The sequence below is a fragment of the Staphylococcus schleiferi genome, from assembly GCF_025558325.1.
In the GTDB taxonomy this organism is placed as follows: domain Bacteria; phylum Bacillota; class Bacilli; order Staphylococcales; family Staphylococcaceae; genus Staphylococcus; species Staphylococcus schleiferi.
This window is the reverse complement of record NZ_CP094712.1, coordinates 634,386-749,728: the sequence shown is the minus strand read 5'-3', so window position 1 is coordinate 749,728 and position 115,343 is coordinate 634,386. Positions and strand designations below refer to the sequence as shown.

At 36.7% G+C, this 115,343-nt stretch carries 129 protein-coding genes and 2 pseudogenes (2 of these 131 cut by a window edge); 27 read left to right on the top strand and 104 right to left on the bottom strand.

Annotated features, from left to right (window positions below):
* On the bottom strand, positions 1-337 hold the 5' portion of the coding sequence (locus MUA40_RS03305; protein ID WP_016426400.1) for a metal-dependent hydrolase. Its footprint begins 167 nt before the window's first position; the window shows 337 of its 504 coding nt (coding positions 1-337); the start codon lies at positions 335-337; the stop codon falls past the left edge of the window.
* A gap of 190 nt (positions 338-527) precedes the next feature.
* On the opposite strand from MUA40_RS03305, the gene MUA40_RS03300 reads away from it, so the two are divergent.
* Positions 528-788, top strand: coding sequence for a SunI/YnzG family protein (locus tag MUA40_RS03300; protein ID WP_016426399.1), 261 nt, complete (start codon positions 528-530; stop codon positions 786-788).
* A 248-nt stretch (positions 789-1,036) separates the two neighbouring features.
* On the opposite strand, the gene MUA40_RS03295 is transcribed toward MUA40_RS03300, so the two are convergent.
* The 7 genes from MUA40_RS03295 to MUA40_RS03265 all read right to left on the bottom strand — a co-directional run bounded on the left by MUA40_RS03295 (position 1,037) and on the right by MUA40_RS03265 (position 9,707).
* On the bottom strand, positions 1,037-2,407 hold the full coding sequence (locus tag MUA40_RS03295; RefSeq protein WP_167732835.1) for a YjiH family protein: 1,371 nt from the start codon (positions 2,405-2,407) through the stop codon (positions 1,037-1,039).
* Between the two features lie 140 nt (positions 2,408-2,547).
* Positions 2,548-3,510 (bottom strand): FecCD family ABC transporter permease, encoded by a 963-nt coding sequence (locus tag MUA40_RS03290; RefSeq protein WP_016426397.1) that lies wholly within the window; start codon positions 3,508-3,510, stop codon positions 2,548-2,550.
* Complete coding sequence (locus MUA40_RS03285; protein WP_016426396.1) at positions 3,507-4,532, bottom strand: FecCD family ABC transporter permease; 1,026 nt, start codon at positions 4,530-4,532, stop codon at positions 3,507-3,509. The genes MUA40_RS03290 and MUA40_RS03285 overlap by 4 nt, the downstream gene beginning before the upstream one ends.
* 99 nt (positions 4,533-4,631) lie before the next feature.
* The gene (locus MUA40_RS03280) at positions 4,632-5,624 is read right to left on the bottom strand and encodes an ABC transporter substrate-binding protein (protein WP_016426395.1); all 993 of its coding nucleotides are present in this window, start codon (positions 5,622-5,624) and stop codon (positions 4,632-4,634) included.
* A 71-nt stretch (positions 5,625-5,695) separates the two neighbouring features.
* Positions 5,696-6,772, bottom strand: coding sequence for an alanine racemase (locus MUA40_RS03275; protein WP_016426394.1), 1,077 nt, complete (start codon positions 6,770-6,772; stop codon positions 5,696-5,698).
* 3 nt (positions 6,773-6,775) lie between these two features.
* Positions 6,776-8,539: an IucA/IucC family protein gene (locus tag MUA40_RS03270; protein ID WP_016426393.1), complete on the bottom strand. Its 1,764-nt coding sequence runs from the start codon at positions 8,537-8,539 to the stop codon at positions 6,776-6,778.
* Positions 8,511-9,707, bottom strand: a complete 1,197-nt coding sequence (locus tag MUA40_RS03265) for an MFS transporter (protein ID WP_016426392.1) — start codon at positions 9,705-9,707, stop codon at positions 8,511-8,513. Before MUA40_RS03265 ends, MUA40_RS03270 begins: the two co-directional genes overlap by 29 nt.
* Before the next feature lie 100 nt (positions 9,708-9,807).
* Between MUA40_RS03265 and MUA40_RS03260 the strand changes: the two genes are divergently transcribed.
* Both MUA40_RS03260 and MUA40_RS03255 read left to right on the top strand, forming a co-directional pair.
* Positions 9,808-11,778, top strand: a complete 1,971-nt coding sequence (locus MUA40_RS03260) for an IucA/IucC family protein (RefSeq protein WP_167732822.1) — start codon at positions 9,808-9,810, stop codon at positions 11,776-11,778.
* Between the two features lie 382 nt (positions 11,779-12,160).
* The gene (locus MUA40_RS03255; protein WP_126496517.1) at positions 12,161-13,312 is read left to right on the top strand and encodes an MFS transporter; all 1,152 of its coding nucleotides are present in this window, start codon (positions 12,161-12,163) and stop codon (positions 13,310-13,312) included.
* Between the two features lie 100 nt (positions 13,313-13,412).
* Here the strand turns inward: MUA40_RS03255 and MUA40_RS03250 are convergent, their stop codons facing one another.
* The 5 genes and pseudogenes from MUA40_RS03250 to MUA40_RS03230 form a co-directional block, all read right to left on the bottom strand.
* On the bottom strand, positions 13,413-13,904 hold the full coding sequence (locus MUA40_RS03250) for an Asp23/Gls24 family envelope stress response protein (RefSeq protein WP_016426389.1): 492 nt from the start codon (positions 13,902-13,904) through the stop codon (positions 13,413-13,415).
* Between the two features lie 64 nt (positions 13,905-13,968).
* Positions 13,969-14,214: a DUF2273 domain-containing protein gene (locus MUA40_RS03245; RefSeq protein ID WP_016426388.1), complete on the bottom strand. Its 246-nt coding sequence runs from the start codon at positions 14,212-14,214 to the stop codon at positions 13,969-13,971.
* A 12-nt stretch (positions 14,215-14,226) separates the two neighbouring features.
* Complete coding sequence (gene amaP / locus MUA40_RS03240; protein ID WP_016426387.1) at positions 14,227-14,769, bottom strand: alkaline shock response membrane anchor protein AmaP; 543 nt, start codon at positions 14,767-14,769, stop codon at positions 14,227-14,229.
* A gap of 108 nt (positions 14,770-14,877) precedes the next feature.
* Positions 14,878-16,407: a BCCT family transporter gene (locus tag MUA40_RS03235; protein ID WP_167732824.1), complete on the bottom strand. Its 1,530-nt coding sequence runs from the start codon at positions 16,405-16,407 to the stop codon at positions 14,878-14,880.
* Positions 16,408-16,462: 55 nt separating this feature from the next.
* A pseudogene (locus MUA40_RS03230) lies at positions 16,463-17,472 on the bottom strand (zinc-binding alcohol dehydrogenase family protein).
* A gap of 100 nt (positions 17,473-17,572) precedes the next feature.
* On the opposite strand from MUA40_RS03230, the gene MUA40_RS03225 reads away from it, so the two are divergent.
* Positions 17,573-18,562 (top strand): LLM class flavin-dependent oxidoreductase, encoded by a 990-nt coding sequence (locus MUA40_RS03225; RefSeq protein WP_016426383.1) that lies wholly within the window; start codon positions 17,573-17,575, stop codon positions 18,560-18,562.
* Positions 18,563-18,746: 184 nt separating this feature from the next.
* Here MUA40_RS03225 and abc-f read toward each other — a convergent pair whose 3' ends face one another.
* Positions 18,747-20,357, bottom strand: coding sequence for a ribosomal protection-like ABC-F family protein (abc-f, locus tag MUA40_RS03220; protein WP_262569891.1), 1,611 nt, complete (start codon positions 20,355-20,357; stop codon positions 18,747-18,749).
* Positions 20,358-20,776: 419 nt separating this feature from the next.
* Between abc-f and MUA40_RS03215 the strand changes: the two genes are divergently transcribed.
* Positions 20,777-21,328: a cysteine hydrolase family protein gene (locus MUA40_RS03215; RefSeq protein WP_016426380.1), complete on the top strand. Its 552-nt coding sequence runs from the start codon at positions 20,777-20,779 to the stop codon at positions 21,326-21,328.
* A 299-nt stretch (positions 21,329-21,627) separates the two neighbouring features.
* On the opposite strand, the gene MUA40_RS03210 is transcribed toward MUA40_RS03215, so the two are convergent.
* The 39 genes and pseudogenes from MUA40_RS03210 to rpsJ form a co-directional block, all read right to left on the bottom strand.
* Positions 21,628-22,350, bottom strand: coding sequence for a MerR family transcriptional regulator (locus MUA40_RS03210; RefSeq protein ID WP_016426379.1), 723 nt, complete (start codon positions 22,348-22,350; stop codon positions 21,628-21,630).
* Positions 22,329-23,009, bottom strand: a complete 681-nt coding sequence (locus MUA40_RS03205) for a DUF2268 domain-containing putative Zn-dependent protease (protein WP_262569890.1) — start codon at positions 23,007-23,009, stop codon at positions 22,329-22,331. Before MUA40_RS03205 ends, MUA40_RS03210 begins: the two co-directional genes overlap by 22 nt.
* Positions 22,949-23,239 carry a hypothetical protein gene (locus MUA40_RS03200; protein WP_262569889.1) on the bottom strand — a complete coding sequence of 97 codons (291 nt, stop codon included), beginning with the start codon at positions 23,237-23,239 and terminating at the stop codon, positions 22,949-22,951. The genes MUA40_RS03205 and MUA40_RS03200 overlap by 61 nt, the downstream gene beginning before the upstream one ends.
* Before the next feature lie 221 nt (positions 23,240-23,460).
* Positions 23,461-23,904, bottom strand: a pseudogene (locus MUA40_RS03195) (transposase); the annotation flags it as partial.
* A 205-nt stretch (positions 23,905-24,109) separates the two neighbouring features.
* Positions 24,110-24,502, bottom strand: coding sequence for a 30S ribosomal protein S9 (rpsI, locus tag MUA40_RS03190; protein ID WP_016426376.1), 393 nt, complete (start codon positions 24,500-24,502; stop codon positions 24,110-24,112).
* A 19-nt stretch (positions 24,503-24,521) separates the two neighbouring features.
* Positions 24,522-24,959: a 50S ribosomal protein L13 gene (gene rplM / locus MUA40_RS03185; protein ID WP_016426375.1), complete on the bottom strand. Its 438-nt coding sequence runs from the start codon at positions 24,957-24,959 to the stop codon at positions 24,522-24,524.
* 215 nt (positions 24,960-25,174) lie between these two features.
* The gene (gene truA / locus MUA40_RS03180; RefSeq protein WP_016426374.1) at positions 25,175-25,978 is read right to left on the bottom strand and encodes a tRNA pseudouridine(38-40) synthase TruA; all 804 of its coding nucleotides are present in this window, start codon (positions 25,976-25,978) and stop codon (positions 25,175-25,177) included.
* A gap of 20 nt (positions 25,979-25,998) precedes the next feature.
* Complete coding sequence (locus tag MUA40_RS03175) at positions 25,999-26,802, bottom strand: energy-coupling factor transporter transmembrane component T family protein (RefSeq protein WP_016426373.1); 804 nt, start codon at positions 26,800-26,802, stop codon at positions 25,999-26,001.
* On the bottom strand, positions 26,792-27,658 hold the full coding sequence (locus MUA40_RS03170; protein WP_016426372.1) for an energy-coupling factor transporter ATPase: 867 nt from the start codon (positions 27,656-27,658) through the stop codon (positions 26,792-26,794). The genes MUA40_RS03175 and MUA40_RS03170 overlap by 11 nt, the downstream gene beginning before the upstream one ends.
* Entirely contained in the window at positions 27,655-28,464 is an 810-nt protein-coding gene (locus tag MUA40_RS03165) for an energy-coupling factor transporter ATPase (RefSeq protein WP_016426371.1), read from the bottom strand. Before MUA40_RS03165 ends, MUA40_RS03170 begins: the two co-directional genes overlap by 4 nt.
* 518 nt (positions 28,465-28,982) lie before the next feature.
* A complete protein-coding gene (gene rplQ / locus MUA40_RS03160) occupies positions 28,983-29,351 on the bottom strand; it encodes a 50S ribosomal protein L17 (protein WP_016426370.1) in 369 nt (122 codons plus the stop codon).
* Positions 29,352-29,367: 16 nt separating this feature from the next.
* Positions 29,368-30,312: a DNA-directed RNA polymerase subunit alpha gene (locus MUA40_RS03155; protein ID WP_016426369.1), complete on the bottom strand. Its 945-nt coding sequence runs from the start codon at positions 30,310-30,312 to the stop codon at positions 29,368-29,370.
* A gap of 75 nt (positions 30,313-30,387) precedes the next feature.
* The gene (gene rpsK, locus MUA40_RS03150) at positions 30,388-30,777 is read right to left on the bottom strand and encodes a 30S ribosomal protein S11 (protein WP_014613235.1); all 390 of its coding nucleotides are present in this window, start codon (positions 30,775-30,777) and stop codon (positions 30,388-30,390) included.
* Between the two features lie 24 nt (positions 30,778-30,801).
* Entirely contained in the window at positions 30,802-31,167 is a 366-nt protein-coding gene (rpsM, locus tag MUA40_RS03145; RefSeq protein ID WP_014613234.1) for a 30S ribosomal protein S13, read from the bottom strand.
* Between the two features lie 23 nt (positions 31,168-31,190).
* The gene (gene rpmJ, locus MUA40_RS03140) at positions 31,191-31,304 is read right to left on the bottom strand and encodes a 50S ribosomal protein L36 (RefSeq protein ID WP_002509257.1); all 114 of its coding nucleotides are present in this window, start codon (positions 31,302-31,304) and stop codon (positions 31,191-31,193) included.
* Between the two features lie 31 nt (positions 31,305-31,335).
* Positions 31,336-31,554 (bottom strand): translation initiation factor IF-1, encoded by a 219-nt coding sequence (gene infA / locus MUA40_RS03135; protein ID WP_001118443.1) that lies wholly within the window; start codon positions 31,552-31,554, stop codon positions 31,336-31,338.
* A gap of 158 nt (positions 31,555-31,712) precedes the next feature.
* Entirely contained in the window at positions 31,713-32,363 is a 651-nt protein-coding gene (locus MUA40_RS03130) for an adenylate kinase (RefSeq protein ID WP_016426368.1), read from the bottom strand.
* A 17-nt stretch (positions 32,364-32,380) separates the two neighbouring features.
* On the bottom strand, positions 32,381-33,673 hold the full coding sequence (secY, locus tag MUA40_RS03125; protein ID WP_016426367.1) for a preprotein translocase subunit SecY: 1,293 nt from the start codon (positions 33,671-33,673) through the stop codon (positions 32,381-32,383).
* Positions 33,673-34,113 (bottom strand): 50S ribosomal protein L15, encoded by a 441-nt coding sequence (gene rplO / locus MUA40_RS03120; protein ID WP_016426366.1) that lies wholly within the window; start codon positions 34,111-34,113, stop codon positions 33,673-33,675. The genes secY and rplO overlap by 1 nt, the downstream gene beginning before the upstream one ends.
* A gap of 16 nt (positions 34,114-34,129) precedes the next feature.
* On the bottom strand, positions 34,130-34,309 hold the full coding sequence (rpmD, locus tag MUA40_RS03115; RefSeq protein WP_050330247.1) for a 50S ribosomal protein L30: 180 nt from the start codon (positions 34,307-34,309) through the stop codon (positions 34,130-34,132).
* Positions 34,310-34,325: 16 nt separating this feature from the next.
* Positions 34,326-34,826 carry a 30S ribosomal protein S5 gene (gene rpsE / locus MUA40_RS03110; protein WP_016426364.1) on the bottom strand — a complete coding sequence of 167 codons (501 nt, stop codon included), beginning with the start codon at positions 34,824-34,826 and terminating at the stop codon, positions 34,326-34,328.
* A gap of 23 nt (positions 34,827-34,849) precedes the next feature.
* Complete coding sequence (rplR, locus tag MUA40_RS03105; RefSeq protein WP_016426363.1) at positions 34,850-35,209, bottom strand: 50S ribosomal protein L18; 360 nt, start codon at positions 35,207-35,209, stop codon at positions 34,850-34,852.
* A 30-nt stretch (positions 35,210-35,239) separates the two neighbouring features.
* Positions 35,240-35,776 carry a 50S ribosomal protein L6 gene (gene rplF, locus MUA40_RS03100; RefSeq protein ID WP_016426362.1) on the bottom strand — a complete coding sequence of 179 codons (537 nt, stop codon included), beginning with the start codon at positions 35,774-35,776 and terminating at the stop codon, positions 35,240-35,242.
* Between the two features lie 28 nt (positions 35,777-35,804).
* On the bottom strand, positions 35,805-36,203 hold the full coding sequence (rpsH, locus tag MUA40_RS03095) for a 30S ribosomal protein S8 (RefSeq protein ID WP_262569886.1): 399 nt from the start codon (positions 36,201-36,203) through the stop codon (positions 35,805-35,807).
* A gap of 31 nt (positions 36,204-36,234) precedes the next feature.
* A complete protein-coding gene (locus MUA40_RS03090) occupies positions 36,235-36,420 on the bottom strand; it encodes a type Z 30S ribosomal protein S14 (RefSeq protein WP_016426361.1) in 186 nt (61 codons plus the stop codon).
* 21 nt (positions 36,421-36,441) lie between these two features.
* On the bottom strand, positions 36,442-36,981 hold the full coding sequence (gene rplE, locus MUA40_RS03085) for a 50S ribosomal protein L5 (RefSeq protein WP_016426360.1): 540 nt from the start codon (positions 36,979-36,981) through the stop codon (positions 36,442-36,444).
* Positions 36,982-37,002: 21 nt separating this feature from the next.
* Entirely contained in the window at positions 37,003-37,320 is a 318-nt protein-coding gene (rplX, locus tag MUA40_RS03080; RefSeq protein WP_016426359.1) for a 50S ribosomal protein L24, read from the bottom strand.
* A gap of 42 nt (positions 37,321-37,362) precedes the next feature.
* Positions 37,363-37,731: a 50S ribosomal protein L14 gene (rplN, locus tag MUA40_RS03075; RefSeq protein ID WP_016426358.1), complete on the bottom strand. Its 369-nt coding sequence runs from the start codon at positions 37,729-37,731 to the stop codon at positions 37,363-37,365.
* Between the two features lie 31 nt (positions 37,732-37,762).
* Positions 37,763-38,026 (bottom strand): 30S ribosomal protein S17, encoded by a 264-nt coding sequence (rpsQ, locus tag MUA40_RS03070; RefSeq protein ID WP_016426357.1) that lies wholly within the window; start codon positions 38,024-38,026, stop codon positions 37,763-37,765.
* Between the two features lie 24 nt (positions 38,027-38,050).
* On the bottom strand, positions 38,051-38,260 hold the full coding sequence (gene rpmC / locus MUA40_RS03065) for a 50S ribosomal protein L29 (RefSeq protein WP_014613220.1): 210 nt from the start codon (positions 38,258-38,260) through the stop codon (positions 38,051-38,053).
* Positions 38,250-38,684, bottom strand: coding sequence for a 50S ribosomal protein L16 (rplP, locus tag MUA40_RS03060; RefSeq protein ID WP_016426356.1), 435 nt, complete (start codon positions 38,682-38,684; stop codon positions 38,250-38,252). The genes rpmC and rplP overlap by 11 nt, the downstream gene beginning before the upstream one ends.
* A gap of 2 nt (positions 38,685-38,686) precedes the next feature.
* Positions 38,687-39,340 carry a 30S ribosomal protein S3 gene (rpsC, locus tag MUA40_RS03055; protein ID WP_016426355.1) on the bottom strand — a complete coding sequence of 218 codons (654 nt, stop codon included), beginning with the start codon at positions 39,338-39,340 and terminating at the stop codon, positions 38,687-38,689.
* Positions 39,341-39,363: 23 nt separating this feature from the next.
* Entirely contained in the window at positions 39,364-39,717 is a 354-nt protein-coding gene (gene rplV, locus MUA40_RS03050) for a 50S ribosomal protein L22 (RefSeq protein WP_016426354.1), read from the bottom strand.
* 32 nt (positions 39,718-39,749) lie between these two features.
* On the bottom strand, positions 39,750-40,028 hold the full coding sequence (gene rpsS, locus MUA40_RS03045) for a 30S ribosomal protein S19 (RefSeq protein WP_014613216.1): 279 nt from the start codon (positions 40,026-40,028) through the stop codon (positions 39,750-39,752).
* Between the two features lie 64 nt (positions 40,029-40,092).
* Entirely contained in the window at positions 40,093-40,926 is an 834-nt protein-coding gene (rplB, locus tag MUA40_RS03040) for a 50S ribosomal protein L2 (RefSeq protein WP_016426353.1), read from the bottom strand.
* Positions 40,927-40,954: 28 nt separating this feature from the next.
* Positions 40,955-41,230 (bottom strand): 50S ribosomal protein L23, encoded by a 276-nt coding sequence (gene rplW / locus MUA40_RS03035; RefSeq protein WP_016426352.1) that lies wholly within the window; start codon positions 41,228-41,230, stop codon positions 40,955-40,957.
* On the bottom strand, positions 41,230-41,853 hold the full coding sequence (gene rplD, locus MUA40_RS03030) for a 50S ribosomal protein L4 (protein ID WP_016426351.1): 624 nt from the start codon (positions 41,851-41,853) through the stop codon (positions 41,230-41,232). Before rplD ends, rplW begins: the two co-directional genes overlap by 1 nt.
* Positions 41,854-41,879: 26 nt before the next feature.
* Entirely contained in the window at positions 41,880-42,539 is a 660-nt protein-coding gene (gene rplC / locus MUA40_RS03025; protein WP_016426350.1) for a 50S ribosomal protein L3, read from the bottom strand.
* A gap of 27 nt (positions 42,540-42,566) precedes the next feature.
* Positions 42,567-42,875: a 30S ribosomal protein S10 gene (gene rpsJ / locus MUA40_RS03020; RefSeq protein WP_001118667.1), complete on the bottom strand. Its 309-nt coding sequence runs from the start codon at positions 42,873-42,875 to the stop codon at positions 42,567-42,569.
* Between the two features lie 465 nt (positions 42,876-43,340).
* Here rpsJ and MUA40_RS03015 point away from each other — a divergent pair, with 465 nt between their 5' ends.
* Complete coding sequence (locus MUA40_RS03015; RefSeq protein WP_016426349.1) at positions 43,341-43,739, top strand: hypothetical protein; 399 nt, start codon at positions 43,341-43,343, stop codon at positions 43,737-43,739.
* A 153-nt stretch (positions 43,740-43,892) separates the two neighbouring features.
* Here the strand turns inward: MUA40_RS03015 and MUA40_RS03010 are convergent, their stop codons facing one another.
* Positions 43,893-45,227 carry an NCS2 family permease gene (locus tag MUA40_RS03010; protein WP_016426348.1) on the bottom strand — a complete coding sequence of 445 codons (1,335 nt, stop codon included), beginning with the start codon at positions 45,225-45,227 and terminating at the stop codon, positions 43,893-43,895.
* 118 nt (positions 45,228-45,345) lie between these two features.
* Positions 45,346-47,478, bottom strand: coding sequence for a DNA topoisomerase III (locus tag MUA40_RS03005; protein WP_126496512.1), 2,133 nt, complete (start codon positions 47,476-47,478; stop codon positions 45,346-45,348).
* A gap of 284 nt (positions 47,479-47,762) precedes the next feature.
* On the opposite strand from MUA40_RS03005, the gene MUA40_RS03000 reads away from it, so the two are divergent.
* Entirely contained in the window at positions 47,763-48,623 is an 861-nt protein-coding gene (locus MUA40_RS03000; RefSeq protein WP_016426346.1) for a GNAT family N-acetyltransferase, read from the top strand.
* Between the two features lie 150 nt (positions 48,624-48,773).
* Here MUA40_RS03000 and MUA40_RS02995 read toward each other — a convergent pair whose 3' ends face one another.
* A complete protein-coding gene (locus MUA40_RS02995) occupies positions 48,774-49,682 on the bottom strand; it encodes an AEC family transporter (protein ID WP_016426345.1) in 909 nt (302 codons plus the stop codon).
* 118 nt (positions 49,683-49,800) lie between these two features.
* Between MUA40_RS02995 and MUA40_RS02990 the strand changes: the two genes are divergently transcribed.
* Both MUA40_RS02990 and mspA read left to right on the top strand, forming a co-directional pair.
* On the top strand, positions 49,801-49,968 hold the full coding sequence (locus MUA40_RS02990; RefSeq protein WP_016426344.1) for an SE1832 family protein: 168 nt from the start codon (positions 49,801-49,803) through the stop codon (positions 49,966-49,968).
* 45 nt (positions 49,969-50,013) lie between these two features.
* The gene (gene mspA, locus MUA40_RS02985) at positions 50,014-50,331 is read left to right on the top strand and encodes a membrane stabilizing protein MspA (RefSeq protein ID WP_016426343.1); all 318 of its coding nucleotides are present in this window, start codon (positions 50,014-50,016) and stop codon (positions 50,329-50,331) included.
* A gap of 241 nt (positions 50,332-50,572) precedes the next feature.
* On the opposite strand, the gene MUA40_RS02980 is transcribed toward mspA, so the two are convergent.
* The 4 genes from MUA40_RS02980 to MUA40_RS02965 all read right to left on the bottom strand — a co-directional run bounded on the left by MUA40_RS02980 (position 50,573) and on the right by MUA40_RS02965 (position 57,433).
* Positions 50,573-51,034 carry a transposase family protein gene (locus tag MUA40_RS02980; protein ID WP_155976504.1) on the bottom strand — a complete coding sequence of 154 codons (462 nt, stop codon included), beginning with the start codon at positions 51,032-51,034 and terminating at the stop codon, positions 50,573-50,575.
* 391 nt (positions 51,035-51,425) lie between these two features.
* Complete coding sequence (locus MUA40_RS02975; protein ID WP_167732969.1) at positions 51,426-52,592, bottom strand: aminotransferase class I/II-fold pyridoxal phosphate-dependent enzyme; 1,167 nt, start codon at positions 52,590-52,592, stop codon at positions 51,426-51,428.
* 231 nt (positions 52,593-52,823) lie between these two features.
* Positions 52,824-55,994: an efflux RND transporter permease subunit gene (locus MUA40_RS02970; protein ID WP_016426339.1), complete on the bottom strand. Its 3,171-nt coding sequence runs from the start codon at positions 55,992-55,994 to the stop codon at positions 52,824-52,826.
* A 170-nt stretch (positions 55,995-56,164) separates the two neighbouring features.
* The gene (locus tag MUA40_RS02965) at positions 56,165-57,433 is read right to left on the bottom strand and encodes a lipid II:glycine glycyltransferase FemX (RefSeq protein ID WP_167732971.1); all 1,269 of its coding nucleotides are present in this window, start codon (positions 57,431-57,433) and stop codon (positions 56,165-56,167) included.
* A 233-nt stretch (positions 57,434-57,666) separates the two neighbouring features.
* Between MUA40_RS02965 and MUA40_RS02960 the strand changes: the two genes are divergently transcribed.
* The gene (locus tag MUA40_RS02960; protein ID WP_016426337.1) at positions 57,667-57,921 is read left to right on the top strand and encodes a hypothetical protein; all 255 of its coding nucleotides are present in this window, start codon (positions 57,667-57,669) and stop codon (positions 57,919-57,921) included.
* Here MUA40_RS02960 and MUA40_RS02955 read toward each other — a convergent pair.
* Positions 57,912-58,679: a VOC family protein gene (locus tag MUA40_RS02955; protein WP_016426336.1), complete on the bottom strand. Its 768-nt coding sequence runs from the start codon at positions 58,677-58,679 to the stop codon at positions 57,912-57,914. The genes MUA40_RS02960 and MUA40_RS02955 overlap by 10 nt on opposite strands.
* 282 nt (positions 58,680-58,961) lie before the next feature.
* On the opposite strand from MUA40_RS02955, the gene MUA40_RS02950 reads away from it, so the two are divergent.
* The 3 genes from MUA40_RS02950 to MUA40_RS02940 all read left to right on the top strand — a co-directional run bounded on the left by MUA40_RS02950 (position 58,962) and on the right by MUA40_RS02940 (position 62,091).
* Complete coding sequence (locus MUA40_RS02950) at positions 58,962-59,414, top strand: MarR family winged helix-turn-helix transcriptional regulator (RefSeq protein ID WP_016426335.1); 453 nt, start codon at positions 58,962-58,964, stop codon at positions 59,412-59,414.
* 207 nt (positions 59,415-59,621) lie between these two features.
* Complete coding sequence (locus tag MUA40_RS02945) at positions 59,622-61,508, top strand: endonuclease/exonuclease/phosphatase family protein (protein WP_262569873.1); 1,887 nt, start codon at positions 59,622-59,624, stop codon at positions 61,506-61,508.
* A gap of 121 nt (positions 61,509-61,629) precedes the next feature.
* Positions 61,630-62,091 (top strand): transposase family protein, encoded by a 462-nt coding sequence (locus MUA40_RS02940; RefSeq protein WP_155976508.1) that lies wholly within the window; start codon positions 61,630-61,632, stop codon positions 62,089-62,091.
* Between the two features lie 320 nt (positions 62,092-62,411).
* Here MUA40_RS02940 and moaA read toward each other — a convergent pair whose 3' ends face one another.
* Genes moaA through MUA40_RS02910 form a run of 6 tightly spaced genes read right to left on the bottom strand, consistent with a single transcriptional unit; the run spans position 62,412 to position 66,504 of the window.
* On the bottom strand, positions 62,412-63,434 hold the full coding sequence (gene moaA, locus MUA40_RS02935) for a GTP 3',8-cyclase MoaA (RefSeq protein ID WP_016426332.1): 1,023 nt from the start codon (positions 63,432-63,434) through the stop codon (positions 62,412-62,414).
* A gap of 22 nt (positions 63,435-63,456) precedes the next feature.
* Positions 63,457-64,068: a molybdenum cofactor guanylyltransferase MobA gene (gene mobA, locus MUA40_RS02930; RefSeq protein WP_016426331.1), complete on the bottom strand. Its 612-nt coding sequence runs from the start codon at positions 64,066-64,068 to the stop codon at positions 63,457-63,459.
* Positions 64,069-64,077: 9 nt separating this feature from the next.
* A complete protein-coding gene (gene moaD, locus MUA40_RS02925) occupies positions 64,078-64,311 on the bottom strand; it encodes a molybdopterin converting factor subunit 1 (protein WP_016426330.1) in 234 nt (77 codons plus the stop codon).
* The gene (locus MUA40_RS02920; protein ID WP_037559482.1) at positions 64,308-64,766 is read right to left on the bottom strand and encodes a molybdenum cofactor biosynthesis protein MoaE; all 459 of its coding nucleotides are present in this window, start codon (positions 64,764-64,766) and stop codon (positions 64,308-64,310) included. The genes moaD and MUA40_RS02920 overlap by 4 nt, the downstream gene beginning before the upstream one ends.
* Before the next feature lie 5 nt (positions 64,767-64,771).
* On the bottom strand, positions 64,772-65,248 hold the full coding sequence (mobB, locus tag MUA40_RS02915; RefSeq protein WP_016426328.1) for a molybdopterin-guanine dinucleotide biosynthesis protein B: 477 nt from the start codon (positions 65,246-65,248) through the stop codon (positions 64,772-64,774).
* Positions 65,245-66,504, bottom strand: coding sequence for a molybdopterin molybdotransferase MoeA (locus MUA40_RS02910; protein WP_155976509.1), 1,260 nt, complete (start codon positions 66,502-66,504; stop codon positions 65,245-65,247). The genes mobB and MUA40_RS02910 overlap by 4 nt, the downstream gene beginning before the upstream one ends.
* Positions 66,505-66,573: 69 nt before the next feature.
* Between MUA40_RS02910 and moaC the strand changes: the two genes are divergently transcribed.
* Positions 66,574-67,053 carry a cyclic pyranopterin monophosphate synthase MoaC gene (gene moaC / locus MUA40_RS02905; protein WP_016426326.1) on the top strand — a complete coding sequence of 160 codons (480 nt, stop codon included), beginning with the start codon at positions 66,574-66,576 and terminating at the stop codon, positions 67,051-67,053.
* A 181-nt stretch (positions 67,054-67,234) separates the two neighbouring features.
* On the opposite strand, the gene MUA40_RS02900 is transcribed toward moaC, so the two are convergent.
* The 9 genes from MUA40_RS02900 to MUA40_RS02860 all read right to left on the bottom strand — a co-directional run bounded on the left by MUA40_RS02900 (position 67,235) and on the right by MUA40_RS02860 (position 75,877).
* Positions 67,235-67,735 carry a MogA/MoaB family molybdenum cofactor biosynthesis protein gene (locus MUA40_RS02900; RefSeq protein WP_016426325.1) on the bottom strand — a complete coding sequence of 167 codons (501 nt, stop codon included), beginning with the start codon at positions 67,733-67,735 and terminating at the stop codon, positions 67,235-67,237.
* A gap of 20 nt (positions 67,736-67,755) precedes the next feature.
* A complete protein-coding gene (locus MUA40_RS02895; RefSeq protein WP_016426324.1) occupies positions 67,756-68,760 on the bottom strand; it encodes a ThiF family adenylyltransferase in 1,005 nt (334 codons plus the stop codon).
* A 226-nt stretch (positions 68,761-68,986) separates the two neighbouring features.
* Positions 68,987-69,592: an ATP-binding cassette domain-containing protein gene (locus MUA40_RS02890; protein WP_262569869.1), complete on the bottom strand. Its 606-nt coding sequence runs from the start codon at positions 69,590-69,592 to the stop codon at positions 68,987-68,989.
* Positions 69,593-70,264, bottom strand: a complete 672-nt coding sequence (modB, locus tag MUA40_RS02885) for a molybdate ABC transporter permease subunit (protein WP_016426322.1) — start codon at positions 70,262-70,264, stop codon at positions 69,593-69,595.
* A 10-nt stretch (positions 70,265-70,274) separates the two neighbouring features.
* The gene (modA, locus tag MUA40_RS02880) at positions 70,275-70,988 is read right to left on the bottom strand and encodes a molybdate ABC transporter substrate-binding protein (protein WP_207554547.1); all 714 of its coding nucleotides are present in this window, start codon (positions 70,986-70,988) and stop codon (positions 70,275-70,277) included.
* Positions 70,989-71,114: 126 nt separating this feature from the next.
* Positions 71,115-72,614, bottom strand: coding sequence for a UDP-glucose--hexose-1-phosphate uridylyltransferase (galT, locus tag MUA40_RS02875; protein ID WP_371665255.1), 1,500 nt, complete (start codon positions 72,612-72,614; stop codon positions 71,115-71,117).
* A 9-nt stretch (positions 72,615-72,623) separates the two neighbouring features.
* Positions 72,624-73,616: a UDP-glucose 4-epimerase GalE gene (gene galE, locus MUA40_RS02870; RefSeq protein WP_016426319.1), complete on the bottom strand. Its 993-nt coding sequence runs from the start codon at positions 73,614-73,616 to the stop codon at positions 72,624-72,626.
* A gap of 15 nt (positions 73,617-73,631) precedes the next feature.
* The gene (locus MUA40_RS02865) at positions 73,632-74,798 is read right to left on the bottom strand and encodes a galactokinase (protein ID WP_167732657.1); all 1,167 of its coding nucleotides are present in this window, start codon (positions 74,796-74,798) and stop codon (positions 73,632-73,634) included.
* 77 nt (positions 74,799-74,875) lie between these two features.
* Positions 74,876-75,877, bottom strand: a complete 1,002-nt coding sequence (locus tag MUA40_RS02860) for a LacI family DNA-binding transcriptional regulator (protein WP_126496264.1) — start codon at positions 75,875-75,877, stop codon at positions 74,876-74,878.
* A gap of 184 nt (positions 75,878-76,061) precedes the next feature.
* Between MUA40_RS02860 and fdhD the strand changes: the two genes are divergently transcribed.
* The gene (fdhD, locus tag MUA40_RS02855) at positions 76,062-76,853 is read left to right on the top strand and encodes a formate dehydrogenase accessory sulfurtransferase FdhD (protein ID WP_016426316.1); all 792 of its coding nucleotides are present in this window, start codon (positions 76,062-76,064) and stop codon (positions 76,851-76,853) included.
* Positions 76,854-77,017: 164 nt separating this feature from the next.
* On the opposite strand, the gene MUA40_RS02850 is transcribed toward fdhD, so the two are convergent.
* The 4 genes from MUA40_RS02850 to MUA40_RS02835 all read right to left on the bottom strand — a co-directional run bounded on the left by MUA40_RS02850 (position 77,018) and on the right by MUA40_RS02835 (position 80,001).
* The gene (locus MUA40_RS02850; RefSeq protein ID WP_228446239.1) at positions 77,018-77,812 is read right to left on the bottom strand and encodes a GNAT family N-acetyltransferase; all 795 of its coding nucleotides are present in this window, start codon (positions 77,810-77,812) and stop codon (positions 77,018-77,020) included.
* 25 nt (positions 77,813-77,837) lie between these two features.
* A complete protein-coding gene (locus tag MUA40_RS02845) occupies positions 77,838-78,398 on the bottom strand; it encodes a biotin transporter BioY (RefSeq protein WP_016426314.1) in 561 nt (186 codons plus the stop codon).
* Positions 78,399-78,488: 90 nt separating this feature from the next.
* Positions 78,489-79,349, bottom strand: a complete 861-nt coding sequence (locus tag MUA40_RS02840; RefSeq protein WP_016426313.1) for an ROK family protein — start codon at positions 79,347-79,349, stop codon at positions 78,489-78,491.
* Entirely contained in the window at positions 79,342-80,001 is a 660-nt protein-coding gene (locus tag MUA40_RS02835; RefSeq protein ID WP_167732659.1) for a FadR/GntR family transcriptional regulator, read from the bottom strand. The genes MUA40_RS02840 and MUA40_RS02835 overlap by 8 nt, the downstream gene beginning before the upstream one ends.
* A 158-nt stretch (positions 80,002-80,159) precedes the next feature.
* On the opposite strand from MUA40_RS02835, the gene MUA40_RS02830 reads away from it, so the two are divergent.
* Positions 80,160-81,041, top strand: coding sequence for an N-acetylneuraminate lyase (locus tag MUA40_RS02830; protein ID WP_167732660.1), 882 nt, complete (start codon positions 80,160-80,162; stop codon positions 81,039-81,041).
* Positions 81,042-81,191: 150 nt separating this feature from the next.
* Entirely contained in the window at positions 81,192-82,712 is a 1,521-nt protein-coding gene (locus MUA40_RS02825; RefSeq protein ID WP_016426310.1) for a sodium:solute symporter family protein, read from the top strand.
* A 790-nt stretch (positions 82,713-83,502) separates the two neighbouring features.
* On the opposite strand, the gene MUA40_RS02820 is transcribed toward MUA40_RS02825, so the two are convergent.
* The 7 genes from MUA40_RS02820 to MUA40_RS02790 form a co-directional block, all read right to left on the bottom strand.
* Positions 83,503-84,420 (bottom strand): ABC transporter substrate-binding protein, encoded by a 918-nt coding sequence (locus MUA40_RS02820; protein WP_016426309.1) that lies wholly within the window; start codon positions 84,418-84,420, stop codon positions 83,503-83,505.
* Between the two features lie 228 nt (positions 84,421-84,648).
* The gene (locus MUA40_RS02815; RefSeq protein ID WP_126496258.1) at positions 84,649-85,059 is read right to left on the bottom strand and encodes a YbaN family protein; all 411 of its coding nucleotides are present in this window, start codon (positions 85,057-85,059) and stop codon (positions 84,649-84,651) included.
* A 265-nt stretch (positions 85,060-85,324) separates the two neighbouring features.
* The gene (locus MUA40_RS02810) at positions 85,325-85,507 is read right to left on the bottom strand and encodes a CsbD family protein (protein ID WP_060829518.1); all 183 of its coding nucleotides are present in this window, start codon (positions 85,505-85,507) and stop codon (positions 85,325-85,327) included.
* A 238-nt stretch (positions 85,508-85,745) separates the two neighbouring features.
* Complete coding sequence (locus tag MUA40_RS02805) at positions 85,746-86,903, bottom strand: acyl-CoA dehydrogenase family protein (RefSeq protein WP_262569860.1); 1,158 nt, start codon at positions 86,901-86,903, stop codon at positions 85,746-85,748.
* Between the two features lie 378 nt (positions 86,904-87,281).
* Positions 87,282-87,629 (bottom strand): transcriptional regulator, SarA/Rot family, encoded by a 348-nt coding sequence (locus MUA40_RS02800; protein ID WP_016426305.1) that lies wholly within the window; start codon positions 87,627-87,629, stop codon positions 87,282-87,284.
* A gap of 468 nt (positions 87,630-88,097) precedes the next feature.
* Positions 88,098-88,451, bottom strand: coding sequence for a DoxX family protein (locus MUA40_RS02795; protein ID WP_016426304.1), 354 nt, complete (start codon positions 88,449-88,451; stop codon positions 88,098-88,100).
* 12 nt (positions 88,452-88,463) lie between these two features.
* Positions 88,464-89,516, bottom strand: a complete 1,053-nt coding sequence (locus tag MUA40_RS02790) for an LLM class flavin-dependent oxidoreductase (protein WP_126496254.1) — start codon at positions 89,514-89,516, stop codon at positions 88,464-88,466.
* Between the two features lie 815 nt (positions 89,517-90,331).
* Between MUA40_RS02790 and MUA40_RS02785 the strand changes: the two genes are divergently transcribed.
* Positions 90,332-91,078, top strand: coding sequence for a CHAP domain-containing protein (locus tag MUA40_RS02785; RefSeq protein ID WP_016426302.1), 747 nt, complete (start codon positions 90,332-90,334; stop codon positions 91,076-91,078).
* Positions 91,079-91,129: 51 nt separating this feature from the next.
* Here the strand turns inward: MUA40_RS02785 and MUA40_RS02780 are convergent, their stop codons facing one another.
* From MUA40_RS02780 to MUA40_RS02770, 3 genes are all read right to left on the bottom strand, one after another.
* Complete coding sequence (locus MUA40_RS02780) at positions 91,130-91,633, bottom strand: hypothetical protein (protein ID WP_016426301.1); 504 nt, start codon at positions 91,631-91,633, stop codon at positions 91,130-91,132.
* Positions 91,634-91,894: 261 nt separating this feature from the next.
* A complete protein-coding gene (gene nhaC, locus MUA40_RS02775; protein WP_262569858.1) occupies positions 91,895-93,286 on the bottom strand; it encodes a Na+/H+ antiporter NhaC in 1,392 nt (463 codons plus the stop codon).
* A gap of 25 nt (positions 93,287-93,311) precedes the next feature.
* Positions 93,312-94,388, bottom strand: a complete 1,077-nt coding sequence (locus MUA40_RS02770; RefSeq protein ID WP_016426299.1) for an NAD/NADP-dependent octopine/nopaline dehydrogenase family protein — start codon at positions 94,386-94,388, stop codon at positions 93,312-93,314.
* Positions 94,389-95,089: 701 nt separating this feature from the next.
* On the opposite strand from MUA40_RS02770, the gene MUA40_RS02765 reads away from it, so the two are divergent.
* The 4 genes from MUA40_RS02765 (at position 95,090) to MUA40_RS02750 (ending at position 97,642) form a co-directional block, all read left to right on the top strand.
* Complete coding sequence (locus tag MUA40_RS02765) at positions 95,090-95,650, top strand: CHAP domain-containing protein (protein ID WP_016426298.1); 561 nt, start codon at positions 95,090-95,092, stop codon at positions 95,648-95,650.
* Between the two features lie 334 nt (positions 95,651-95,984).
* A complete protein-coding gene (locus MUA40_RS02760) occupies positions 95,985-96,311 on the top strand; it encodes a DMT family transporter (protein ID WP_126496250.1) in 327 nt (108 codons plus the stop codon).
* A complete protein-coding gene (locus MUA40_RS02755; RefSeq protein WP_016426296.1) occupies positions 96,308-96,622 on the top strand; it encodes a DMT family transporter in 315 nt (104 codons plus the stop codon). The genes MUA40_RS02760 and MUA40_RS02755 overlap by 4 nt, the downstream gene beginning before the upstream one ends.
* Positions 96,623-96,685: 63 nt before the next feature.
* Positions 96,686-97,642, top strand: coding sequence for an NAD(P)-dependent oxidoreductase (locus tag MUA40_RS02750; RefSeq protein ID WP_262569856.1), 957 nt, complete (start codon positions 96,686-96,688; stop codon positions 97,640-97,642).
* A 215-nt stretch (positions 97,643-97,857) separates the two neighbouring features.
* Here MUA40_RS02750 and MUA40_RS02745 read toward each other — a convergent pair whose 3' ends face one another.
* From MUA40_RS02745 to MUA40_RS02700, 10 genes are all read right to left on the bottom strand, one after another.
* Positions 97,858-98,985, bottom strand: a complete 1,128-nt coding sequence (locus MUA40_RS02745) for an FAD-dependent monooxygenase (protein WP_016426294.1) — start codon at positions 98,983-98,985, stop codon at positions 97,858-97,860.
* Positions 98,986-99,233: 248 nt separating this feature from the next.
* Positions 99,234-100,016 carry an N-acetylglucosaminidase gene (locus tag MUA40_RS02740; protein ID WP_016426293.1) on the bottom strand — a complete coding sequence of 261 codons (783 nt, stop codon included), beginning with the start codon at positions 100,014-100,016 and terminating at the stop codon, positions 99,234-99,236.
* Positions 100,017-100,046: 30 nt separating this feature from the next.
* Positions 100,047-100,289: a hypothetical protein gene (locus MUA40_RS02735; protein WP_016426292.1), complete on the bottom strand. Its 243-nt coding sequence runs from the start codon at positions 100,287-100,289 to the stop codon at positions 100,047-100,049.
* 246 nt (positions 100,290-100,535) lie between these two features.
* Positions 100,536-101,000, bottom strand: coding sequence for a helical membrane plugin domain-containing protein (locus MUA40_RS02730; RefSeq protein ID WP_016426291.1), 465 nt, complete (start codon positions 100,998-101,000; stop codon positions 100,536-100,538).
* Positions 101,000-103,936, bottom strand: coding sequence for a formate dehydrogenase subunit alpha (fdhF, locus tag MUA40_RS02725; protein WP_016426290.1), 2,937 nt, complete (start codon positions 103,934-103,936; stop codon positions 101,000-101,002). The genes MUA40_RS02730 and fdhF overlap by 1 nt, the downstream gene beginning before the upstream one ends.
* A gap of 244 nt (positions 103,937-104,180) precedes the next feature.
* The gene (pcp, locus tag MUA40_RS02720; protein ID WP_016426289.1) at positions 104,181-104,822 is read right to left on the bottom strand and encodes a pyroglutamyl-peptidase I; all 642 of its coding nucleotides are present in this window, start codon (positions 104,820-104,822) and stop codon (positions 104,181-104,183) included.
* 17 nt (positions 104,823-104,839) lie between these two features.
* Positions 104,840-105,766 (bottom strand): DUF979 domain-containing protein, encoded by a 927-nt coding sequence (locus MUA40_RS02715; protein ID WP_126496248.1) that lies wholly within the window; start codon positions 105,764-105,766, stop codon positions 104,840-104,842.
* The gene (locus MUA40_RS02710; protein ID WP_016426287.1) at positions 105,747-106,454 is read right to left on the bottom strand and encodes a DUF969 domain-containing protein; all 708 of its coding nucleotides are present in this window, start codon (positions 106,452-106,454) and stop codon (positions 105,747-105,749) included. Before MUA40_RS02710 ends, MUA40_RS02715 begins: the two co-directional genes overlap by 20 nt.
* Before the next feature lie 434 nt (positions 106,455-106,888).
* Entirely contained in the window at positions 106,889-107,815 is a 927-nt protein-coding gene (locus MUA40_RS02705) for an LCP family glycopolymer transferase (RefSeq protein ID WP_016426286.1), read from the bottom strand.
* A 135-nt stretch (positions 107,816-107,950) separates the two neighbouring features.
* The gene (locus tag MUA40_RS02700; protein WP_016426285.1) at positions 107,951-108,748 is read right to left on the bottom strand and encodes an inositol monophosphatase family protein; all 798 of its coding nucleotides are present in this window, start codon (positions 108,746-108,748) and stop codon (positions 107,951-107,953) included.
* 413 nt (positions 108,749-109,161) lie between these two features.
* On the opposite strand from MUA40_RS02700, the gene MUA40_RS02695 reads away from it, so the two are divergent.
* The gene (locus MUA40_RS02695; RefSeq protein WP_016426284.1) at positions 109,162-109,863 is read left to right on the top strand and encodes a helix-turn-helix transcriptional regulator; all 702 of its coding nucleotides are present in this window, start codon (positions 109,162-109,164) and stop codon (positions 109,861-109,863) included.
* 170 nt (positions 109,864-110,033) lie between these two features.
* On the opposite strand, the gene MUA40_RS02690 is transcribed toward MUA40_RS02695, so the two are convergent.
* A complete protein-coding gene (locus MUA40_RS02690) occupies positions 110,034-110,750 on the bottom strand; it encodes a CPBP family intramembrane glutamic endopeptidase (protein ID WP_016426283.1) in 717 nt (238 codons plus the stop codon).
* Between the two features lie 144 nt (positions 110,751-110,894).
* Here MUA40_RS02690 and MUA40_RS02685 point away from each other — a divergent pair, with 144 nt between their 5' ends.
* Positions 110,895-111,248, top strand: coding sequence for a hypothetical protein (locus MUA40_RS02685; protein ID WP_016426282.1), 354 nt, complete (start codon positions 110,895-110,897; stop codon positions 111,246-111,248).
* Positions 111,249-111,359: 111 nt separating this feature from the next.
* Here MUA40_RS02685 and MUA40_RS02680 read toward each other — a convergent pair whose 3' ends face one another.
* Positions 111,360-112,748, bottom strand: coding sequence for an amino acid permease (locus tag MUA40_RS02680; RefSeq protein WP_167732738.1), 1,389 nt, complete (start codon positions 112,746-112,748; stop codon positions 111,360-111,362).
* Between the two features lie 319 nt (positions 112,749-113,067).
* On the opposite strand from MUA40_RS02680, the gene MUA40_RS02675 reads away from it, so the two are divergent.
* The 3 genes from MUA40_RS02675 to MUA40_RS02665 all read left to right on the top strand — a co-directional run bounded on the left by MUA40_RS02675 (position 113,068) and on the right by MUA40_RS02665 (position 114,646).
* On the top strand, positions 113,068-113,919 hold the full coding sequence (locus MUA40_RS02675) for a formate/nitrite transporter family protein (protein WP_016426280.1): 852 nt from the start codon (positions 113,068-113,070) through the stop codon (positions 113,917-113,919).
* 204 nt (positions 113,920-114,123) lie between these two features.
* The gene (locus MUA40_RS02670) at positions 114,124-114,462 is read left to right on the top strand and encodes a hypothetical protein (protein WP_016426279.1); all 339 of its coding nucleotides are present in this window, start codon (positions 114,124-114,126) and stop codon (positions 114,460-114,462) included.
* 1 nt (position 114,463) lies between these two features.
* Positions 114,464-114,646, top strand: coding sequence for a hypothetical protein (locus MUA40_RS02665; protein ID WP_126496247.1), 183 nt, complete (start codon positions 114,464-114,466; stop codon positions 114,644-114,646).
* A 166-nt stretch (positions 114,647-114,812) separates the two neighbouring features.
* Here the strand turns inward: MUA40_RS02665 and MUA40_RS02660 are convergent, their stop codons facing one another.
* The gene (locus MUA40_RS02660) at positions 114,813-115,004 is read right to left on the bottom strand and encodes a hypothetical protein (RefSeq protein WP_016426277.1); all 192 of its coding nucleotides are present in this window, start codon (positions 115,002-115,004) and stop codon (positions 114,813-114,815) included.
* 119 nt (positions 115,005-115,123) lie between these two features.
* On the bottom strand, positions 115,124-115,343 hold the 3' portion of the coding sequence (locus MUA40_RS02655) for a hypothetical protein (protein ID WP_016426276.1). 56 nt of this gene lie beyond the right edge of the window; the window shows 220 of its 276 coding nt (coding positions 57-276); the start codon falls outside the window, past its right edge; its stop codon occupies positions 115,124-115,126.

The following is a 115,343-nucleotide window of genomic DNA, read 5'->3' as shown; positions in this document are numbered from 1 at the left end:
GTGTTAACATATCTAATATTATATGTGAAAGCATACCACAAATGATGCTAATCATATAGTAAATCGGTGTTTCTATCATATGTAAGACAAAATAAATACTTAAAACAAAAACCAATGAATGGGTCAATGTCCGATGACCAAACAAATGTTTGATAATAAAGCTAAGCAAAGGGAGTTTTTGACCGATTTTGCTCTTTGTATGGCAAATATCGGGAAAGATGCTCGCTAAAGCTGATAAAACAATACTTGTTGTCATTTCAAAAATATCAAGTTGATAATGTGTGGCAACTGCTGCACCCACTAAAACACCAGCAGCAGAGTGTGTTTTACCAGTCATGTTCATCACCTCACTATTATGAAAGGATTATAACATAATCTGTTCTGTCATACGAACATATTTTCGCTCTTTTATCGCCTTTTTAATTAGTATGACATATTCAATCAAAAAGTATCACATAATTGTTGCAAAAACGTTTTCAATAAGATACAATAACTGTACAAAATTTGAAAAAGGATGTGTCAGTGAAATGGCTATGACAGTTAAAAAAAATGAAAATGAAGTGCATATTCAATGGAGAGTTGCAGATATTCGAATTCCGAATGATCAAATCCGTAATGTAACAGAGGATCAAGATATTCACGCAGTTCCTGAAACAGATTCTAAAAGAGTATCGCGCATTGGCTCTACATTTGGTAAAACAAATCGTGTCATCATCGACACTGACGACCAACAATACATTATTTATACATTTAATGATAAAAAAGTATATAACGAAGTCACGAAGTAAACTGAGATTATTGATGATTCCCAGTTAACTAATTCACAATATAAGCATTCTGGGACATTAATCCCAAAATAAAAAGCGCTAAGATGATTCTTAATTGAAAATCATCTTAGCGCTTCCTTTTATTATAAAACTCCATATGATATAACTTCGTTTATGCATATCATCATTCACGATTTTACTTATAAAAAATTGATATTCAGCTGCAATAGATACGAAGTACAGTTTCTTAAAATTCAATGTATAAACAATTAGAAAAATAAATGCGCGATAAGCACAATAATTGGTAACGTAATGATTGTACGAATCAAAAAGATCATAAATAGTTTTCCAATACTTACCGGTATTTTAGATCCTAAAATAACGCCACCAACTTCAGATAAATAAATCAATTGACATACACTTAACACACCGACAACAAAACGTGTAAGGTCACTGTGAACGCCCTCGATTAATATTGAAGGTAAGAACATGTCCGCAAACCCAATAATCATTGTTTCAGATGCAGCATGTGCTTCTGGAACATGAAGAAATTCTAATATCGGAACAAAAGGAATGCCTATCCAAGTGAATATAGGCGTATATGTCGCAAGAATTGTAGCTAATGTCCCAATCGTCATAACAACCGGAATAACGACAAGCCACATATCCATTACCGTTTTAAAGGCAGTCACCATATATAATTTTAATCCAGGTGCTTTATAGCCTGTGATGACAGCATCTTCGTAACCTTTTTTAAGCGCTTCTTTATAATCATACTGTTTTTCAGGTCGTTCTTTTGCTGAAACGCCATCAACATAATGGTCCTCTACTGAACGTAACGGCCATATTCTTGGCATAATGAACGCTGCTACTAAACACGCTATGATCACCGTACTATAAAATAACGCAAAATGATCAATAAGACCAATCGTTTCAGCGATAACAATAGCAAATGTTAATGAAACAACACTAAACGTTGTTGCAATAACAGTTGCTTCACGGCGTGTATAAAATCCTTGCTCATATTGCTTACTTGTAATCATGACACCTACAGTACCGTCTCCAATGAAAGACGCTAAGTTATCAATTGTAGAACGCCCTGGCAACGTAAACAATGGACGCATGACAGGTCTAAAAATCGGACCTAAAAATTCAAGGAGTCCGTATTCGAGCAGTAATGGCAAAAAGATTGCCGCAAAGAAAAATACCGCAACTAATGTAGGCAACAATCCAGTAAAAATAAGCCCACCTGTATCTTCTGAATAGACCCATGGCAATCCGATTTTTAAAAATGTAATCCATACAAAAATGATTGATAAGAGTCGAATCACCAACCAAGGCCATGTCACGATAAATGCGTTTGCTCTAAAACTATCTTTTTTTACTTTTGATTTTAACACGGTACTATATAATAACGTTAAAATGCCAGAAATCGTAATAATCGCAACGATAATCCATGGCATTAAACCACCAAAAAGTGCTTGAAATTGCTTGGCTAAATAAGCAATCGGTAAGGTTGAAGTATGCTTACCATCTTCTACTACAGGTATAGGAATTAAAAATAAAATCACACCGATAATCGAAAGTAAGATGAATTTTAATTTTCCAATTGTCCACTGTTTCTTTGTATATTTTTCCATAATTAACGCCTTTCTCTTTTTCAAATATGTCCCCCATTAAAATAAAAACGTCTCCAATAGTTGGTATTTATTATACCGATATTGAAGACGTTATGCAATGTTTATTTGAATATTAATACGTTTAAATGCATATTTTGGCATTACATTTTACGTAAGACATATAAGAAGTATGGTGCACCAATCACAGCGATTAAAACTCCGACAGGAATATCAATAGGTGGTGCAATGACGCGTGCCAATCCATCTGCAATCACCATTAATAAAGCACCAACTAAACCTGACATTGCTATAATATGACCGTGTCTATGCCCTACAATACTTCTTGCTATGTGGGGGGCGATCAACCCAAGAAAGCTCAAACCACCTACAACTGAAATCGCAGAACCTGCTAACATAACAGCTGCAAATAACAAAATCATTTTCGTTCTTTTTACAGGTGTACCTAAGGCTGTCGCAACTTCTTCTCCTAAATGAAGAATGTCTAACTTTTTAGCGTAAAAGAAAATTACCGGTAAGGAGACGATCATCCAAGGTAAAATGGTTAATACATGATCCATTGAACGCCCAAAAAGACTTCCCGTTAACCACACTAATGCAATATTCGCTTCCATCGGACTTCGAATCAATAAGTATTGGACTAACGCCATTGCGACAGCACCGATGGCCATCCCTATAAGCGCTAGTTGCGAACCTTTAATGCCTTTTAAACTAATTAAAAGCGATAAAATCAAACTAATAACAAGTGCGCCTACAAACGAAGCGAGTGGTAAGACAAATAAAGGTGCTGTTGGAAAAACGATAATAACAATAACCGCAGCCAAACTTGCCCCTTTAGTGATCCCAATGACGTCTGGAGATGCAAGTGGATTTCGAATCACGCCTTGAATGACTGCACCTGAAACAGCTAGAGCAAAACCGACTAAAATACCGAGCAACATTCTTGGAACGCGATATTCTGTCAAAATAAATTGCTTGCCCGTCCAAACCTCTTTAAGCACTGTGATTGGTGAAATCCAAACTGCCCCAGCGCTCAAACTTAAAATCGCACACACAATCAGAAGTAGCGTGACAATAACGTAACGTTTTGTAAAGTTAATCTTCATCGCGCTTTCACTCCTCTCATTGTGATCCATAAGAAGTACAATGCACCAACAAATGATGTCACAATACCGACTGGAGATTCAAATGGAAAAGTGATAAGTCGACTGATTACATCTGAAATCAGAAGCAAGTTCGCTCCCATAATCATTGATAACGTAATGATCAAAAAGTAATTGCGATTGAGATAGTGCTTCACGATGTGAGGAACAATTAAGCCCACAAAACCAATAGGTCCAGCAATGGATACACTAGCCCCTGCAAGAACAATGACAATCAATCCAGATAAAGCACGAATTAATTTCGTATTTTGCCCAAGGCCTGTCGCCAACTGGTCTCCTAAATCTAAAATCGCCAACTGACGTGCGAGCAGTAATGCAGCAATTAAACCACTTACAATCCAAGGTAAGCTTTGAAATATTTGTGGCCATTTAATCGTATGCAGTGCACCAACAAGCCAAAACATTACCGTCGTAGTCGCATCTTCATTTAATAAAATAATACCTTGCGTCAGACTTGTGAAAAATAAATGAATGGTCATCCCCGCAAGTGCCAGTTTTATCGGTGTCATCCCTTTAGTTGTATCCGCTAAGGTATATACCGCTAAACCACCAATAAAAGCTCCTACAAATGCAAATACTATCGTGTTGCTTGCTAAACTTGGGACTAAAACTGTAATTAATACAACAGTAAATGATGCACCCGCATTTACACCAAAAATTTGAGGTGATGCCAATGGGTTTCTAGTAATCGCTTGCATTAAAACACCGGCTACACCGAGCGCAGCTCCAATTAAAATACCTGCAATTAATCGCGGCATACGAACACTATGTATTAAAAATGTTTCTTTCGTTGACTTTAGATGAAAGAAATAATCGATAAGTGATTGAAATGAAATTTTTGATGAACCAATTGCAAGATTTAAATAAATTGCAAAAATAAGAAAGCACACGCTTACAATAAAAGTAAGCGTAGTGCGTCTTCTCTGGTGATGTCCATCATAAATTTTTTGATTGAATTTTGACATATGAAATCACCTTTTATATTGCATTGTAAGGGAAAGGAAAAAGTCGCTCACTTCGACACATGATGATGTGTCATCCCTTCCTTTTCATTCAAAAGCAACTTATTTTTTCTCTTTTTTCGAAATTTCTACTAATTCTTTAGCAATTTCTTCAGAAGAAATGAGACCTCTAAACTTAGCCCATGTTTGACGATCTACAACGTGAACGCGATCGTTTTTAACAGCATCGATTTCATTCCATACTGGATCTTTTTTCATTTTCGCTAAGTGTGGATCGTTTTCACCGTTAACCATGATAAACATACGTTGTGGGTTAACATCAGAAAGTTGTTCTGAGTTCATATTTAAGTATGGTGCATTTAAGTATTCAGGTAATTGATCAGCTACTTCTTTTGTTAAAGCTTCTTTAAAACCTAAATCATGTAAGAATTGACCTACGTAAGATTGGTCAGAATGTGCTAAGAAACCTGATTGAGAAATTACAGCTGGTAAAACTTTCTTACTTTTATCCATTGTAATTTCTTTTTTGTATTTATCAATTTTTTCTTCATGCTCTTTTAAACGTTGATCTGCTTTGTCTTTTTCTGATAAAGCTTTACCGATTGTTTTAAACGCTTCGATGTTATCTTTATAGTCTGAGTCTAAACTTGGTAATAAAATTGTCGGTGCAATTTTGCTTAATTGTTCGTAGTTGTTTTTATGTCTGTTACTATCTGCAATAATTAAGTCCGGTTTCAACTCACTAATCACTTCTAAGTTCGGTTGTTTACGTGAACCTACTGATTTATAGTCGCCTACTTTATCACGAATAGGTTCGATGATATTTTTCTTCTTACCATCGTCCGCAATACCTACAGGTTTAACACCTAATGCAACAAGCGCATCAACAAAAGAATATTCTAAAGCAACCACTTTTTTAGGTTTTTTATCAATTTTAGTTGTGCCACCCGCATGTTTAATTTCTACACTTTTCCCATTTGATTGTGTGTCATTTTTAGAATCTGACTTGCCAGAATCACTGACATTCCCACATGCTGCAACAAGAAGCATGATTGCCACGATTGCTAAAAATCCCATCCATTTCTTCATCTTCACTGCATTGCCACTCCTTTAATGATGTTGTTTTATTTACATAATTATATAATAGTTGATAACGATTCTCATTGTCAACTCTGTTTTATAAAATTATTCTTTTTTATTTCTACAAATCCATTAATGAGTTGTTCAATGCCTTTATCTTCAATATAATTTTTCGGTATATGTGGCATATGCATACTTTGAGCTAAAGCTGAATAGTTTAATTGGAAAGTAATTTCATTACCTAATTGATAATAATCCGAGTGACCTAGATCAATCATTAGAGCATCACTTGAGCTTCCAACAATTTTCAAATGGGATTCGATAGGTTGGATACCATCAATGACTGTATCAAGTTGTCCAACGTCGACGATAGCCTGCATATAAGCTTGTCGCTTTTCAATATCTAAGCGCGGTTTAATTTCTAAAATCCTTCCACTCAATAAAATTGCATCGTCATACAAGTAAGGTAAACGCATGTTGTAGGAAGTCTCGTATCCTCTAAATAACGCCTCACCGATTCTAAGTTCATTAATTCTGCCCAAGTCCGTGTACATCGCTAAAGTCAACAGACTAGAATTGCCTCCTGAAATAGAGTTAAAACGAACGCCTGTATCACGTTCAACCGATTCTATAAAATAATTCATATAAACGATATCTTCTTCTGTCGGTTGGATGGGTCGAAAACACATAAAATTAAATGCCAAGCCTTTCAGATATATACCTTTGAGTTTGACAATTTTTTTAACAAGATGCACGACTTCATATGTCAATGCACCTTCTCTGCCGTCTTTCCAATCAACCATTAAATAAATCGCATGCTTAACCCCTTTTTGGACGGCCATATCATTCAATGCTTGAATCGTTGAAAATTCTGTTTGAATACTCACTTGACTTTTCACGACCACATCTTCAATCTCATGTGGCAAAGCGCCTTTAATCATCATATCTTGTTGCGTCGGTTGTTTTTGATGATGTGTCATTTTGGAGAGTCGAGACTCAGCAAGTGTGCTAAAGCCCATGTCACGTAACATTTCTCGAACCTTGATATCTCCACCTACACATTTCGTTACAGGAATCATTCGAACACCTTGTTCTGAAAGCATGTGTTGTAATGCCATTGCATTATATTTGATTTTACTTAAATTAACATGAAGTTGTGGCATAGGCTACATCTCTCTTTCTAGCGGATTATCAATATCTATTTGCACATATTGCTTCACTTTTTGTTCCATTCTCATATTTAGTAACGCTTTAACCGTCATTTTCTTACCAAATAATAATCTTTTTAGCGCTTGCGCATGATTTAAATTCGGTGTTATCGCATTTTCAATGATTTCACCGGCAACGTTGTAAAGTACCTTCTCATTGATTCCATGTCGATGATGGAAGTGATGGATTACTGTACCGAGTTGATTTTGAATAACTGCATGCTGAAATTTAGCGATGACTTCATCTATATTTTCTGTGATTAAACTTTGGTTTGTTACAGTCAACTCTGGGACCGTCTGTTTTAATGTTTGAGGTTCAATACGAGAACCTCCTAAGTCACGCACAATAAATGACAATGCATGTGTATCCTTATCGATTTGTAAAACCGTATTTTGTTGATGCGCTTCTAAAGCAATGCCGTATTTTTGAATATAGCCGATAAGTGGTGGGATGAATGCACGCATATATTGTGTCATAAACTGTATGATTGTATCTTCGCTGATTTCACCGTATAAGTATTCAATCAAACTATCGATCACGATTTGACCATCAACGGGATTGATTTGTGTCAAAGCCGCTGTAACAATCTGTGTATGATTTTGTTTTTTATCCTCTATTGCGTATCTCACAATCATCGCAAATTGGCGTGCAAGATCCGCTTCAACATCTATATACGCACCATAAGGTTCAGCAGCAATCGTTAATGTTGGATAAATGTCCAACATATCTTGAAGTTGATAACTTAATTTTGGACCATCTACTGTTGTCACTGTTGATACTGTACGGACAGCACTTGTCGCTTGAACATTCATAGGCAATTTAATATGAAACGGATATTTGAGCAATCTCATTGTTCGAAATGACAACGTCGCTTTTGAATCTACAGTAAAAGGAGTTGGGATAACGAGATGTTCAGCAATCCATCGACCAAACTTTTCAGTAATCACATTCTCATATTGCCACGGATGTACAAACATCACCCGATATTCATCTAAAGATGACTGATACATTTGCATCCATTGTCTCAATTGACTTTCCATATCTGGAATAATTTCTCTGAGTACAAAATCTTCTTGATCTGTCATTGACGTAAATTTTAAAATACTTTGATGGACAAGTACAATTTTTAAAGGAATGACTTTCATAAACTCAGGCGCATACTTTTGAATTTCATCAACAGTAAGTGGTAATTTTGTTTTCGTTAAAGGATGTGAAGGATGGCCGTTCCAAACCATCCCCTCTGTATAACCTAAAGCTGAAAAATCAGAGTCATCATTAATATGGTTTAGCCATGCAATAAAATTAAGTGATTCTGGCATTCGTGAAAATTTCAAAGAATGACGCATCATACTTTGGCGTTGTCTTAGCTGTTGGTAACTCAATTCAAGTCCAAGACGACTATGTAATAATTCCTTTACTAACTGTTCATGAAATTCAATACCAAATTTGCCTTCAAGTATTGCTAACAATTCTTCAACCGTTTGAATCTCTACGTCTTCATGATTCACTTTCTCATAAATCGGTCCCTCTAATTCAAATTGAAAAAGCATACTTTTCGCGACACACGCAACATGTAAAATGTGTTGGTGCAACTGAATCACAAGTTTATCTTTTTCGTATTGAACTGCTGTTTGTTCAGGGAATAGCCGCTCTTTGATACATGCAACGAGAATACGATATTGTATATTTTGATCAGCATTTAGATGATGAATGGTTGTCATGGATTGTCTTTCCTCCGTTTATTTTAAGATTCATTGCATACCCCAATATTGCGATAAGTGTCGTTGCCACTCCCATTACTAAAAAAGTAGTTGTAATCCCAATGCGTTCCGTAAAATAACTCAATACTACTGCGCCTAATGGAATCATACCTCTGTCCATCATGACGATACTTAAAATTTTTCCCCTGTTTTCTTCTTCTACATCATTTTGAAAATATATTCGATTTGTTGTACGCGCAAACTGACCAAATAACCCCACACAGAATATAGCGATAAATAAGCCTGTCGTTCCAAATGGGTAGAGTAACATTAAAGCGAGACCGAATAAGACTGAACTCAAGAAATAAAATTTATCTGTCGACACTGTTTTTAAAATATATGGAATAATCAAAGTAGCGAGTATTCCACCTATTGCACTAAAAGTCATTGCCGTGCCGAAGATGGATGCTTTTTTAGGAAATAACTCATTGGTCAAAATGGGTAACATAGTAGTATAGGAATACCCCATCGCCATAATTAAAAACGATGTCGTAAATATTCTTCGACTCACAACGTTTAATTTAAAGTAGTTCCATGCGATAGGTAAAGAAAAATTGGGTGCCTTGTTTTGTTTTTTCACCATCAATTGTAGTGGTAAACTTAGAGATAATGCTAAAAGGTAACAAGCCGTTTGGATGACAAATGCAATAGAAATATCCCAAATTGCAATAATAAAGCCCGATATTGCTGGGCCGATGGAGCGACATACATTTAATATAAAAGAATGGTAAGAAACGACTTTTGAGATGGATAGCCGTTCAGAGATATCAGGTAGGACTGCTTGTCTGACCGGTGTTTCAATGGCACTCATACATCCACGTAAACATGAATAAATGTATAAAAATGTCATTGGTAATTCACCCATTGTTAAGACAAAAATTGTGAGCGTACCTGTAATAAGGAATGAACTCGTTACTGTCAATTTAATCAAAGTACTTCGTCGATAACGATCTGCTATGGCGCCCGCCCATAAGCTTAATAAGAATATAGGGGCTAATCGAAAAAAGTTGATTAATGCAAGATCCATCGCATTATGATTTAATTGATAAGCGTACCAGTTAAGTGCAATTTGCCCAATCCAGTTACCCAGAAATAGTAAAAAGGTACTCGAAAAAAACCATTTTGCCAAAATCTTCACCTTCTTTAATTGATAACGGTTCTCATTTCCGATATTATGGATTATACGAATCATCTTACTATTTGTAAAATAAAATGAATGAGGTGTACTCATGAATAAAGAGAGAAATCAGCAAAAAACTGACATTCTTTTGACAAAAGATGAACAAGAATGCTTTCAAACGCTCGTCGAAATCGATTCGAACTGGGCGCAATTATTTAAAGAAAACATATTATCCAGCCGCGATAAAATCACTGCTCGTTTAATGGCATCGATTTATCGTGAAAACTTAGTTGGCGGCTTTGATCATTGTGAAATAAAAGAAGCACAACATTTTCAAAATTGTGCCATTCCTGCAGGCCAATTATTATGCATTCATTTTACATATACTGGACGAATATTATTCGCAAAAATCAAAGGACAACATGCATTCAACCGTATCGACTTAGAAGGTCCTTTTTATTGGTATCATGAAAGTGGCGAAGATAAACGCGTTTTACATCCAAATGAGATTTTGGATGTTATCATTCAAGAAGATACACAATATGATGGTGAAGCGGCGAAACAATTTCGAGATGATTTAGAAAACAGTGCTGCTCATATGGCTTTAGCGTTGAGTTATCAAGCGCAGCACCCATTAAATGATTTTCCGACGCTTCTTGACTACATCGAAGCTCAAAATGATCGTTATCTAACTTCAGAGCAACTCGTCATTGAGGGGCATCCCGTTCATCCCGGCGCAAAACTTCGAAAAGGGATGACTGCCAAAGAAACGATATGTTACTCCTCAGAGTATCAGCATGGCATTCCAATGCAATTTATTTTAATACATCGAGATTACGCAAGAACGATGTCTGCGCATTCAAATTATGCTGAGGTCGTTTATGGTGCATTTGAAGGATTAAAAGAAATAGCTCAAAATCAATTGGAAGCATCATCGCAGTCATTGAATAACTATGTGCCTTTAATTGTACACCCTTGGCAGTACGCACATATCATCACTGAAGAATATCAAGATGCTATAAGTCAACAAATCATTGTTCCTTTGACGTATCAACAAAACTATTACGCCGGTCTGTCATTCCGTACGTTAATGCCTGAAAAACCTGAGCAGACACCTCATATAAAACTTTCGACGAATGTCCATATTACAGGGGAAATTCGTACATTGTCCGAGCAAACAACACACAATGGGCCTTTAATGACAAATATTTTAACGCATATCGCGCACAATGACCCATTATTTAAAGATGTCGCCACACAAGCGGTTCCGGAACTTGCAGGTGCGCATTTTTATCATCCAAATGATGAAGATTCTGCATATCAAGAGCAGCGAAGTGAGCAATTGGGCACACTTTATCGAGAAAATATTTATGATTTACTCGATGATAATGCACTTGCGCTCATCCCATCAAGCTTTGTTGTCAATAAACCTGGCGAATATCGTACATTAGTCATCGAACTTATCGAACGTTTTGCTGCGCATCAAGGACGTTCTGTCGACATGTCACAACTGTGTCAAGACTGGTTTGCACCTTATGCACGTGCACTGATTGATTATGTTGTACCTTTGCTTGTGAAGTATGGGATTGCATTAGAAGCACATCTACAGAATACGATTGCAGTGTTCGATGATAGAACAGGTGCGTTCCAACAAATGCTTATACGTGATTTCGAAGGTTTGAGAATTGACCAGCAACAACTTTCATCTATGGGCTATGACACATCTGATTTTCACGAAAAATCTAGAATATTAACTGAGAGCCAGACTTCAGTTTTTAATAAAGCTTTTTATTCTACGATTCAAAACCATCTAGGTGAAATCGTCGCAGCCATTGCATATTACTACAAAGATGAACAGTTAGAAAACAAGTTGTGGCAAATTGTACAAACACAAATCCAACAATGCTTTGATCGAATAAAACAAACAGAAATGAATCAAGAACGAATCAACACTATTTATCAAACATTTTTTAACCCCGTTATTGACTATAAATGTGTGACAACGATGCGCCTCATAGATGAAGCCCATCATTACACCTATATTAAAGTAGATAATCCGCTTCACATGACATCAGAATAAATATATGGAATTTCAAGAAACTGGGAAATAGAGGCACATTTAAATGACAATTGCGCTTTTGGAAATGTATGTCATTATAATAAGGCCTATATGCTCCTCACCATAGCTCTAGGATTAGGATCAGACTGAGACATTAATTCCATAAATAAATAGCGCTAGGATGATTTTATATAGAAAACATCTTAGCGCTATTTATTGTAAAACTTCGTATACTATGACTTCGTTTATGCGTACAATGACACTTCTCAATGATAAATTTTTATGGCTAAAATATAATCGGTCTACTTCTATCTAATACAGATAAAGGCGTAAGTATTTCTTATTGTAACCAATTGTATTAAAATGAAAAACAGAACTGAATATACTATCAAGGAGTATTGCTATGACTATCATGAGAACCTTAACTTTTATGTTAAGTATTTTCATTGTAGGTATGGTTGAAATGGTCGTCGCTGGCATTATGAATCTTATGAGCACTGATTTAAATATTTCTGAAGCATGGATCGGTCAGCTTGTTACGATTTATGCTTTTACTTTTGCGATTACAGGACCGATTTTAGTCAAACTTACTGAAAAATATTCACCAAAGTATGTATTGTTATATTCAATTGCTTTCTTCGTATTAGGTAATTTGATGATTGCACTATCTCCTAATTTTACGATATTAATTATTGGACGCATCCTTTCGTCTGCCGCTGCAGCACTCATCGTTGTTAAAATATTAGCGATAACTGTTGTGCTCGCAAAGCCTGAAAACCGGGGTAAAATGCTAGGTCTCGTTTATACAGGTTTTAGTGCGGCAAATGTTTTCGGGGTCCCTATTGGAACATTAATTGGTGATTGGATAGGATGGCGCTATACTTTTGGATTAATTATTGTCGCGGGGCTACTTGCCGGACTATTGCTTACGCTTTACTTACCCACGCATTTAAAAATGACCTACGCGACGGAAAACACCTATTCGACTCGAATTCGAAGCAAATTAGAAGTGAGCAAATTATTATCAGTCACTTTTATTATTTTAACAGCAAATTCTGTAGCTTATATTTACATTAACCCATTGATTTTATCTGGCGGTCATGACATTAAATTCGTTTCTTTAGCATTACTAATTATCGGTGTTGCGGGAATGTGTGGCACATCGTTAGGCGGATTTTTTACAGATAAATTCTCATTCAAGACATGGCTCACAGTGAGCGGTTCAGCTTTTGTAGTCGTTATGCTGTTATTAAACGCTTTATGGCAAACGACGATTTTACTGCTGATTGGATTGTTTGTTTGGCATATCATTCAATGGAGTACAAACCCTGCTGTACAATCGGGCTTGATTGATCAAGTTGAGGGTGATCATAGTCAAGTGATGAGTTGGAATATGTCAGCTTTAAATGCAGGCATTGGATTTGGCGCCATGCTTGGAGGTTTAATCGTTTCACATATTCATCTCCACGCAACAATCTATTTTGCAGCTGGCATTGGATTGATAGGTTTTATCATTATTTTATCGCTCAAAGGAAAGCAAGCAACAATGCAATAATTAAGAAGCGGCTGGGACAATATCGTTATCCCAGCCGCTTCTTTACGTCAGTTTATCTGATTTTAATTATATTGAAACCCATTGCTTCAAAGGTTAAATCTTATTGTAAACCTTTGTTTTCGTTTTGGTCTCTATTTTTTTCATTTTTTTGTTGCCATTCTTTACGTGTCATCACATCATCAACTTGCATGTTCACTTCTACAACATCTAAGCCAGTGATGTGTTTCACTTGTTCTTTGATTAATTCAGTTACTTTACGGAAAATTTTAGGTGCTGATTCACCGTATTCTAAGATAACTTTAAGATCGATAGCTGCTTGTTTTTCGCCTACTTCAGCAGATACACCTTGTGTTACATTGTTGCCACCGCTGAATGAACCACTAATGCTATCTACAAAGCCGCCTTTCATGTCTAAGATTCCGCGAACTTCACGTGCAGCAATACCTGCAATTTTTTCAACAACTTCATCAGAGAATGTTAAGCTATTAGAAAATTGTGGTCCTTGATTTTCTTGTGATTGTTGTCTTTCTCTTTCGTTTACACCAGTTTCTTTATTGTAAGTTTCTTTTGCTTTGTTATTTTCTACAGCCATAATTAAAAACTCCTTTATTGTTTATTTTAATCGAAATGTTTTAAATTTTTTCCGTTTGCATGTATTAACTTAATCGATTGAGGAAATTCAAGAAATCTTGCGTACGGTCTTTAATATACCCTACACCAACACCGATTAAACATAACACGACGATTAGAACAGTCTTCCAGAAGCCAAGTGTTAAAAACAAGATAGCAATGATGAGGAAAAAGAAGAACCCAATAATTCGCCATTTATAATTTTGCAAAAGTGTTGCAAATTGCTCAACTGCATCTCGTTCACCTTGACCATTTTGGTTTTGGTTAGACATAGGACCCCTCCTTTACACAACGCGTGGACCATTGTCTCGTTTTTGGTCACGCACATTGACTTTTACTGTTTTAACTTGTAATTCAGAAAAACGTTCAACGCTTTCTTTAATATCTAAGCGTAATTGTTCAACTAACGATTGGACATTCGTCGCTTCTGATGGCACCAGAAAATCCGCTGTGATATCAATGAAACTATTATTTTTCTTATTGTATAGTTTTGATACAACATTAGGTTGACGAATGGCATCATATTTCGCAATTGTATCGTAAACAGTATTTTCGATTGATTTTCGAGAAATGTAAATATGACCATCTTTATAGTCTTTATACAATCCTGGTTTACGATATGTAGGTTTAAATGCTCTGAAGAATAGAATTAAACCGATTAATATTAAGAATGCTGCTAAACCTATCAGTAATGGGTAGAACCAGTTAAACTGATAAAAATAGTCTTGGTAACTTTTGATCGGTTTATAATCGATATACATAAATAATAGAAAACCTACAATTATGACAATCAATAGGCCAAGAATAAAATTTTTGATCCGTGTCATTACGAATGCCACCTCCTATTCAATTTGTTACACCAACTCTTTACCCTTAATTTTGTAATAAAAACTAAAATCATGTCATATTGTTCAAAAAAATTAATATTTTTGTAATTATCTCTTTTGATATTTTGTTATATTTTTCTTTAAACGTGGACGTTCAGCCGATAATGCTTTAAATAACGCCCATACCATTAAAATGATGACAAATGAGAAAGGTAAAGCGGCAATAATGAGTATGTTTTGAATCGCTTGTGTGCCCCCAGTGAATAGCATGATGAGCGCAAACAGAGCTAACATAATGCCCCAAGTGACTTTTACCCAATTTTTCGGATGATTATCACCTTTTGTACTTAACATACCTAAAACATAGGTTGCAGAGTCTGCAGAAGTGACAAAAAATATCATAATGACTACGAGTGTGACAATACTAATCACATAACCGAATGGAAAATGTTCAAGCGTCGCAAAAGTCGCAGTTTCCATAGCTTCTGATGCAATATCTGCTATCCCATGATTCTGTAAATAAATCGCAGAAGCACCAAAGACAGCAAAGAAAATAAAACAGACAAATGACGGAACGAAAAGAACACCAATGATAAATTCTTTAATTGTGCGTCCTCTTGAAACACGTGCAATAAAGATACCAACGAAAGGCGCCCATGATATCCACCATGCCCAATAAAAGATAGTCCAATTTTGAATCCATTTCGTTTTTGACGGATTATCAATTGATAAACGTAAACTCATATCAAAAAAGTGAGCGATGTAATTGCCGAGGCTATTTGTAAACATATTTAAAATATAAAGTGTCGGTCCAATAAGAAAAACGATGAGGACGACAGCAAAAGCTAAAGACATATTAATATTGCTTAACATTTTTATCCCTTTACTAATACCTGACCATGTCGACCATGTAAACAAGACCGTTGCGATTATGACAATAATGATTTGTGTTGTAAACGTAGCGGGAATACCAAATAAAAACTTTAAGCCTTCGCTAATTTGTAGTGCGCCAAAGCCTAAAGTGGCCGCAACACCCGTGACTGTCGCAATAATCGCAAGCACATCCAACATCTGTCCTAGAGGTCCTTGCATACGTTTCGCACCAAATAAAGGTGTTAACGTTGCACTGACCAAACCGGGATACCCTTTATGGAAATTAAAATACGCAAAAGCTAATGCGACAATGGCATAAACTGCCCAAGCATGAATACCCCAATGGAAAAACGAAAACTGCAAACTGTCATCAATTGCTGCCTGGGTCCCAGTTTTATGTATCGGTGAGGCTTTAAATGCATGAGAAATCGGTTCAGCTGTTGTCCAGAAAACTAACCCGATTCCCATACCAGCACTAAATAACATTGCGAACCAAGATTTTAAAGAGAACTCTGGTTCCTCACCTTCTTTGCCAAGTGTAATGTGACTGTATCTCGAAAAGAGTAAATAAATGCAAACTAAAAAAAGTGCAAGTACAAGTAATAAATAGTACCAACTAAAATGGTAACCAATCCATTGCGTGATGGCTTGCGTTTGTTGTTCCATTTGTTCCGGGAATATCGCCCCAATCAGAACAAATAAACTACACAGCACAACAGCAATCCAAAAAACTAAACTAACCTTTTGATTTTGTTGCTTTAACATATATACTTTCCCCTTAAACTAACGATTTACAGTCACATTCCCTCTTTCAATGAATTTAATCAGCTATTTTTATAACTAACTTACCGATATGTGCTTGTGATTCCATCTGTTGATGCGCTTTAAATAAATTATCGACTGTTAAACCTTCTAAAACATTATTCAGTGTAGACTGATAGACGCCCTGTTCAATCTTTTCTGCGACATCTTTTAGATAAGTTTGATACATCTGTTCTTCCACACCGTGTACTGCTCTTGTAAACATAAATTCATGTGTCAAAGTAATACTTTTAGCTTTTAACGCATTTAAATCTTGCTTATTTTGAAAAGCAACTATCGTCGCAATATGCCCTCTAGGTTGAATAAGGTCAATCATCGTATCGTAGTAACCATCTGTATCATATGTGCAGAAAATATAATTCGGCTGCTTAAGTTGTTGTTCCTTAAACTGAGCTTTCAAATCACTTTTATGATTTAAAACAGCATCGGCACCCATTTTTTGAGACCATTCGATTGTTTCTTCGCGTGAAGCTGTTGTAATCACGTTTAGGCCGTATGCTTTTGCAATTTGTGTTGCAATACTCCCCACACCCCCTGCGCCATTAATAATTAACAACGTTTGATCTTTGTTTTTTTCAGCGTCTGTGGAAATTCCAAATACATCAAATAACGTTTCATATGCGGTAATCGCTGTTAGAGGTAGTGCCGCTGATGCCTCGTAAGAGAGATTTTTAGGCATATGTGCAACATATTGTTCATCCATTAATTGATAGGTCTGATTTGAGCCATCACGTTGATTTGAACCCGAATAGAAAACTTGATCTCCTGGTTTAAAACCTTTAACCGCTGAGCCTACTTGTTCCACCACACCTGCTGCATCAAAACCTAATACACGCTCTGACTGATTCAACGGCGTTTGAGCATTTTCGTATCAACAGGATTGACTCCTGTGGCATACACTTTGATTAAAATATCATGTTCTGTCGGTTCGGGGCGTTCACGTGTTACCTTTTCAAAACAATTTCCTTCTGATATAGAAAAAGCTTTCTTTGCGATAATGGCTTCCATTTCATTCCCTACTTTCTTTTTATTTTTAAGCATTGTACTCGTGTTTACGCTTATTTTGCTTGATAATTGTAGTATAACACGCTTGGAAAGGAAGTCTTATATGCAACTCAGCATTCTCGATTATAGTCCTATTTTTGAAGGACGCACACCGCAAGAAGCACTCAATCATAGTATTGATCTCGCGCGTTATGCTGAAAAATTGAACTTTCACCGCTATTGGCTAGCTGAGCACCATCAAGTTCATTCCGTCGCATCAACAGCACCTGAAATTTTAGCAACGATGATTTTAGAACAAACGTCACGCATCCATGTTGGCGCCGGGGGCATTATGTTGCCACATTACAGTCCATATAAAGTAGCAGAAACTTTTAAAATGCTAGAAGCACGCCATCCTGGACGTGTCGATATTGCACTTGGAAAATCGCCTAGTTTTCAAAATGTGTCTCAAGCATTGAATGAAGGCAAACAAACTTTAACAGACTTTGATCAACAATTGATAGATTTAACAAAGTATTTTAACAATGACACCTCGACCCCACATCGTTTTCAGCATTTAAAAGCAATGCCTATCATTGAAACCCAACCGCAATTTTGTATCTTAGGTACGAGTGAAAACAGTGCAGAACGCGCCGCACAATTAGGGGCTGTTTTTGTATTTGGAGCTTTCGGACAAAAAACTTTAGAAAAACAACGTATTGTTCAACATTATCGAAAACAATTTCAACACTATCACCCTGAAGAGCAACCTTATGTCATTGTCTCTACTTTCGTCTTAGCACATGAGGATAGTCAGATCCGTGCACAATTAGAAGACAGTCTACATTACTGGTTGCAACGCATTCATTATTTAAAACAACCGAAAACACTATTAAGTCCAGAAACGATACAACAGAAAAATTGGAGTGAACGTGAACTTGAGAAACGCGCCGAAAACGAACCTCGTATCATCAGTGGGGATGGAGAAACCGTAGCGCATAAACTCCACGAATTGCAACGTACATTTGATGCTGATGAACTTTTATTATTTCCCCAACTCTATGGTGAGGAGAATAGAAAACACTCTTTAGCACTTATTGCAAAACATGTCTAACACATCAATAAAAAGGTAATGCTGCTCATAGCGATAAGCTTTTATCGCTTATGAATACATTACCTTTTTTCATTTCTTAGTGATTTGTTGATTTCCGTTGTTATCTATTTTAATGATCAAATACGTTCTAACCTTGGAAAATTGAGTCAGAACTGTGTCATCAATTAGATTTTTGTCTCACATCTTAATTTCTTTTTTGTTTCGCATAACTGTAATGCCCCGGATAATAATGAAGCTGTTTATTGTCAATCCAGTATGTTTTTGAAAAATGCTTATCCAGAAAATATCGATTGTGTGAAACTGCAATAACCGTGCCATCAAACTCCTCTAAAGCTTCTTCCAATGCTTCTTTGGCATCAATATCTAAGTGATTTGTCGGCTCATCAAGTATGAGCACATTGAATTGTTGAGAAATCATTTGCGCCCATCTTAAACGCATCTTTTCGCCACCACTTAAATCTTTTACTTTTTTATAGACATCGTACCCATAAAAAAGATATTTTACCAGATGGTTTCTCGCTTCTCCTTCTGACACATGCGCATATTGTCTAAAAGCTTCAAGTACTGACATCTCTCCAGTATTAAATTGATGTTGGGCCAAATAACCAATGCGGTTTGTTTCAGCAATTTGAACATGACCTTCGTCAGGCACAATCTCTTTTAACAACAATTTTAATAGCGTGCTTTTACCTGTTCCATTTGCACCTACAATGGCCACTCTATCATGGTGTCTAATTTTCATATTTACCCCTTCAAATAAGATATCATCATACATTTTAGCAACATCTTTTAAGACAAAGATATCTTTTGAAGCACTTTCTGTTTGGGCGATATCTAATTTCATTTTGTTATGCTCTAATCGAGGCTTAGGTTTGACTTCAATCCGCGCTAGAGCTTTTTCCATGCTTTTTGCACGACGATGCATCGACGCATTGGGTGGCTTCGCTTGGTTCGCCCATATTTTTAATTGCTTAATTTGGGCTTTCATTTTTTGAATTTTCTTCTGCTGAGTTTGATATGTTTTAAATTCGCTTAAAATACGCTTCTCTTTTTCAATGACGAAATTTGAATAATGACCGGGATATACATATAACTGATGTTGATCAACTTCTAATATTTGAGTGACCGTTTCATCTAGAAAGTAACGATCATGTGAAATTACCATCACGGCACCGTTATATTGTTGGATAAACTTTGTTAGCCATTCAATACTTTCTATGTCTAAATGATTCGTAGGTTCATCAAGCAGTAACAATTCTGGTGATTGGAGTAACAACATCGCTAAACCTACTTTTGTCTGCTCCCCTCCAGATAAATCGGACCATTGTTGCGTTTTAAGATATGCAATTTTTAAACCGTTGAGCACAAAATCAATTTTGTAATCTCTGTCGTAACCCCCTAAAGACTCAAATTCATTTTGTAATCGGTCATATTGCTTTAAAATCTGATCGATGTCATCCGACTCTTCAACCATCTTAACTTCCAGCTGTCTCATTCGTTGTTCGATACCATTCAAAGTGTCGAAAGCTTGATAAAGCTGATTGATTACAATAGCATCGTGCGGTAGATTTGGAATTTGTGCTAGGAGTCCTACTTTGACACCCTTAGCAATAATAATAAAGCCTTCATCTGCTTGCTCTTTTTTAGCTAATAATTTAAATAAAGTCGTTTTCCCTTCACCATTTCGACCTATTAAACCAATTCGATCATTTTTATTCACTTCAAATTTAATATGATCAAAAACTTTATCTCCGGCATATGATTTCGTGAGTTGACTCACATTGACGATATTCATTTTTTATTCCTCCATATCGCTAGAGGAATTTGTGTCAGTATTCCTCTAGAAGATGTATTTGTTTAAAATTAGACAGACTCCACCAATTTTTAGCAAAAAACGCAAATTTTCCACGTATAATAAGGACAAATCTTACACGCTTCACATCTTCTAAAAACATACTGACACCTCCGTTCATATAATGATAAATCTAATTATAGTCTAGTTACTCTCTTGCTTCAAATCGCTTATACCTATTTTAACTCAAACAGAATTTTAGCCCCAACCTTATTTTATTGCTATCATGATGAATAAGCGGCGATGAGACATCATTTCCATACTTAAGTTGAACTTCGTATTATACTTTCAAACTAATGTTTGATGTCTCGGCACACGATGAAAGTTATTTATTATTCTTTTTAAAAGGAGCGTATACGGAAATGACAAAACAAGGTTTACTCATTATAGACGTTCAAAATGATTATTTTGAAAACGGCAAAATGCCTCTCCATAATCCTGACGAAGCATTAGCACACATTAACTTACTTGAAAGATGGTTCCATGAAGAAGACCTACCGGTGTTTTACATTCAACACATCTTTCCTAACGATGATGCCGCTTTTTTCGTACATGACACTGAAGGCGTTCAATTAAACCCTCAGCTCAAACGTTATGAACAAGATCCTGTGATCACAAAGCAAACTCCAAATAGTTTCTTTCAAACAGAACTTGCGACTCTACTTGATGAGAATGATGTCACGGATCTAGTCATTACTGGGATGATGACCCACTTATGTGTCGATTCAACAACACGCGCTGCAAAAGAATTGGGTTATCAATCCACTTTAATTCATGATGCAACGACAACACGTGGATTATCGCTAAATAATCAAACTGTCGCACCAGAAGATGTCCAAAATGCCTTTATCTCCAGTTTAAGTAACTTCGCAGAAATTCAATCAACTAATCAATTTTTAAGTAAACAACAGTAATATGGTAAAGTTCTATTTAGAAGCATGAAAGAAAATAAAATTTTTGATTGTCTTACCCTATTTAGAAACTTTGCCTCGTACGTATAACGCTGAAGACTCACCTAAATGTGGCTTCATTGAAGTTTAGATTCAATGAAACCACATTAGACTTTGAAAGCTATTCAATGCTATCATGTACGACTCGTCGTTTATTTACCTCCGCAAAGTTGCCTAGAGTGGGTCAGTGTTTTCATTTTTAATCTTTTAAAGTTTTTGTAGACTATCTCTTCTAAATACTGTGTTTGTTATTTCATATATTATTAAGCTAAATGATAATGAACAGCTTTATCAATAAACTCAGTTAACTGCGGATGACCGAATTGTTTAAAATAATCTTTAAATCTTTCATCTTCATTATAAGTCATTGCAATGCAACATAGTGTTTCATCATCAAATTCAGCATAGCTATTCATCAAATCCTTCCATGCTTTCACTACTTCATACACTTCACTATCGCTTACGTTCCGCTCTATTAAATGATTAAAAGCTTTAAATATTGTCACCATTTTATTTTTAGACTCAACACTATTTAATTGATAATCCCCATTACGTTCAATAAAACTACGATAAGCAGATGTATTACCATATTTTATTTTAGCTTCTTCTTGATATTGAGCTTGTAAGTTGTTGTTCAATTCATCAATTTCTAAAACCGGCACGCCCTCTATCCATTTGGCCACTGCTTTTTTCGTTTTTTCTAATCGTTCAATTTTTTCATTCAAAATGACCATTTCAGCTTTCAATGATGCCATTAAATTTGTTTCGTCCATTGCCATTATTTTAATAATTCTTTTAATGCTTACATCCATCGATCTCAGTAATAAAATTTTTTGTAATTGCATTAAATGATGTTGTGTATAGACTCTATGATGATTTTCATTTTTTTCGGGTGATAATAAACCAATTTCATCATAATAATGTAAAGTCCGCTTCGTTACGCCAGTGATTTTGATGATGTCTTTTATACGATATTCGTATTCCAAAATGATTCCACCTCGTTTAAAATTTCTTGTGCAGACTTCATAGTGGCTTCTTCAATCCCATAATTTGTCTTTTCTAAATAAGTTTTAACAAGATAATACCCGCAAGTATAACCTGCTGAGTGAGGTAACACTACTTGATTACCGCTATATAATTGAGCAATCTCATCCCCGTATAAATAAGGCATTGCTTCAAACATGTTATCAATGTCTAGATGTTTTCCTATGATATTTTTAATTAATGCTTGTGATTGATTCCAATCTATCGCCGTTACCCAAGGTCCTAAATATGACTTCCCATACATGGCCTCAACAAAATTTTCAGCTAAACCTTCAGAAACAATTAATTCTGCTAGAGAGCCACCGTCCCATTGAACATATTGGTATCTCAAGTTATGATTGAACTCATGTGCAATGGCACTTTTTGTTCGCTTCAAAGTATAGGCATTTGGAACTAATGAAAGCCACACATATCCAGGTATACCGCCTTCTCCTCCATAATTTTGATTAAGGAACATAGTCGGCTTTTGTTCATCTCCTAATAAAACCGTAAATGTATACTGACTTACCTTTGAACGCATCCCCTTCTTTTCAAAACGCTTCAGTACATCTTCAATCGCACTTTTACAATTATCCCAAAAATCATCATCAAGCATATCCATTTGTTTTTATTGCTCGAATTAAATTCTGCAGGCGAAACGTGCGTTTGATTCAACATCATTAAGGCATCAAAACCTGCTGCTGTTGGTTCAAAGGGTATCTGTTGAATTTCAAATTTTTCTCGAAAATGCTTTAATAAATTTTCTCGAAAATAAGCGTCTCTCTGTGCAACGTCTAATTCCAATAATTTCAAATAAATTTTATCAGATCTTATGATATGAATGGGTGGCATTGTTATCCCTCCTTAACCTCAATATAATGGATAACGTAGCGTGACGCGCAAGACTTTCAACGTTATTTTTTATATTTAACTGACTGAATAAGGTTTAGTTCTGTTCTTGGAAGAAAAATTATTGCGACGTTCTCCATCAAAAAAGAGCAGAACAGAAACCATTTAGATTTTCTGTCCTGCCCCTAATAAAAATGGGTGTCGGTTGGCGAGACGATAGCGCATTAAGCAACGTTTTTTTGTTGTTTAATGCGTTTTTTATATTCACTTACAAATAACTTGGAAATGATTAAGATTCTATTCCTAAAATTCCAGAAATTTCTATAACCATAAGAAACCCGTTTAATCAGTTTTATTTTATTATTAATGCCCTCAATCGGCCCATTCGTTAAATGTGGATAACGCATCGTATTTGAGATATAGGGCAAGTATTTGATGAATGTTTGAATGACACGCTTGAGTCCTTGTGAAATATCTTTTGTCTTTGAATCCTGTAAGATGAACCGTAATTGCTGGATATCGTTTGATTTCAGAGCACTTAAAAGACGGTGCGCCGTTTCATATGTCTCTTTGAGCCTCTCATCAAGGCCCAATAAATAATGAACTAAACTGTATTGACTCTGGCAAGACTTAAAAAGTCTGTATGACTGATATATCATTATACATAGGCACAATATCTCCTTAATGGTTTGTTTAGTCACTTACAATTATAGAGATATTTGTGCTTTTTTAATATCAAAAATTAAAATAACGGTCAGTGAATATTTCGCCAACCGTTAAAAATATACAACCAAATATACAACCATAAAAAACACAAAAAGCACTCTCCAACAAAAGTTGGAAAGTGCTGTAAAAGTTGATATAACAACGATATTAACGTTTTGAGAATTGTGGTGAACGACGTGCTTTTTTAAGACCTGGTTTTTTACGTTCTTTCATACGTGGGTCACGAGTAAGTAATCCAGCGCGTTTTAAAGAACCTCTGTATTCAGGATCTGCTTCTAATAATGCACGTGCAATACCGTGACGGATTGCTTGTGCTTGACCAGTGAAACCGCCACCGTGTACATTAACTAAAACGTCATAGTTACCTTTAGTTTCTGTTACATCGAATGGTTGGTTTAAGTCTAAGATTAATGATTCGAATGGTAAGTAGTCGCGTACATCGCGATCGTTCACTTTGATGTTACCTTCACCTGGTACTAAACGTACACGTGCTACTGAGTTTTTACGACGGCCTGTGCCTTTATATTCAACTTGTGCCAATGTAATTTCCTCCTTCTAATTAACCACGTAACTCGTAGTTTTCTGGTTGTTGTGCAGCGTGTGGATGTTCAGCGCCACCATAAACGAATAATTTTTTACCTTGTTTTTCACCTAAACGTGAACTTGGTAACATCCCTTTAATTGCGTTTTCTAATAAACGTTCTGGGTTTGTACGTCTTAATTCACCAGCAGTGATTGATTTTAAACCACCTGGATGATTTGAGTGACGGTAGTAGATTTTATCGCTTTCTTTTTTACCAGTAAATTCGATTTTTGAAGCGTTAATGATGATAACGTAATCACCACTGTCAACGTGTGGTGTGTAAGTGACTTTATTTTTACCGCGTAAGATAGCTGCGACTTCTGAAGCTAAACGTCCTAAAGTTTGTCCTTCAGCATCAACAACATACCATTTGCGCTCAATGTTTGATTCATTTGCCATAAATGTTTGACGCATAATATTGTCCTCCTAGTGAATAAATCTTTCCTATTTGTCTTTCAGCTGGTTGTGACAGCACAACCTAGAGCGAGATATTTATTCCGTTAACTGTTGTTCTTTCCTGCTTATATATCTTTGTAACACAATAAGTTTCCGGGGCTTATCGTGGGGTGATATAAAACAATACCGTTAACTATCTTATAAGTTTTACGCCTTAATGTCAATGTATTTCATTAAATTTGTGACGATTTTTTCGTATGAATTTTAATTGTTTCACCGAAGTCTTTTTTGAGCTGTTCGGGCGATAAATATACCTTTTCTAAATAGAGACCTTCTGCTGGTGCAGTATGTGGTACAAGCGTTCGATCTTTCATTTTAAGAATATGTGGAATATCCTCACCTTGTCGCTTGCCTTTTCCGACTTCAAGTAAGTAAGCAATAATGACACGTACCATGTTATATAAAAAACCTGACCCTGTAATAATAAAATCTAAGCCATCTTCAGTGACTTCGATGCGACTTTCATAAATCGTGCGTGTTTTACTCTCAACTTCAGTTTTTTGAGAACAGAAACTAGTAAAATCATGTGTTCCAATAAAATGACGTGCAGCTACTTGCATCGCTTCAATATTAAGTGCATGGGCCTCGAGTGTTTTCAAATGCGCGAGAAATGGATTGCGATGCGCATCTTGATAAATAGCGTATCGATAGCGTTTACCTACACAATCATAACGACAGTGAAAATCTGAATCGATTAAAGAGACTTCATGAACATAAATATCATCTGGTAACGCACTATTCATGGCATGTTGCCACTTATTAGGCGCAATATTCAAATCCGTATCGAAATGGAAATACTGTTCTTTTGCGTGCACACCACGATCTGTGCGACTTGTAGGGTGAATTCGAACAGGCTTTTGATGCATACGTTTCAATATTTTTTCAAAATAACCTTGCACTGTACGCCCTTGGTTTTGAATTTGAAAGCCTAAAAATTGCGCCCCATTATAACTGATTTTCACTAACACACGTTGCATAAAATTCTCCTTTTCTCAATCTAAAAATGATGGCCTAACCATATCGAAATGACTGCAATTGGAATGATACTCAGCAAGGCGAGCGTATCTTTAACGTGCCATTCTAGTACACGATAACTTGTTCTCTGCTGATTTGCATCATAGCCTCTCACTTCCATAGCGATAGCCAATTCTTCTGCACGTTGAAAGGCAGAAATAAACAATGGAATCATTAAAGGGATAAACGCCTTAATACGTGCCACAATAGAGCCAGAACTAATATCTGAACCCCGTGATTTTTGTGATAATACGATTTTATCTAATTCTTCCATCAAAGTAGGAATAAATCGTAGTGCAATAGACATCATCATACTTAACGCAGCTACAGGGACTTTGATATATTTCAACGGTTTAAATAAACGATCAAAGGCTTCTGTAAGGTTCAAAGGACTTGTCGTCAAAGTAAGTAGTGTTGAAATAATCATAATGTAAGCAAGGCGCAGTACAATTAAAATCCCTTCTCTAATTCCATTAGAATCAATGGACAGAATACCCCATTCAAATAATCGTGTTCCACCTTTCGTTAAAAACAAATGCATCACTAATGTTAATAGTAAAAAGATAAAAATTGGAAGTAAGCCTTTTAAAAGAAACCCCAGTGGAATACGTGCGACTTTTAAAATAATTAACAATATGAAAGCAAGCCACAAATAACTATACGGATGGTGACTCAAAAAAATAACAATAATAAATATAAATACAAAGATGAATTTACCACGTGGGTCTAAACGATGAACGAAAGTGTCTAATGGTAAGTAACGCCCAATAATCAATTTATCTTTCATGACGTTGCCTCCATTCTTTGAACATCGTAGCAAACGCCTCTTCTGTCATTGCAAGCTTTTCAAATTGAATCCCTAAGCGCGCTTCAATATCTCTTTGTAAACGCACGATATCGGGCAAACAAAGGTGCAAAGCTTGAACATCTTCAGTACGTGAAAAAAATTGTTGTGGTGTAGTCGATTCAATAAGGCTCCCTTTTTGCATTATTTTAACTTCTTCAGCAAATCGTGCCACATCATTCATATCATGTGTCACTAAAATGACCGTTTTATGCTGTTCCAGTTGTAATTTTTTAAATAACTGCATAACCTGTTCTCGACTGCGTGGATCTAATCCTGCTGTAGGTTCATCTAAAATTAAAATATCAGGGTCCATCGTGAGAATTGCAGTGAGTGCGACTTTTCTCATTTGACCGCCTGACAGTAAGAAAGGAGATTGCTTCATTGTTGTTTCTGCATCAAAACCTAGCTCTGTTAATAAGCGCATCGCTTTGGCACGTGCTGCTTCAATATCCAGTCCATAGTTTTGAGGACCAAATAGCACTTCCTTTTCGACTGTCTCCTCAAAAAGTTGTGACTCAGGAAATTGAAACACCATCCCAATTCGCTTTCTAATTGACTTTAATTTTTTATCTTTTGTCTTTGGATTGATAGCGACGTCTAATACTTGCATATGGCCTTGTGTAGGTTTTAAGAGCCCATTGAAATGCTGAATTAAAGTTGACTTCCCTGAACCTGTTTTTCCAATAATGGCATAATAACGTCCAGGTAAAAATTCAGTTGATATTTGATTGAGTGCTTGATATTCATACGGCGTCTTTTTCTGATACGTGTATGAAACTTCTTCAAATTTAATCATATTAAACGCTCCAATAATCCTTCATAAGTCATAAAACCTGGTTCCATATTTAATAGATTCGCGACACGCATTTCAAATGGCAAGTCTAAGCCAAGTGTCATTAATGACTGCCCGTGTTTAAATATCGATTCTACTGAACCATTTAAATAAACTTCACCTTGGTTCATCACGATTACTTGATCTGAGCTGACGACTTCAGAAAGGTCATGCGTAATCGCGATAACTGTAATACCTTTCGTTTCGTTCAAGTGTTTGACCATGGCTAGTATGTCACGCTTTCCCTCTGGATCCAACATGGCTGTCGCCTCATCTAAAATAATCAATTGTGGCTCTAATGCAAGGACACCCGCAATCGCAACACGTTGTTTTTGTCCCCCTGACAATGCGGTTGGCTCATGATTTTGCTTGTCATACATATCGACGTCTTTCAAAACAGCTGGCACAATTTGATGCATCTTATCATAAGAAACATTTTTATTTTCTAAGCCGAAAGCAACATCATATTTCACAGTTGAACCCACAAACTGATTTTCAGGATTTTGAAATACAATACCAATATGATGGTGAAAAGCGGGCCGATCTTTTCCTTTAATAGAGTTACCATTGACCTTTATATCACCAGTGAAATCTTGCTCGATGCCTGTTAGAAGTTTCGCTAAAGTTGATTTTCCCGAGCCATTGTGACCGACAATCGAAACCCAATCACCTTTTTTAATTTTAAATTGAACATCATTCAAAACACGCGGTTGTTGTTCGTCGTATTGAAATGATACATGTTCAAATTCAATCAGGTTTTCGTCTTTCATTTAGCGTCCCTCCATTTGTACTAATACGCTTATTTTACAAAAAAAGACATGATTTGTATATGTATCAAGCCATATAAATAAAAGAGCGGAACAGAAATCGAATGGATTTCGTTGTTCCGCCCTTAACAGAGATGATGCGTTTTTATACAAAATAGAGTTCACATGCATAAAGCATCGTTTACTCATCTTTTATCTTTGATAGTACATGGCACAGTTATAAACCCTGTATGTACTACCTCTACTTGGTATATTCGATGTTAAAATGAATCACCAAGTATTATGAGTGCATCATTCAGCGACACATACGTGTAAAAAAGCTGAATGTGATTCAATAAGATTTGGCGATGTCATCTTGATTTATGACCGATTACACTAAAAAAGCGCGCACCCCATCCTCATTGAGTTCACGCTTTGTCGTCAATATTTAGTTGGATGGGGTACTCTGAGCTAGACAATATTTGTATGTGGCAAACATTATCGTTGCACTCATTTGCTTTAATGTAGTAGTAGTGTATTAATTAAACTAATTCGATAATTACTTTTAATGCGCCATCGCCGTGACGTGGAGCAACTTTAAGAATACGAGTGTAACCACCTTGACGTTCTTCATAACGTTCAGCGATTTCACCGAATAATTTTTGAAGTGCTGTTTGTGTTGTTTCATCTTCGTTTAAGATTTCAACATTACGTAAAGTTTTTGCTGCTTGACGACGAGAAGCCAAGTCACCTTTTTTACCTAAAGTGATCAGTTTTTCAACTACGCTACGAAGTTCTTTCGCACGTGCTTCAGTCGTTTCGATGCGCTCACTTACGATTAATGATGTAGCTAAATCACGTAACATTGCTTTACGTTGATCTGAAGTACGACCTAATTTTCTGTAACCCATGAGTTAACCTCCTTTATCAATCTTCTTTTCTTAGACCTAAACCTAAGTCTTCTAATTTATATTTTACTTCTTCAAGAGACTTGCGACCTAAGTTACGAACTTTCATCATATCAGCCTCTGATTTATCAGCGAGTTCTTGTACAGAGTTGATACCTGCACGTTTAAGACAGTTGTAAGAACGTACAGATAAGTCTAATTCTTCGATAGACATTTCTAATACTTTTTCTTTTTGATCTTCTTCTTTTTCAATCATAATTTCAGCATTTTGTGCTTCATCAGTTAAACCAACAAAGATATTTAAATGCTCAGTCATGATTTTTGCTGCTAATGAAACAGACTCTTGTGGTGTGATTGAACCATCAGTCCATACGTCTAATGTTAATTTATCAAAGTCAGAACTTTGACCCACACGCGTATTTTCCACTGTGTAATTCACACGTTCTACTGGTGAGTACAATGAATCAACTGGAATAACACCGATTGGTAGATCACTTGAGTTGTTTTGATCAGCTAATGCATACCCGCGCCCTGTACTTGCAACTAAACGTAATTTAAGGTGACCACCTTGCGCTACTGTTGCAATTTTAAGATCTGGGTTTAAGATTTCAACATCACTGTCATGTGTGATATCTTTTGCAGTGACTTCGCCTTCTTCTTTAACATCGATTTCAAGTGTTTTATCTTCTTCTGAATATATTTTAAGTGCTAACTTTTTAATATTCATAACAATTGTTGATACGTCTTCAACGACATGATCAATTGCTGAGAATTCGTGTAAAACACCTTCAATTTCGATATATTTAACAGCCGCACCTGGTAATGATGATAGTAGGATACGACGTAAGGAGTTTCCTAGTGTAGTACCATAACCACGTTCTAGTGGTTCAACAACGAACTTACCGAATTTAGCATCATCACTAACTTCAATTGTCTCAATTCTAGGTTTCTCAATTTCAATCATTTACATATCCTCCTTAAGTACGTCGACTTGCATAAACTTTAAATTCAAGTGATTTGTGACAAAACAAAAATTTAATTATACGCGACGACGTTTTGGTGGACGGCAACCATTATGTGGTACTGGAGTAACGTCTTTAATCGCTGTTACTTCTAAACCTGCTGATTGTAATGCACGGATCGCTGATTCACGACCTGGACCAGGGCCTTTTACAGTTACTTCTACTGATTTTAAACCATGTTCCATTGCTGCTTTTGAAGCTGTTTCAGATGCCATTTGGGCTGCGAATGGAGTAGATTTTTTAGAACCTTTGAAACCAAGCGCACCTGCAGATGACCATGATAAAGCATTACCGAATTCATCTGTAATAGTTACAATTGTATTGTTGAATGTTGAGCGGATGTGTGCCACACCGTTTTCAATATTCTTTTTCACTCTACGTTTACGTGATACTTGTTTACGTGCCATAGTATAATTTGCCTCCTTTACCTATTATTTTTTCTTGTTAGCTACAGTTTTAACTGGGCCTTTACGCGTACGCGCATTGTTTTTAGTTTTTTGACCATTTACTGGTAAACCACGACGGTGTCGGATACCACGGTATGATGAGATTTCCATCAAACGTTTGATGTTTAAGTTTGTTTCACGACGTAAGTCACCTTCAACTTTATAGCCGTCAACAACTTCACGGATACGACCTAATTCATCATCAGTTAAGTCTTTAACACGTGTATCTTCTGAAACGTTTGCTTCTGAAAGGATCTTTTGTGCTGAAGTTTTACCGATACCGTAGATATAAGTTAATGAGATTACTACGCGTTTATCACGTGGGATATCAATTCCTGCAATACGTGCCATTATATTTTACACCTCTCTTTTAATTAACCTTGTTTTTGTTTATGCTTAGGATTTTCACAAATTACCATTACTTTACCTTTACGTTTAATGACTTTACATTTTTCGCAAATTGGTTTTACTGATGGTCTTACTTTCATTTTTAAACCTCCTTCAATGTTGGAGTGACAATTATTTATAACGATATGTGATTCTTCCGCGTGTTAAATCATACGGAGACATTTCTACTGTTACTTTATCGCCAGGTAGAATACGAATATAGTTCATTCGAATTTTACCACTCACATGTGCTAGAATTTCATGACCATTTTCTAATTCTACTTTAAACATTGCGTTTGGTAAAGTATCTAATACTGTACCTTCAAGTTCGATAACGTCTTGTTTTGCCATTGGAATAACGCCTCCTTTTTGTTCTAAGGATGTTGAATATTAACTCAATAATCGCTTGGCTCGTTTCACTTTCAAAATATCGTTATAAAGCCTTATCACAATCAAATACATTTATGATACTAAAGATAACGACTTAAGAAGTGATAACCAAGTCGCTATTATTTTAATGATTCTAAAATATTTATGACGTCTGCTGTAACTTCATCAATATTTCTAGAACCGTCAATATTTTTCAGAACACCTTGTTTGCTGTAAAAATCTAAAATAGGTTTAGATTGTTTTACGTTTACTTTCAAACGATTTGCAACAGTTTCTGGGTTGTCATCTTCACGTTGATAAAGCTTACCACCATCAAGATCACAAACACCTTCAACTTTTGGAGGGTTGAAAACAAGATGATACGTTGTGCCACAAATCTCGCAAATACGACGACCTGTAAGACGATTCATTAATTCCTCTTCTGGCACTTCGATATTCACAACTGCATCAATTGTTCTACCAAGTTCTTCTAGAATAGAATTTAAAGCTTCTGCTTGCTCAATCGTACGAGGAAATCCATCTAATAAGAAACCTTTTTTTGCATCGTCTTCAGAGATACGTTCTTTGACAATACCTACTGTTACTTCATCTGGTACGAGTTCCCCACGATCCATAAATGATTTTGCCTCTTTACCAAGCTCAGTTTCATCTTTAATCGCTTTTCTAAACATATCCCCCGTTGAAATATGAGGAATAGGGTACTTTTTGGTAATCTCAGTCGCTTGAGTTCCTTTACCAGCACCAGGTAATCCCATTAAGATAATGTTCATGAGTGCCCTCCTACATATTATCGTCTACCAAAGCCTTTATATTCTTTTTCATTCACTTGTGCTTCTAAGCTTTTCATTGTCTCAATCGCTACACCGATAACGATGAGTAAGCTTGTTCCACCTAACTGAATGGCTTGAGGTAAGTTCATTACTTTAGTCGCAATAATTGGCAAGATTGCAATGACCGCTAAGAAAATTGAACCTACAAAAGTTAAGCGATAAAGGACTTTCGTAATATATTTTTTAGTTTGTTCACCAGGACGAATTCCTGGAACATAACTGCCTTGCTTCTTAAGATTTTCTGCCATTTTTTCTGGGTTAACTTGGACAAATGCATAAAAATAAGTAAATGCAATGATCAAGATCACATAGACAACCATACCCATATTATTAGATGGGTCTGCATAGTTCCCCACTTTTTGTGCCCAATCTGCTTTTGGGAAAATCAATGTTAACGTTCTTGGCAATAAGAAGAATGCCATAGAAAAGATAACTGGAATAACCCCTGCAGAGTTCACTTTTAATGGTAAGTACGTTGCTTGTGAACCAAGTCGCATGTTGGATTGTTTTTTTGCATATTGAATCGGTATTTTACGAATGGCTTGTAAAACATATACAGCCCCAACAGTAAGTAAAATCATACCTAATACGAGACCGCCTACTTTTAACCAAGCAAGTGTCACATCGTCTTGACCGATAAATTCTTGTTGATAGAATTGGATCAAGGCAGATGGAAGTGTAGATAAAATACCTGCAAAGATAATGATAGAAATACCGTTACCCACACCATATTGTGTGATTTGTTCACCCAACCACATTAAAAACGCAGTTCCTGCTGTAAGCACTACTGCAATAAGCAAATAAGACATTACACTTTGCTCTTTAATAAGAGTTCCGTTCAAATAGTTATTGAACTGAAACGCCATACCAATGGACTGAATAAATGCTAAAACAATTGTAAAATAACGCGTAAAGTTAGTTAACTTCTTACGTCCTGTTTCACCTTGTTTTGCCCATTCAGTAAATTTCGGTACAATGTCCATCTGCAACAATTGTACTACGATAGAAGCAGTGATGTAGGGCATGATTCCCATTGCGAAAATGGAAAAGTTCTTCAAGGCTCCGCCACCAAACGTGTTTAACAAGTCAGTGACGCCTTGAGAACCTTGTCGATTATCAAAAGCTTCTGGATTAACACCAGGTGCTGGGATGTACGTACCTATTTTGAAAATGACTAACATTGCAAGAGTAAAAAGTATCTTGTTACGAACTTCTTTTGTTTTGAAAAAGTTCACAAGCGTGTGAAACATTAGATCACCTCGTGTGCTCCGCCTTTCGCTTCAATAGCGTCCTTAGCTGATGCTGAGAATTTATGCGCTTTGACAGATAATTTCTTTTCTAATGAACCATTACCTAAAACTTTAATGCCAGATTTTTCACTTTTAACTACGCCTGTTTCGATTAATAATTCAGGTGTTACCTCAGTACCATCTTCAAATTTGTTAAGTTGGTCTAAGTTAACGATAGCATATTCTTTACGATTAATGTTTGTGAAACCACGTTTAGGAATACGACGGAATAATGGTAATTGACCACCTTCGAAACCTGGTCTTACGCCACCACCTGAACGTGCTTTTTGACCTTTTTGACCACGACCACTCGTTTTACCGTTACCTGTAGCCGCACCACGACCTACACGGTTACGTACTTTACGTGAGCCTTCTGATGGTTTTAATTCATGTAATTTCATTTTGGCACCTCCTTAATTATTTTTCTTCTACTGATACTAAGTGACTTACTTTGTTGATTTGTCCACGAATTGCTGGGTTGTCCTCAACGATAACAGAAGAATGGATCTTGTTAAGACCTAAAGCTTTAACTGTTTTACGTTGTGTTTCTGGACGCCCGATAACGCTTCGAGTGAGGGTGATTTGTATTTTAGCCATTTAAATGTTTCCCTCCTTAATTATATAATTCTTCTACTGATTTACCACGTAAACGGGCAACATCTTCAGCATTTTTTAAGTTTTGTAAACCATCAATTGTTGCGCGCACCATGTTGATTGGTGTGTTTGAACCTAAAGATTTACTTAAAATGTCAGTAATACCTGCAAGTTCTAATACGGCACGAACTGGGCCACCTGCGATAACACCAGTACCAGGTGCTGCTGGTTTCATTAAAACACTTCCTGAACCAAAACGTCCAGTAATTGTGTGTGGTGTTGTACCATCAACACGAGTTACAGTGATAAGATTTTTCTTCGCTGCTTCAACTGCTTTTTTGATTGCTTCAGGTACCTCTTGTGCTTTACCAGTACCGAATCCAACGCGGCCATTTTTGTCACCTACTACTACAAGTGCAGTAAAACGGAAACGACGACCACCTTTTACTACTTTAGCAACACGGTTAATCGTAACTACGCGTTCTTCAAATTCTTTAACTTCTTCTTCTCTACGAGCCATTATATATTGTCCCTCCTTTTAAATTAAAATTGAAGTCCATTTTCACGAGCTGCATCTGCTAATGCTTTCACACGGCCGTGGAATAAGTATCCTCCACGATCAAATACAACTGCTTCGATTCCTTTTTCGCTTGCTTTTTTAGCAATTGCTTCACCGACTTTAGATGCTAATTCAACTTTTGTAGCTGAAGCGTCTGCATCAACGTCTTTAGTAGAAGCTTGTGTTAAAGTTACGCCTTTAGTATCATCAATGATTTGTGCATAGATGTGTTTGTTTGAACGATATACGTTTAGACGTGGCTTTTCGCTAGTACCTGACAATTTCGTACGAACGCGTGCATGTCTTTTTAAACGTACTTTGTTTTTATCAATTTTGCTGATCATGTCAATACTCCTTTCTGTAGAGTTTATTTATTATTTACCAGTTTTACCTTCTTTACGACGAACATATTCGCCTTGGTAACGAATACCTTTACCTTTATAAGGTTCTGGTGGACGAACGTCACGAATTTTAGATGCTGTTGCACCTACTAATTCTTTATCGATACCTTCAACCTTAACAGTTGTGTTTTTATCTACTGAGAAAGTAATGCCTTCAGCAGCTTCGATTTCAACTGGGTGAGAGTAACCAACGTTTAATACAAGATTTTTACCTTGTACTTGAGCACGGTAACCTACACCGATAAGTTCAAGTGATTTTTCGTATCCTTTAGATACACCTTGTACCATGTTATTGATTAACGCACGAGTTGTACCATGAACAGTTCTGTGTTCTTTAGAATCTGATGGTCTAACAACTTCAAGTGTGTTTTCTTCTTGTTTGTAAGTCATTTCTTCATTTAAAGTTCGTGATAATTCACCTTTAGGCCCTTTAACTGAAACTGTATTACCTTCGATAGTTACAGTAACGTCGCTAGGGATTTCGATAATTTTTTTACCAACACGGCTCATGCTATGGCACCTCCTTATTTATTATATCTTACCAAATGTATGTTAATACTTCTCCACCAACATTACGTTTTCTTGCTTCTTTATCAGTGATTACACCTTCAGAAGTAGAAACTAATGCGATACCTAAACCGTTTAATACTTTAGGTACTTCGTTTGCTTTCGCATATACACGTAAACCAGGTTTAGAAATACGTTTTAAGCCTGTAATAACACGCTCGTTGTTTGAACCATATTTTAAGAATAAACGGATAACACCTTGTTTATCATCTTCGATATATTCTACATTTTTGATGAAACCTTCGTTTTTAAGGATTTCAGCAATTTCTTTTTTAATATTTGATGCAGGTAATTCTAATTTTTCGTGACGCACCATGTTTGCGTTTCTTACACGAGTAAGCATATCTGCAATTGGATCTGACAATGTCATAGTTTGTTGCCTCCTTTCAAGAGTTAAATTTTTACCAGCTAGCTTTACGTACGCCAGGAATTTGACCTTTGTAAGCTAATTCACGGAAACAAATACGGCAAAGTTTAAATTTACGAAATACAGAATGTGGACGACCACATTGTTCACAACGTGTATATTCACGAACTTGGAACTTTTGTTCACGTTGTTGTTTAGCAACCATTGATTTTTTAGCCATTTAATTCGCCTCCTTCAGAAATTATTTTTGAAACGGCATACCGAATTGCGTTAATAATTCGCGCGCTTCTTCGTCTGTATTAGCAGTTGTAACGATAACGATATCCATACCACGTACTTTTGATACTTTATCGTAGTCAATCTCAGGGAAGATTAATTGTTCTTTAACACCTAGAGTGTAGTTACCGCGACCGTCAAATGCGTTTTTAGAAACACCACGGAAGTCACGTACACGTGGAAGTGATACTGAGATTAATTTATCTAGGAATTCATACATTCTTTCGCCACGTAAAGTTACTTTTGCACCGATTGGCATACCTTCACGTAAACGGAATGTTGCAACTGATTTTTTCGCTTTAGTGATTAATGGTTTTTGACCAGTGATTGCAGTTAATTCCTCAACAGCGTTATCTAAAACTTTTGAGTTTTGTACTGCGTCACCAACACCCATGTTCACAACGATCTTTTCGATTTTTGGTACTTCCATTACTGAACTGTAGTTAAATTTCTTAACTAAGTTTTCAGTAACTTCTGAGTTAAATTTTTCTTTTAAACGGTTCAAAGTGGATCCTCCTTTCAACTATTATGAATTAGACTTGATTTCTTCGCCAGATTTTTTAGCGATTCTTACTTTTTTACCATCAACAAATTTGTATCCAACACGAGTTGGTTCGTTTGTTTTAGGGTCTAATATTTGTACATTAGAAACGTGAATTGCTGCTTCAGTTTCTAAGATTCCACCTTCAGGATTAAATTGAGTTGGTTTTTGGTGTTTTTTAACGATGTTTACACCTTCCACAACGACACGGTCTTTTTTAGGTTCAGTTGCTACAACTTTACCAGTTTTACCTTTGTCTTTACCTGCGATAACGATTACGTTGTCACCTTTTTTGATATGCATGTGGGCACCTCCTTAAGATTTATGATTATTATTTACGATTAATTATAGTACTTCTGGTGCAAGGGAAACGATTTTCATAAAGTTTCCTTCACGTAATTCACGTGCTACTGGACCAAAGATACGTGTACCACGTGGTCCTTTGTCATCACGAATTACAACACATGCATTTTCATCAAATTTGATGTATGAACCGTCTTTACGACGTACACCTGATTTAGTACGTACGACAACAGCTTTAACAACATCGCCTTTCTTAACAACGCCTCCAGGTGTAGCATTTTTAACAGTAGCTACAATAACGTCACCGATGTTAGCAGTTTTACGGCCAGATCCACCTAATACTTTGATTGTAAGTACTTCACGAGCACCAGAGTTGTCTGCTACTTTTAAGCGTGTTTCTTGTTGTATCATGATTAAACCTCCCTTATCTTTTAAATAGTCATTAAATAATTACTGATTCTTCGACGATTTCTACTAAACGGAAACGTTTTGTCGCTGATAAAGGACGAGTTTCTTGGATTCTAACGATATCTCCGATTTTAGCTGTATTGTTTTCGTCATGTGTTTTATATTTTTTAGAGTATTTTACACGTTTACCATATAGTTTGTGTGTTTTATATGTTTCAACTAAAACAGTGATTGTTTTGTCCATTTTATCTGAAACAACTTTACCAACGTAAACTTTACGATCATTTCTTTCGCTCACTTTAGTAACCTCCTCTTTCAATCATTATTGGTTTGCTTTACCTTGTTCTAATTCTCTTTCACGTGCAACAGTTTTTAGACGTGCAATTGTTTTTCTTACTGTTTTAATGCGTGCCGTCTCTTCTAATTGACCTGTAGCTAATTGAAAGCGTAGGTTAAAAAGCTCTTCTTTTGAAGATTTGATTTGCTCTTCGATTTCTGAAGTGGTTAAGTCTCTAATTTCCTTAGCTTTCATTTGTTTCACCACCCAATTCTTCACGTTTTACAAACTTCGTTTTAACTGGAAGTTTGTGACTCGCTAAACGTAATGCTTCACGCGCAACTTCTTCAGATACGCCTGCAACTTCAAATAAAATTCTACCTGGTTTTACTACTGCGATCCAGCCTTCAACCGCACCTTTACCAGCACCCATACGTACTTCTAAAGGTTTTTGTGTATATGGAGTGTGAGGGAAGATTTTAATCCAAACTTTCCCGCCACGTTTCATGTAACGTGTCATAGCAATACGAGCTGATTCGATTTGACGAGATGTGATCCATGAAGTTGTTGTTGCTTGAAGACCAAACTCACCGAATGTTACAAAGTTACCGCCTTTTGAACGACCTTTAGTGTCAGGACGATGTTGACGACGATATTTTACACGCTTTGGTAGTAACATAATTATTTTCCTCCTTCACTATTTTTCTTAGTAGGAAGAACTTCACCACGATAAATCCATACTTTAACACCTAACTTACCATAAGTTGTGTCAGCTTCTGCATGTGCATAATCGATGTCTGCACGTAAAGTATGAAGTGGTACAGTTCCTTCTGAGTATTGTTCAGCACGTGCGATGTCTGCACCGCCTAAACGACCTGAAACTTGAGTTTTGATACCTTTAGCACCTAATTTCATTGCTCTTCCGATAGCTTGTTTTTGAACACGACGGAATGAAGCACGGTTTTCTAATTGACGTGCAATGTTTTCAGCAACTAAACGTGCATCAAGATCAACTTTCTTGATTTCAATAACGTTGATGTGAACTTTTTTATCAGTTAATTGATTTAATTTGTTACGAAGTTTTTCGATTTCAGAACCGCCTTTACCGATAACCATACCTGGTTTACCAGTATGAATTGCGATGTTAATGCGGTTAGCAGCACGCTCAATCTCAACGTGAGATACTGAAGCGTCTTTTAATGCGTTATCAATAAATTTACGAATTTTTAAATCTTCATGTAAAAGTGATGCGAAATCTTTCTCTGCGAACCATTTCGCTTCCCAGTCACGGATAATACCAACACGAAGACCGATTGGATTAATTTTTTGACCCACGGTATTCCCTCCTTAATATTTGATTAAGCTTCTTGAGCTTCCTCTTTACCATCACTCACTACGATTGTGATGTGGCTTGTTCTTTTGTTAATTGCGCTTGCACGTCCTTGCGCACGTGGACGGAAACGTTTTAATGTTGGTCCTTCGTTAGCATATGCTTCTTTAACAACTAATTCATCTGTGTTCATGCCATAGTTGTGCTCTGCATTAGCTAAAGCGGACATTAATAATTTTTCTACTACTGGAGAAGAAGCTTTGTTTGTTAATTTTAAAATCGCTACTGCTTCTCTAACATCTTTTCCTCGGATTAGGTCTAATACTAATCTTACTTTACGAGGTGCGATTCTGATCGTTCTAGCAACCGCTTTTGCTTCCATTCGTTTTTCCTCCTCTACTCATTAAAGATTGCTTATCTTCTTGTTTTCTTATCGTCTGCAGCATGTCCTTTGAATGTACGTGTTGGAGCAAATTCACCTAATTTGTGTCCAACCATATCTTCAGTTACATATACAGGTACATGTTTACGTCCATCGTATACAGCAAATGTGTGCCCAATAAAGTTTGGGAAAATTGTTGAACGACGTGACCATGTTTTAATTACTTGCTTTTTCTCGCTATCGCCTTGAGCTTCCACTTTTTTCATTAAGTGATCATCGACGAAAGGTCCCTTTTTAATACTACGAGCCATAGTGGCGCCTCCTTTCTTATTATGTGCGTGCAGCGATTACGCCGCACACCCAAATAAGCTATTTTTATTTTCTCTTACGTCCACGTACGATAAGTTTATCAGAACGTTTTTTACCACGACGTGTTTTCTTACCAAGCGTAGGTTTACCCCATGGTGACATTGGTGATGGACGACCGATTGGTGCGCGACCTTCACCACCACCGTGTGGGTGATCGTTAGGGTTCATTACAGAACCACGAACTGTTGGGCGTTTACCTAACCATCTAGATTTACCAGCTTTACCAACGTTAACAAGTTCGTGTTGTAAGTTACCAACTTGTCCGATTGTAGCACGGCAAGTTGAAAGAATCATACGTACTTCACCAGAGCGAAGTCTTACAAGTACATATTTACCTTCTTTACCAAGTACTTGTGCGCTTGCACCTGCTGAACGAGCAAGTTGACCGCCACGTCCTGGTTTTAATTCGATATTGTGAATAACTGTACCGACTGGAATGTCTTTTAATTGAAGTGCGTTACCAACTTTGATGTCAGCTTCTGAACCACTTTCAATGACTTGACCTACTTCTAAGCCTTTAGGTGCGATAATGTAGCGTTTTTCACCATCTGCATAGACGATTAAAGCAATGTTTGCTGATCTGTTTGGATCATATTGGATTGAATCCACTTTACCTGGAATTCCATCTTTGTTACGTTTGAAATCAATAACACGGTATTGACGTTTGTGACCGCCACCATGGTGACGTACTGTCAATTTACCTTGGTTGTTACGACCCGCTTTTTTCGGTAGCGGTTGTAATAATGACTTTTCGGGTTCAGATTTTGTGATCTCAGCAAAATCTAATGTAGTCATATTACGACGACCATTAGTAATTGGCTTATAATGTTTAAGTGCCATTGTCGCTTACCTCCTTATTGGTATGTTTTTAGTTGAATAAGTCGATTTGACCTTCTTTAAGTGTCACAATCGCTTTACGGCGTTTGTTTGTATAGCCTTGGTAACGGCCCATACGTTTTTTCTTTGGTTTATAGTTGATGATGTTAACATTTGCAACTTTAACTTCAAAGATTTCTTCTACTGCTTTTTTAACTTGAGTTTTGTTCGCACGAACATCTACATCAAAAGTATATTTATCTTCAGCCATTGCTGCAGATGATTTCTCAGTGATTACGGGGCGCTTTAGAATATCTCTAGCTTCCATTATCCGAGCACCTCCTCAACTTTTTTAGCTGCTTCTTGAGTGATTAATACGCTATCAGCGTGTGTTAAATCTAAAACATTTAAACCTTCTGGTGTTGTGATTTGTACGCCAGGAATGTTACGTGCTGATAATTCAACATTCACATCTTCTCCAACTGTTACAACCAACACTTTTTTAGGTAGCTCTAAATTTGTTAAAGTTGTTTTGAATTCTTTTGTTTTCGGTGCTTCTAAGTTAAAGCTGTCCACAATTTTGAATTCATTTTCTTTAACTTTGTAAGAAATTGCAGAACGTAATGCTAAACGACGCATTTTCTTAGGCATTTTGTATGCGTAGCTTCTCGGTGTTGGACCGAATACGACACCACCACCACGCCATTGAGGAGCACGAATTGTACCTTGACGCGCACGTCCTGTACCTTTTTGTCTCCATGGTTTACGTCCACCGCCACGTACTGCTGAGCGGTTTTTTACCGCATGTGTACCTTGACGTAATGAAGCACGTTGTAAGTTAATTGCTTCAAATAAAACTTCATTATTAGGTTCGATTGCAAATACTGCATCGCTAAGTTCTACTGAACCTGCTTTTGAACCATCAACTTTGAATACATCATAATTTGCCATTATGCATTTCCTCCTTTCGCTACGATTTATTTATTAGCTTTAATTGCTGATTGGATTTGAACAAAACCTTTTTTAGGACCAGGTACGTTACCTTTAACTAAAATTACGTTGTTTTCCGTATCGACTTGAACAACTTCTAAGTTTTGAACAGTTACTGTATTACCACCCATGCGGCCTGGTAATTTTTGCCCTTTAAATACACGTGATGCATCTGAAGCCATACCGATAGAACCTGGTGCTCTATGGAAGTGTGAACCGTGTGACATTGGTCCGCGTGCTTGATTATGACGTTTGATTGCACCTTGGAAACCTTTACCTTTTGAAGTTCCTGTTACATCAATGATGTCTCCAACTTCAAATGTATCTACTGAGACTTCTTGACCTACTTCGTATTCGTCAACATTAACGTTTCTGAATTCACGAATGAAGCGCTTAGGTGCTGTGTCAGCTTTTTTAGCGTGACCCTCAGCTGGTTTATTCGCATATTTGTTTGTTTTTCTATCTTTTTTGTATGCTTCTTTGTTTTCAAAACCGATTTGGATTGCGTTATAACCGTCAACCTCAACGGTTTTCTTTTGTAATACTACGTTTTCTTTTGCTTCTACTACAGTTACTGGGATTAAGTCGCCGTTTTCACCGAATACTTGAGTCATCCCAATTTTTCTTCCTAAGATTCCTTTGGTCATCGAAAGTCCACCTCCTAAAATTTTCTATTATAATTTAATTTCGATGTCTACACCTGATGGTAAGTTTAAGCCCATAAGCGCGTCAACTGTTTTTGGCGTAGGGTTAACAATGTCGATTAAACGTTTGTGTGTACGTTGTTCGAATTGTTCACGAGAATCTTTATACTTATGAACCGCACGAATAATTGTGTAAACTGATTTTTCTGTTGGTAATGGAATTGGACCAGAAACATCCGCTCCAGAACGTTTTGCAGTTTCAACAATTTTCTCAGCTGATTGATCAATCACACGGTGATCATAAGCTTTTAATCTAATTCTGATTTTTTGTTTTGCCATAATTTACCCTCCTTATACGTCTTCATTAAAGTGATAGACTTCTCCACGAAAACTATCTCACACAACGCCATGGCAAAGCGGCCGGGTGTGTCAGTAACCTTTCGCTTCATCGCATTTAAAGTCCAACATTAGACATGATACATGAAAACCATTGACTTGGCAACCATTTCCCTAAAGTTTTTTATGTCTAATTCACATACCATGTTATTTTACTTGAAATACGGCTTAAGTTCAATAGTTTCAAAGAATTTTTTTCGTTATCATAGAGATAGTTTTTGTGAGTCTTTGGATTACAGTTTATAATAGAAGAAAATGATTGTCGCTGATAGATCATCATTTTTAAATGTAGTTATTATTTCTGGTGAATCACTCGTGCAGTGTATGTAAAATGCTTAAGCTTAAATTTTTTTATTTGATGAGTGAGCCAGATTTGTCACTTCTTTTTGAAGATAGGAGGTGAATCGAGTGACTAAAAATTCTAAAACAGCCTTAATTATTCTTGCGCTGATTGCTTTAGTTTCTGAATTCATTGCTGGTTTCCCATTTTTTGGAGGCTGGTATGTATTAGCTTTAGGCTGGCAGCCATTAGCTTTTAATGCTTTTATTTATTTGGTGATGATTTTAATCTTTATCTTTGGTCAACAAAATACGATACGTCCTATGCTTTTAATTCCAGCATTTGGTATCGTAGCGAATGGTATCGCTATTATCCCTGTCATCGGCATGGTTTTACACTGGATTATGTTAATTTTGCTTATCTTTTTTCTTATGATAGTATTAGTCTCTCCAGTGTATATTCGTAACGCTAAAGCTACTGTGATTTACACAGATGAAGATCAAAATAAAACACAACACAATAAGTAAGCTAAGTCATTATTTGAAGTATGTAAGCATATTTATAACTGTTCAATGATTAGTTGCATACTTTAAAAATAAAACCTAAAAAAAGAAGTTAGATACATGAACAAGTCAACGCCTGTTCGTTCTAACTTCTTTTTTATATGTTTATATATAAGTTTATCCATGAACAAATACAAAATATAGAATGAAGATAACCAACAAACCATACATAATAGGATGGACTTCTTTATGACGTTTTGTTAATAACATTGTAATAGGATAGAAAATGAAGCCACACGCAATCCCTGTCGCAATAGAATAAGATAAAGGCATCATAATAATTGTGACGAAAGCTGGCACTGCAACTTCAAATCGTTTCCAACTAATTTCCGCTAGACTTGATGCCATCAATACCCCTACAACAACGAGTGCAGGTGTCGTTACTGCTGGTGTGACTACAGCCATTAGCGGGTTAAAGAATAATGCAAGAAGGAAACAAAAACCTGTTACAATACTTGCAAAACCTGTTCGAGCCCCTACTGCTACGCCTGATGTCGATTCAATATAAGAAGTCGTCGTTGTTGTACCAAAAATAGCACCTGTCATCGTCGCAAGTGAGTCTGAAAATAGTGCTCTCCCTGCACGAGGTAACTTGTTATCTTTCATGATACCTGCTTGTGAAGCGACGGCAACAATCGTTCCCGCAGTATCAAAGAAATCAATAAATAAAAATGTCAGGATGACAATTAAAAACTGGATTGTAAATAATTGTGATGGATCTTGAAACGATTCAAAAGCAGCACCAAATGTAGGTGCAATGCTAGGTACCTTACCTAAAATCGCATGCGGTGGTGCGATTTGTTGTGTCACTAAACCAGCAATCGCTGTGACCACCATACCAATAAATATTGCGCCTGGCACTTTCTTTGCATAAAGTACAACGGTAACGATAATCCCCACGATAGCAAGTAAAACGTTAGGGTCAGTGATTTTTCCTAGTGTTACAAGTGTCGCATCTTGATTTTTAATAATTCCTGAACTTTGTAATCCTACAAAGGTAATAAAAAGACCAATCCCTGCCGACACTGCCATCTTCATTTCATATGGGATGGCATTAATAATGGTTTCTCGCAATCCAGTTGCTGTTAAAATCGCAAAAATAAATCCAGAGAAGAACACCCCTGTTAAACCTGTTTGCCATGGAATCCCCATTGTTAACACGACAGTAAAGGCAAAAAAGGCGTTCAATCCCATGCCCGGTGCAAGTGCGATCGGATATTTTGCGATGAGTCCCATAAATAAACAGCCTACAAATGCTGCTAATGCAGTCGCAACGAATACCGCACCTTGATCCATTTTTTGATCAGCTGGAACACCATCCACCCCTGCTAAACTTAAAACTTGTGGGTTAACAGCTAAGATGTATGCCATTGATAAGAAAGTCGTCAAGCCACCTAGAATCTCTCGTTTATAATTCGTTTGATTCTCGTCAAAACGGAAATAATTTCTCACTTTAAATTTCTCCTTTTAATGAAATACTTTAACATTTTAATACGATTACTCACGAATTTCAATATGAGATACGAACTTTAATTGATAAAAATAGATTTTTGTTCGATTTTCATCTTACTTATAAGTTTAAACCTTTCAATGCATCTTTGAATGGATTGTTTTCCAACGTATCCTCTTTCATATACTTTTTCATATCTTTTCTATTTACTTTATCTTTGCCTTTATTTTTAAATCTTTTATCCATTTGCACTTGTGTTTCAGTATAGCCACACGAACAACGATACGTCGCTTGTTTACCTGTACCAAATTTAGTCAAACGTTTTTTACATTGTGGACAACGCGCTTTGGTTTGGGTTTTAACATCTTTTTTAGTTTTACATGATGGATCTTGGCAGACGAGCATTGAGCCGTTTTTCGTTTTTACTTTTAACATAAACTTTCCACAAGTTGGACATTCTGCAGATGTTAAATTATCATGTTTATATTTTTGTTCACTCGATTTAATCGTATGAATGATTTCATTTGTAAAATCTTTCATTTCTTGAATAAACTGTTTGCGTTGATACTGGCCCTTTTCAATTTGAAGCAGTTTATCTTCCCATTGCGCCGTTAAGAGTGGCGATGTAAGTGATTCAGGTGCTAAATCTAATATTTGCTTTCCTTTAGACGTAACCTTAATTTTACCGTCCTGACTTTCAATTGCGTTCATATGAAAAAGTTTATCTATAATATCTGCACGTGTCGCCACTGTACCGATACCACCAGTCACTTTAAGTGTTTGTGCTGATTTTTTATCTTTTAAATCAAAAAATTTTTCTGGTCGTTCCATCGCTTTTAATAGAGAACCTTCATTAAAATAAGGGGGCGCTGATGTTTCATGCGTTTTAATATCATATTCATTCACGGATAACCGTTCACCTTGCTGAAACTGAATGGTCGGATGGATCGTATCTACATTTTCTTGTAAAGCCTTAAAGCCCATGTCTATCGTTTCTTTAGATTTATACACAAACGTTTTGCCCAAGAGCTCTACTTCGACTTGTGTTTCTCTATAGCGATAAGGGGCAGATAAAGCTTCCAAAAAGCGCTGAACAATCAATAGATAAATTTTCTTTTCTTGTATTGATAAATCTGCCATGTTTGCGCGGACTTCTGTAGGGATAATGGCATGGTGATCAGATACTTTTTGATTATTTACAAAAGGCAACTGTTTCGTGAAACGTTGATTCATCAGTCCACGTGCATGCGGCTGATATTCCGTTCCCATTGTCGCCTGTATACGCTCTTTCAAAGTATCTACCATGTCTGTTGTTAAGTAACTAGAATCTGTACGCGGATACGTAACAAGTTTATGCCGTTCATAAAGTTGTTGTAGTGTGTTCAAAGTCTGCTTTGCGCCTAAACGATAGCGTTGATAAGCGGCTTGTTGTAAATCTGTTAAATTAAACAACGGCGCAGGATATGTTTTCTTTTCTTTCGTCACGACTTTTTTCACGAGCGCTTGCGCGTGATTCACTTTTTGAGCTAGTTTTTCTAATTGTGCACGTTCATATATCCGCTTCTCATGCTGATAGACAAACGTTGACCCTTTCACATTGATTTCAAGCGTATAATAATGTTGCGGCTTAAAATGCTTAATCTCTTCTTGTCTCATTGCTACTAACTGAATAGTAGGCGTCTGAACACGGCCTAGAGAGAGTTGGGAATCATACTTCGTTGTTAATGCACGTGTCGCATTAATTCCGACAATCCAGTCGGCTTCACTTCTTGCTAATGCGGCTTGATAAAGGTCGTTGTATGCTCGACCATCTTTCAATTTTTTAAAGCCCTCTTTGATGGCTTTTGTTGTTACTGAACTAATCCATAAACGCTTGATGGGTTTTTTAACATGTGCTTTTTCAATAATTAAGCGTGCAACTAGCTCCCCTTCGCGTCCTGCATCTGTGGCAATAATTATTTCATTGACATCATTTCTTTTCATCAAATGTTGAACCGTGTTGAACTGTTTTCTCGTTTTACCAATGACAACTGTTTTCATATGCTTCGGGATAATCGGTAAATCATTCAATTGCCAGCGTTCATATTTTTTATCATATTGTTCTGGTGTTGCATTTGTTACCAAGTGACCTAATGCCCAAGTCACAATATAACGTTGGTTCTCAAAGTAGCCTTCTTTCTTTGAGTTAACACTTAGCGCTTGTGCAATATCACGCCCTACTGAGGGTTTTTCTGCTAAAATGAGTGACTTCATTAATTGTTCATTCCTCCATCAAATAACACTTCTTCATTTTTATTGTAACACGCCCCATCAAAATTAATAGAAAAGGTTGAAATCATTTCAAATGACTCACACTCATCCTTCATAACTATTAGACCTCGATACTCAAAATGATAAGCGCTGAATCGCTGAGCTCATCACCTACAAACATATCGAAGTCTATTCTTTTTAGACGTTTATTTCAGTCGACATACGCCTTTCATTTCAAATCGAAAATACTTATAATGAAGTAAAGTATCATACTAAGGAGGCGCACGATGAAGATTAGTCAAGTCACTCCCAGTCGAGAAATTGCGTCATTTATACAAACTTATGCCACTGAAAAACAATCATATACAAATAAACTGCCACTTGACCATATTGATGCTTTAGAAAACTTTTTAGAAACAGTTGATCGCGAAACTGGCATATTTGTCGTTGAAGAAGCCCAAGACATTAAACTGGTTTTACTGTGTATGAGCTACGCGGAAAACCGTTATAAAGTAATCGGTCCTATTAAACAGAAAGATTACACATCTTCTGGAGAGGTATTTAAGCAGTTATTTGATCAAATGACAGCACAACATACGCAACCATCTACCTATTATTTTGCATTTTCAGTTCATCATGAATTAATCAAAGACTATATGAAAAACATTGGCGCATCTTACACGTTTACAGATTATCATTTAGAAACGAGTCAAGATTTGGGCGAAACCGACAACTTACGTCACATTGTTCCATATGCTAAAGCGTATCATCGTTATTTCCAAAAATTACATGAAGATACGTTTACACATCATGCAATGACAGCAAAAGAAATTATCGCATCACTAGATGATCAGCATGAACTCGTCCTGTATATGGCAGAGGGTCTTTTAAAAGGTTACTTATATTTAATCTATGACGAAGCACAACACCATGCTGAAATTAAATATTTTTCTAGTCATTCAGACTATCGTTTAAAAGGCATCGCTTTTGATTTGATCCAACATGCAATACATCGTGCTTTATCTCGTCCTCAAATAGACCGTGTTTATTTTAAAATACGCAGTAAAAATCATCGTTTAGTTACCCGTTTTCATGAACTCGGTTTTAATATTACTTCAGAATATCAAAAGTTCAAGATATATCAATAAAAGTGTAAACAGCCCATCTTAGACGATTCAATCGACTTGCAAGCATTTACAAAAGAAGCGTAGGCAACATGATTTGCCAACGCTTCTTTTATATACCTATTCAATCTCGCATATTTAATTAATGTTCGAGCTTAACTTATCCTTCCCCAATCAGACAAACAGATATTGATAGACGTAAAAAATAACAATACTTATTACAATGGTCACATTACTGGCCATAGCAATGACAGGTAACGTTTTATATTTAAATTGAACCGCATACGAAAGTGCTGCAACACCTACAGGCAATAACCAAGTCAATTGTAATGTCGTTTTAACCATCTCATCTTGGACAGGTAGAAAATAATACACAAGCGTACCAAACAAAATACCGAAACCATAGTGTATAACGAGATATTTTAGAGTCAATGGTAAAAATTGACGTTCGATTTTAAAGTCCATTAGAACACCTAATAAAATCATCGACAATGGTAAATTTGCGTGTCCTAAAATCTCGAAAAAGTGAATTGCAAAACTCGGTAAGTGTAATTGCAAAAGATTAAGTGTCAACATCACAATATACGTCATTAATGGGACTGACTTGAGCATATTGAGTCCGACTTGTTTAGGATTAAAGCCGCCACCCACTTGCTTAAAATAACTCGCTGCAAAATAGGTCAAACCAAACATGACAATGGCTCCCCCAATATCTGCCATACCAAAATAAAGCAAGCCCTTTTCTGGCCAAATTTGTTGAACGAGTGGATAGGCAAAAATTCCAATATTTAAAGCCGCCATCATCATCGCTACCGTACCTCTGATTTCGTTATTATATTTAATAAAGAGAATAACGATAAGTATTTTAGTGATAATCCCGTATATCAACATCATGATTGGAAGTATGGTGAGTGACGGATTTAAAGTCACATGATTTAAGTTTACAATGACCACTGCGGGAAGTGTCACATTTAAAACTAGTACAGAAAGAACGTGACTCTCATGTCCCTGAATAAACCCGATTCGCTTAAGTACGTAGCCTACAGCAATGAGAAGTAAAATCATCAAGAAATTCTCTGTCATGCTACACCCCCTAGAAAATACCTTTCAAAAATTACTTAATTCTATGTTACTGTAAAACGTTTTAATAAAGCAATGTGAACATGCTATAATAGTAGAGATTCATTCAAGGAGGAAACTTATGGATTTAGAAAATCAGTTACAAGAACTTAAGCTGGATTACATTCGTATACAAGGAGATATAGAGAAACGCGAATCAACTTCACAGCAAGTAGATCCACTCGTTAGACAACTTGAGCACATCGAACATCAAATTGCTGACATTCGCGCTGAACTACAACAGCAGTAATGTCCCACAATGCCTTAATAGGACGATACAGAAAGGATGTACTTCATGTTAGCTTATCTTATCTTACTTCCACTGATGTACTTAATCGTAGGATATATCAGTATCTTTAAATTACAAATCGCGATGCCTAAAATATTACGCGCGATTATGGGAATTTTATTAATTATCGTTGTTGCGACTTCTCTCATTTACTACCCCGCACAAACTTGGTGGTTATTTGTCGTACTCTTACTACTGATTGGTAATGTTGAAATAACAGCCTTCAAACATTCTAAAGGAGATGAAAAAGGGGTTCAAATTTTAAATATGATGACCCTTTTTATACTCGTTATTTATATTATCATCGCTTTTATTTTTGTATAAATCCATGCATACTTATCATTTGATGATGTAAAGTGGCTGTACACTTTATATGGTGGTTATGTGTCTATAATAATTAAGTCGCAAACTTCCGATTGCTTCTTCGAGTCTCGCTTTCCCAGGCGCCTTACCTCAACTAATTTTGGCTTTTATTGTAGCTCATAAGAAGCCAAAATGGATTTTCGGTTTCGGCTCTATGCCTCGGGAGTCTCGACTCGGTACGCAATCTATTTAAGCAATTTCACTATTGAAAAGTGGCATTGCTTACTTTATGAATCACACGTTTTACAGAAGATGCAGAAACGTTACAATCACTTGCGATATCAGTTTCTGAGCGAACTTGTGTTGCTTTATCTATAATAGCTTTCTGAACATGGTTTGAGATAAAACAGTTATCCTCAACAACATTTGTTTTAGAAGTAAAAGTCCGACCACAAACCATACATTTAAAACGTTGTTTTAACAGATTTAAATATACTGCTATCTCTTGGAATCTTAAAAAAGTAATTCGCGATAAACGTTTTCCGTGTTTGTGTATTCGGTTTGGATTCGAATGATAACAGTGAGGACAAGTCATAGGCTTGTATGAAAGGGTACCAAAGATGACGTTAGATTTCTTACCTCTAATAACTACATCTTCTTCAACTTTAGTGATTTTAATATTATTATCTTTAATTTTTAGTAACTTTAATATATCATTACACATAGGCGCAATATGTCTCCTTTATTTTTGGTTTAGTCACTTAAAATTATAGAGGCATTTGCGCTATTTTTGTACAAAAAAAGCAGGATGACTTATGTCATCCCACCATAAAAAATGAAGAACCTGTAAAGTCTAACCATTAAACCAATAAGCAGGTCCATGTTGAGATATGACCACATCTCAACCTATTTTAGCTTTTATTAAAAGTATTCAAAAAAGAGGCTGGGACTTCAATCCCAAAATAAATAGCGCTAAGATGATCTTTAATAGAAAATCGTCTTAGCGCTTCTTTTTTATGATAAAACGTTTTATTTATTTCAAACTTTTCCGCAAGTTCCGGTTTCTGTAACGCGCCATCTCTTTTTATATGTCAAAAAACGATCAATTTAACCTCTTAGTTTGTAGAATCGTTTTGATATAAAGCTTTCAAAGAAACTAACCTTTCTAATGCGGTATTTAATTGCGCTTCGTCAATAGCAAAAGAAATTCGAACGTAACCTTCCCCTTCTTCACCAAAAGGATGACCCGGCGCCGCAAGTATTGACTTTTCTTGTAACAAATAGTCAATGAACGCATCGCTAGTAAACCCATTTGGACATTGCAACCAGAGGAAAATGCCCCCTTTGATAGGTTCATGCGGAATCTCTGCTTCATTTAGTGTTTTTTCGATTAAATCACGACGATGGCCAAACACACGACTCTGTTCATGTAATACATCATCACATTCGTTTAATGCCACTGTACAAGCATCTTGCAATGCACCATACATACCGGCTTGTGTATGGGTATGATATTTTTGTAAATTTTCAATCATTTCAGCGTTTCCGACGGCGAACCCAACGCGATAGCCAGACATATTATAACCTTTAGAAAAAGAAAATACTTCAACAGCACAAGACTTTGCACCTTCAGCCTGTAGAATACTCGGATTGGGTTGGTCAAATCCAAAGGCTTGATACGCAAAATCATGAACAATTTTCGTCTTCGTTTGTTTAAAACGGTCAATTGTGTCTTGGAAAAAGGCTTTTGTAGCTACCGAACCTGTTGGATTATTCGGATACGTCAAATAAATAAGGCGTGTATTTGTCGTGTCTACCGCATTCCAATCGGGTAAGTAATGGCGTGCTCTAGACAGTTTCAATGGTTTAGGCTGTCCTTTTGCTAATAACACACCTGCAAGGTAATCCGTATACCCCGGATCTGGCAATAGCACTTCATCTCCTGGTTCAATGACACATGTAGGCAAGGCTACTAAACCGTTCTTCGTACCATAAAACAGACAAACTTCCTTTTCTGGATCTAAAATGACATTAAACTGACGTTCATAAAAATCAACAATAGCTTGTTTAAAGGTCGCTTTACCTTGAAACGCTAAATATTTCTGATTTTCCGGCTTCACAATAGCCTCTTGTAAAGCTTTAATAATCACATCTGGTGTATCAGCATCAGGTATTCCTACTGCTAAATTAATTAAGGGTAAAGGGCCGTGTTCAACCTTCTTCCCCATCGTTTTACCAAAATAACTATCTGGAATCTCACTGAGTATTGTTGTGTACGCCATCTTATCGTCCCCCTTATTATTATGGCTGATCGAAATTACGCTTCGTTCTTTTTAAACATCTAAGTAAAGATAACCGAATTGAAGCGCTCAATACTTGTAGCGACCTTCAATTCGGAATGCTCTTTATCTCTCGCCATCATCATTTCAAGCTTCATCGTGATGGCCCTATCAAATGTTTAGAAAATTGATAATGATTCTATCTTACAAAAGCTCTCACTGAACGTCAACGACTTATGAACGATGCTGACGTCTCGTTAATTTATTTCTAAGAGTGAATAAGATTTCATAAATAACAGGGACTACGACAAGTGTCAATATCGTTGATGACAATAGCCCACCGATTACCGTAGCAGCAAGTCCTTTCGAAATTAAAATTGAATTGTCTTGACCAAACAATAATGGAATCAGTGCACCAATCGTTGCGATTGCAGTCATCAAAATCGGACGAATCCGCGTGCCTCCCGCTTCAAGCAATGCTTCTTTCATCGACATACCTGATTTTTCATTATTAATCACTCTATCAATTAATACAATCGCATTTGTCACGACAATACCGATTAACATCAGTAAACCAATCATACTTGGTACCGAAAGCGTTTCTCCTGTTAAGATAAGTGCAAGAACAACACCAATCACGGTATATGGCAGTGCAAATAAAATTGTAAATGGTGCGAGACCGCCTTTAAATGTAAGGACAAGCACTAAATAAACAATAATAATAGCAGCAAGCATCGCAAACATGAGTTGTGAAAATGCGTCTTCGATGTCTTTATTTGTTCCTCCTACAGAAGTATGCACATCACTTGGAGTTTTAACTTGGTTGACTTGTTTGCTTACCTCTTGCGCAATAGAACCGACATCTTTTCCAGAAATCGTAGCCGATACGGTGCTAGTGTAATCACCGCCTTCTTTAACGAGTTTATTCGGCATTGAGGATGTTTTTAACGTTGCGATATCACTCAATTTCAATTTCTCACCTGTTGGAGATGGTAATGAGGTTTGTTCTAATTTTTCTTTTGTCCAATTCGTTTGTTTATCACGTTTAACAACAACATTGTACGTATGATTTTTCTCTTTCACTTTTGAAATGGTCATGTCAGGAATATTTTGATTGAGCATCATTGCGAGTTGTGCTGATGTGATACCTGTTTTACCTGCTTTATTTGGATCGACTTGAACTTCATATTGATCATATGTTTCTGTTAAATCTGATTTGACATTCGTTAAACCAGATACTTTGGCCATTTTCTTTTGAACCGCTTTGACAGTGCCTTCAATTTCTTCCGTAGAAGGACCTGTAACTTGGACTTCTAAAGTATTGGATTTGCCTCCTGTGCCCATATCAAGGTTTTTCCAGTCGCCCGGATGATGATAGGTCTTAATATGATTCAAGACACGGTCTGGCTCCTCTTTAAAATTAGGCGTATGTGTATCATATTTTACCATCATCGCCATACTATTCGTTGAACCTGTTGGATCGATAGGCGACGCGCCTCCAACTGAATATTGTACATGTTGAACATGTTTCTGCTTAGATAAATATTTTTCGACTTGTTCGGCATGATGTAAAACACCTTGCTCCGTTTCACCTGGTTTCGGTGAATATGTCAGCGCCATAAATTTATCTTCACCAGTAGATATGAAACTTGTTCCTACTTTCATCGTACCTAAGACAACGCTTCCCACTAGTAGTAGTGTGCTTAAAATAATAACAATCCATTTATGATCTAAGCTCCAGCTTAATACCTTTTTGTAGTAACGACTGATGACACCGAGCTCTGACTTCGGTTGACGTTTAATCCCATTTTTAAAGAATACAGACCCTAGTACTGGAACAATCGTAATAGAAACTAATAGTGACGCAAGTAAACTAAATGTGACAGCATAGGCAAACGGTCTAAACATTTGTCCAACAGAGCCCGTAACGAAAGCTAAAGGTGCAAAAACGACAATCGTTACAAGTGTTGAAGACATAATCGGAATAAAGACTTCTTTCGTTGCAGAAATAATTAAATGATCACCGGAAAGCGACTCCTCTTTTCTTGTAAGTCTCCGATAAATATTTTCAATAACAACAATGGAGTCATCAATGACACGACCGACAGCAACAGTTAAAGCACCTAGCGTCAAAATATTTAATGAGACGTCAGTCAGTTTTAATGCCACCATAGCAATGAGTATTGACAATGGAATCGAAACTACGGAGATAGCCGTCATTCTTACATTTCTAAGGAACAGTAAAATAACGATAATAGCCACAATTGCGCCGAGTAATGCTTTTTCAATCATAGTATTTAAAGCGTCTTTAATCGGTTTTGCGGTATCCATAATTTGTACGGATTTTAAATCTTTGTGTTGTTTAATAAAATCCTTCACCGTTTTATCGACTTCATTTGCGACAGCCACAGTGTTTGCATCTTGTGCTTTAATAATTTGTACATCGACAGCATCTTTACCATTCGTTCTTGAAATGGATTCTCTTTCATCTGCAAGTTTTATATCTGCAAGTTTTTTTAATGGCACAGATTGCGTTGCTTCCGCTGCATTTGCAGATTGTCCTGATGTAGGCTGTGCTGATGACGATGGTGTTGACTGCAATGCCTGACTCTCTTTTTTATCATCCCCTTGCTGTTGAGGACGACTTGATGATTGAGAAGCGATGGCTAAAGGAATCTCCATATTTTTCAGTGCATCGACTGAGGCATATTGACCATCAATGACAATCGATTTTTCTGTATCACCAAATTGAAACAATCCTAAAGGTGATTTTTTGGTCGCTCCTTCAATATAATCTGAAACTTGTTGGGCGTTAAGACCTGCCTTTTGTAACTTTTGTTCATCAAATTTAACAGTCACTTTTCGTTCCGTTTGTCCGTTGACAGTTGCACGTTGCACGCCATCAATTGTTTGAAGCTTTGGAATTAATTGCGATTCCACTTCTTTCGTGCTCACTTTAACATCATGATCATGCAAAATAGAGTATGCGACAACCGGAAAAGCGTTCACTGTACTTCTTCGGATTTCTGGTTCTTGCACACCATCTGGGAAATCGATTTTTTTCAAAGCTTTTTCGATATCTTGTTCTGCTTTATCGAGATTCGTTTTTTCATCAAAATTTACAGTTACCATTGAAGCATTGGAGAGTGATTCTGTTTTTACACTTGTCACACCTGCCATGCCTCGTATTTCTTCGTCAATAGGGTTACTGACTTCTTTCATCACCGTTTCTGGTGTTGCACCTGGCATTGTTGTAGTTAACGTCATTGTTGGTGGTTCAGTATCTGGTAAAAGTTCTAACTTCATTTTAAAACTCGCATAAGCCCCACCCAATACGATGAGTATCACCATTAACATGATTGCAAACTTATTTGACAATGAAAAATCTATCAATTTTTTGACCAAGTTTAACGCGCCCTTTCTCCCGCATTCATTCTTAAGTAGCGTTGATTCATCATTTTTTAAAATTTCATTTCACAATTGCCTTATGTAACGCAAAAATACTGCTCAAACATAAGCAATGATAACCGTATAGCGTCTTATCATTGTTAAAGTGAGCAGTGCCTTGCTTTAATTTAGTTTTCTTTATTTCGGAGTGCTTTAATACGACGAACCAGTTTGATTTTTAAATGTGTGAGTTGTGGTTTGAACTGCTCAACTGCTTTATAAACGATTGGGTTCAACACATAATCAAACTCCCCTATTTTTTCACTCAAGTGTGTGCCCCATGCTTTTTTAAATGCCCATAAGCCATAGTGACTTGAATCTTTATCGGGTTGATTGTCTGTACCACCAAAGTCATAAGTCGTTGCACCTTTTTCACGTGCATATTGCATCATTCTAAACTGCATATGATGATTTGGTAAAAAGTCACGATAATGATTAGAAGACGCCCCATATAAGTAATAAGATTTCTGACCGGCAAACATCAATAGCGCACCTGAAAGGTATATTCCATCTGGATGCGTACGTTCTAGCGATTCCATATCTTTAATCAATGCAAGATTCTTATCACGCTTTTGTTGTGCATCTTTTAATTTATTACGTACTTTTTTATTGGCTTGATTTTTTTCTGACAGCCCCTGAATCTCTTGTTCTAATTTTTCTTGCTCCTCACGCAAATCTTTTAATACAGGCTTAGGCTCAAGTTTAACCAAGAAAAGTTCTGCGTCACCATCAGGATGTAACGCATCATAAATCGTTTCAAAATATGAAACATCACGCGTTAAGAAGCCATCTCTTTCGCCCGTTTCTTTCATTAAATTGGCAAATATTTTTAAATCTTCGCGTCCTTTGCGTTCTACTTTCGTTCCGCGTTTAAGTGCAAGTCTTACTTTTGAACGATTACGGTTCTCAAAGCTTTGGATAAGTGCATCATCACTTTTATCAATAGGTGTCACCATCGTCATACGCGGTTGAATATAGTCTTTTGCGAGGCCTTCTTTAAATCCTTTATGCTTAAATCCTAAATCTAATAAATCTTGCACTACTGTCATCCCTTGCTCGACTTCAACGTCGGGATCGATTTTAATTGTATATGCTTTTTCATCTTTCGCGACTTTGATGGCCTCGACCAGTAAAGTTTTGACCGCCCGTTGATCTGAATAATCAACGACAAAGCCTCGTGAAGCGTAGCATAGCGTGTAGGGAAGTTTCGGTATTTTTTTAAATAGCAATTGGGCAACCCCTTTAATTTCGCCATTTTCTCCGACTGCAATTCGCTTCGCATACCAGCCTGTCAGTTTTTTAGTTTCTCCCCATTTTGTCAATTGTAATAAATCGCCATTCGGATGACTTTTAACAAAGGCGTCATGTGCTTGATCAGTAATATTCATTAATTTCATTTTGACGTTAATACTCCTTTAAATTATGGTCTTTATTTATTTTTTAGTATAATCAATCATACGTATCATTGAATAATCAATGAGATAGACATTTTAATTTTAAAATGAGGAAGCCAACTTGTCATCCAAACGGAGCCGATTCAAGTTCAAAATTGTCATGACACACTTTCTCTCATTTAAAAGGAATTGCAAGTAACAAGCAATCACCTAATACAATCACTGGAGGTACTTAAATGCGCAATACCATACTTATTTTTTTATCTATTATAAACTTAATTATTATAGAAATTACACTTAGTTTTAATACTGGAATAGATTACTTAAGTTTGCGCGTTATTTTTGTTGCTTTTACATTAGTTACAAGTGTCTATATGATTTTACTTTATCGAACAACGAAACAACTTATCATTGCACTAATAGCCGTTTTCATCTCACTTATTCATATATTGCTTATCATACGTATCGTGTTTCAGGCGATTTATTCTTGAGGTGGTACGAATTGATAATTTGCACCCCGTGTCCGAATTAAGACTGGAGAATCAATGGTTTGATCGACAAACTGTACCGTATCGATTGCATCATCTTTACCCTCTACAATTTTAAATTTCACCTTTTTTGCAGGGCTATGTAATATCGTATAGCGATCAGCAGTTTCTACCGTGTCCATATCAAACCATTGCTTCCAGTTTTCTACCATTGTTTGACGATGATGAGACTGGAACGTCACCATGTCGATTTTAAAGTTTGTTTGAAAGTTTTCTTCCAATTCCGCTTCACGTTCTTCATCTGTTTTTTGCCACTGGATAAAAAACGGCATCATCATATCAAAATGATGGTTGTTGACGTATAAAAGTTGCCATTGAACGGTATGTCCCTTTTTATTTTCACGTGTCATTGTGATAGGACCCACTGTTTCCAGTCCACGTGCTTCGAACGCTTTCTTAAGTTTGACAATATCATGCGTTCTAAAGCAGAGCTTTTTAAAACCTTGCTTATAATCACTTTCCACAATGGTCTTGGCAAATGAATATTTACCATTTTGCGTTTTTGATTGTTGTTTCATTTTCCCTTGATTATAAATGTCTAACAACTCAATATAGGATAAATCAATCTGAACTAAGCGATTGAATGTCCCTAGCGATTCATGTTGGCCGCCATTTTGAATTTCTAAATATTTCCCAGGAAATTCAAAACGATTTAAGCCATGTATATAATGAATGATATGATCTAATTCTATATCTAACATTTACTTACCTCCCACTTCGTAAGCCTTGGCTTCATTTTAACAAATATCATTCATGAAATCTCGATATACACTTAATTTAGCGCGATACGTTTGATACCTTTTATATTGTGTCACCCCATTCATCACGCATCTATTTAAAATCTTTTAAATGATGCTTGAACCCTCTATATTAAATCAAATAGATATGATTCAGATATTTAAAGCTATCATAAACGCTCTGCTTTTTGTCTATTTAGATGACGTGATATAATCAAGCTATTACACAACAGAAAGGGAGTCATTATGAAACCTTCAGTATTGTTTGATGATTTGATGAAACTTCATCGCCCATATATTAAATATGTCCAACCTTTATTGGACGAATATGATTTACACTCTGCACAATGGCTTGTATTAAAAGATATCGCTGCGCATCCCAACACAACACTTGTCCAAATTTCAAAGCGTCGTTCGATTGAAAAACCGACGACACGAAAAATATTGAAAGTACTCAATGAAAAGAACTGGTTGACTATCCATACTGGCGAAGACAAAAGAGAAAAATTGTTAAATCTCTCTTCATCGGGTCGACAATTACACGATACTCTAGCACAGCGCATAACTGAGCTGCAAATGTCACTTTTAAACGAACTTCATTTATCAGATCAAGAAGTTTTAGCAGCAACCAAACTGATTGATGAAATTTACCATACACTCCTTAAACATTTAGAACACAATGAAGAAAATAAAAAATGATTACTTGAAGGCATACGAGTTACAAAAATAACCTATATAGGCGATAGCTCTTCCCAAATATAGCAATTTAACGCTTTTAGCATCATCAACTTATTTGTAGTGAGAAATTGCCCCCACTTCAACTCTATATTTTACTCAATTTTTACATTCTTTATATTCCTCTTTTGATATACTAAATATGAAATATATATTTTAGGAGGCAATCTATTGAAAAAGAAGTTAATTGGTAAAACTGTTGTTTTAAGCTTACTGCTGGCACCCCCTGTTTTTCACGCGCAAAATTCATTCGCAAATGCACAAGGACAAGCACAATCCACACACTCTATTCAAATTCATGATATTCAAGGTGCAGGACACTTCTCCCCTTTGAAGGGTCAACATGTTCACAATGTTGAAGGCATCGTTACATATCAATATCAAGTAAAAGGGAATCATTATTTCCATTTACAAACACCAGACAAATATAAAGACAAAGACCCTAATACGTCAGAGGGGATTATAGTTTATGCAGGCCACGCTGCACCATCCGTCAAAGTCGGTGATCTAGTGCAAGTTTCAGGTATGGTTGATGAGTATGCGATCGAAGGTTATGATACGAAGCAACAAACGGATCTGCCTCTTACAGAAATTGATGCACGTACTTCTAAAAATGGAAATATCATGACATTAAAACATAATCAACCTTTACCAGAACCGATTAAAATTAAAAAAATACCTAAAACTATCGCGTCTGATCAACATTTCTCAGTATATAATCCTAAAAAATACGCCATAGATTATTGGGAATCGTTAGAAGGTATGCGTGTGCAAATAGGAAATGTTCGAAGTGTAGGCCCTCAATCTCACGGAGAAGTGTTTACTGTTTTAAATCGTAATCGCCAAGAAACTAAAAATGGTGGCGTATTATTAAAAGAAGACAATCAAAATGGGCAACGTATCGCTTTCAAAATGAATGATAGCGAAAATCGCGCTCATCAATTTAATGTTAATACTGGAGATCACTTCAATGGACCTCTCATCGGTTATGTTAACTACAGTTTCCAAAACTATAAAATCAATATTGACTCAAAAGACATGGAAGCCGCATACCGAAAAGGTAAAGCACAACAACAAGGTACTTATCTTAAACCTTCTGAAAATAAATTGACTGTTGCATCATACAATCTTGAAAACTTTTCAAATGATGTGAAAACGTCAAGTCAAGATAAGGCACAAAAATTAGCTAAAGGCATTGTTACTGATATGAAAAAACCTGATATTATCGGTGTTACTGAAGTGCAAGATAACGATGGTCCTGGCAAAGGTGGTCCCGAAGCCCAAGCTTCATATGAACGTCTCATTAAAGCAATAGAAGCGGCTGGTGGTCTAACTTATCGCTATGTGAACATTGATCCTAAAATGAATGCAGACGGGGGTCAACCGGATGCCAATATTCGCGTCGGCTTCCTATACAATCCAGATCGTGTTAAATTTGATAATCAAATTAAACCGGGTGATGCAGATACAGCCGTCGCATATCGAAACAATCAATTAACACATAACCCTGGACTTATTTCACCACAGGATCCAGCCTTCAAAGAAGTGCGAAAATCTTTAGCTGCACAATTTGAATTCAAAGGTCAACAAGTTATTGCTATCGCGAACCATTGGAAATCTAAACGCGGTGATGACGGCTTATTCGGACGTCAACAACCTGTCAACGTTCGCACTGAACCTCAACGTGTTGAAATTGCGAAACGTGTAGGTGCATTCGTCTCACAAGTTCAACAACAAAATCCTCAAGCGCATGTGATTTCGGTTGGAGATTATAACGATTTTCAATGGACACCTTCATTGAAAACATTTGAAAGTTATGGCCTTAAAAATATGGTCAACACAGTGCCTAAGAAAACAAGATATTCTTACGTTTACCAAGGGAATACACAAACATTAGACCATGTTTTAGTGTCTAAACATTTGGCACCACAAACACGTCTTGATATGATTCATGTTAATAGTGATTTCACTGAAATGGCTGGCCGTGCGAGTGATCATGATCCATTACTTGCGCAAATCGACTTTTCAAAATATATAAAGAAACAACATAAAAAATAATGGTTCTTCATTTTTTATGGTGGGATGACATAAGTCGTCCTGCTTTTTTGTACAAAAATAGCGCAAATGCCTCTATCATTTTAAGTGACTAAACCAAAAATAAAGGAGACATATTGCGCCTATGTGTAATGATATATTAAAGTTACTAAAAATTAAAGATAATAATATTAAAATCACTAAAGTTGAAGAAGATGTAGTTATTAGAGGTAAGAAATCTAACGTCATCTTTGGTACCCTTTCATACAAGCCTATGACTTGTCCTCACTGTTATCATACGAATCCAAACCGAATACACAAACACGGAAAACGTTTATCGCGAATTACTTTTTTAAGATTCCAAGAGATAGCAGTGTATTTAAATCTGTTAAAACAACGTTTTAAATGTAGGGTTTGTGGTCGGACTTTTACTTCTAAAACAAATGTTGTTGAGGATAACTGTTTTATCTCAAACCATGTTCAGAAAGCCATTATAGATAAAGCAACACAAGTTCGCTCAGAAACTGATATCGCAAGTGATTGTAACGTTTCTGCATCTTCTGTAAAACGTGTGATTCATAAAGTAAGCAATGCCACTTTTCAATAGTGAAATTGCTTAAATAGATTGCGTACCGAGTCGAGACTCCCGAGGCATAGAGCCGAAACCGAAAATCCATTTTGGCTTCTTATGAGCTACAATAAAAGCCAAAATTAGTTGAGGTAAGGCGCCTGGGAAAGCGAGACTCGAAGAAGCAATCGGAAGTTTGCGACTTAATTATTATAGACACATAACCACCATATAAAGTGTACAGTCAAAATAATGCTACAACTCTAAAAACCCTTCACAGTCACATGAAAAATGCGACTGTGAAGGGTTTTATTTGATTATGAGGTAATCTTGACATCTTACTCTATTAGCGCTGTCGATTAGCCTCCGATATAGTTCATATTTATTTTATTTTTACGGCGACGCGCCACGGTTTGTGCTGTTCGTTCATCAGAATAACGGTCATCACGGACACGCCATAACTGTTTAAGTTGTGCTATGATTTCTTCATCTGTCATCTGGCTTCTTAAAAGTTGTCGTACATCGAATCCATTGACACTGCTAAATAAACAGCCATAAAATTTACCATCGGATGAGAGTCGTGCGCGCGTACACGTTGAACAAAATGAGTCAGAAACGCTTGTAATTAAGCCGAATTTGGACTGAGCCCCTACGTATCGATAATACTTTGCTACTTCTCCAAAGTATTTAGGCGGCACTGCTTCAACCTCAAATTCTTTATGAATCATTTCTAACATTTCATCTTTAGTCACAACTTTACTAAAATCCCATCCATTGTCGTTACCTACATCCATAAATTCAATGAAACGTATTGTAACATCTTTATCTTTAAAATAATGGAGCATTGGAATAATTTGATCATCATTGATGCCTTTTTGGATAACGACATTGACTTTAACTTGTAAACCAATAGCGACTGCATAATCAATTTGTTCAAGTATTGTTGAAGCTTTAATACCACGATTGTTAATCGACTGAAAAACCGGATCTTCAATAGCATCTAAACTGACATTGATTCTTCTTAATCCTGCATCATACAACTTTTGTCCGTGCTTTTTGAGCAACAAGCCATTCGTTGTCACACCGATATCTTCTATGCCTTCTATCGCATTAATTTGAGCGATTAATCGATGCAAATCACGGCGCAGTAAAGGTTCCCCACCGGTAATCCTTACCTTTTTCACACCTAATTGTGCATAAAGTCGTGTAATTCTCGTAATCTCTTCAAAACTCAATAATTGATCTTTAGGTAAAAAGACATAATCATCCCCGAAAATTTCTTTTGGCATACAGTAATCGCATCGAAAATTACATCGATCTGTGACGGAAATGCGCAAATCACGAATGGGTCTTCCCAACTTATCTAATATTTGTTCAGCCATTTTGCGCCCCCCTTTTTTTCCATTACTCTATCATTTCTGCTTCTAATGTTGCCAAATCATCTTGGTAGTTAATATTTTTAAACCAATAACTTGGACCGTTAATTGAATCTGCATCCAACCAATCGGTAGAAACTTGTTCATAAACATGTTTCATACTTAAATCACCCGATTGAAGCACTTGTTCAATAATTGGAAATACACGTTTATGATAAAAGGCAATCGTAGGTATCGGTTTCCCTTCACTTGCAAACCCGGCAATATCTAATTGCTCTTCTATAAGATTAGAGACCATAAATTGATAAAGCTGGCTAATCGCTTTTTTAGTGACCATAGGGGTGTCCACCGAAATAACGAAGTATACATCTTCCATTTCATCTTGGACCATCGCACTATAAATACCTGCAAGAGGTCCCTTACCGCGATGGTTCGCATCATCAATGACCACTTGTGCTTTTTGCGCTTCGAATTGCATAGCCAAATGTTCATTCGTACTAATAATAATATCGCTAAACATATTTGTTTCTTGTAGCGTATCGATTAACTTATGATAAAAAGGTGTGCCTTGAATTTCTGCAAATGCTTTGGGTGAACCAAACCTTTCAGAGTGACCACCTGCTAAGATGATAGCTTTCATGATTTGTTTTTAACCTCCACTGACTGGCGGGATGAGCGCAACCACATCGTTTGGTTGTATCACATCATCCGCTTGAGCAAAATCTTCGTTGATTGCCACTTGGAATTTTTTTCCTTGAATGGCAGGATAATTTTGATATAAATGTTGTTTCAAAGCTGTGACCGCAATCGGATGATCAAAGTGGAATGTTTCTTCAGATTGACCTAATAATTCTTTAATTTCGGCAAAGTACAATACTTTCACGACTGCTGTCCTCCCTTTTGAATGGCATCTTCATGGTACCCTTTTTGATGTCCTTGCCATTCGGCACCATCTTCCCATATTTCTTTTTTCCATATCGGAACCATTTCTTTAATACGTTCTATCGCGTACTCATTTGCTTGGTATGCGTCTTTTCGATGTGGCGATGACACACTAATACAAACCGCAATGTCCGAGATTTCTAACGCACCAATACGGTGACCAATCGCAGTGATTGTGCCTGGCCAACGCTCAGCAATCTCATCACCAATTTGCTTCAATTTATTTTCAGCCATCGGAACATAAGCTTCGTATTCAAGATATTGTGTCCGTATGCCTTTGGTCCACTCACGTACATGCCCTGTAAAGACAACAATCGCCCCTTGCTTTTCATTCAAAGTATACATGCGATATTGTTCAGGATTGAGTGGTTCCGTTGTAACTTCAAACTGTTTCAATCTCTTCATCCTTTATTATTTTGCACCCACGTATCAAGCCATCTTTCAAATTGATCAAATTCATCGACAACTTTATCTCTATGCAGTGCATATTTTACATTTTTCAATCTATTTAACTGTTTGAACTCCGCTTGATTACGATATAAAATCACTTTATCATAATCAGCATTTTTATAACCTTCAACTAGAATAATACTGTCATCAATGGTAACACATTCACGGATCAAAGTCTGTAAACTCATTTCATCATAACGTTGTATCGATTCTATATATTGATGCCCTTGTACAATACTTTGATCTGCACCCGCATTAAAATGACGCATATGATCTACATGCTCATGTGGCAATGTAATCTCTTCATGCGCATGGCCATGATGCTTAATCGTAACAACAGGATAGCCTAATCTTTTAAAATGTTCTACGATTCGAGACACAACAGTTGTTTTACCAACATCTTTATAGCCGACTACTTGTAAAATCATAAAAACAGTTCCTGTTGGTAGGCTTCAGATGATGTGAGCACGACACTTACTTGATGCCCTTTCTGGAACCCTCTTGTCCCGCCAGGCAATACCATCATGGCATTACTGTGTGCAATAGAGACAACAGCACCAGATTTGTTAAATCCTGATGGTGTAACGGTGGCTTCACGCCCTGTCAACACAGCGTTGGCACGTACAAATCTTGTAAATGGATTGGCCTTTTTAAAGTCTTCCATTAATGTGGCACGGATGACTGCTGGATAATAGCGTTGTGCATGCATCATATGATAAATGGCTGGTTTAACGAAAAGCTCAAATCCTGAGTAACATGCAGATGGATTCCCTGATAAGCCGAATAAATATTTTTCATTTGCAACAGCAACAGTTGTTACACTCCCAGGTCTCATTGCAACCTTATTAAACAGGACCTCTGCGTTTAAAGAACGATAAATGTCAGGTAAATAATCATAATCACCGACTGAGACACCCCCAGTAGTAATTACGATGTCATGTTTCTGATGCGCTTCTTTAACAACAGCTAAACTGCTGTCAAAATCGTCTTCTTGAATCCGATATAACGTGCCTTCAATTCCCTCTTTGCGTAACAGCGCATGAATCATAGGTCCATTAGAATTTCTAATCTTTCCAGGCTCTAACGGTGCATCAATATCAAGTAGCTCACTGCCAGTGGCGATGATAGCAACACTTGGCTTTTGAAAGACAGGAACGTCGACATAACCGAATGTGGCTAATACGGCTTCCACACCGGCATTAATACGTTGCCCTTTAGTTAGTACAACATCCCCTTCACGCGTCTCTTCACCCATCAATGAGATATTCTCATTTTTATTGAAAGGTTTACGAATAGTAAAACCTGATTCGGTTTCAACAGTTTGTTCTAGCATAACGACTGCATCGGCACCTTGAGGAATTTCTGCGCCGGTCATAATACGAACAGCTTCACCTTGTTGTAATTTTTGAGTTGAGACTGCACCTGCACCGATATGATCAACCACTTTAAATGCAATGCGATGGTCATGACTCGCTCCTTGCGTATCTTCACTGCGCAATGCAAATCCATCATAGGGCGATTTATCAAAGCGTGGAATTGCATAAGTGGCAACAATATCTTCTGCTAAAATAAAGCCTTCACTTTCATATATGTTGACCTTTGTGGCAGACATCAAAATATTTTGTTTCACAACACGTTCAATAGCCTCCATCACTGGAATGGGGTGTCTCTTTTCTACTGGCATTCCGCATACACTCCTAACAAATTAAAAGATTCATGCTATACTAACCTTGCATCATTAAGGAGGAATAGCATGTCTGAATTTACACATCTAAACGAACAAGGTAACGCCAAAATGGTCGATGTTTCTGATAAAAATACGACCCAACGTACTGCCATTGCCCACGCAAGCATCCAAGTAAATGCGACAATTTATGAACAAATCATTCATAATTCTAATAAAAAAGGGAATGTCTTGAATACTGCACAAATTGCGGGAATAATGGCAGCTAAAAACACGTCAAACATTATTCCTATGTGTCATCCACTCGCACTGACTGGTATTGATATTGTTTTTGACTGGGAAATGAGGGATGATGCGTACCGACTTCATATCGATGCTACTGTTTCAACAACTGGAAAAACAGGTGTTGAAATGGAAGCACTGACTGCCGCTTCTGTCACAGCACTTACGATTTACGACATGTGTAAAGCTGTCGACAAAGGAATGATTATCGGCGAAACTTACTTAATCAAAAAAACAGGCGGAAAATCAGATTTTAGTCGTCACTAGCTCTATTTCCAAATGTAGATAATGGTCTTATTCAATCAAGTGGGTCACTCAAGTCATCCCCATTTCTTAATTTATGCGTTGCCCGCTTGATTGAATTACAATATGTGCACTGCAAATCACAAAACTGTCTGAAAACCACATTTTCTCTTCAAAACATTCTTCTTTTTACTCTGCAAAAATGCTAACGATTCATTTCATGAACGAGATGATTGATTTCAGGTAAGATCAATCGATTCATCCCCAACTTAACGGCGCCTGTCGAACCCGGCAAACTAAAAATTAATGTTTGACCTGCCGAACCACCTACAGCTCTTGATAATAAAGCCCGTGTTCCGACGTCTTCTACAAAGCTTAAATAACGAAATAGTTCTCCAAAGCCTTCGATTTCTTTCGACAATAACGGTCGTACCGCTTCAATAGTCACATCCCTAGGTGCAATCCCTGTCCCACCTGTCGTTATAATGACATCGAGCGACTCTGTTAACCATTGCTTAAGTTGTGATTCAATCGCAGAGCGGTCATCTTTAACAATTTGATAGTGTTCGGGCTGAACCACACAATTCGTTGTTTGTAACAACGTTTGGACGAGTTGCCCCCCTTTATCTGTATCAACAGTTCTTGTATCAGAAACTGTAAGTACAGCACAACGTATATCACGGTCGAGCTTTACATTTGTATGCATCGAATAACCTCCTTTTATGACTAACCAAACAATTTATGTACTAAAACTTGCGCTTGATGTAAATCTTTTAACCCATGGATGAGTAAGCGACCATCTTGAAATGCCACAATACGATAAGCTTCAAAGTGGAAGCGAATTAAATATCCATTCGATTGATAAGAGATTTGACGTTCTTGTAAAAATGTAATGAGTGCGTCATGTGTCAACGAAGGATGTTGATATTGTACAGTATCCCTTCCGCACAATGCAGCAAAGTGTGTCTCTTGTGCATTCATATAAGGATAAGTCGGTGTTGTCCCACATGTTGGACAATCTGAACGATATAGGCGTTGCATGCCAAATCGATAATGTGTCCCTTCCCAAATGTCACCATATGTGAGTTTTGCTTCTATTGGCGTTTCAGTTAAAATTTTCAAAGCATCAGCTAATTGAAGACTTGTTGTCATTGTTACAGCAGGCTGAATCACCCCTACTGTGTCACATGTCAAATTCATCGATGGGATTTGTGGCACGAGACATTGAAAGCAAGGTGTTTCACCCGGAATAAATGGCGCTTCCACATAAGTACTTTGTACCACACCCCCATAAATCCATGGTGTGTGATATAAATAAGCGGCATCGTTAATCAGCAGACGTGTTTCAAAGTTATCTGTTGCATCCATAATTAAGTCTACTTCTGGTACAATTCGTTCTAAAAAAGCACTGTCAACATGTTCGATAAACGTTTCGATTTCTACATCCCGTCGTATCGCATGTAGCATTTGTTGGGCTGCAATCACTTTAGGTACACTTTCATCAGCATCTTGTTCTGTAAAGAGTGTTTGTCTTTGCAAATTAGAATGCTCAATATAATCTCGGTCGACAATCATTAATTTTCGGATACCTGCACGCACTAACCCTTCAGCAAGGTGTGTCCCAAGCGCACCCATCCCTACAATCAACACTGCCTTTTGACTGATTTTTTGTTGGCCACTTTCACCGATGCCTTTATATCGTATTTGTCTAGAATAGCGATCCTTTGCCATATTAAAACGCCTTTCCATTGATTCTTTTTATTAATTATACGGCCTCTATTTTATCTACTCAATTGATTAAAACTTAATTCTAATTTTTTCACAATTAGGTAAAACCGTATTAATCTCTCAGTAGATTCCCTACATTTTAATGACACGACTGAAGTTCAATGATGATTTCACTCCTCGCGCATCATACTATTAAGGTAAATCGGCACTTGAACGCGCACAGAAGTCTTTATTGAATCACGATAGTTTCATCCGCTAATGCATTGGCTTCCCATTTTGAGTGCGTGACAAAAATAATAGGAATTTGCCATTGTTGATATATTTCTTTGATTAAATCAATCCCTTGCTGTTTTGCCTCATCATCTAAACTTGAAAAGGGTTCATCTAGCAGCAGTAAATCAGGTTTCATACTTAATGCCCGCGCTAATGCAATCCGCTGTTTTTCTCCACCAGAACAACGCTCTGGATATGAAGCTAATAAGTGCTTTATGTTTAATTGGTCAATTAAACGTTCAATGTGCGCATTATTTTGTGCCATAAAGGTAATATTTTTAAATACTGTCATGTGTGGAAATAACTGATAATCTTGAAACAGATAGCCTATACGTCTTTGTTGAATGGGGATATGTACGCCTTGTGATGTATCAGTCAATGTCCGATGATGCATACGAATATACCCTTTATCAGGTATACGAATGCCCGCAATCATATTTAGTAACGTCGTTTTACCAATCCCAGAAAAACCTTGTATCGCATAAATACGTGGCCGATAACTTCGAATATGAATATGAATCATACGTTGGTTAATCGCTGTTTGAATATTTATCTCAATCAATTAATCCACCTCCCGATAACGATCACGGTTCAACATGTTCATTGTACCGATGACCGATATGGCAAAAGCGACGAGCACGAGTACCCATAGCCAAGCTTGGTTCTCTCGTCCTTGTTGAACGAGAAAGTAAATCTCTAAAGGCAATGTATTCGTTTTACCCGGAATATAGCCTGCCACCATCAATGTTGCGCCAAATTCACCAATGGCACGCGCAAAAGCTAACATCGTTCCAGTGATTAACGCCCGCTTAGATAATGGCAAAATAATTTTAAAAAAGATTTTCAGCTCAGATGCCCCCATCGTACGTGCGGTATTTAACATTTTAGGATTGATATTTCTAAATCCTTGCACGACATGTTGATACATTAATGGAAAACTCACAATGACTGAAGCAACCGTTGCCCCTATCCATGTAAAGACCACTTTAACACCGAGTACATCCGTCAAAAAATGACCAAAACCTCCGTTCACTGAAAAGAGCATCAGTAACAAAAACCCGAGAACTGTCGGTGGTAAAACGATAGGAAGTAATACAATGCTTTCAATCATATGCGTCCACTTTTGTTTCCGATGATACATCGATTTTGCGAGTAAAATACTCAAAATAAAAACGATGATGGTACTTACCACTGCTACACGTATTGAAATCCAAAGCGGCGTTAAATCGTGCATATCGACTCACCTAATTCTTAAAATGATAATCTTTCATAATTTGTTGTGCTTTGTGACTCTTCATAAAGTTATACCAAGCTTTTGCTTCTTTTGTATCTGTAACTCTACCCATACGATAAACAATAGGCTTTTTAAGTGGCGCTTCAGCTACTTTTTCGACACCTTTATGTTGTTGTTTTCCGACGTATAAATCTGTGTTATAAACAAATCCTAATTGTGCGTTCCCTTTATCCACGTAATTTAATACTTCACGCACATCTTTTGCATAAACGACTTTTGGTTCTACTTTTGACCATAATTTTTGGCTTTCGAGATACGTTTTCCCATATTTTCCAGCTGGTACAGATTCAACTTCACCCATTGCAAGGTGATCTTCATCGCCTAATTGATTTACACTTTTGATAGGACTTCCTTTTTTGTGAATTAATACGAGTGTATTGCGTGCATAATCATACGTCTCTTTCACTTTTCCTTTTTGTTTTAGTAAATCTACATCTTTCGTATTTGCCGACATCAATACATCTACGGGTGCCCCTTTATCAATTTGTTGACGTAAAGCGCCGGAGCCTCCGTAATTGAAGTTTACCTTAACATTAGGATGGTCTTTATGAAAGGCTTCCTCCAAATCTTTTGTCACATCTGTCAAACTTGCAGCCGCTGACACAGTCAACGTTTTCGACTGTTCTTCTTTTGAATTGGATGAGGATTGTCCGCAGGCTGTCATTAACAATAAACAACTTAACACTAGTAATCCGAATAACTTTTTCACCTAAACCGCTCCTTTTTATCAATGCTATCTCAAATAAAAACGTTCGAAATCAGTATATCAAATTTCGAACGTTTTGATGTGTCATGTTTCATTTAATGTGGTGATAAAGCGATTAAAAGCAGCTTGACCTGTTGTGTTTCTTTTAAAAACCCCTGCATCATGTAGCACTCTTTCAAATTTATAACCCACTTCTTTTCGGACAATTTCATAAGCATCTAGTTTATTAAAGTCATATTGACGTTTCATCTCATGTGCCCACTTTTCGTGTACACCTAATGAAACATTTTTGTCGCCTTCTAAATAGGCAATCACATTTTGGAGCTCGTCTTTTAACCGTCCGGGTAAAATGGCAGTGCCCATAACTTCGATTAAACCTATATTTTCTTTTTTGATATGTTGGACATCTTGATGTGGATGAAATAGACCATCTGGATGAGCTTCAGTCCGTTGGTTATCACGTAAGACTAAGTCCATTTCGTAACAATGATTTCGATACCTTGCGATCGGTGTTATTGTATGGTGTCGCTCTCCTGAACTACTTCTAGCTTTAATTTGCACTGTAGGGTCACTATAATCTTCCCATTTTTGTCTAATCCATTCACTTGCTGCAATCAGTTGTTCCGTATCTTTCGAAATGAGACGAATCACACTCATTGGCCATTGAACGATACCTGCCGTAACTTCAGGATAGGACTTTAAAGTAAAGTCACGTTCTAACTGAGCGAGCGCCATTGGAAATTCATGGCGTCCTGCTTGATAATGGTTATGGGATAATATGGAACCCCCTACGACCGGAATATCTGCATTAGAGCCGATTGTGTAATGTGGAAACTGTCTTACAAAATCAAGCAAATTTTCAAACGTCCGTTGATTAATCTTCATCGGCGTATGTTCTTCAGATAGTAAAATGCTATGCTCATTAAAATAAACATAAGGTGAATATTGAAACCCCCATGTTTCCCCATTAATGTTCATCCGGACAATTCTGTGATTTGAACGTGCGGCTTGGGTCATACTGCCATAGAACCCTTCGTTCTCCATACAAATTGCGCATTGCGGATATTTTGAAGCAGGCGCGAGCTTTTCTCGCTCAATCTGACGTGCATCTTTTTCAGGTTTCGATAAATTAATTGTAATCTCGAAGTTACCATATTCTGTCGATACATCATACATAATGTTTTTGGCAACTGCCTCTTGCTTAATGTAATGATTGAGATGACTTAATTCATAAAAGTAATCTGTAGCCGCTTGGGGTGATTGTTGGTATTTTAGGTAAAACATTCGATTCACAGTAGAGGGTTTTGGCGTGAGCAAATCCATTAAACTCGCTTCCAACTGTTCGCGTTCAGCCAAAATATCATCGTATACACCGCGTTGAATCGCATCTTCAATAAGAACATTTACCATTTCTATCGGCGACTGGGGTTGTACATCAAATTGATTATCCAGTAACGCAACATCATTTGCTTTCAAGCGCGCTAAAATTTGGTTCACAACATAAATTCGGTCTTCTATTTCAAAATCACCTTGTTCAATAACAGCATCTGCAAATTGATAGACATGTGATGCATTTGCCATAATGCGCCTCCTCTATACGTTCTCATAGCCATTCGGATGACTTTGATGCCACTGCCATGCCGTTGCGATAATTTCATGAATGTCGTCATGCTGGGGTGTCCAACCTAATCGTTGCGTTGCTTTCTCACTAGAAGCAACCAGTTTGCTTGGATCGCCTGCACGTCGTGGTGCAACAACTGCTGGAATTTCACAACCCGTCACTTCACGAGCAGCATTTAAAATTTCTTTAACGGAGTAACCGTGGTTTGTTCCCAAGTTAAACGCACCACTCTCTCCACCTTCTTTTAAATAATTGAAAGCAAGTATGTGCGCAGTGATCAAATCCGTCACATGTAAATAGTCTCTAATCGGTGTTCCATCTGGTGTATCATAATCATCGCCAAACACGTTTAATTTATCTCGTTGACCTAAAGCCACTTGAAGCACGACAGGGATTAAATGCGTTTCCGGATGATGATCTTCACCAATGGAACCATCCGCTTTTGCACCTACTACATTAAAGTAACGTAAAGCAGCATAACGGATACCGTATGCCTCGTGACACCATCGCATCATTTTCTCCATCATTAACTTACTTTCACCGTAAGGACTCGTAGGCGCTTTTTTAGCAGTCTCTTCGATTGGAATCACTTCTGGTTCACCGTATACTGCTGCTGTCGAACTAAAGATAATATATTGTACATCATGTGCACGCATCACTTCGAGTAACACTTGTAAGCCGTACACGTTGTTATTAAAGTATTCGAGCGGCATGGTTACAGATTCTCCAACTAACGAAAAGGCACAAAAGTGAAAAACACCCTCTATTTGTTCTTGCTCAAATACTTGATTGAGAAAACTTGCGTCACGTATGTCTCCTTCATAAAATTTTGCTGCTTCATGTACAGCTTGGCGATGCCCCTTCACTAAATTATCAACAACGACAACTTCATGGCCCGCTTCCACTAACTGATCAACACAGTGACTTCCTATATAACCGGCGCCTCCTAAGACAAGTAATGACATGTTTGATCCACTCCTTTAAACTTCTTCTAAAGTACGTACGCCATTGGCAATATCAACATGATAAAACAAAGGTGCATAACCGACCGTGCGTGTATATTCTTCTGTCACAATACGCTCTAAATCTTTAATCTTATCTTGGTGCACAAGGGCAATGGCACAACCTGCAAAGCCAGCCCCCGTCATTCGCGCACCTAACACACCCTCTACTTTTTGTGCGGATTCTGCTAAAGTGTCTAGTTCAATCCCTGTCACTTCGTAATCATCTTTCAATGAAGCATGAGAAGCATTTAATAACTGGCCAAACGTATCAAAGTCATGTGCCTTTAGTGCTTCATAGGCTTGCTTCGTACGTGCATTTTCAGAAATAGCATGTTTGGCGCGACGACGTAATTTTTCATCATTAATGACATGTGCATAAGCTTCAAATTGCGCCATCGTTATTTCTCCAAGCGACTGCACATCAAGATGTTGTTGCAATTGTGCTAGCGCTTGTTCACATTCAGCGCGACGCTCATTATATTTAGACTCTGCCAATTCACGACGCTTATTCGTATTCATAATTGAAATTTTATACGTGCCAAATTCCGTAGGGACATAATGATATTCCAAAGTGTTTGTATCTAACAATATTGCATGATCCTTTTTACCAAACCCAATAATAAATTGGTCCATAATTCCAGAATTCACACCAATAAAGTCATTTTCAACACGCTGCCCCATTTTAACAAGCTCTAATCGATTCATGTTAATGTGAAATAAAGTCGTAATTAAATGGCCAGTAAGCAACTCGATTGAAGCAGATGAAGATAAACTGGCGCCATTCGGAATGTTACCTTCATAAATGATATTGAAGCCTGTTTCAATCTGAGGATATCGTTCAACAAGAAAGCGAATAATACCTTTAGGATAATTGCCCCATTGATCTGAACTCTCATAATACAAATGGTCTAAATCAAACGAAATCACACCGACTTCTTCAAAATTTGTAGAGTATAGTTGAATCAGTCTGTCGGATCTCTTAGAAATCGCACCATACGTGCCTAATTCAATTGCAGCTGGGAAAACAAATCCTCCATTATAATCCGTATGCTCACCAATTAAATTAATCCGTCCAGGTGCAAAAGCTGTCAATGTGGGTGCTTCATGGAAAATGTCAGTAAATTTTTGCGTTAGATTTTGCATAGGTCACACCTCAAAGTTAAATTTATAGTAAACATCAATTACATTTTACTGTTTAGTGAAAGGGCTGTCAATAGAGGCTAGCGCTTAGGAAAACTACTTCGGTATTGCAATGCTGTATTAAGCTGCATATGAATGGCGACTTCGCGTTGTCCTTTCATTAAATCTTGGGCCAAACGCACAGCTTGGCGCCCAAACTCCTCTATCGGAATACGAACACTTGATATCATAGGTACGGTATATTGGCTCATTTCAGAATCATTAAAGCTCACAATTTGTGTATCCTCTGGAATATGAACGCCATACTGTTGTAATCCTTGGATGACACCTACCGCAAGCATATCATTACCAGCAATAACCAATTCAGGCAAGGTCGACTGTTGCGCTATTTTCTGTCCTACTTCTAAGCCACTTTCCCGATCCCAGCCAGACGGGTAAACAACAGGTGTTTTCTGATTTAAGTCGCACCAATCCATATAGGCACGTTGTCTCGCATCCAACTGAAGGCTATAATCTGAACCTATGCCTCGTATTTTAGTTTCACCACCCACATAGACAATCGATTCTATTTGCCGCTTTTGAATACCACTCAATAATGCTGTCATACTTTGATACAAATCAGAAGAAACGGCATCAATACCACTCGGTGCATCTAACTGATTGATTAAAATAAGCCGCTCGTTATATTGATAAAGCTGTTCGATAAATGACTGCTTAAAAGGTCCAATGACGATGACTGAACCTGCCTTTTGAATACGCTCCAACATGTTATAGTGTTTGATTTCATGCGTGCGTATCGTCTTTTTTAAAGTAAGGTTTAAATGTTGAACTTCCTTTTCAATTGCCAAACGAAGCTCTCTATAATAAGGATCGATCATTTCCTTTTCCTTCGATGCATGTGTCACAATTTGGATTTGACGGGTCAATCGTTTTTGCTTTGTATAACGTAATCTATTTGCAATTTCAATAATGCGTTCTCTCGTTGCGGTTGCAACGGATAATGAAGGGTCTTCGTTCAAAACACGAGAAACTGTACCTGGACTAACGCCTGCCTCTTTCGCTATTTCTCTTATACTTGCCATCGTAATTTACACTTCCTTAGTTTGTTTACTACATTTTACTAACTTAAATGACTGTTTTCAATGACCATACTCGTAATATTTCTTTTAATAGACAGCATTAACACTTAAAATAAAAGCTATATAGTCTGTCAGTTTTGTGTCAAACACATTTAACAATTTTCACATTGAAAGGGGCGATAGACGATTGGACTCAGATATTCGTTTAAATCAGTCCATTATACGTTATGAGAATGGAAAATTATATGCAACGACAGATGATTACGTCACCGAATTCCCACTCACGATAATGGTGAATCAAGAAGAGTTTGCGACCGTCATATGTAGTCCAAACTATATCGAAGAATTGGTATTAGGCTTTCTTGCATCTGAAGGTGTGATACTTAAAAGAGATGAACTTAAATCTATAGACATTGATGATCAAAGGGGTTATGCACATGTCGAAACGACAGTCCCGCTTCATGACCGAATCCAACTATCAACCAAACGTTTAGTCGCTTCATGTTGTGGTAAAAGTCGCGAATTTTATTTTCAAAACGATGCCGCTATTGCTAAAACAGCAATGACCACCATCCAAGTCACACCCGAGCAAGTCTTAACGATGATGGCTGAGCTACAAGAACAAAGCGAAGTCTTCCACGCTACTGGTGGGCTTCATAATGCTGCTATTAGTGATGGCGCTCAATTTTACATTCACCGTCAAGATATCGGACGGCATAATGCGTTGGATAAACTTTATGGTTATTGTATCGAACGCCATATTATTGTGCGAGATAAAATCCTCATTTTTAGCGGTCGTATCTCGTCCGAAATCTTAATTAAAGCAGCTAAAATCGGTGTAGGTATGATTATTTCTAAATCTGCTCCTACGACACTTGCAGTTCAACTCGCTGAAGACTTGAATATTACGGCCATTGGCTTTGTTCGAGACGGTCACTTTAACATTTACAGTCATCCAGAACGCGTTCAAAACCTTTAAATGAAAAGCGCTAATAAAAAAAGCGCTAAGTTGACGTTAAATAACTATCAGCTTAGCGCTCGATTCATTTGATATGCAATTGCTTTTTTATAGATGTACAGCCTTCAATCTTTACTTCAGTTTCCCAAAATAGCTTAATCACGTAATTTAACATTATCTTTAAACTAAATATGTAGATCGGCAGATCCTGATGGATGCGCGTCAATGTGTTCTTTGAGCGCACTATATTGAAAACTTACATAAGTATAACCTTGTTTGATATACATCTCTTTCGCCGTATCCTCTGCGTCCGCAACTAAAATAACGGGTCGCTTTCCTGCAATTTCTCCTACTTTAGCTTGCATACTCGAACCTATCCCTTGACCGCGATATTGCTCTGCAACAGCAAACCCATCAATTTCAACTGTACCTTCTTTCTCAATTAGGTTCAAAATACCAACGGGTTGGTCATCCAAATAAGCAACGTAATAGTTTAAAGGGCGCTCTCCTAATTCAATATGCTTTCTTACAGCATCTCTAAACTCTGCATCATAATCTTCTCCATAAGGAAGGTTTAGCGGGCTAGCCACTTGCAGAAAATCTTCCACATGATTCGTTGTCACACGTGTCATTCGAATCGGCTTTCCTTTTAATTGTCGCAACATATTCGCTTCAATTACATAGAGCTCTAAGCATCCCAATTGAAACCCTTGCGCACGCAGAAACTGCATCATTGAAGGTTTGGGTTTTACATTTTCAGGAAATTCAAACTGTAAGTGAGCGGCACCTATATTTTGATGCATCACTTGCTGTTGCAACATATCCGCTTTCAATGTAAGTGGATCAGGCATTTGATGATAGATCCATTTATTTGCGTCATAGGCGAGTGGACGTGAAGGCTTAGCGTAAATTGTATATCGCTCGTTGGATTCAACGATTTCACCTTCTGTATAAATGCTATTCATTTGAATTTCCATCATCTTCCTCACCCTCTTGGACAAATTTTTAACGTGCCATTTGGCGCATCACACGGGATACGATTGGATTTTTTAACAATGCCACCGCAATGAGTGTAGCAACAATCGCCTTTATCAAATCACCCGGTACAAATGATAGCGACAGCCATAATGCTTTAGGAATTGGCATATGTATAATCAAGCCCATTACAATTGCACCGACAACATCTAATAAAATAACACCAACCAACAATAAAATAAGAAAAATACGTTTAAAGTCGAGTTGATCAAACTGACGGTCTCTTGCCCAACCGATTAAAAAGGCAACTACCGGATACATAATAAGAAAGCCTGCGCTCGGTCCAAAGAAAACACCATATCCCCCACGTCCGCCTGATAATAATGGCGCACCTAGTAATACGAGTAATAAAAATACGATGACACTTAATGCACCATATTTACGTCCTAACAAGATTCCCGCTAAAAAGATACCTACATTTTGTAAAACAATGGGTACCGGAAAAAACGGTAATGGAATCGCAGGAACAAATCCCATAATCGCGATAATCGCTGTCATTAATGCTGTATAAACTAGAAATTTTGTATTCACTTCATTTCCTCCTCAATACTGAAGTCACACGAATATGACCACTTCATTACAGTATTATAGCATTAATGTAAATAAAAATTCTATATCAGTTTACAATTCAGAAACTGCCCCAATCAGTGCGGCATTATTTTGTAACATGGCGACCTCAATTCGTGCATGTCCATAGCCATCAGGAAGAAATTTCGTGAGCTGCGGTTGGATATATTGTAACAGTTGTTCACCTTGTGCTGACACCCCACCCCCAATAATGATGATTTCTGGATCATAAATCACTTGGATTTCAGCTATCCCGCGTGCGATTTCATAAGCCCATTTTTGAAGATATTGCCTTGCTGTAATATTGCCACCTTGCGCATCTTCAAATAATTGTCGGACATTACAATCAGGGTATGTGGCTTGAATTTGTTTTTTTAGTGCTTGTGTTGAACCGCGCTGTTCATAATTGGTTTGTGTTACTGGATCATAAAGTAAGTCACCGATTTGGTTTGGCCGATGCCGTTGTCCAGTCAGTAATCCCATATCATGATGATAATAACTACCGCCTATGCCTGTCCCTAACGTTAAACAAAATGCGCTGTGATAAGTTTCATTTCTAAAACTCAGCTCACCTAACATAGCGGCATCGACGTCGTTATAAATACGCAAATCATCTACAAACGGCGCTAGCCTTTTACCAAATTGGGTGCCCGTGTAATCTTTAATATTTGGATTTGCATAAGCAATAGACGCTGTTTCACGATTGACCGCTCCTGCTGTAGATATTCCTACTAATACTTTTGAAGTACGATAACGCTCAATATATTGTTTTAAGCGTTGCTCCACAACATTTAGAATCGCTTCATTTTCATTGATGGGTGTTTTAACTTTATCATAATCTAACAATTGATTCTCCTCAGTGATAACTGCTGATTTAATATAAGTCCCCCCAATATCAAAAGCAAATTTATTCATAAAACTCTGCCCCTCTCATCAGATGTTGTGTCAATAGTTCTTTAGCCAATACATAATTTTCATTCATTAAAGCTTCGTATATTTTTCGGTGTTCCGTCAAACTCCTTTCATTTTCAGTTTGTGTTGTTTCGATTGCCATTTGATAAAAATACGCCTGTACGACAGCACTCATTTGCTTAAATAATGATGAGTCGACAGCAGCTAATAAACTTTCATGAAAAGCTTGATCTGCCTCAACATTGAAATCTTCTACGTTATCCACTAACGCTTCTTTGATCGCCGTGAGCGGTACATTTTTTCGTTCAATAATATCAATAGCGGCAAGTTCAAATGTCAGTCTCAACATCATCAAGTCTTTTAAATTCCCTTGCGAGACTTGAAAACTAAATAAAAACCCCTCTATTAATGGGGTAATATCTTGGTCTTTCACTAAAGTCCCCCGACCTTGAACACTTTCAGTCACCCCTGTATTTTCCAAATAACTCAAGGCTTCACGTACGACAGAGCGACTCACTTGATACGTTTCAGCGAGCTTGCGTTCTGTCGGAAGTTTATCTCCCGCTTGAAGCGATTCGGCTAAAATATAATCTTTTATTTTTTTCACCACAATTTGTTTTAAATTAGTGCCTGATTGTCCTACTTCTTTGCCCATCCAACAGCAATCTCCTTGTTATTAATTTGTTATATTTTACCACAATCTGAACATTCTCAAATGAAAATTAATATTGACCCCATTTATAATAACGCTTACAATTAAATTATAAATTGGTCTGACCAATATTACAAATCTGTTTTGGGAGGTTTTAAAAGATGGAGGATCATCTCAAAGGCTTATACGCAGCTTTACTTGTTCCATTTAATGAAAAAGGCGAAATCAAAGAAGCGGGTTTACGTCAGATTGTACGAAATGCGATTGATACGCAAAAACTTGATGGTTTGTATGTCAATGGTAGCTCAGGGGAAAATTTCTTGATGAACACAGCTCAAAAGAAAGAAGTTTTTCGCATCGCTAAAGACGAAGCCAAAGATGCCATTCGGCTAATCGCTCAAATCGGTACACTTGATTTAAACGAAGCCATTGAATTAGGGCAATATGCGACAGAACTTGGTTATGACGCATTATCCGCAGTTACGCCTTTTTACTACCCTTTTACATTCGAAGAAATTCGAGATTATTACTTCAAAATTATTGAAGCAACAGGCAACAAAATGATTGTTTACTCTATTCCAGGACTTACAGGGGTCAATATCTCAATACAACAATTTGAAGAATTATTCCAAAACGACCATATCATTGGCGTGAAATATACTGCACCTGACTTTTTCTTACTTGAACGTTTAAGAAAAGCATTTCCTGATAAATTGATTTATTCTGGCTTTGATGAAATGCTTGTCCAAGCAGCCATTTCAGGCGTAGATGGGGCAATTGGTTCGACTTTCAATGTCAATGGCATACGTGCACGTCAAATTTTTGAACATGCACAACAAGGACAGATCGAAAGCGCCTATCAAATTCAGCATGAAACGAATGACATTATCGAAACTGTCTTAAAATTAGGTCTTTATCCAACGCTTAAAGCCATTTTAGCTGAGAAAGGCTTGGATACAGGTGTACCAAAAGCACCTTTCCATCCATTTAATGAAGCCAATCGTGAAACACTTCAACAATTGATTCAACGTTATCAACTTTAATTCATAGGTAATACACCTATGTAGAAAAAACGGAGTGAGTCATGTCGTTTCTCTATGTATGTTACATACTCACTCTCTTTTTTACCGTTATATGTAAGCGCTTACTAATTATTTAATTAATTTTAAAACAAAATGAGAGGTGTCATTTATATGCATACAATTGGATTTGGATTTTGGAACTGGGCGGCATTACTTTGCTATTTATTGTTAATGTTAGGTATTGGCGCTTTCTTTACTAAGCGAGCGGGTAAAGATACAAATAGCTTTTTCACCGCAAGTGGTCGACTGCCTTCTTGGGTCGTAGGATTCTCTATTTATGCGACAACACTGAGTGCCATTACTTTTATGTCTACACCTGAAAAATCTTATTTAACTGATTGGTCTTATATTGCAGGTAATGTGGCTATCGTTGCAATTATTCCATTGTTAATCTATTTCTACATTCCTTTTTTCAAAAAGTTAAAGATTACGTCTGCTTATGAATATTTAGAAGCACGGTTTAATCCAGCGGTTCGTGTTTTAGGTTCTTTATTATTTGTACTTTTCCATTTAGGACGTGTCGCAATCGTTATCTATTTACCTACACTCGCCATTACAGCTGTATCCGATATTAATCCATATCTCGTTGCGAGTTTAGTCGGTGTGCTTTGTATTGTCTATACATTTTTAGGCGGTTTTGAAGGCGTCGTCTGGAGTGATTTTATTCAAGGTGTGATTTTACTAGGTGGCGCACTGGTTATTATTATTATCGGTATCGTTCATATTGATGGTGGTTTAGGCACTGTAGTCAATGAAGCTGTTGACAAGCAAAAACTCATTAGCGCAGACAATTGGAAATTCACCGCCGCATCAGCAGCCATTCCAATCATCTTTTTAGGAAGTATTTTTAATAATTTACAACAATATACAGCAAGTCAAGACGTTGTACAACGTTATCAGGCCTCTGAGTCACTTAAAGAAACTTCACATTCTTTATGGACAAATGGTCTTCTAGCAATGATCTCAGCACCGTTATTCTATGGCATGGGGACTGTCTTATTTGTTTTTTATACGCATCATACGACACTCCCAAAAGATTTTAATACCTCTTCCATTGTGCCTTATTTTATCTTAACTGAAATGCCACCTTTTGTAGCTGGATTAATGATTGCTGCGATTTTCGCTGCTGCACAATCAACGATTTCATCGAGCTTAAATTCTATGGCGGCTTGTTTATCTGTTGATATTAAACAACGCTTCTTTGGTAAAAAAAGCGAGGAAGCTGAAGTACGTTTTGCACGTCTTGCCACTATTGTCGTCGGTCTGCTTGGCATGTTGATTTCTTTATACCTTATTGCCGCAAATTCTAATGATGTATGGGATTTATTCTTATTAATTACTGGTCTTTTTGGGGTACCAATTGCTGGAATTTTTGCAGTGGGTATTTTCACTAAACGTACACATGGCATTGGTGTCATTATTGGCATCATCGTCGCTGTCATTGTCAGCTACTTCTTACAAGGTGTTGGCGGTGCAGGTTCCCCATTTTATGTATCGATTATTGCTTTTATTACAGCCTTTGTGACAGCTTATATCGCTAGTCTCATTATTCCTGCGCCAAACAAAGACATCTCTGGTCTCACGATTTTCGATAAACACGGCGCAATCACATATGAAAGAAAAGTAAAATAATGATTTAATACAGTCATAAATATCCAAAAATCGAGTAGGAGAATGAGTCTGGGACATAAATACCAAAATAAATAGAGCCTGGGACATAAATACCAAAATAAATAGAGCCTGGGACATAAATACCAAAATAAATAGCTCGAAGATGATTTTGATAAAAATCGTCTTCGAGCTTCCTTTTTTATTATCATGCTTCGTATAAGATTTACTGTACACACTTATGTATTCTTTTTCGTTCCACTACTTATCCTTCCATAAGCTGCCGGTTGAAAACCGTATTCTGCACGTCGTAAACCTGTAACCTCCAATCTTTACTTTGTATTGAATATTGTTCAGTCCTTCGGTACATTTTCCCTACTATGACTTTTGCTGACTTCTCATCATTTGTTGTTACTACGGTAGGACTACCGCTGATGAGACCTCCCCGGGTAAGGCGTAACCACTTTCCACTCATGTCACCGCATCATTTACTATATAGAACTCGGGTAGTGTCGGACTTTATCTTGTATAGCAGATTCATCCATTCTACATAGCCTCAGTATGATATTTCTGTTCGTCAGTGCGAGTGTTTGCGTCCGACTTCCTTCAGATTCCACTTCACAATGGACACCCTTGTCTTTCGCTAACAGTTCCTACTACCAAGCCTGTAACGGACTTTTACCGTCAAGTTGTTACCCATGCCGGGCGCACTATGAAAAAGCACTAAGATGATTATTGTCCTTCAAATCATCTTAGTGCTTATTATTTTATGATGAATTTCCCTGTCTTTTAACGCTCTAAGTTTAACTTCGCTCTATTGATGTGCTAATAATTGTTTCTTTAAGTCTTTTCGAATTACATCTAATGAATAAGGATCGTTATACCAATAAACTTGTGAATCTACATCGAATGCATGTTGTTGCTTAACTGCTGGCAAGTTATTCCAAATTGACGTGTTTTGGAATTCTGGTTTTGCAGCATCTTTTACTTTTGCAGTAATGACATAGTCACCAGCGTATTTGTCAATTTCTTCTTTAGAAATCTCTTTCCAACCTTCTTTTTCAGTTGCTTTTTCTAAAGCTTCAGGCATTTTCAAACCAAATGCTTGATAAATTACTTCACTGCCTCTTCCCCAGTTTTTACCATATGCATAAAGTTTTTTATCAAAATCTTCGAAAATAGAAACTGATGTGTCGTCACCTAATTGTTTTTTAATTTCTTTACCATCTTTTTCAGTTTGCGCTTTCCAATCTTTAATCCATTTTTCTGCTTCATCTGATTTACCTAAAATTTCACCCATTGCTTTTTGTTGTTCTAAATAATCGTATTGTCCGTAATCAAAAGCAAGTGTCGGTGCAATCTTTTTCAACTTGTCTGTATTTTTATCTGTGTTATATGTGATGATTAAATCCGGTTTCAAAGTCGCAACTTTTTCCACATCTTCCGCGCCAACTTTATCTACATCTTTGAATTCTTTTGACAGCACAGGACTTTGTTTGATTTGATCAGAGACCCCTACAATCTTTCCTCCCAAGTACTTCAAACCGCCTGCATAAGTCGGTGCAAGTACAACGATGCGTTTTGGATCTTTAGGAATATCCACTTTATCTTCACCTTTTGCTGTTTTTAATGCAAAAGATTTTGTATCATTTTTACTGCTTTGCCCTCCATTTTGGCCACAAGCAGATAAAACAAGCAAGATTGCCAATAATGGTAACCATAATTTTTTCATTTATTTACCCTCCAATTGATAACGATTATCATTATTATATAGTGGATACATTTTTAAGGCAATCTTTTTTTAATAAAATTTTGTAACTTAATAAAAATTACCGATTTTAAAATGTAAAGTTTCCAAAAAGCGTGTGCACTATACAATGACACCATCAAAAAAAGTAAGCTAAAAATCTCAGTTGACCTCACCAGATTTCTCACTTACTCTATTTTTGACATATTCATATTAATCTATCTCATTTACGTTAAGCGTACGATTACGCTCTACTTCATGCTGCTTTGGCAATGTCTTAACAAAAGTAAAAAGTACAATCGTTTGAAGAATGACCATCACCATTAACCCCAACCGAATCATTGGCATGTCAATCATCCATATTGAAAAACCAACGACAATATATAAACTCACGAGCAATTGAATTTTCTTTTTCATCGTGTAGCCACGATAGCGACGAAAATCCTCAATATACGCTTTATAAATGGTCGTTTGGATGAGCCAATCATGAAAACGGTCCGAGCTCTTTGCGAAACAGAGTACAGCCACTAATAAAAAAGGTGTTGTAGGTAACAATGGTAACACGGCCCCTGCAAACCCAAGTAATGTAAAGATACCCCCTATGCCCACTAAAAGATATCGCATATTAGCATTCTCCTCTGTCCATTTGATGTCCTCATATTATATAAAGTATTCACAAAAGTATCAATAGACAATTAAAGTGTGATACGCTAACTTTTAAATTTTGACGCTACTTTCAAATATCACGTATCCTTTTAAAACTATTTAAAAAGAGTAAGACGTCATCTAAATCGATAGATGATCCGTCTTACTCTCAAAAAAATATATTTCTCATTTATATTTTAGCCAACTTCATTGAAAAGGCTCAATTGGCTTATCACTAAGTGGCTTATTTTTTAAATTTATCTACAAGATCGTTCACTTTATCTTTCGCATTTTCAGCGACTTCTTTAATTTTTCCAGCCGCTTTATCTTCTTTACCTTCTTGTTCTAATTCTTTATTACCAGAGATATTTCCTACTGTTTCTTTGATGTTTCCTTTTGCTTGATCAAATTTACTTTCGTCTGCCATTTTGTAAACCTCCGTTGTAGTTGATTGAATAAATTACAACATAAATTATAGCATAATTTTTTTAAAATTTAGTCAAAATTGCATCTATGACTTTGAGTGTTCAATCAACGCACATCTACGTATTGAACCTCTGTATCACGCTGTCTGCACACTGCAATTTCTTTTTTTAGCTATTACTCTATTAGGCATATCGAGATCAAACAAGACGTTCATATATTTTAGAATTCAATATGAAGTGTCATTCGCTTTGAAATAAACTTAACGCTTTTTTAGCAATTTGGGTGTATGCGAGATCTTCCATTGGCGGGTTGTGTAGCCCTGCACGCATATCGCGATAATAACGTTGAATCGGGCGATCCATCTCTAAACTTTTAGCACCTATAATCCGCATAGCAAGATCAACGACCTCTAAACCTTCATTCATCACTACAACTTTGCTCGCAGCGGTTTCGTTACTGATTTCATCTTCTTCACTTAATCCTGTGTATGCTTTTGCTGTACTCCATAACAAGTGTCTCGCACTCAATAATTTTGTTTCCATTTTCCCAATATTTTGTTGTACGACAGGCAATTCAGAAATTGGCGTTTCAATACTATTAGGCTGGTGTGTTAAAGCAAATTTTAATGCTTCATCTCGCGCTGCTTGCGCAATCCCAAGGTATGTCGCTGGAATATGGAGCAACCATCCGTTTTGAAATTTTGGACCTTCACCTTTAATTTCAACTAAATATTTAGGTTCTACTTTTACATCGTTTAAGATTAGATCATGGCTTTCAGTTGCACGCATGCCGACCATATTCCAATTATCTGCAACTTCTAGTCCTTCTACATCTTTTTCTATTAAGAAAAATCCAACTTTTTCTCGGTCAGGTATGTAAGCTGCAACGACGACATGAGTGAGCGCTCGACTCATAGATGTAAATGTCTTTACACCATTTAAAACATAATGGGTCCCATCAAATTGTGCAAATGTCGCAGGCCGACCTCCTCTTGTAGGGCTCCCTGTTTCTGCTTCGCTGACTGCACGGTTAACGAGCGCCCCTTGTTTGACCGCTTCTGCAAAAAGATCGAGTATCGCATCATCCCATAGACGTCCTTCATATAGCTCACCGACTAAGCCGACATGCCATCCGATTGATAAAGCTGTAGCACCATCAATTGAACCCAAAACAATTTGAATGACGACCATGTCTTCTAATGTTGCTCCTCTTCCGCCATAAGCAACTGGTAAAGTCAATTGACTGTAACCTTCATCCACGAGCCATTGAATATTTTCGTATGGAAAACGGCTTTCGATATCATTGCGATGTGCATTCTTTTCTAATTGCTCTCGATGTGCTTCTAATTTAGCTACCCATTCTTTTTGAATTTCAGACTGAATTAACACAGATTTCATAACCAAAACCTCTCAATCTTTTTATTTCTTAGCTACTTACTCAACATTATAGTACAAATCCCGTTCGTTGCCTATCCCCCTGTATGGCACATCATATAAATAAAAAACGACATGAAACAAATCGTTAAATTTGCTTCATGTCGTTGACTATGTTTCTAGTCCCTTTCATCTCATACCACACAAATCATACATAATACTGAAAAGTTGGATGCGCCCATCTCAAACGTCATCTTTTAAAAGTAAGATGCCATGAAAATTGCTCTGAAATTTCGTATTTTAAATGGTTTAAAATATTCAAATTCTCAAGTTAATATCTCTCTTTCATTTCCACAAGTTATTGCTTCCATTCAAAATGATTCGTTTATAAAGAACTTACATTTACAACAATGCTTCAATCTCATTAAATAACGCTTCAATTTTTGTATACTGTTCATCAGACACTTCAATGATTACAGTACGTTCATCATGCTCATTACGTTTCTTAGTTAGAAAACCATAATCTTTCAATTTTTGCATAGCCTTTGTAATGTAGTATGGTTTGAACTTTGAAGCTTTAATGATGTCTTTTACATTATAAACAGAATGCTTATTTTCTAATATAAACGTCAGAATAAATAATTCTTCGTATGTCAGCGCATACTTCTTTTTAATTTGTGCATAGATTCCTTTTGTCGTAAAACTAATTGCCATAAGTTCTTTCATATTTTTGATACGATATTTTTCCATTCGCTTACCCCCTATAGATGCAATCCAAGATGTATAGGTACAATGTCTAATTCTACTCACAACTATATTAACTTGGAAATTTAATATTTTAACATTTATATTTTAAACCGAATCAGTACATTTTTCAATTACTTTATGAGTTAGCTTTCTGAAAAAAATTTTGATATATTTTCTTTACCAAATAAAAGTAGATATAAAAAGCCTATTGCGACCGATTTATAGATTGCCAAAAAATTATTTTTGATGTTCTAGTTTAAATAATTAACATTTGAGTTTTGTGCAAATGTCTTATTACTCATCAAAAATAAATAAACGTAAATATAAGAAAAATAATAACCTACAAAGTAAAATACTTTGTAGGTTAAATAAATAGCAAATAAATATTTGAGGCAATATGTTATTAACCAATCAGAAATGATTTATAACATTATTTTTTTAATAATGCTTTACTATCGGATGCATGAATGCTTACTTTTTAGAAGTCAATGTATCAACAAGGCTTAAGCCAGCTAATGTCGCTACATCAATCGCATGTTGCGCGCCTTCTTTTCCTTGACCTGCTTCAAAGTGTTTGTAAATAGCACCGATTAAAACACCAATTGATAATAATGACGCAGCTTGTGAAATACGTTTATGGAAAAGGCTTGCGACGAATAAACCAGAAGCTAATAGTTCTACAGTTCCGATTACTTTTACCATTCCTTCAGGTAATTTGAATGTTTTGAACGCTTCTTTCATTCCTTCGTCACCTTTTAATTTAGGTTGTGCCGCATCGAATAAAGATTTTGCAGTTTTTAAATTTGTAACATATCTTAAGATCATTTTAAATTCTCCTTATTTGTTTTCAAAATATGCATCGACGATAGGTTTTACCTTTTCCCCAAAAAGTCGAATTGCATGCATCGTTCTTTCATGTGGCATAGAACCTATAGGCAAATGCAACATGAATCTTGTTAATTCTAATGATTCTACAGTATCAATAATTTTTTGTGCGACAGTTTCTGGGCTGCCCACATACATTGCACCATCCGGACCAATTTCAGATAAAAAGTGTTCATTTGAAAATGCCGGCCAACCCCGCTCTTTCGCTAACACATTATGATGTGCTTCTACAGCAGGATAAAATTCGCGTTGTGCCTGTTCATCCGTATCAGCAACATAACCCCATGAGTGTGTTGAAATTTGAAGTTGATCTGCTTGAAAACCTTTTGATTCAGCGATGGCTTTATACATCGCAATATTACGTCTGAATCGTCTTGGACTACCACCAATAATCGCATACGTGATAGGTAAACCTAAGGCACCCGCTTTGAGTGATGATTCTGGTGTGCCTCCTGTTGCTAACCAAATCGGTAATTCTTTTTGGACTGCACGTGGATAGACGCCTAAAACTTCAATACTTGGTCTTAGATGGCCTTTCCAATGCACAATTTCATTACGATTAATGTTAAGCAATAAATCTAGCTTTTCATCAAACAATGCTTCATAATCTTTAAGATCGTAACCAAATAATGGGAAAGATTCAATAAATGAACCACGACCGGCCATGATTTCAGCACGTCCATTTGATAATCCATCAAGCGTCGCAAATTGTTGATATACTCTTACAGGATCATCTGACGATAAGACGGTCACAGCTGAAGCTAATTTGATTTTTTTCGTAAGCGGTGCAGCGGCAGCCAAAACTGTTGTTGGACTTGATACCGCATAATCAGGTCGATGATGTTCGCCTAGACCATATACATCTAAGCCTACCTCATCTGCTAATTTGATTTCTTCGACAATATTTCGTATACGCTCTGCATTTGAAATTGCCGGAATGACACCATTTTCTGTATGCATTTCTTGGTTATCAGCAAATGACGTTAATCCTAATTCTATTTTCAATACAGGCACCACCTTTCAAGTATAAAATTTATACTTGTATCATAGCTTAGTCTTTCATTATTGTCAACAACAATGATTTTCTATTCCTTTAATCCTTATCAAAAGCTTCAAAATAAGCACGAAAGTTAAATACTGTATGCTGACTGTTTCCCTCTCTATCTGTATAGGATTTTTTATTAAAATAACAGATTCAACCACTTCGGTTGGTGTATACCTCGCTAACGTGATAATGAGATAATCGCGTAATAAGTTAGCAATTCATTTTAATACAAACAATATAATAGGAAGTTTTTGGATATTTTGTTAAATTTTTAAATTCAAATTTTTTTCATGTCGTTTTTCCAACTGCTTATCTTCAATTTTTATGTGCCCACTTTTTAAAATGACATCTCCGCTATTTTTAGCGCTCGTTTTTTTAATTCATCTTTCTAAAAATAGGTTCAAATTTCAAATGTGTAGATTTTTACTAAATATTATCCTTGTTCACTACTTAAAAAACGTTTATATCGCAATATTTTTGTAATCATATTACAGTTTTATGACAGAACCTTTATGAAATTTGTTAAGGTTTTGTTAAGCATGTCTAAAACCCTTTAGTGACAAGGTTCTCAACGTTCGGATTTATTACAAGCAGATTCGCCTGTTTTCTTAAACATTACAAATTAAATAAGCGCTACACAAGCGTTTTATTTTCTGTTACAGTAAATATCGTTGTTAAGCAAACGCCAATGGAATTTACAAATTATTAAACTTACACTTCACAACTTAGTGAATTTAACTTATATCTTAAACATTTTTCAGGAGGATTTTTTAACATGAAAAAATTAATCGCTACAACTACAATCGCTACAGCAGGTGTTGCTGCTTTCACTTTAGCACACGGTCAAGATGCAGACGCTGCAGAATATAATGGTGGGTACAACCCGAACGACCCAACTTCATATAGCTACAGCTACACAATCGACCAACAAGGTAACTACCACTTCCAATGGGAAGGTAACTGGTCACCAGATCAATTCAACGGTGGAAATGCATCTGCAGAGTACTACACAGCAGAAGATACTACAAACCATCACTACACTGGTGCAACTTATGCTGTGCCACGTCAAACATACAGTGCACCTAGAGCATCATACAACTACTCAGAATCAACATCACGTTCTTACCAAACATCAAACAATGCTTCACGTTCTTACCAAACTACAAGCACATCAACACGTTCAATCTCAAACGGTTCAGCTGGTACAAACTTATACACTGCTGGTCAATGTACTTACTACGTATTTGATCGTGTAGGTGGTAAAATCGGTTCTACATGGGGTAATGCAAATAACTGGGCAAGCGCTGCTGCTGCCGCTGGTTACACTGTAAATAACCGTCCATCAGCTGGTGCTATCATGCAATCAACTTCAGGTGCATTTGGTCACGTTGCATACGTTGAATCAGTAAACAGCAACGGTTCAGTTACAGTTTCTGAAATGAACTACGGTCACGGACCTGGTGTTGTAACTTCACGTACAATTTCAGCTAGCCAAGCTGCTGGTTACAACTTCATTCACTAATTACAATATTATTTATAAAAAAGGTTTGGGTGCAATCGCCCAAACCTTTTTTTATAACCAATATGCAATCGTAATCCAATATCCAAATGCAAACAAATATAACAGCGGAAAGTTTTCCATGTTTTTAGCTTTGATTTGTTTGTAAACAACGTGAATACCAATGCCTACAAACACCGCTGTTAATAACAATCGAACAATGAGCATTAATGATATGGAGCCAGTGACAAAAAGGCTTGGGATACGTGAAAATGCCATTAGTAGCGTCAAAACGACGATCATAATGGTATATACGATTGTGTCAATCGACCGATACAAATGTGAATACGTCCATGCCACAATCAAGCCAAATAGCGTGATTAAAATGGCTTCATGGAGACGTTCATACAAATTAAGGGTACCTGCCTTATAAAGTACAATCGCTACAAAATACAATATAAGGCTGATAACCCAAAATAATACTGAAGGACTTTTTAATTGTTGTTCATCATGGTTGATGTATCGGTGAATCCCAAACCATAATAGTAACATCGCTACAAGAACTATTAAGTAAAACATGGAATCACCTCATTTATATTTAATATATTTCCTTTTTTGCAAGAGTTAAAACATATTTCATGCTCATTTTTTATAACATATACACTGCATTTTATAAAAAGGCAACACATTCTTTTTAACGTCCCCTTTCCATATATTTACAAAAAAAGGAGCGACAATGTCATCGTTCTGATTTCATTGTTTCACTCCTCGAATAAATTCTAACTGTTATATTTTATTTTTATGTTATATCATGGCAACGTTTCATTGTAATCAAGGCCGTTAAGCTTGTGCTTTCTTTTTAATGCCAATCCCTGTAAAGCCATAAAATACAGCAATCATGACACATAAATAACAAGGGACTGCCCAAATAAAGAACTCACCGACACCAACACCTAACTGCTGTGTATAATAAATACCTGATGTGCCCCAAGGGATAAGCGGAATAATCATTGTACCTGAATCTTCCAGTGTTCGAGACAAGTTAACACGATCTAATCCCATCTTGTCATAAAGTTGCATCATCAGTACGCCAACCATAATAATAACAACTGATGCAACACCGGCTGCTAATACCATCATTAATCCACCGATGACCGTGACAAGAATCAACTGACCCACTGTATTGACATTTTTTGAAATACGATGTAATAAGACATCTAAACAACCTGCTTTTTCAACAATACCCGCAAAGGCATAACCACAAAATATCGTGACGATGATTTGCGTCATACTCATCATGCCACCTTGTTCAATTAAGGTAATCGCCTTTTTAGATAAATCAGATTGCGTGACTAAAATATCTTTACTAAAACCTTTAAAAGTTGCGATAAAACCATTTTGCAATTTAAAACCATGATCGAGCCAACCGACCAATATCGCAACAACACTTGAAATGAGCATCGATGGTACAGTTGAAATTTTAGCCACTAAACAAATGACAATTGCGATTAAAGGTAACCAGACGAAGAAATTAATATGGTACATCGCTTCGATATCTTTAAGTAGACCATTGACTTGACTTTCCTTAGCTTGAGCAGCAAAGCCACTCGACGCAAAATGCCAAACAATTAACCCGATAATTGAAGCAGGTACTGTCGTCCAAATCATATGTTTGATATGACTGAATATGTTAACACGTGTAACTAAAGCAGCCAGATTTGTTGTGTCTGAGAGTGGTGACATTTTATCTCCGAACACAGCACCTGAAATAATTGCACCTGCTGCCATACCAGCTGGAATATCCATGTTTAAAGCAATTGCCATTAATGCAATACCGGCCGTAGATGCAGAACCCCATGCTGTTCCTGTTGCAACTGAACAAATCGCTGAAATTAAAAATGCTGAGACTAAAAAGTAACTCGGACTTAAAAATTTCAAACCATAGTATATTAGTGCAGGTACCGTTCCAGAATACATCCACGTCCCTACAATAATCCCTACAGATAGGATGATAAAAATTGCGGGCATTGCTGTCGATAAACGATCTGTAATGCCTTCTTCAAGGTCTTTCCAACGTAAACCAACACGCCATGCAATCCATGAGGCATACGCAGCTGAAATAATCAGTAAAGGCTGTACCGGTATTTTAAACACAATAAAACCGACACAGACGACAATCATCATTACGACGATGGTTGATAGTGACTCAATTAAAGTTGGTTTCCTTTTCATACACAACACGCTCCCCTTTGTTCGCTTAGTAAGAAATCAGACCGACTTTCTCTCTCCCTAAATATTCAATTGTTAACCCTTCATTAAAGAAATCACGTTCTAAAATAGTAGAAGCAATCACAATAATGGCGTCTATGTTTGGCGTTGGGACACCGATTTCGCGACCTAAACTTGACCAAAGCACCAATCCATATGCGATATCTTCTGTTAAATAACGGTTATTGACTTTATTCGGTCCTGGGATTCGTGAAAAAACAGGACTGTGGTTAAAGAGCTTGTTAAGTGGCTCATCTTCCATTTCTCGCTCTAAATAACCCCGTTCTATACGTGCTTCTTTAGCTGTTTCTAATTCAAAGCCCAGTTTACGACCGAGTGTTAATCTTTCAACTTCAACCGCATGCAGCAAGCGTACAGTATGATTTGTGATTCCTTCTTTATAAAGGGCAAAATCACCGCTGTAGTCAATACGTCCGACATTTAATAACGTAGGACCTGGGTGTACTTCTGGATTCCCATTTTCTAAGTTTGTACGCCACAAGCTCTCTTCTTTAACAATATATGGATAAATTTGTTCCACTTTTTTAAATGTCTCAGCTAAGTCATCTTTATCAAAAGTAGAGAAATAAACTTTACGCACATTTAAAGATAAATCGACACTGGCTGTTGAAAAGTCAACACGTGTCCCATACGTTAACGTATTCGCTTCTGCAAATACTGGCGATACATCTAAATGATATTCTTCTAATACTTTCATAAAGCGCGCTGATCCCATTGCAGCAGCCATATTAAAGAAGATAATTTGATCATCTTTAGTATACGACGCCATCAATTCAGCATAATACTCAATAAATGAAGACGGAATACATAACATTACAATTTCAGCGTCCTCTAAAACATACGCCATGTCATCACTGATATTTGTAAAGTTTACAAAACTTTCTTTACCTTCATTGTAAAAATTAAAGCCGCCTTGCTCTATCGCTTTATCAAATTTATTAATAGATTGGTTCCGACAATAAAGTTTGACATCGTGTCCTTGATCAACCATGTCTACAGCTGCTGTAACTGCACCATTTCCTGAACCTACTACCGCTATTTTCATATGTTTACCCTTCTTTCTCGACTGTTTTTTTAATTCCATAGCATTGAGCAACATATTTGTGACTCATCAAGCATCGTAACAGAACAACGCTAAAAAGAAAACAGTTTTATCAATGATTTCACTTATTTTCTATCTACTTTATTCTTCATACCCTATCTTCCCCATGATTATGTTTGAAATTTCAAACCGCTTCTCCACTTCATTGGTTGTAATCCCTTTATTATCAAGGCTTCATCGTACATTATCCCAATAAAAATCGACTTACCTTTAATGAATCGTTAATATTTACAATAGATTAAACTTCTTTATTTAAGTAACATCCCATGTAAATCGATAACTTCTAATGAGGGGGCTAACATCATTTTGCTTCTCTAGTTGGATTATGGATAGATGATTTTCACAAAACCGTTTTTAATATTACAAGGTCTGTAATAGTCCTACGCTTGATATTTATATTTGGAGGACTGCATCACTGACAGTGACAGTTTTTATAAGATATTTCATTTAAAATGACAAGATTACATATTTTCCCAAAGCCTTTTTAATTCAATTACAAAACTGTAACATTCCACACAGACCCTACATTTTCTGATAAAGTGTTCATTGTCGTTGAACGAACGATTCATTCTTTATAACACCTTAAAACTTAATTAACTTTACCAATTCAAATAGACGAGAAATATTGAGGAGGACTTTTTATTATGTTAAAAAAAATCGCTACGACAACTACATTAACGGCAGGCTTGGGTGCTGCTTTAGTCGGAATACAACACAACCAAGCAGATGCTGCAGAAAACAGCTACAGTTATTCTTACAATTATAATTACAATACAAACGGTACAAATTACGATTATCAATCTAGTAGTAATCAAACTTCATCTAATGGACAAAATACAACAACAACTTCTACTTCAACACACGCTACTGGTGTAACAAGTGCAGGCAATCTTTATACAGCAGGTCAATGTACTTGGTATGTATATGACAAAGTTGGCGGAAAAATTGGTTCAACTTGGGGCAATGCAAATAACTGGGCAAGCTCAGCATCAGCTGCAGGATTCAAAGTAGATCATAACCCAGAAAAAGGCGCTATTTTACAATCTAACGATGGACCTTTTGGTCATGTTGCTTACGTTGAATCTGTGAATAACGACGGTTCAGTAACTGTTTCTGAAATGAACTATAACGGTGGGCCATTCAGTGTCAGCTCACGTACAATCTCAGCTTCAGAAGCGGCATCTTACAACTATATCCACATCTAATAATAAAATTGATAAAAACCATTGTAGACTTCAAACGTCCACAATGGTTTTTATGGTTTTTATGTTTTTTAGACCTTTTTACATATGTCAGCTGTGTTATAGAAATAAAGTTATTTTATTAAAGCACGAATACATCGTGTTAATGACTCGAATATTTAAACTGATGTCAAAACTTTAACATGCAGTAACCTCTTTAAATCCTATTCATTGGCACTTAAATCATAGAAGAACATCTACTCACACCTCAAAAAAACATCATGCTAATTTTTGAGGTTGTCGTTTGTTTGCTCTTCTTATATCATAGGGCTATATGCAAAAAGGGAGGTTGTTTGAAATGCAATGGGCAAAAGTTGTTATTGCCGGCCTGATGGAAGTGGTTTGGGTTATTGGATTAAACCATTCTCACCACTTTTATCAATGGATCTTGACGATTGCTTTAATAGGCTTAAGTTTTTGGATGATGGTTTCTGCTTCAAACCACCTTCCAGTGGGCACGGTTTATGCCGTGTTTGTAGGACTCGGTACAATGGGAACAGTCACTGTAGGGATGCTCTTTTTCGATGAGACCGTCAGCTTTGTTAAAATCTTATTGATAGCATTGCTTTTAACTGGCGTCATTGGTCTAAAGTTAACTTCAGATAAGGAGAACGAACAAACATGAGTTGGATTGCTTTAATAATTGCAGGATTACTTGAAGTGTTAGGTGTGCTTTGGTTGAACCAATTCGCCCAAACACATCAAAAACGCTTTGTTCTACTACTTGCCGTTACATTTGCATTAAGTTTATTTAGCTTATCTTTAGCGATGACATCGATACCGATGGGCACTGCTTATGCGATATGGACTGGCATAGGCACTGCAGGGGGCACAATTTTAGGCATGTGGATTTATCATGAATCGAAAGACGCCTTAAGAATATGTTTTATTACTCTAATTATTGTTTCTGCAATTGGCTTACGTATGCTGACCTAAACAGCTATCCTTGTATTATAGAAAGGGGTTTCATATACTAGAAGTGAAAGGTGGGAGTATTTCATGAAAAAAGTATTTATGGCGGGTCCGATCCCAGAAGAAGGACTAAAATTACTCAAATCACATTTTGACGTAGAGATGTATGAAGGTGAAGGTATCATAGATAAAGAAACACTTAAAGCAGGCGTTAAAGATGCCTTTGGTCTTGTGAGTCTGCTTTCTACAGAAGTGGATCAAGAGGTCATCGATAGTGGCTCAGAATTAGAATTTATTGCCAACTACGGTGCAGGTTTTAATAATGTGGATGTCGATTATGCACGTTCTAAAAACATTGGGGTTTCAAATACACCTAAAGCTTCTACACGTTCAACTGCTGAATTGACATTTGGTATTTTACTTGCTGTCGCGCGTCGTATTCCAGAAGGCGACCAATTAATGCGCCATGAAGGATTTGACGGCTGGGCACCCCTCTTTTTCCGTGGTCGCGAAGTGAGTGGTAAAAAAATCGGTATCATCGGCTTAGGTGAAATTGGTTCAGCCGTAGCGCAACGTGCAAAAGGATTTGATATGGAAATTCTATATACAGGACCACATCAAAAACCTGAAAAAGAGAAAGAATTAGGCGCACAATATGTGGACTTAGAAACGTTACTCAAAACGGCTGACTTTGTCACTATCAATGCGGCCTACAATCCTTCAATGCGCCATATGATCGATAAAGCACAGCTAGAACTGATGAAGCCAACAAGTTATTTAATTAATGCGTCACGAGGTCCAATTGTACATGAGCAAGCTTTACTTGAAGCTTTACAAAATAAAACAATCGAAGGGGCTGCTTTAGACGTCTATGAATTTGAACCTGAAATTACGGAAGGTCTCAAATCGTTAGATAATATCGTAATTACGCCTCATATTGGTAATGCCACATACGAAGCAAGAGATATGATGGCTGAAATTGTTGCGAATAACTTGATAAAGAAAGCAAAAGGTGAAAAACCTGATTACATCGTTAACGAATAACTAACATCCTACGATTCTTTTACCCTTTTATATGATATTAGACATGTTGATATAAAAGGGATGTGTCTCAAACAAATTGACACGTATATCATTAAAACGACAATTGTAAAAGATAACTGAGCGGGACAGAAATCAATACGTTTTCTGCCCCGCTTTTTATAAAAACTACCGCAAGTCTCACTTAAAATGTGACTTAAGGTTGCACTTTTATTTTGTTATTCACTTTTTGCTTTATATAAAAATCGTGTTTGTGCAGTGACAAATCGATCCGGAGTCATTTTCATACAGCGATTTCTCAATACTATAAGTCCACTATTTTGATATTGTGCGATACGCCCGATTCGACGCGAACGCTTAATTACTTTTTTCGTATGTTTAACACGCAAACGGTCATAACGCTTAAGCGCCTCACTTAATGTTGAAAAACGTTTTAATACATTAGCCAAGACAATCGCATCTTCCATCGCTTGACCTGCACCTTGTCCCATATTCGGCGTCGTCGCATGTGCAGCATCTCCAAGTAATACAACACGTTCTTGATAAACGAAAGTTGAGAGTGGTTTCAAATCATAAATATCGTGGTGTAATATCTCCGTCTCTGGTTGATGATCGAGCACTTGACGAACAGCGTTTGGAAAGTGATTAAAATAAGCTTGTAAATAAGGCTTATTAAAATGTTTGTATGCTACATCATTTTCTTTGGCGTTAATAGTCGCAAACCAATACGCACGCCCATTTAATAATGGTACGATACCGAAACGTCCTTTTTTATCCCAGTATTCTTCCGCAATATGATCGAATTGACTCATATCCTCTACAACACCACGGAAACACGTATAACCTTGATAATTGACTTTCACATTAGGCTGTACTGCGTCTCTCACTTTTGAGTGGATGCCATCTGCACCTATACATAAATCGACCGTCACTGCTTCATGATTGTCGAATTGAATACGCACACCTTCCGCTACACGTTCAACCGCAGTGACATCATGATTAAGATGCAGTATTTTTTTATCGACATAGGATGCGATTAAATCCATTAAATCTTGTCGTAATAATGTGATATTCGTTGATTTTTGAGACAAAGTCACTTGACTTAAAACTGTCCCTTTTGTATCTAAAACGCGCATTTGTTGGAGTACTTGTCCGGCATTTTTCAGGCCCTTCGCTAAATCATGATGGCCTAATTTGGCAAGGACGTTGTCGCCGATACCAATGCCTGCGCCTATTTCTCTTAATGCATCTTCTTTTTCAAATAGGTGAACGTCATGGCCTTGTTCTTTTAACAATACAGCTGCCGTTAAACCTCCAATGCCTGCACCTATAATCCCAATCTTCATAATGATTCACCTCGTTCTTTACAGTCAAATATCAGTGTATCATAAAATGCCTCAGACACCTATCTCACTTTGTTTAATTTTTAATATTTGCGCCTCTGTTCACTTTTCTCCAAAGCTTATATGTCGATACTGTATCTCAATGTATAGCATAGATGGAATAAAAAAGAACAAATACATTGATGTTTCTATCAAATCGCACATCTCATGCTTAATTGATAAAGAAACGCTTGTATTTGTTCAACTCTATTTTATCCTTTTTGGTAAAAGTCTTTTCGGATATCATCCTTTTTAATCCCATAATGTTCATAATAAAAAGACATGCGGTCTGCAATTTTTCGCGCCCAGTCAATATCACTTGCATATTGATGGGTTGCGGGTTGTTTGGGATTCCAACGCATTTGATACAAATTCAATTGGCCGTTCTCAAAATAGTTTTGCCTCACAAACTTGGCGCCACCCATAATCGCCTGACGGGGTGTTGTCCAATTTGCTTTTTGCGCGTAACTCGAACCTGTTTTAACTGCGTTGCTATCAAAAGCGCCAATACCAAAGAAATTAAAATATTTTTTCTTTCCAGATTTAATACCTTGCGCGAGTTCAGATTTGCCTTCTCCAGTCTCTAGTTGCGCATGACTAATCAAATAAATCACATTCACATCATACTTATTTTGCGCATCTAGAAACGCTTTTCCTTGTCCTTCAAGAATACCCTTTCCTTTTAGCATTTGATTGACTTCTTTTTCAGACATTTGAACAGCTTCTGATAAATCCATATACATCAAATCTGAGTCTTTCCGTTTAATTTCCATTGCGTTTTTAACGTCTTGATGAGACGCTTTAACAAATTGATGGCCTTCTGATTTTGTATGTAACGCCTCACCTTTTACTTGCTTGTCATAGGCTTCTGAAAATGTATGTGTTTTGTCATTTTTAAATAGTGAGGTCTCATTCATCAGTAATAAAATCGCAAAAATGGTTAATATTAAAATCAGCAATGCACGTGATGGTTTTTCTTTAATGAACCGCTTCATATTTTTGAAAGACTCCTTTTTGTTTTAACACTATCTCGTCACAAAAATAACGCATATCACGATAACGAGCACGATAAAATAGGAGGCATTGACGACAATTTTAAGTGTTCGATTTCCATGAAATAGCATATTAAATAATACAAGGCTTAACCCTAAAGAAACAATAAAACAAATTAAAGCAAGCCAAGCACTTACAAATAACAACATTAAAACGCCAAGCACGAGTAAAACATTTGAAATAATGCCTAGTATTTTTATATTTCTTGTATCCATCTCTTCACCTCTTCGCACCGCTTTATTTTATCATGAAACCTCCTTCATCGCGACTCATCACTTTAAGACAAACTCAAATTCTATTATGCGATATTGACGATAATAGAGAAAATGGGTTGAGACATCATCACATCTCAACCCATATGACCCCAATATATCATCTTTGACGCATAATACGTAATGCTATTGACTTAAGTCTACATAGAATAGACACTTTTTCAATGCATGCAATACGAGATACGCGACTTAGCGTGACATTCCTTTAAGCATATTTAAAAAATACGTTAAACTTTGATTCATTTCATCGTCTTTTAACACGCGCATAAACCCTGCAATCGAAGTTCGAGCATTCGGGCTTGCTTGATTGGCAACGTGTAAGCCTTTGTTCACTTTGTTTAATAAGACACGCAATGCTTCAGGATCTAACGCGCCTAACATGAGTACCATTTGTCCCATATTATGAATGACACCGCTGTATTGATCTTTGTTTAACTCATTTGTCAATTTTTCAGCAATGACACCTCGTTGTTTAACCGCACCTTTTGCCGCATCTAAAATCTTCGCCTCATCTAATGCACGGACTAACTCAATCGCTTTTAAAATGCTGTCTTTATTTTCTGCAATGGCATCCGTCACTTCAGTGAGTCGCTCTGCTTTGATTTCTGCTTCACTTTTTTGTATACGTTTAATCTTAGATATTCTTTCAGCCATTACTTCATCACCTGATCCCCTGGGAAGACATAGTCAGGTCTTGCCCATTTTTTATCGACACGTACACTGTATTGTGGATGTCGTGTTTGGTTTCGGAAGTTCGTTGGATTAAGTGGTGATTTACCGCGCTGACTTAATACTTCCATGCGACAACATGTTGATTTATATGCAGGAGTATGCGTTTCAGGATCCGTGACACTACTTGTTAAGTAATTAATTGCACCTCGACTATTATCGTTTAATGGTAGATAAATTTGCTTACCTTTCACGCGATTTGTCACATGGACGTGAACTGTTGCTTCACCTGTTTCAGAAATCAATTTAACCGCAGCGCCTTCATGAATGTCTCTTTCTTCGGCTAATTGAGGTGATATTTCAACAAATGTTGTTGGCATTTTGTATTGTAAGCCTGGAACTTTATAAGTCATATTTCCTTCATGGAAGTGTTCTAATAAACGACCATTATTGACATGTAAATCATAAAGTTCATTTGTTTTATAGAAATTATTGAAATCAAGTGGATAAAATTTAGCTTTACCATTATCAAAATTAAAACGTTCCGTAAATAATAACGGTGAATCTGTACCATCTGCTTCAACTGGCCATTGTAAACTGTTATAGCCTTCTAAGCGATGGTATTTCACACCTGCAAACATAGGTGCTAAATCAGACGCCTCATCCATAATTTCTGAAGGATGTTGGTAACCCCAATCAAATCCCATTTCTTTCGCAATTAGTTGCGTAATTTGCCAGTCTGGTTTCGAATCACCTAATGGTTCAAGTACTTGGTATAAACGTTGGAAACGACGCTCTGTATTAGTAAAGGTACCTTCTTTTTCTAAAGATGGACTCGCCGGTAAAACAACATCTGCATATTCAGCTGTGAATGTTAAAAACTCATCCTGTACAACTAAGAAATCTACTTTTTCTAATGCAGCTTGAACATAGTTAATGTTGGAATCTACAATTCCTGTATCTTCACCTAAAATAAACATGCTATGCACGTCACCTGCATGAATATGATCCATCATTTGGTGGTTGTCATAACCTGGTTCACTTGGCAAAGTGACACCCCATCGCGCTTCATAACGGCGTCGTGCTGCATCGTCTTTTACACCTTCATAGCCTGGTAGTTTATCCGGCATACTACCAAAGTCAGAACAACCTTGGACGTTATTGTGTCCTCTTAAAGGATAAGAACCTGCGCCTGGTTTCATATAATTACCTGTTGCAAGTAACAAGTTAGAAATCGCAGTACTTGTATCAGAACCTGTTTCCTGTTGTGTAACACCCATAGCCCAACAAATCGCTACAGTATTGACACTGACAATCTCTTTTGCAAGCTGAATTAAGCGTTCTTTCGCAATACCTGTCGTCTCTTCAGCAAATTCCATTGTATAAGGCTCAAGTGATTGATAATAATCATCAAAATGATCTACCCATTGCGTAATGAAGGCTTTATCATGCCAACCTTGGTCAATAATATATTTCGTTACCGCAGAAAGCCAAACTAAATCTGTACCCGGATGAGGTTGGTAAAATTCATCCGCACGTTGGGCCATTTCATGCTTACGAATATCGAAAACGTGCAATTTTTGACCAAACAGTTTATGCGAACGCTTAATGCGTGACGCAATGACAGGGTGGGCCTCAGCTGTATTTGTACCAACAGTGATTACCATTTCTGCATTACCGATATCTTCTATTGAACCAGAGTCACCACCGTGCCCTACTGTACGGAATAAACCTTTCGTTGCAGGTGCTTGGCAGTATCTTGAACAGTTATCAATATTATTCGTGCCAATGACTTGGCGCGCTAATTTTTGCATTAAATAAGATTCTTCATTAGTAGCTTTTGAAGAAGAAATAAATGTGAGTGCATCTGGACCATAGTTATCTTTAACTTCTTGCATACGTTTAGCAACATAAGCAATGGCTTCATCCCACTCTACTTCTTCAAATTGATTATTCCGACGAATCAACGGTTTCGTTAATCGTTCTTCAGAATTCACATAATCCCAACCGAACTTCCCTTTCACACATGACGATATTTTATTCGCAGGTGAATCGTGAGACGGTTGTACTTTTAAGATTTCGCGGTCTTTTGTCCATACTTCAAAACTACATCCTACGCCACAATATGTACAAACGGTTTTAGTCTTTTTAATCCGTTCTTCACGCATTGCCGCTTCCGAGTCGGATACAGCGAATAATGGACCGTACCCAGTTTCAGCTTTTTTAGTTAAATCAATCATGGATGCCAATGTGCCTGGCTCAATGTCCGTCATATAACCGGCATTGCCTACCATGTTATTTTCCATCATCGCATTACAAGGACAAACAGTGGCACATTGACCACAACCGACACATGATGAATCATTAATAGAAACATCATTATCCCAAATAACACGAGGTTGTTCACGTTCCCAATCAATAGAAAGGGTTTCATTTACTTGTACGTCTTGACAGACTTCTACGCATCGACCACATAGTATACATTGGTTTGGGTCATATCTATAAAAAGGACCGAAATCGACTTCATACGGTTTCGGCTTATATTCGTAAGATTGATGTTCCAATCCCCATTCGTCCATTGTATTATGGATTTCACAATTTCCATTATTATAATCACATACCGTACAGTATAATTGGTGTTTCTCTAAAATACGATCTAATGCTTCTTTTTGGCTGTCTTGAACACATTGATTCGTTGTATTAACGACCATTGAGCGATTAATCGTTGTGCCACATGCACGTGCAATTTCACCATCAATTTCAACAGTACATGTGTCACACGTTTGTATAGGGCCTAACGATGGATTATAACAAATCGAAGGTACAAACGTGTCTTGTTCTTTAATCAGCTCAAGTAAGTTTTTGCCCGGTTCTACAAGATAATCTTTACCATCTAAAGTGACTACCAGATGCTCTTGCATGATATCCCCTCCATTATATTTTTATCTTTCCTAAGATGCCCCCACATACTTAGTTACTTTTATTTTATACCCTTCATAAGAAAATGTTAACTATTTATGAAAATGCCACTAAAAAATATTTATGTGCTTAAATATGTATCTTTATCATCATTTTTTACAACAAATAAAAAAGATAGGTAAAACGACTGACAATTTTGAAATAATCCTCACTTGTCGTCGCATAACCTATCTTTAACGTTGTATTTTAATGTGTTGTCCCGTGTACAGTTTGAATATCTGAATCATAGTTAAGACACACTTTGATTGCCGCTTCTAACCCTTGAACCATCATATCAACAGACATAGACGGTTGTCCTGGCTTATTAATGACTTGCTTAGGTGTGAAAGGAACATGAATAAAACCTGTTTTTAAGCCTGGATAATCACGCTCTGCCGCATAAGCTAATTGATACATAATGTGGTTACAAACAAATGTACCTGCACTGTTTGATAAACTTGACGGAATTCCTTCAGCGCGAATTGCTTCCACTATGCGTTTGACAGGAAGTGTCGCAAAATAAGCAGGTGCCCCATCTTCTTGAATCGGCTGATCAATCGGTTGCTGCCCTTCATTATCCGCGATTCGCGCATCATCTACGTTAATCGCAACACGTTCAGGCGTAATTTCAAAACGTCCTCCTGCTTGACCGACTGCAATCACAACATCATAGTGTGTTTGTTCTAACTTTTCTTTGATAACAGCCATACTTTTATGAAAAACAGTCGGAATTTCCAGCTTATCAACTTGATGGCCTTCTATTGTATCAGGTAATTTTTGAACCGCTTGTAATGCCGGATTGATCGATTCTCCGCCAAATGGATCGAATGCAGTAACTAAAACGTTCATTGATAAAACCTCCTCTTTTAAAATGCGAATGTATACATAAAAATGATATGAACTAAAATTAAGATGAGTGCCATCGGTATTTGAGCTTTGATGACCGCAAGCTCATCTTTCATTTCTAATAATGCGACGGGTAATGTATTGAAGTTCGCCGCCATCGGTGTAAGTAAAGTACCACAAAAACCGCCTGTCATTGCCAGCGCACCCGCGACTGCAGGATCTCCACCAATTGCCATGACGAAAGGCACACCAATACTTGCAGTAATGACTGTGAATGCCGCAAATGCATTCCCCATTAACATAGTAAATAACACCATTCCTAATATATAAGCTGTCACACCAATCAATGGATTCCCTTCAGGTAAAAAGCTAGAAATCCCTTTAGAAATCGTCGTACCTACACCACTGACAGTAAATAGTATCCCTAGTGCTGCAAGAAATTGTGGTAAAATCCCAACAGTTCCAATTTGTTGCACGAGTCGATCACTGTCATATAAACCAATTTTAGCTTTTGGCCGCAATACCAGATAAGCAACAATAATCGCAATCACTGAAGAAGCCCCAATGCCAATAGCACCACCCAACGGCGTCCAAGTAGATATCACAATCGCTACGACTGCCAATACAAGTGCAGGGATAAATAAGCGATTACCAAAGCGCGTCGCACCTTCTGTTTCTTCTCGATGTTCGACTTCTACAACTTGACCGACACGCACATTTTTCGTTATCGTCAACAATCCCATGAATAAAACGAGACTCCCATTTAACCAGTTGGGTATGTATGGCCCTACCATAAACAATGCACCTAATAGACACCAAAATAAAGCTGTCCCTATACGTTTTTGATTGTGTGGATTGCGATATACACGCCACGCTGTGTAAATAAACTGTAGTCCAATTAAAATATAAAAGATTTCTAAAATTTGGTTAATCGTGTGTTGACTCATGACGCGTCTCCCCTTTCACACCATATTTACGCTCTAATTTACGATCAAACAACTTATTTTGAATGACACCTATAATTAAAGTGGCTATCGCAATTGGTGCGGAATATAAAGCAATTTGAATTGCGGTCACATGCATATCAAGAGACTTAAACGTCGCTACAATTAATAGTACACCCGATGCACCAACGAATAGGTTTTGACCGAAAAAGTTACCATAATTTTCCATTGCAGAAATATGAGCTTTCAATTTTTCCTCATCTTCTGGCTCTAAATCTCGCTGATATTTCGTTTTTGCTGCAGCTTGTACCATCGGATTCATCAGTGGCCGTACAAATTGAGGATGCCCCCCAATACGAATAGATGCGAGACCCGCTATTTCTCGAATTAATAAATAGATGGACATAATTCTGCCAGAGGTCACCCCTTGTACTTTATTAATAAGTCTTGTCGCTTGTGTCTTTAAACCAAATCGTTCTACCATCCCCACCATCGGTAAAGTAAGGATAAATAGCGACACCATACGATTATCTACGAATGCTTTTCCTAATGTATCAAGGATTTCAATCAAGCCCATATTCGAGACGAGACCTGTCGCAACAGCAGCAATCAGCACCGTTCCGATTGTATCCCACTTAAAATAAAATCCTAATACGATAATGACAATACCAATAAGTTTAAGCCATTCCATAATAAACCTCCTTCAATAAAGCCACTGATGCACATTTCTTTCGTTGTTGTAACACAGGTCGTTCACTGTTTACTTTTAAATCACAGTCAACCGAATAAAGAAAGAAGCGCATGGCTTCAAATCAAATTTTTCTTGCATATGTCTTTTATTTTACTCCGTGCCCCCTTTTTATTTCAATGAACGTTCTGTTAGAAACGCTACTTTCCTTAAAATTGTCGATTTTATTGTTTCAGCTAAAAATTGACATAGATATGTAATTAGCGAAACCAACTACACACCTTGTCAACAGTGAACAAATCTCCATTTCGATTCATGAGTTCATCTACACGTTTCAATTTTTCCTCATCATCTTTTTTCATAGCCCATTAGGTCAAATGCACAATAAAAAGGCGGGAGAACGATATTAAATCGTTTTCCCACCTTTTCATATTTAACTATAAACCTAGATTTTCTTTGTACATTTGTGCTAATGATTGTTTTTGACCATCATCAGGCACGAAGTAATAAAGTCCATCACTTTGGATACCACCTGAACCATCGAGTTGATGACGTTTCACATGGTCATTGGCATCGCTATATTGACTTCGAATTTGATTTAATTCTCCAATCGTTAAATCTGTTTTAACATTTTTACTTATTTGATCCATCAATGAATTAAAATTAGTGATAGATGAAACACTTGTCAGTTTATCTGCAATACCTTGTAAAACAAGTTGTTGGCGCTCTTGTCGACCGAAATCTCCACCCGCACCTTCTTCTTTACGGCTACGTATGAAAGCCATCGCAGTTTCTCCATCTAAATGAACTTTCTGACCTTTTGTAAAAGAATGGCCTTCTGCTTTGAAAGTGGCATTGCTAACGACATTAATACCATCAAGTGTATCTATCATATCTTTCAAGCCGTCCATATCAATTGTCGCATAATGGTCAATCGGCACATTCATAAGTTTTTCTAAAGACTTAACCGCCATATTGGGACCACCATAAGCGTATGCGTGATTAATCTTTTCAGTGGTTCCTCTTCCTACAATTTCAGCTTGCGTATCACGAGGAATACTAATCAATTGCGTTGTTTTCTTACTCGGATTTACGGAAAGTAACATAATCGTATCGCTTCTTTTACCAATTCCCTCGGTTTCACGTTTAGCATCTGAGTCTACACCAAATAATGCGATAGAGAAAGGCTCACCCTTACTTAAGTCTACTTTACCTGAACGTAGCTCTGAATGATTTCTATCTAATGGATTGTGAATGGCGCCACCTACTGCAAATATTTTAAACGCAAGATAGGCAATGGCTATGATGGCTAATACTAAGAGAATTCCAACAAACCACAGCACCCCCTTCATAATTGGGTTCATGCGTTTTTTAGCTCGTCTATATTCCAAATAATCACTTCTTTCTCGTTTATAATGGTCAATTCTGCTTTCAATTTAGTAATATCATATAGCATTGTATCTCAAATCGAGTGACTATCAATCGGGCTTTAGACGCAACTATGATTTTTTGTAACCGCCGTCACTATTCAAAATATTTAAAACCGCATCGTAGCATCCAGGATTACTAATAATATATTGACCACCTGTTGTAAAATCAATCGGCTGACGATTAAAATCTGTCATTTTCAGTCCTAACACTTCAGCAAATAAAAACTGTGCACCAATATCCCAAGGTTTGGCATTCGTATGTATGTGAGCACCGAATTGTCCCATTATGACTCGGGCTGAATCTAAACCACAAGAACCAATAAGACGATAGCCAAATGATTCATTTAATAGTCGCTGAATCGTGGGTTCATTTAAAACTTTGTTATTAAATGAAAGGATTGTGTCTTCGATAGCCATTGACGTAGGTGGCTCAATTTTTTCTTCATTTAAATAGGCACCCTCCCCTTTGATAGCGCGATACAGCTTTTCCCTAGGGTAATCATATATATAAGATAATTGTGGTATACCGTCGACAAAATAACCTATAATCATACAAAAATCATCTTGTTGCTTGACTAAGTTGGCCGTTCCATCAATAGGGTCAATCAACCACGTATGCCCTTCTTTTAATTGTTCAGTTTGATGGTGGGCTTCTTCGCCATATAATTGATGATTCGGAAATTGAGATTTCAAAAACTGTTCGAAACGTGATTCGATTGTGCGATCTACATTCGTCACTAAATCAAAACGGTTGGATTTCGTATCCGTTTTCATATGTTGTATCAGTTGTGGAAGTTCACGCCGCATTTCAGAAATCCATCTCTGTACTTGCTGATCTATTTCTCGCAATGTCTTTATCGTCGACATGATGAATCACTCCTTTTCAAAGTCATCTTCATTATACATAAAGTCGCTTTAATGAAACAGTTAAATACGAAAAGAAAACCGGTTGGATTTAACCAACCGGCATAGAAAGGAAAGTAAGTAATAAATATTGAAGATGTTAAACTAGAATAAGTACAACCTATCATTTTCAAACTTTACTATCAATCACGATAGCTACCCCTTTTTGAATATGCTGTGTACCATCCCCCTGTAGCTAATTACAATATAACATATCCACCAATAAAATGTAAGCGTTTTCTACAAGTTTTTTATTATTTTTATTTACAAATATCACTTTTGTAGTCGTATTGCACAAAATATACGTTGCGCTATATTTATCTTATAATTATGATATAATATTAATAACTATGGTGAGTTGATTGGAGTGATTTTTTATGAATAAAGAAACACGACAAAATAAACTAATAGCATTAATACAACAACAGCAACACATGACTGCACAAGAACTCGCACAAGCATTAAATGTTTCGAAACGTACGATTCTACGTGATATGCATGAACTTGAAAAAAATGGAGTTCAAATTTTAGCACGTGCAGGTAAACACGGCGGCTACCAATTACAATCTAAACAACAACAGCATCAGTTAGAAATTAATGATCATGAACTTCATGCGCTTTATATGATTTTAAGAGAAAGCCAGTCACAATCTATGTTACCTTATTCAAAAGAAACATCAGCACTCATCCAAAAGATTTTACGTCAACCTAATACAACAATTCGACGTTCATTACGCCAACTTGATGAATATATTTTATATGAAGCCCCTCCAATAGATAAAAATCCGCCCCACTTTGATGACATTTTAATTTATTGTCAAGAGCGTAAAGTGATGGGAGTCGATTATAAAGTCGACACAAATGGCCAACATCATTTTGAAAATGTCATCTTTATTGGTTTAATCGCACAACGCCATCGCTGGCAAGCTGTAGTGTATCAAATTGGTGGTGGCTACACACGTTATATTGATTTATCAACGATTGAAGATATTTCTTATTCATTCCATAAATCGATTAAAACAAACGATATTACACTCAAAAATTATGATCAATATTTAAATAAAAACAACGTACAATAAAAACCAATGTTTCTTAACTGGAAGCATTGGTTTTTTATAAATTTACAAGATGTCGTCATATTAGAATTTCACTTTTGTATGTCGGCGATAACTGGTATACATTGAGACATAACATGACTCAATGTATACCCTTCATTTACGAATAACAATGTACAATGAAGCTGTCTCTATTAGAAAAAGCTAATCAAATTGTTTAACATGTGAAATGCAATAGAGACACCTAAATTACGACCACTCTTCATATATAAAAAGACAAGCGGGATTGAAATAATAAGGTAATCCACGATTTCAAAAGGAGAAGCTGCACCAGTAACGTGAATTGCTGCAAATAGAATTACTGAAACAACCGCCATCACATTAAAATTAAGCTTCTTACCTAACTCACCAATTAAAAGATGTCTAAAGAATATTTCTTCAAGAATAGGGCCTATTATTACAATCAATAAAAAGTTAAAGGGCAGAAGTGCTGGAATATCCATTAATGCATCTAATGCTAGTTCATTTTGTGTCGTATCATATTGATAACGTTCGGGTATAAAATGAAATACATAATTGTAGCCGTATAATAATATCAAAGTTACAATATATGTCCCCACTATCCATAATCCGTACTGTTTGACGCCTTGAACACTTCTTCTGAATCGCTGTTTCATCTCTTTTCGATGTAATAAATAAAAACTCATTATCACTGTAAGATATGCAAGTATTGAAGAAATTACTTCCGATACATCTATATAAATATCATTGAAAAATTCATCTTTATTTATTCCAAAAAGCAACATTATCGCCAATGAAACTGTAAACCCAAAAAAGAGTGTTGTCACAAATAAAATAGGGATTAACCATAAGTCTCGCCATGCGATGGCTTTCCAACTATATTTTGACATTTTGAATCCTTTCTACCGCAATCATTTAAATTTTTGCTTTACTCATATGACAATTCCATTTTTAAAATTACATTTTTATAAAAGCCATATAAAATTATTAGCATCATGTTATACTATATAATATTTAATGAAAGGAAGGCAACTATGATTCAAAGGGATATACCCAATAGTATGCAAGCGTTCAAAAATCTTGTAGCCTTGCAAAAAATAGTTTTAAATTTTGATCTTATCTATCAAAAAGATCCAGACGAAGCCAACGTCTTGTTAACAACACTTCAAAATAAAGTGACACGCTTATTTGAAAGCCTCCCTCATCCTGATGATATTATCTTACCGACAACATATAGTTATGAGATATATTATGCATGTTTACACAATCTCTACCATAATCCACTCGTTCTCATCGATTTTGGCAGTCAAAGACGCGTAAATAACGGGTACCTTCACGTGATTAATCAAGCTGCAGCCCATTTTAATATTTCACATTGTGATTACTAACCCCATTACAAAAAGAAGCGAGACCTCTTCAAAGGACCTCACTTCTAAACAAGAACTCAGTATTGATACCGAGTTGAATATTTGATTTTTTATACCGATTTTGTCTCACTCTTACAATTTCAATTCTTCTTTATCACGTTTATGATAACCGCGTAAAAAGAAAAATACAGCCATAAATCCTAAGAATAAGAAACCGATAATCACAGATACACGTGTTTCATCATTAATTACCATACCTACTAATACCATTAATAAGAATGCGATTGTTAAATAGTTACTTACAGGCGCAAATGGCATTTTAAAAGGATGATTTTCGATTTTTTCCGGATATTTCTTTCTAAATTGTATATGACTCAATAAAATCATAAACCATGGAATCATACCTGGTAAAATTGAAGCACTGTAAACATATACAAAAATACTCTCTGATCCTTTAATAATCATAGGTAATACAACATTTAAAATGACACCAATGAGTATCCCTGTAGACACGGCTAATACCGTATAGAAAGGCACACCATTTCTCATAACTTTTGTAAAAATCGCTGGTAGTTGTCGATGTTGTGCAAGTGTAAAAATCATTCGGCTTGAGCTAAAAATACCTGAATTACATCCTGACATCGCAGCTGTAATAACGACAAAGTTGATTAACCCTGCTGCAATGGTAATCCCAACTTTTGCAAATGTTGCGACAAATGGACTACCAATATCATGTAACTCGTCCCAAGGATACACAGTGACAATCACAAAAATAGCACCGATATAGAAAATTAAAATACGCCAAATGACGCCGTTGACAGCCTTTTTAATATTCTTTTGTGGATCTTTCGTTTCTCCTGCTGTAATACCGATTAATTCAACCCCTTGATAAGAACCGATAACAATTGATAAAGCAAAGAAGAAACCTAACCAACCATTTGGCATAAAGCCACCGTGTGCAGTTAAATTACTTAAACCGATTGGATGTCCTCCGTTCCCTAATCCGAAGAAAATCAATCCAAATCCGGCAATAATCATTAATATAATTGTGACGATTTTAATCATCGCAAACCAAAATTCAAACTCACCAAATGCTTTTACAGATACGGCATTCGCTACAGTTAAAATAACAATTACAATAATACCTGGAATCCATGATGGCAATTCTGGCCACCAAAACTTCATATATTCACCGACTGCAATTACTTCAGACATACCTACTACTATCCATTGAAAGATATTCGCCCATGCAGTGACATAACCTGCAACTGGATGGATGTAATCTGTTGCATAATTCGCAAATGATCCGGTAGATGGATCTAAATAGACCATCTCACCCATTGCACGCATAATTAAAAACAAAAATAATCCCGCAAGTAAATATGCAAAAATAACAGATGGCCCCGTCCAAGCAATTGTGCTCGAAGCGCCCATAAATAATCCGACGCCAATTGTACCACCTAGCGCAATCATTTGAATCTGTCGTGAACTCAGACCTCTGTGTAACTGGTTTTCTTCCATTGCTTCCATCTCCTTTTAACCCCTACTTATAAAATGATGTTGCACCGTGCATGTCGCTATTATACTACAATTGAGATTGCTGTGGAGAAAAAATTATCACCCTATTTATCTTTGTTTTAAAGAAATATAATACTTTAAAAAAATTGCAACAAATTGAAGTTTGAAATATAACTCAATTTCTAAACATATATGTTCACATCTTTTTGGATTGCCAAAAGTTGTTGAAATATTGACACAACCCCTTATTGTGAATGTATTCACATTTTGTTATGAAATGTTTATACTATGGTAGAAAATTGAAGAAAGGAATTTCTAACACATGAAAGAAACAAACATAAAATGGGATACAATCTTCTACGGTCGCAAGTGGGTATCAAACATCATTGACACGATTCAAAAGAAAGATATTTTACAAAGCTTTTATCTGAGGCGCTATTTATTAAGAGCCATGATGGCAGGATTTATTATTAGCATTATTGCAGTATTCGTTTTAATGGTAAAAACAACTTTTACACCTGATGTCGCACCTGGTGTGGTCAATATGGCAGGTGCCATTACCTTTAGCTTCGCCCTTGTTTTAATTCTATTTACAAATTCAGAATTATTAACGAGTAATTTTATGTATTTTACAGTTGGACTCTATTACCATCTTATTCGACCTTCGCGTGTGTTAAAAATCTTTTTCCTTTGTTTCCTAGGAAATATTTTAGGAGCGATTGTGTTATTTGGCTTAATTTCACTGACAGATGTCATGACAGTAGAAATGCTTGAAATGCTTAATCATACGGTTCAAGTAAAATCCATTCAATACAGTTTTCAAAACATACTGGTTCGTGCTATTTTCGCCAACTTTTTTATTAATATCTCACTTGTCATTGCAATGCAAATTGAAGACGTTATGGCTAAAATGTTTGTCATGATGTTTGGTGTAACGATTTTCGCTTTTATGGGTTACGAACACGTTGTTTATAATGCATGTCTATTCGTTGCTAGCTTTATTTATCAAACAGAGGCATTTCATATTTTCCATGTATTAAAAAACTTAGTTGCTGCCTTTATCGGTAATTATATCGGCGGTGGTTTAATTATTGGACTCTTCTATGCCTATTTAAATGATCATGGTCAATTTAAAGTGATTAAAAATCAACAAGTGAATGACAATATCGAATAATGGCAGCTATAAACTCAGTCTCAAAACTTATTTCAATATTTTGATTCAGTCGTGTCGTATAGCACAAAACTAATATTGGTTTCATCTCTTAAAAAGCGAGCCGTTCACCTTGACTCGAACAAAACTGAATGTCTTTCAAGCGAGCCGACGTTCAAAACTTTTCGTGTTATAATGGTATCAATTCATTGCACAAGGAGTTAGATTATGGACAAAGCACGCATCATCAAAGGACTGATTATCGCTTTACTTTTAGGTGTTTTTTTCTTTGTCATCAATGTCAATCAACATGGCATTTCGCCCGTAGCATTAGCAACTAAATCTATCATGGTTGCTGTCGTATTTGCAGTCTTATATATTTTGACATTCAGTATTTTAAGTTCAGATGAACGAAAACAACTTTTTGGCCCTCCTTTACTGATTGGTCTCATTATTGGACTCTTAGCAGGCATGCTTTTTAATCAGCCGCTCATTGGCTGTTTGATAGGTATTGTACTGGGTATTGCGGTTGGATGGATTCGTTATCGTATGAAAAGGAGAGATTGAGATGTCGACACAAACGATTGGATTTATTATTATTGGCATTTTGCTATTGAGCTTTGTACCAAATGTTTACATGCTTTACAAAACATCTAAAGAAGGTAATCAAAATATACGTTACCAATTAATGGTTGGTGTGGACGCTATACTATTAGTATTAATTATTACAGCTATCATTTTGTTGACTTAATGCATCAGTTGGACACTGTTTGAAACGCGTCAAAACAGAAAAAATGATAACAACAATGCTTTTAATATCATCGTATATTATTAAACCCGAGCTTTTCGTCAAATCACGAAAGACTCGGGTTCACTTATAACTGAGCCATTTGACTCAGATTGTTTTAAAATCATTATTAAATTTTCCCTTGTAAAAAGAAATAGTAGATTACAGTGGCAAATACCGCATAAATCATAAGACCAACAATGCCCGAAAGTACATGAACACGTATCGGAATATGTTTTTGAAAACGTGGTGCAAGCACCAAGTTACCTACTAAAATAATGAGTGGTCCAACTATAAAGAACAAGATTGCCTCTAAACTCATAATTTACACTCCTGTATCGCTATCGTTTTAGCACGATATCCATGTGCGTTTTTATCTTACCATGCCATTGTATCTTAGCCTATACCGTTTAACTAAAAAAACGAGCCGCCCTTATTTTCTTAAGAGACGGCAGGTAAAATGATAAAAGAAATGATTCCCATGATAACGATGGACAAAGGAAACACAAGAGACTGAATCAAATGGACTTTTGCTGGTGGCAAAGCTGCTCTCAGTAACCATGACTCAATCGCAAAATTGATCACTGTTAATGTCACTGTCATTGATAAGACCAACACGAAGCCATTTTGAAACTGAGCAATAAACCCAACAGATAATAAC

What these genes read in the sequence shown, in the direction of transcription:
- moaA (WP_016426332.1), bottom strand. Translation starts at nt 63,434, where the DNA reads ATGGCTGAACAAATATTAGATAAGTTGGGAAGACCCATTCGTGATTTG.
- MUA40_RS02710 (WP_016426287.1), bottom strand. Translation starts at nt 106,454, where the DNA reads ATGGAATGGCTTAAACTTATTGGTATTGTCATTATCGTATTAGGATTT.
- MUA40_RS02755 (WP_016426296.1), top strand. Translation starts at nt 96,308, where the DNA reads ATGAGTTGGATTGCTTTAATAATTGCAGGATTACTTGAAGTGTTAGGT.
- MUA40_RS03285 (WP_016426396.1), bottom strand. Translation starts at nt 4,532, where the DNA reads ATGTCAAAATTCAATCAAAAAATTTATGATGGACATCACCAGAGAAGA.
- MUA40_RS02810 (WP_060829518.1), bottom strand. Translation starts at nt 85,507, where the DNA reads ATGGCAGACGAAAGTAAATTTGATCAAGCAAAAGGAAACATCAAAGAA.
- MUA40_RS02695 (WP_016426284.1), top strand. Translation starts at nt 109,162, where the DNA reads ATGAATAAAGAAACACGACAAAATAAACTAATAGCATTAATACAACAA.
- rplR (WP_016426363.1), bottom strand. Translation starts at nt 35,209, where the DNA reads ATGATCAGCAAAATTGATAAAAACAAAGTACGTTTAAAAAGACATGCA.
- MUA40_RS03130 (WP_016426368.1), bottom strand. Translation starts at nt 32,363, where the DNA reads ATGAACATTATCTTAATGGGATTACCTGGTGCTGGTAAAGGAACTCAA.
- MUA40_RS02690 (WP_016426283.1), bottom strand. Translation starts at nt 110,750, where the DNA reads ATGTCAAAATATAGTTGGAAAGCCATCGCATGGCGAGACTTATGGTTA.
- MUA40_RS03260 (WP_167732822.1), top strand. Translation starts at nt 9,808, where the DNA reads ATGAATAAAGAGAGAAATCAGCAAAAAACTGACATTCTTTTGACAAAA.
- MUA40_RS02765 (WP_016426298.1), top strand. Translation starts at nt 95,090, where the DNA reads ATGTTAAAAAAAATCGCTACGACAACTACATTAACGGCAGGCTTGGGT.
- MUA40_RS03155 (WP_016426369.1), bottom strand. Translation starts at nt 30,312, where the DNA reads ATGATTGAAATTGAGAAACCTAGAATTGAGACAATTGAAGTTAGTGAT.
- rplO (WP_016426366.1), bottom strand. Translation starts at nt 34,113, where the DNA reads ATGAAATTACATGAATTAAAACCATCAGAAGGCTCACGTAAAGTACGT.
- rplF (WP_016426362.1), bottom strand. Translation starts at nt 35,776, where the DNA reads ATGAGCCGTGTTGGTAAAAAAATTATCGAAATCCCTAGCGACGTTACT.
- mobB (WP_016426328.1), bottom strand. Translation starts at nt 65,248, where the DNA reads ATGATTTTACAAGTAGTCGGCTATAAAGATGTTGGTAAAACAACTGTT.
- rplM (WP_016426375.1), bottom strand. Translation starts at nt 24,959, where the DNA reads ATGCGTCAAACATTTATGGCAAATGAATCAAACATTGAGCGCAAATGG.
- MUA40_RS03300 (WP_016426399.1), top strand. Translation starts at nt 528, where the DNA reads ATGGCTATGACAGTTAAAAAAAATGAAAATGAAGTGCATATTCAATGG.
- MUA40_RS03215 (WP_016426380.1), top strand. Translation starts at nt 20,777, where the DNA reads ATGACAAAACAAGGTTTACTCATTATAGACGTTCAAAATGATTATTTT.
- mspA (WP_016426343.1), top strand. Translation starts at nt 50,014, where the DNA reads ATGTTAGCTTATCTTATCTTACTTCCACTGATGTACTTAATCGTAGGA.
- MUA40_RS02910 (WP_155976509.1), bottom strand. Translation starts at nt 66,504, where the DNA reads ATGCCAGTAGAAAAGAGACACCCCATTCCAGTGATGGAGGCTATTGAA.
- MUA40_RS02975 (WP_167732969.1), bottom strand. Translation starts at nt 52,592, where the DNA reads ATGGCGTACACAACAATACTCAGTGAGATTCCAGATAGTTATTTTGGT.
- MUA40_RS03255 (WP_126496517.1), top strand. Translation starts at nt 12,161, where the DNA reads ATGACTATCATGAGAACCTTAACTTTTATGTTAAGTATTTTCATTGTA.
- galE (WP_016426319.1), bottom strand. Translation starts at nt 73,616, where the DNA reads ATGTCATTACTTGTCTTAGGAGGCGCCGGTTATATAGGAAGTCACTGT.
- MUA40_RS02705 (WP_016426286.1), bottom strand. Translation starts at nt 107,815, where the DNA reads ATGAACCCAATTATGAAGGGGGTGCTGTGGTTTGTTGGAATTCTCTTA.
- MUA40_RS02965 (WP_167732971.1), bottom strand. Translation starts at nt 57,433, where the DNA reads ATGAAATTAATGAATATTACTGATCAAGCACATGACGCCTTTGTTAAA.
- MUA40_RS02660 (WP_016426277.1), bottom strand. Translation starts at nt 115,004, where the DNA reads ATGAGTTTAGAGGCAATCTTGTTCTTTATAGTTGGACCACTCATTATT.
- MUA40_RS02770 (WP_016426299.1), bottom strand. Translation starts at nt 94,388, where the DNA reads ATGAAAATAGCGGTAGTAGGTTCAGGAAATGGTGCAGTTACAGCAGCT.
- MUA40_RS02865 (WP_167732657.1), bottom strand. Translation starts at nt 74,798, where the DNA reads ATGCAAAATCTAACGCAAAAATTTACTGACATTTTCCATGAAGCACCC.
- MUA40_RS02735 (WP_016426292.1), bottom strand. Translation starts at nt 100,289, where the DNA reads ATGGATACAAGAAATATAAAAATACTAGGCATTATTTCAAATGTTTTA.
- MUA40_RS02940 (WP_155976508.1), top strand. Translation starts at nt 61,630, where the DNA reads ATGTGTAATGATATATTAAAGTTACTAAAAATTAAAGATAATAATATT.
- modB (WP_016426322.1), bottom strand. Translation starts at nt 70,264, where the DNA reads ATGCACGATTTAACGCCGCTTTGGATTTCAATACGTGTAGCAGTGGTA.
- MUA40_RS02950 (WP_016426335.1), top strand. Translation starts at nt 58,962, where the DNA reads ATGAAACCTTCAGTATTGTTTGATGATTTGATGAAACTTCATCGCCCA.
- rplX (WP_016426359.1), bottom strand. Translation starts at nt 37,320, where the DNA reads ATGCATATCAAAAAAGGTGACAACGTAATCGTTATCGCAGGTAAAGAC.
- MUA40_RS03235 (WP_167732824.1), bottom strand. Translation starts at nt 16,407, where the DNA reads ATGTTAAAGCAACAAAATCAAAAGGTTAGTTTAGTTTTTTGGATTGCT.
- MUA40_RS02955 (WP_016426336.1), bottom strand. Translation starts at nt 58,679, where the DNA reads ATGTTAGATATAGAATTAGATCATATCATTCATTATATACATGGCTTA.
- MUA40_RS02730 (WP_016426291.1), bottom strand. Translation starts at nt 101,000, where the DNA reads ATGGCTGAAAGAATATCTAAGATTAAACGTATACAAAAAAGTGAAGCA.
- MUA40_RS02825 (WP_016426310.1), top strand. Translation starts at nt 81,192, where the DNA reads ATGCATACAATTGGATTTGGATTTTGGAACTGGGCGGCATTACTTTGC.
- rplP (WP_016426356.1), bottom strand. Translation starts at nt 38,684, where the DNA reads ATGTTACTACCAAAGCGTGTAAAATATCGTCGTCAACATCGTCCTGAC.
- moaC (WP_016426326.1), top strand. Translation starts at nt 66,574, where the DNA reads ATGTCTGAATTTACACATCTAAACGAACAAGGTAACGCCAAAATGGTC.
- pcp (WP_016426289.1), bottom strand. Translation starts at nt 104,822, where the DNA reads ATGAACGTTTTAGTTACTGCATTCGATCCATTTGGCGGAGAATCGATC.
- amaP (WP_016426387.1), bottom strand. Translation starts at nt 14,769, where the DNA reads ATGACACGGATCAAAAATTTTATTCTTGGCCTATTGATTGTCATAATT.
- MUA40_RS02800 (WP_016426305.1), bottom strand. Translation starts at nt 87,629, where the DNA reads ATGGAAAAATATCGTATCAAAAATATGAAAGAACTTATGGCAATTAGT.
- MUA40_RS03000 (WP_016426346.1), top strand. Translation starts at nt 47,763, where the DNA reads ATGAAGATTAGTCAAGTCACTCCCAGTCGAGAAATTGCGTCATTTATA.
- secY (WP_016426367.1), bottom strand. Translation starts at nt 33,673, where the DNA reads ATGTTTCACACGCTTGTGAACTTTTTCAAAACAAAAGAAGTTCGTAAC.
- MUA40_RS02980 (WP_155976504.1), bottom strand. Translation starts at nt 51,034, where the DNA reads ATGTGTAATGATATATTAAAGTTACTAAAAATTAAAGATAATAATATT.
- rplC (WP_016426350.1), bottom strand. Translation starts at nt 42,539, where the DNA reads ATGACCAAAGGAATCTTAGGAAGAAAAATTGGGATGACTCAAGTATTC.
- MUA40_RS03275 (WP_016426394.1), bottom strand. Translation starts at nt 6,772, where the DNA reads ATGCCACAACTTCATGTTAATTTAAGTAAAATCAAATATAATGCAATG.
- rpsE (WP_016426364.1), bottom strand. Translation starts at nt 34,826, where the DNA reads ATGGCTCGTAGAGAAGAAGAAGTTAAAGAATTTGAAGAACGCGTAGTT.
- rplB (WP_016426353.1), bottom strand. Translation starts at nt 40,926, where the DNA reads ATGGCACTTAAACATTATAAGCCAATTACTAATGGTCGTCGTAATATG.
- rpsS (WP_014613216.1), bottom strand. Translation starts at nt 40,028, where the DNA reads ATGGCTCGTAGTATTAAAAAGGGACCTTTCGTCGATGATCACTTAATG.
- MUA40_RS02815 (WP_126496258.1), bottom strand. Translation starts at nt 85,059, where the DNA reads ATGCGATATCTTTTAGTGGGCATAGGGGGTATCTTTACATTACTTGGG.
- MUA40_RS02745 (WP_016426294.1), bottom strand. Translation starts at nt 98,985, where the DNA reads ATGAAGATTGGGATTATAGGTGCAGGCATTGGAGGTTTAACGGCAGCT.
- modA (WP_207554547.1), bottom strand. Translation starts at nt 70,988, where the DNA reads ATGACAGCCTGCGGACAATCCTCATCCAATTCAAAAGAAGAACAGTCG.
- MUA40_RS02840 (WP_016426313.1), bottom strand. Translation starts at nt 79,349, where the DNA reads ATGAATAAATTTGCTTTTGATATTGGGGGGACTTATATTAAATCAGCA.
- rplQ (WP_016426370.1), bottom strand. Translation starts at nt 29,351, where the DNA reads ATGGGTTACAGAAAATTAGGTCGTACTTCAGATCAACGTAAAGCAATG.
- MUA40_RS03005 (WP_126496512.1), bottom strand. Translation starts at nt 47,478, where the DNA reads ATGAAGTCACTCATTTTAGCAGAAAAACCCTCAGTAGGGCGTGATATT.
- rplD (WP_016426351.1), bottom strand. Translation starts at nt 41,853, where the DNA reads ATGGCAAATTATGATGTATTCAAAGTTGATGGTTCAAAAGCAGGTTCA.
- mobA (WP_016426331.1), bottom strand. Translation starts at nt 64,068, where the DNA reads ATGAAAGCTATCATCTTAGCAGGTGGTCACTCTGAAAGGTTTGGTTCA.
- rpsJ (WP_001118667.1), bottom strand. Translation starts at nt 42,875, where the DNA reads ATGGCAAAACAAAAAATCAGAATTAGATTAAAAGCTTATGATCACCGT.
- MUA40_RS02895 (WP_016426324.1), bottom strand. Translation starts at nt 68,760, where the DNA reads ATGGCAAAGGATCGCTATTCTAGACAAATACGATATAAAGGCATCGGT.
- rplV (WP_016426354.1), bottom strand. Translation starts at nt 39,717, where the DNA reads ATGGAAGCAAAAGCGGTTGCTAGAACGATCAGAATCGCACCTCGTAAA.
- rpsM (WP_014613234.1), bottom strand. Translation starts at nt 31,167, where the DNA reads ATGGCACGTATTGCAGGAATTGATATCCCACGTGATAAACGCGTAGTA.
- rpmC (WP_014613220.1), bottom strand. Translation starts at nt 38,260, where the DNA reads ATGAAAGCTAAGGAAATTAGAGACTTAACCACTTCAGAAATCGAAGAG.
- MUA40_RS02835 (WP_167732659.1), bottom strand. Translation starts at nt 80,001, where the DNA reads ATGGGCAAAGAAGTAGGACAATCAGGCACTAATTTAAAACAAATTGTG.
- fdhF (WP_016426290.1), bottom strand. Translation starts at nt 103,936, where the DNA reads ATGCAAGAGCATCTGGTAGTCACTTTAGATGGTAAAGATTATCTTGTA.
- MUA40_RS03270 (WP_016426393.1), bottom strand. Translation starts at nt 8,539, where the DNA reads ATGACAACCATTCATCATCTAAATGCTGATCAAAATATACAATATCGT.
- MUA40_RS02750 (WP_262569856.1), top strand. Translation starts at nt 96,686, where the DNA reads ATGAAAAAAGTATTTATGGCGGGTCCGATCCCAGAAGAAGGACTAAAA.
- MUA40_RS02780 (WP_016426301.1), bottom strand. Translation starts at nt 91,633, where the DNA reads ATGTTTTACTTAATAGTTCTTGTAGCGATGTTACTATTATGGTTTGGG.
- MUA40_RS03225 (WP_016426383.1), top strand. Translation starts at nt 17,573, where the DNA reads ATGCAACTCAGCATTCTCGATTATAGTCCTATTTTTGAAGGACGCACA.
- MUA40_RS02685 (WP_016426282.1), top strand. Translation starts at nt 110,895, where the DNA reads ATGATTCAAAGGGATATACCCAATAGTATGCAAGCGTTCAAAAATCTT.
- MUA40_RS03250 (WP_016426389.1), bottom strand. Translation starts at nt 13,904, where the DNA reads ATGGCTGTAGAAAATAACAAAGCAAAAGAAACTTACAATAAAGAAACT.
- MUA40_RS02830 (WP_167732660.1), top strand. Translation starts at nt 80,160, where the DNA reads ATGGAGGATCATCTCAAAGGCTTATACGCAGCTTTACTTGTTCCATTT.
- rplW (WP_016426352.1), bottom strand. Translation starts at nt 41,230, where the DNA reads ATGGAAGCTAGAGATATTCTAAAGCGCCCCGTAATCACTGAGAAATCA.
- MUA40_RS02960 (WP_016426337.1), top strand. Translation starts at nt 57,667, where the DNA reads ATGCGCAATACCATACTTATTTTTTTATCTATTATAAACTTAATTATT.
- MUA40_RS02990 (WP_016426344.1), top strand. Translation starts at nt 49,801, where the DNA reads ATGGATTTAGAAAATCAGTTACAAGAACTTAAGCTGGATTACATTCGT.
- MUA40_RS03165 (WP_016426371.1), bottom strand. Translation starts at nt 28,464, where the DNA reads ATGAAAGACGAAAACCTGATTGAATTTGAACATGTATCATTTCAATAC.
- MUA40_RS03170 (WP_016426372.1), bottom strand. Translation starts at nt 27,658, where the DNA reads ATGATTAAATTTGAAGAAGTTTCATACACGTATCAGAAAAAGACGCCG.
- rpmD (WP_050330247.1), bottom strand. Translation starts at nt 34,309, where the DNA reads ATGGCTAAAATACAAATCACCCTCACTCGAAGCGTTATCGGGCGTCCA.
- MUA40_RS02675 (WP_016426280.1), top strand. Translation starts at nt 113,068, where the DNA reads ATGAAAGAAACAAACATAAAATGGGATACAATCTTCTACGGTCGCAAG.
- MUA40_RS02805 (WP_262569860.1), bottom strand. Translation starts at nt 86,903, where the DNA reads ATGAAATCTGTGTTAATTCAGTCTGAAATTCAAAAAGAATGGGTAGCT.
- nhaC (WP_262569858.1), bottom strand. Translation starts at nt 93,286, where the DNA reads ATGAAAAGGAAACCAACTTTAATTGAGTCACTATCAACCATCGTCGTA.
- abc-f (WP_262569891.1), bottom strand. Translation starts at nt 20,357, where the DNA reads ATGAATATCGTCAATGTGAGTCAACTCACGAAATCATATGCCGGAGAT.
- truA (WP_016426374.1), bottom strand. Translation starts at nt 25,978, where the DNA reads ATGCAACGTGTGTTAGTGAAAATCAGTTATAATGGGGCGCAATTTTTA.
- MUA40_RS02820 (WP_016426309.1), bottom strand. Translation starts at nt 84,420, where the DNA reads ATGAAAAAATTATGGTTACCATTATTGGCAATCTTGCTTGTTTTATCT.
- MUA40_RS02715 (WP_126496248.1), bottom strand. Translation starts at nt 105,766, where the DNA reads ATGAGTCAACACACGATTAACCAAATTTTAGAAATCTTTTATATTTTA.
- MUA40_RS02995 (WP_016426345.1), bottom strand. Translation starts at nt 49,682, where the DNA reads ATGACAGAGAATTTCTTGATGATTTTACTTCTCATTGCTGTAGGCTAC.
- MUA40_RS02680 (WP_167732738.1), bottom strand. Translation starts at nt 112,748, where the DNA reads ATGGAAGAAAACCAGTTACACAGAGGTCTGAGTTCACGACAGATTCAA.
- rpmJ (WP_002509257.1), bottom strand. Translation starts at nt 31,304, where the DNA reads ATGAAAGTAAGACCATCAGTAAAACCAATTTGCGAAAAATGTAAAGTC.
- MUA40_RS03175 (WP_016426373.1), bottom strand. Translation starts at nt 26,802, where the DNA reads ATGAAAGATAAATTGATTATTGGGCGTTACTTACCATTAGACACTTTC.
- rpsH (WP_262569886.1), bottom strand. Translation starts at nt 36,203, where the DNA reads ATGACATTGTCAGATCCAATTGCAGATATGCTTACTCGTGTAAGAAAC.
- MUA40_RS02850 (WP_228446239.1), bottom strand. Translation starts at nt 77,812, where the DNA reads ATGATGGAAATTCAAATGAATAGCATTTATACAGAAGGTGAAATCGTT.
- MUA40_RS02900 (WP_016426325.1), bottom strand. Translation starts at nt 67,735, where the DNA reads ATGCATACAAATGTAAAGCTCGACCGTGATATACGTTGTGCTGTACTT.
- MUA40_RS02760 (WP_126496250.1), top strand. Translation starts at nt 95,985, where the DNA reads ATGCAATGGGCAAAAGTTGTTATTGCCGGCCTGATGGAAGTGGTTTGG.
- MUA40_RS02670 (WP_016426279.1), top strand. Translation starts at nt 114,124, where the DNA reads ATGGACAAAGCACGCATCATCAAAGGACTGATTATCGCTTTACTTTTA.
- MUA40_RS02860 (WP_126496264.1), bottom strand. Translation starts at nt 75,877, where the DNA reads ATGGCAAGTATAAGAGAAATAGCGAAAGAGGCAGGCGTTAGTCCAGGT.
- MUA40_RS03090 (WP_016426361.1), bottom strand. Translation starts at nt 36,420, where the DNA reads ATGGCTAAAAAATCAATGGTTGCTAAACAACAACGTGAACAAAAGTTC.
- MUA40_RS03200 (WP_262569889.1), bottom strand. Translation starts at nt 23,239, where the DNA reads ATGCCACCCATTCATATCATAAGATCTGATAAAATTTATTTGAAATTA.
- infA (WP_001118443.1), bottom strand. Translation starts at nt 31,554, where the DNA reads ATGGCAAAACAAGACGTTATCGAACTTGAAGGTACAGTATTAGATACT.
- MUA40_RS03245 (WP_016426388.1), bottom strand. Translation starts at nt 14,214, where the DNA reads ATGTCTAACCAAAACCAAAATGGTCAAGGTGAACGAGATGCAGTTGAG.
- MUA40_RS02785 (WP_016426302.1), top strand. Translation starts at nt 90,332, where the DNA reads ATGAAAAAATTAATCGCTACAACTACAATCGCTACAGCAGGTGTTGCT.
- MUA40_RS02740 (WP_016426293.1), bottom strand. Translation starts at nt 100,016, where the DNA reads ATGAAGCGGTTCATTAAAGAAAAACCATCACGTGCATTGCTGATTTTA.
- rplN (WP_016426358.1), bottom strand. Translation starts at nt 37,731, where the DNA reads ATGATACAACAAGAAACACGCTTAAAAGTAGCAGACAACTCTGGTGCT.
- MUA40_RS02795 (WP_016426304.1), bottom strand. Translation starts at nt 88,451, where the DNA reads ATGATCTTAAGATATGTTACAAATTTAAAAACTGCAAAATCTTTATTC.
- MUA40_RS03290 (WP_016426397.1), bottom strand. Translation starts at nt 3,510, where the DNA reads ATGAAGATTAACTTTACAAAACGTTACGTTATTGTCACGCTACTTCTG.
- MUA40_RS02665 (WP_126496247.1), top strand. Translation starts at nt 114,464, where the DNA reads ATGTCGACACAAACGATTGGATTTATTATTATTGGCATTTTGCTATTG.
- MUA40_RS03295 (WP_167732835.1), bottom strand. Translation starts at nt 2,407, where the DNA reads ATGGAAAAATATACAAAGAAACAGTGGACAATTGGAAAATTAAAATTC.
- MUA40_RS02700 (WP_016426285.1), bottom strand. Translation starts at nt 108,748, where the DNA reads ATGTCGACGATAAAGACATTGCGAGAAATAGATCAGCAAGTACAGAGA.
- rpsK (WP_014613235.1), bottom strand. Translation starts at nt 30,777, where the DNA reads ATGGCACGTAAACAAGTATCACGTAAACGTAGAGTGAAAAAGAATATT.
- MUA40_RS03205 (WP_262569890.1), bottom strand. Translation starts at nt 23,009, where the DNA reads ATGGATATGCTTGATGATGATTTTTGGGATAATTGTAAAAGTGCGATT.